This window comes from Sphingomonas pseudosanguinis (assembly GCF_014196255.1).
Taxonomy (GTDB): Bacteria; Pseudomonadota; Alphaproteobacteria; order Sphingomonadales; family Sphingomonadaceae; genus Sphingomonas; species Sphingomonas pseudosanguinis.
Map to the genome: position 1 here is coordinate 1 of NZ_JACIDH010000011.1, position 105,379 is coordinate 105,379.

98 protein-coding genes and 4 tRNA genes are annotated in these 105,379 nt (G+C 67.1%); 55 read left to right on the forward strand and 47 right to left on the reverse strand.

Annotated features, from left to right (window positions below; genetic code table 11):
• Positions 1-169: 169 nt before the first annotated feature.
• A complete protein-coding gene (locus GGR48_RS12010) occupies positions 170-1,549 on the reverse strand; it encodes a leucyl aminopeptidase family protein (RefSeq protein ID WP_183952130.1) in 1,380 nt (459 codons plus the stop codon).
• Positions 1,546-2,946, reverse strand: a complete 1,401-nt coding sequence (locus GGR48_RS12015) for a serine hydrolase domain-containing protein (protein ID WP_183952131.1) — start codon at positions 2,944-2,946, stop codon at positions 1,546-1,548. The genes GGR48_RS12010 and GGR48_RS12015 overlap by 4 nt, the downstream gene beginning before the upstream one ends.
• Positions 2,947-3,288: 342 nt before the next feature.
• Here GGR48_RS12015 and GGR48_RS12020 point away from each other — a divergent pair, with 342 nt between their 5' ends.
• A complete protein-coding gene (locus tag GGR48_RS12020) occupies positions 3,289-3,678 on the forward strand; it encodes an MAPEG family protein (RefSeq protein WP_183952132.1) in 390 nt (129 codons plus the stop codon).
• Here the strand turns inward: GGR48_RS12020 and rimO are convergent.
• Positions 3,662-5,002, reverse strand: coding sequence for a 30S ribosomal protein S12 methylthiotransferase RimO (rimO, locus tag GGR48_RS12025; RefSeq protein WP_183952133.1), 1,341 nt, complete (start codon positions 5,000-5,002; stop codon positions 3,662-3,664). The genes GGR48_RS12020 and rimO overlap by 17 nt on opposite strands.
• 118 nt (positions 5,003-5,120) lie before the next feature.
• Between rimO and GGR48_RS12030 the strand changes: the two genes are divergently transcribed.
• Positions 5,121-6,215 carry an anhydro-N-acetylmuramic acid kinase gene (locus GGR48_RS12030; RefSeq protein WP_183952214.1) on the forward strand — a complete coding sequence of 365 codons (1,095 nt, stop codon included), beginning with the start codon at positions 5,121-5,123 and terminating at the stop codon, positions 6,213-6,215.
• Positions 6,216-6,218: 3 nt separating this feature from the next.
• Here GGR48_RS12030 and GGR48_RS12035 read toward each other — a convergent pair whose 3' ends face one another.
• From GGR48_RS12035 to GGR48_RS12045, 3 genes are all read right to left on the reverse strand, one after another.
• Complete coding sequence (locus tag GGR48_RS12035; RefSeq protein ID WP_183952134.1) at positions 6,219-6,482, reverse strand: hypothetical protein; 264 nt, start codon at positions 6,480-6,482, stop codon at positions 6,219-6,221.
• 52 nt (positions 6,483-6,534) lie between these two features.
• Positions 6,535-7,080 carry a CHAP domain-containing protein gene (locus GGR48_RS12040; RefSeq protein ID WP_183952135.1) on the reverse strand — a complete coding sequence of 182 codons (546 nt, stop codon included), beginning with the start codon at positions 7,078-7,080 and terminating at the stop codon, positions 6,535-6,537.
• Positions 7,081-7,196: 116 nt separating this feature from the next.
• On the reverse strand, positions 7,197-7,850 hold the full coding sequence (locus GGR48_RS12045) for a DUF6975 family protein (RefSeq protein ID WP_183952136.1): 654 nt from the start codon (positions 7,848-7,850) through the stop codon (positions 7,197-7,199).
• 218 nt (positions 7,851-8,068) lie between these two features.
• Between GGR48_RS12045 and GGR48_RS12050 the strand changes: the two genes are divergently transcribed.
• The 8 genes from GGR48_RS12050 (at position 8,069) to GGR48_RS12085 (ending at position 15,057) form a co-directional block, all read left to right on the forward strand.
• Positions 8,069-10,327 carry a S9 family peptidase gene (locus tag GGR48_RS12050; RefSeq protein WP_183952137.1) on the forward strand — a complete coding sequence of 753 codons (2,259 nt, stop codon included), beginning with the start codon at positions 8,069-8,071 and terminating at the stop codon, positions 10,325-10,327.
• Positions 10,328-10,467: 140 nt separating this feature from the next.
• Positions 10,468-11,184, forward strand: a complete 717-nt coding sequence (locus tag GGR48_RS12055; protein WP_183952138.1) for an MgtC/SapB family protein — start codon at positions 10,468-10,470, stop codon at positions 11,182-11,184.
• A 116-nt stretch (positions 11,185-11,300) separates the two neighbouring features.
• Positions 11,301-11,552, forward strand: a complete 252-nt coding sequence (locus GGR48_RS12060) for a hypothetical protein (RefSeq protein WP_206362491.1) — start codon at positions 11,301-11,303, stop codon at positions 11,550-11,552.
• Positions 11,553-11,670: 118 nt separating this feature from the next.
• Positions 11,671-11,934, forward strand: a complete 264-nt coding sequence (locus GGR48_RS12065) for a hypothetical protein (protein ID WP_183952140.1) — start codon at positions 11,671-11,673, stop codon at positions 11,932-11,934.
• 14 nt (positions 11,935-11,948) lie between these two features.
• Complete coding sequence (locus tag GGR48_RS12070) at positions 11,949-12,383, forward strand: SAM-dependent methyltransferase (protein ID WP_183952141.1); 435 nt, start codon at positions 11,949-11,951, stop codon at positions 12,381-12,383.
• Positions 12,380-12,628 carry a hypothetical protein gene (locus GGR48_RS12075; RefSeq protein ID WP_183952142.1) on the forward strand — a complete coding sequence of 83 codons (249 nt, stop codon included), beginning with the start codon at positions 12,380-12,382 and terminating at the stop codon, positions 12,626-12,628. Before GGR48_RS12070 ends, GGR48_RS12075 begins: the two co-directional genes overlap by 4 nt.
• Positions 12,625-13,911, forward strand: a complete 1,287-nt coding sequence (gene lysA / locus GGR48_RS12080) for a diaminopimelate decarboxylase (RefSeq protein WP_183952143.1) — start codon at positions 12,625-12,627, stop codon at positions 13,909-13,911. The genes GGR48_RS12075 and lysA overlap by 4 nt, the downstream gene beginning before the upstream one ends.
• Before the next feature lie 120 nt (positions 13,912-14,031).
• The gene (locus GGR48_RS12085) at positions 14,032-15,057 is read left to right on the forward strand and encodes an aspartate-semialdehyde dehydrogenase (RefSeq protein ID WP_183952144.1); all 1,026 of its coding nucleotides are present in this window, start codon (positions 14,032-14,034) and stop codon (positions 15,055-15,057) included.
• Between the two features lie 141 nt (positions 15,058-15,198).
• On the opposite strand, the gene GGR48_RS12090 is transcribed toward GGR48_RS12085, so the two are convergent.
• Positions 15,199-15,843: a YitT family protein gene (locus GGR48_RS12090; RefSeq protein WP_183952145.1), complete on the reverse strand. Its 645-nt coding sequence runs from the start codon at positions 15,841-15,843 to the stop codon at positions 15,199-15,201.
• Positions 15,844-16,124: 281 nt separating this feature from the next.
• On the opposite strand from GGR48_RS12090, the gene GGR48_RS12095 reads away from it, so the two are divergent.
• The 3 genes from GGR48_RS12095 (at position 16,125) to GGR48_RS12105 (ending at position 19,783) form a co-directional block, all read left to right on the forward strand.
• Positions 16,125-16,907, forward strand: a complete 783-nt coding sequence (locus GGR48_RS12095) for a helix-turn-helix domain-containing protein (protein ID WP_183952146.1) — start codon at positions 16,125-16,127, stop codon at positions 16,905-16,907.
• 184 nt (positions 16,908-17,091) lie between these two features.
• Positions 17,092-17,853: an alpha/beta fold hydrolase gene (locus GGR48_RS12100; RefSeq protein WP_183952147.1), complete on the forward strand. Its 762-nt coding sequence runs from the start codon at positions 17,092-17,094 to the stop codon at positions 17,851-17,853.
• A 76-nt stretch (positions 17,854-17,929) separates the two neighbouring features.
• Positions 17,930-19,783: a M2 family metallopeptidase gene (locus GGR48_RS12105; protein ID WP_183952148.1), complete on the forward strand. Its 1,854-nt coding sequence runs from the start codon at positions 17,930-17,932 to the stop codon at positions 19,781-19,783.
• A gap of 253 nt (positions 19,784-20,036) precedes the next feature.
• Here GGR48_RS12105 and GGR48_RS12110 read toward each other — a convergent pair whose 3' ends face one another.
• The 4 genes from GGR48_RS12110 to GGR48_RS12125 all read right to left on the reverse strand — a co-directional run bounded on the left by GGR48_RS12110 (position 20,037) and on the right by GGR48_RS12125 (position 22,864).
• Positions 20,037-20,468 carry a hypothetical protein gene (locus GGR48_RS12110; protein WP_183952149.1) on the reverse strand — a complete coding sequence of 144 codons (432 nt, stop codon included), beginning with the start codon at positions 20,466-20,468 and terminating at the stop codon, positions 20,037-20,039.
• A 62-nt stretch (positions 20,469-20,530) separates the two neighbouring features.
• Positions 20,531-21,967 (reverse strand): AMP nucleosidase, encoded by a 1,437-nt coding sequence (locus GGR48_RS12115; RefSeq protein WP_183952150.1) that lies wholly within the window; start codon positions 21,965-21,967, stop codon positions 20,531-20,533.
• A 101-nt stretch (positions 21,968-22,068) separates the two neighbouring features.
• Positions 22,069-22,287: a hypothetical protein gene (locus tag GGR48_RS12120; protein WP_240456051.1), complete on the reverse strand. Its 219-nt coding sequence runs from the start codon at positions 22,285-22,287 to the stop codon at positions 22,069-22,071.
• Between the two features lie 97 nt (positions 22,288-22,384).
• Positions 22,385-22,864, reverse strand: a complete 480-nt coding sequence (locus tag GGR48_RS12125) for a peroxiredoxin (protein ID WP_183952152.1) — start codon at positions 22,862-22,864, stop codon at positions 22,385-22,387.
• Between the two features lie 120 nt (positions 22,865-22,984).
• Between GGR48_RS12125 and GGR48_RS12130 the strand changes: the two genes are divergently transcribed.
• From GGR48_RS12130 to trxA, 9 genes are all read left to right on the forward strand, one after another.
• Positions 22,985-23,548 carry a YqgE/AlgH family protein gene (locus GGR48_RS12130; RefSeq protein ID WP_183952153.1) on the forward strand — a complete coding sequence of 188 codons (564 nt, stop codon included), beginning with the start codon at positions 22,985-22,987 and terminating at the stop codon, positions 23,546-23,548.
• Positions 23,549-23,843: 295 nt separating this feature from the next.
• Positions 23,844-25,262, forward strand: a complete 1,419-nt coding sequence (gene ahcY, locus GGR48_RS12135) for an adenosylhomocysteinase (protein ID WP_183952154.1) — start codon at positions 23,844-23,846, stop codon at positions 25,260-25,262.
• A gap of 138 nt (positions 25,263-25,400) precedes the next feature.
• Positions 25,401-27,770, forward strand: coding sequence for a sensor histidine kinase (locus GGR48_RS12140; RefSeq protein ID WP_183952155.1), 2,370 nt, complete (start codon positions 25,401-25,403; stop codon positions 27,768-27,770).
• Complete coding sequence (gene tsaE / locus GGR48_RS12145) at positions 27,767-28,213, forward strand: tRNA (adenosine(37)-N6)-threonylcarbamoyltransferase complex ATPase subunit type 1 TsaE (RefSeq protein ID WP_183952156.1); 447 nt, start codon at positions 27,767-27,769, stop codon at positions 28,211-28,213. The genes GGR48_RS12140 and tsaE overlap by 4 nt, the downstream gene beginning before the upstream one ends.
• Positions 28,210-29,190 carry an aminoglycoside phosphotransferase family protein gene (locus GGR48_RS12150; RefSeq protein WP_183952215.1) on the forward strand — a complete coding sequence of 327 codons (981 nt, stop codon included), beginning with the start codon at positions 28,210-28,212 and terminating at the stop codon, positions 29,188-29,190. Before tsaE ends, GGR48_RS12150 begins: the two co-directional genes overlap by 4 nt.
• Positions 29,190-29,945 carry a nucleotidyltransferase family protein gene (locus GGR48_RS12155; RefSeq protein ID WP_183952157.1) on the forward strand — a complete coding sequence of 252 codons (756 nt, stop codon included), beginning with the start codon at positions 29,190-29,192 and terminating at the stop codon, positions 29,943-29,945. The genes GGR48_RS12150 and GGR48_RS12155 overlap by 1 nt, the downstream gene beginning before the upstream one ends.
• Positions 29,938-32,892 carry a PD-(D/E)XK nuclease family protein gene (locus GGR48_RS12160; RefSeq protein ID WP_183952158.1) on the forward strand — a complete coding sequence of 985 codons (2,955 nt, stop codon included), beginning with the start codon at positions 29,938-29,940 and terminating at the stop codon, positions 32,890-32,892. Before GGR48_RS12155 ends, GGR48_RS12160 begins: the two co-directional genes overlap by 8 nt.
• A gap of 228 nt (positions 32,893-33,120) precedes the next feature.
• Positions 33,121-36,582 (forward strand): double-strand break repair helicase AddA, encoded by a 3,462-nt coding sequence (addA, locus tag GGR48_RS12165; protein WP_183952159.1) that lies wholly within the window; start codon positions 33,121-33,123, stop codon positions 36,580-36,582.
• A gap of 48 nt (positions 36,583-36,630) precedes the next feature.
• On the forward strand, positions 36,631-36,951 hold the full coding sequence (trxA, locus tag GGR48_RS12170) for a thioredoxin (protein WP_183952160.1): 321 nt from the start codon (positions 36,631-36,633) through the stop codon (positions 36,949-36,951).
• 234 nt (positions 36,952-37,185) lie between these two features.
• Here trxA and GGR48_RS12175 read toward each other — a convergent pair whose 3' ends face one another.
• Positions 37,186-37,797, reverse strand: a complete 612-nt coding sequence (locus GGR48_RS12175) for a glutathione S-transferase family protein (RefSeq protein ID WP_183952161.1) — start codon at positions 37,795-37,797, stop codon at positions 37,186-37,188.
• Between the two features lie 5 nt (positions 37,798-37,802).
• Positions 37,803-39,029, reverse strand: a complete 1,227-nt coding sequence (gene argJ, locus GGR48_RS12180; RefSeq protein WP_183952162.1) for a bifunctional glutamate N-acetyltransferase/amino-acid acetyltransferase ArgJ — start codon at positions 39,027-39,029, stop codon at positions 37,803-37,805.
• Positions 39,030-39,351: 322 nt separating this feature from the next.
• Between argJ and GGR48_RS18435 the strand changes: the two genes are divergently transcribed.
• From GGR48_RS18435 to secA, 3 genes are all read left to right on the forward strand, one after another.
• Complete coding sequence (locus GGR48_RS18435; RefSeq protein WP_425326506.1) at positions 39,352-39,573, forward strand: TonB family protein; 222 nt, start codon at positions 39,352-39,354, stop codon at positions 39,571-39,573.
• Between the two features lie 69 nt (positions 39,574-39,642).
• On the forward strand, positions 39,643-39,903 hold the full coding sequence (locus tag GGR48_RS12190; protein ID WP_183952222.1) for a hypothetical protein: 261 nt from the start codon (positions 39,643-39,645) through the stop codon (positions 39,901-39,903).
• Positions 39,904-40,015: 112 nt separating this feature from the next.
• On the forward strand, positions 40,016-42,760 hold the full coding sequence (secA, locus tag GGR48_RS12195) for a preprotein translocase subunit SecA (protein ID WP_183952164.1): 2,745 nt from the start codon (positions 40,016-40,018) through the stop codon (positions 42,758-42,760).
• 119 nt (positions 42,761-42,879) lie between these two features.
• On the opposite strand, the gene GGR48_RS12200 is transcribed toward secA, so the two are convergent.
• From GGR48_RS12200 to GGR48_RS12265, 14 genes are all read right to left on the reverse strand, one after another.
• Positions 42,880-43,710, reverse strand: coding sequence for a 23S rRNA (adenine(2030)-N(6))-methyltransferase RlmJ (locus GGR48_RS12200; protein WP_183952165.1), 831 nt, complete (start codon positions 43,708-43,710; stop codon positions 42,880-42,882).
• 161 nt (positions 43,711-43,871) lie between these two features.
• Complete coding sequence (locus GGR48_RS12205; protein WP_183952216.1) at positions 43,872-44,447, reverse strand: pseudouridine synthase; 576 nt, start codon at positions 44,445-44,447, stop codon at positions 43,872-43,874.
• Between the two features lie 257 nt (positions 44,448-44,704).
• A complete protein-coding gene (locus GGR48_RS12210) occupies positions 44,705-45,118 on the reverse strand; it encodes a DUF6508 domain-containing protein (RefSeq protein ID WP_183952166.1) in 414 nt (137 codons plus the stop codon).
• A gap of 411 nt (positions 45,119-45,529) precedes the next feature.
• A tRNA-Glu gene (locus GGR48_RS12215) sits at positions 45,530-45,604 on the reverse strand.
• Between the two features lie 57 nt (positions 45,605-45,661).
• Positions 45,662-47,416 carry a single-stranded-DNA-specific exonuclease RecJ gene (gene recJ, locus GGR48_RS12220; RefSeq protein ID WP_183952167.1) on the reverse strand — a complete coding sequence of 585 codons (1,755 nt, stop codon included), beginning with the start codon at positions 47,414-47,416 and terminating at the stop codon, positions 45,662-45,664.
• An 87-nt stretch (positions 47,417-47,503) separates the two neighbouring features.
• Positions 47,504-48,190, reverse strand: a complete 687-nt coding sequence (locus tag GGR48_RS12225) for a prolyl hydroxylase family protein (protein ID WP_183952168.1) — start codon at positions 48,188-48,190, stop codon at positions 47,504-47,506.
• Positions 48,191-48,258: 68 nt separating this feature from the next.
• A complete protein-coding gene (locus GGR48_RS12230; RefSeq protein ID WP_240456050.1) occupies positions 48,259-49,155 on the reverse strand; it encodes an RcnB family protein in 897 nt (298 codons plus the stop codon).
• 114 nt (positions 49,156-49,269) lie between these two features.
• Complete coding sequence (locus tag GGR48_RS12235; RefSeq protein WP_183952169.1) at positions 49,270-49,827, reverse strand: (2Fe-2S)-binding protein; 558 nt, start codon at positions 49,825-49,827, stop codon at positions 49,270-49,272.
• Between the two features lie 36 nt (positions 49,828-49,863).
• Entirely contained in the window at positions 49,864-50,988 is a 1,125-nt protein-coding gene (locus GGR48_RS12240) for a CaiB/BaiF CoA transferase family protein (protein WP_183952170.1), read from the reverse strand.
• Positions 50,989-51,133: 145 nt separating this feature from the next.
• On the reverse strand, positions 51,134-52,318 hold the full coding sequence (locus GGR48_RS12245) for an acyl-CoA dehydrogenase (RefSeq protein ID WP_183952171.1): 1,185 nt from the start codon (positions 52,316-52,318) through the stop codon (positions 51,134-51,136).
• 68 nt (positions 52,319-52,386) lie between these two features.
• Positions 52,387-52,944 carry a YbjN domain-containing protein gene (locus tag GGR48_RS12250; protein WP_183952172.1) on the reverse strand — a complete coding sequence of 186 codons (558 nt, stop codon included), beginning with the start codon at positions 52,942-52,944 and terminating at the stop codon, positions 52,387-52,389.
• Positions 52,945-53,082: 138 nt separating this feature from the next.
• Entirely contained in the window at positions 53,083-55,209 is a 2,127-nt protein-coding gene (locus tag GGR48_RS12255; RefSeq protein WP_183952173.1) for a TonB-dependent receptor, read from the reverse strand.
• A gap of 71 nt (positions 55,210-55,280) precedes the next feature.
• The gene (locus tag GGR48_RS12260; RefSeq protein WP_183952174.1) at positions 55,281-55,646 is read right to left on the reverse strand and encodes a hypothetical protein; all 366 of its coding nucleotides are present in this window, start codon (positions 55,644-55,646) and stop codon (positions 55,281-55,283) included.
• Positions 55,643-55,819 carry a hypothetical protein gene (locus GGR48_RS12265; protein ID WP_183952175.1) on the reverse strand — a complete coding sequence of 59 codons (177 nt, stop codon included), beginning with the start codon at positions 55,817-55,819 and terminating at the stop codon, positions 55,643-55,645. The genes GGR48_RS12260 and GGR48_RS12265 overlap by 4 nt, the downstream gene beginning before the upstream one ends.
• Before the next feature lie 95 nt (positions 55,820-55,914).
• Here GGR48_RS12265 and GGR48_RS12270 point away from each other — a divergent pair, with 95 nt between their 5' ends.
• Entirely contained in the window at positions 55,915-56,532 is a 618-nt protein-coding gene (locus GGR48_RS12270; RefSeq protein ID WP_183952176.1) for a S24 family peptidase, read from the forward strand.
• A 19-nt stretch (positions 56,533-56,551) separates the two neighbouring features.
• Here GGR48_RS12270 and GGR48_RS12275 read toward each other — a convergent pair whose 3' ends face one another.
• Positions 56,552-56,737 carry a hypothetical protein gene (locus tag GGR48_RS12275; protein WP_183952177.1) on the reverse strand — a complete coding sequence of 62 codons (186 nt, stop codon included), beginning with the start codon at positions 56,735-56,737 and terminating at the stop codon, positions 56,552-56,554.
• 109 nt (positions 56,738-56,846) lie between these two features.
• Between GGR48_RS12275 and GGR48_RS12280 the strand changes: the two genes are divergently transcribed.
• The 5 genes from GGR48_RS12280 (at position 56,847) to GGR48_RS12300 (ending at position 65,195) form a co-directional block, all read left to right on the forward strand.
• Positions 56,847-57,110 (forward strand): hypothetical protein, encoded by a 264-nt coding sequence (locus tag GGR48_RS12280; RefSeq protein WP_183952223.1) that lies wholly within the window; start codon positions 56,847-56,849, stop codon positions 57,108-57,110.
• Between the two features lie 160 nt (positions 57,111-57,270).
• Complete coding sequence (locus tag GGR48_RS12285; RefSeq protein ID WP_240456049.1) at positions 57,271-59,232, forward strand: autotransporter assembly complex protein TamA; 1,962 nt, start codon at positions 57,271-57,273, stop codon at positions 59,230-59,232.
• Positions 59,233-59,309: 77 nt separating this feature from the next.
• Positions 59,310-63,395, forward strand: a complete 4,086-nt coding sequence (locus GGR48_RS12290; RefSeq protein ID WP_183952218.1) for a translocation/assembly module TamB domain-containing protein — start codon at positions 59,310-59,312, stop codon at positions 63,393-63,395.
• 48 nt (positions 63,396-63,443) lie between these two features.
• Positions 63,444-64,418: a quinone oxidoreductase family protein gene (locus tag GGR48_RS12295; RefSeq protein ID WP_183952179.1), complete on the forward strand. Its 975-nt coding sequence runs from the start codon at positions 63,444-63,446 to the stop codon at positions 64,416-64,418.
• Positions 64,419-64,577: 159 nt separating this feature from the next.
• Complete coding sequence (locus GGR48_RS12300) at positions 64,578-65,195, forward strand: peptidylprolyl isomerase (RefSeq protein WP_183952180.1); 618 nt, start codon at positions 64,578-64,580, stop codon at positions 65,193-65,195.
• Positions 65,196-65,246: 51 nt separating this feature from the next.
• Here GGR48_RS12300 and GGR48_RS12305 read toward each other — a convergent pair whose 3' ends face one another.
• From GGR48_RS12305 to aroQ, 7 genes are all read right to left on the reverse strand, one after another.
• Complete coding sequence (locus GGR48_RS12305; RefSeq protein ID WP_338110513.1) at positions 65,247-67,793, reverse strand: TonB-dependent receptor; 2,547 nt, start codon at positions 67,791-67,793, stop codon at positions 65,247-65,249.
• Between the two features lie 772 nt (positions 67,794-68,565).
• Entirely contained in the window at positions 68,566-69,978 is a 1,413-nt protein-coding gene (gene glnA, locus GGR48_RS12310) for a type I glutamate--ammonia ligase (RefSeq protein WP_183952181.1), read from the reverse strand.
• Between the two features lie 111 nt (positions 69,979-70,089).
• Positions 70,090-70,428, reverse strand: a complete 339-nt coding sequence (locus GGR48_RS12315; RefSeq protein WP_007405799.1) for a P-II family nitrogen regulator — start codon at positions 70,426-70,428, stop codon at positions 70,090-70,092.
• A gap of 160 nt (positions 70,429-70,588) precedes the next feature.
• Entirely contained in the window at positions 70,589-70,924 is a 336-nt protein-coding gene (gene arsC, locus GGR48_RS12320; protein ID WP_183952182.1) for an arsenate reductase (glutaredoxin), read from the reverse strand.
• Between the two features lie 207 nt (positions 70,925-71,131).
• A complete protein-coding gene (gene accC, locus GGR48_RS12325; protein ID WP_183952183.1) occupies positions 71,132-72,484 on the reverse strand; it encodes an acetyl-CoA carboxylase biotin carboxylase subunit in 1,353 nt (450 codons plus the stop codon).
• Between the two features lie 6 nt (positions 72,485-72,490).
• A complete protein-coding gene (gene accB, locus GGR48_RS12330) occupies positions 72,491-72,979 on the reverse strand; it encodes an acetyl-CoA carboxylase biotin carboxyl carrier protein (protein WP_183952184.1) in 489 nt (162 codons plus the stop codon).
• A gap of 14 nt (positions 72,980-72,993) precedes the next feature.
• Positions 72,994-73,428 (reverse strand): type II 3-dehydroquinate dehydratase, encoded by a 435-nt coding sequence (gene aroQ, locus GGR48_RS12335; RefSeq protein WP_183952185.1) that lies wholly within the window; start codon positions 73,426-73,428, stop codon positions 72,994-72,996.
• A gap of 116 nt (positions 73,429-73,544) precedes the next feature.
• Here aroQ and thiS point away from each other — a divergent pair, with 116 nt between their 5' ends.
• Entirely contained in the window at positions 73,545-74,555 is a 1,011-nt protein-coding gene (thiS, locus tag GGR48_RS12340; RefSeq protein ID WP_183952186.1) for a sulfur carrier protein ThiS, read from the forward strand.
• Positions 74,556-74,645: 90 nt separating this feature from the next.
• The gene (locus GGR48_RS12345) at positions 74,646-74,828 is read left to right on the forward strand and encodes a CsbD family protein (protein WP_183952187.1); all 183 of its coding nucleotides are present in this window, start codon (positions 74,646-74,648) and stop codon (positions 74,826-74,828) included.
• A 227-nt stretch (positions 74,829-75,055) separates the two neighbouring features.
• On the opposite strand, the gene GGR48_RS12350 is transcribed toward GGR48_RS12345, so the two are convergent.
• On the reverse strand, positions 75,056-76,705 hold the full coding sequence (locus GGR48_RS12350; RefSeq protein WP_183952188.1) for a thiamine pyrophosphate-binding protein: 1,650 nt from the start codon (positions 76,703-76,705) through the stop codon (positions 75,056-75,058).
• Positions 76,706-76,851: 146 nt separating this feature from the next.
• Here GGR48_RS12350 and GGR48_RS12355 point away from each other — a divergent pair, with 146 nt between their 5' ends.
• The 6 genes from GGR48_RS12355 (at position 76,852) to leuD (ending at position 82,338) form a co-directional block, all read left to right on the forward strand.
• Positions 76,852-77,553: a CoA transferase subunit A gene (locus GGR48_RS12355; protein WP_183952189.1), complete on the forward strand. Its 702-nt coding sequence runs from the start codon at positions 76,852-76,854 to the stop codon at positions 77,551-77,553.
• Positions 77,554-77,748: 195 nt separating this feature from the next.
• Positions 77,749-78,603: an HAD family acid phosphatase gene (locus GGR48_RS12360; protein WP_183952190.1), complete on the forward strand. Its 855-nt coding sequence runs from the start codon at positions 77,749-77,751 to the stop codon at positions 78,601-78,603.
• Positions 78,604-78,605: 2 nt separating this feature from the next.
• On the forward strand, positions 78,606-79,241 hold the full coding sequence (locus tag GGR48_RS12365) for a CoA transferase subunit B (protein ID WP_183952191.1): 636 nt from the start codon (positions 78,606-78,608) through the stop codon (positions 79,239-79,241).
• Entirely contained in the window at positions 79,241-79,930 is a 690-nt protein-coding gene (locus GGR48_RS12370) for a glutathione S-transferase family protein (RefSeq protein WP_183952192.1), read from the forward strand. Before GGR48_RS12365 ends, GGR48_RS12370 begins: the two co-directional genes overlap by 1 nt.
• Positions 79,931-80,103: 173 nt before the next feature.
• On the forward strand, positions 80,104-81,540 hold the full coding sequence (leuC, locus tag GGR48_RS12375) for a 3-isopropylmalate dehydratase large subunit (RefSeq protein WP_183952193.1): 1,437 nt from the start codon (positions 80,104-80,106) through the stop codon (positions 81,538-81,540).
• 186 nt (positions 81,541-81,726) lie between these two features.
• Positions 81,727-82,338: a 3-isopropylmalate dehydratase small subunit gene (leuD, locus tag GGR48_RS12380; protein ID WP_183952194.1), complete on the forward strand. Its 612-nt coding sequence runs from the start codon at positions 81,727-81,729 to the stop codon at positions 82,336-82,338.
• A gap of 53 nt (positions 82,339-82,391) precedes the next feature.
• Here the strand turns inward: leuD and GGR48_RS18325 are convergent, their stop codons facing one another.
• Positions 82,392-82,526, reverse strand: coding sequence for a hypothetical protein (locus GGR48_RS18325; protein WP_276208012.1), 135 nt, complete (start codon positions 82,524-82,526; stop codon positions 82,392-82,394).
• 227 nt (positions 82,527-82,753) lie between these two features.
• Here GGR48_RS18325 and GGR48_RS12385 point away from each other — a divergent pair, with 227 nt between their 5' ends.
• The 11 genes from GGR48_RS12385 (at position 82,754) to GGR48_RS12435 (ending at position 90,476) form a co-directional block, all read left to right on the forward strand.
• On the forward strand, positions 82,754-83,077 hold the full coding sequence (locus tag GGR48_RS12385; RefSeq protein WP_183952195.1) for a DUF1476 domain-containing protein: 324 nt from the start codon (positions 82,754-82,756) through the stop codon (positions 83,075-83,077).
• A gap of 1 nt (position 83,078) precedes the next feature.
• Positions 83,079-83,327 (forward strand): BolA/IbaG family iron-sulfur metabolism protein, encoded by a 249-nt coding sequence (locus tag GGR48_RS12390; RefSeq protein WP_183952196.1) that lies wholly within the window; start codon positions 83,079-83,081, stop codon positions 83,325-83,327.
• A 24-nt stretch (positions 83,328-83,351) separates the two neighbouring features.
• Complete coding sequence (gene grxD, locus GGR48_RS12395) at positions 83,352-83,675, forward strand: Grx4 family monothiol glutaredoxin (protein WP_183952197.1); 324 nt, start codon at positions 83,352-83,354, stop codon at positions 83,673-83,675.
• 155 nt (positions 83,676-83,830) lie between these two features.
• The gene (locus GGR48_RS12400; protein WP_183952198.1) at positions 83,831-84,199 is read left to right on the forward strand and encodes a BlaI/MecI/CopY family transcriptional regulator; all 369 of its coding nucleotides are present in this window, start codon (positions 83,831-83,833) and stop codon (positions 84,197-84,199) included.
• Positions 84,196-85,800, forward strand: a complete 1,605-nt coding sequence (locus GGR48_RS12405) for a M56 family metallopeptidase (RefSeq protein ID WP_338110512.1) — start codon at positions 84,196-84,198, stop codon at positions 85,798-85,800. The genes GGR48_RS12400 and GGR48_RS12405 overlap by 4 nt, the downstream gene beginning before the upstream one ends.
• Positions 85,801-85,881: 81 nt before the next feature.
• Entirely contained in the window at positions 85,882-86,739 is an 858-nt protein-coding gene (locus GGR48_RS12410) for an MBL fold metallo-hydrolase (RefSeq protein ID WP_183952199.1), read from the forward strand.
• Entirely contained in the window at positions 86,724-87,467 is a 744-nt protein-coding gene (locus tag GGR48_RS12415; protein ID WP_183952200.1) for a DUF4230 domain-containing protein, read from the forward strand. Before GGR48_RS12410 ends, GGR48_RS12415 begins: the two co-directional genes overlap by 16 nt.
• A gap of 55 nt (positions 87,468-87,522) precedes the next feature.
• Positions 87,523-88,509 carry a quinolinate synthase NadA gene (gene nadA, locus GGR48_RS12420; protein ID WP_183952201.1) on the forward strand — a complete coding sequence of 329 codons (987 nt, stop codon included), beginning with the start codon at positions 87,523-87,525 and terminating at the stop codon, positions 88,507-88,509.
• Positions 88,506-89,342: a carboxylating nicotinate-nucleotide diphosphorylase gene (gene nadC, locus GGR48_RS12425; protein WP_183952202.1), complete on the forward strand. Its 837-nt coding sequence runs from the start codon at positions 88,506-88,508 to the stop codon at positions 89,340-89,342. Before nadA ends, nadC begins: the two co-directional genes overlap by 4 nt.
• 34 nt (positions 89,343-89,376) lie before the next feature.
• Positions 89,377-89,772, forward strand: coding sequence for a hypothetical protein (locus tag GGR48_RS12430; RefSeq protein WP_183952203.1), 396 nt, complete (start codon positions 89,377-89,379; stop codon positions 89,770-89,772).
• Positions 89,769-90,476, forward strand: coding sequence for a ribonuclease T2 family protein (locus GGR48_RS12435; protein ID WP_183952204.1), 708 nt, complete (start codon positions 89,769-89,771; stop codon positions 90,474-90,476). Before GGR48_RS12430 ends, GGR48_RS12435 begins: the two co-directional genes overlap by 4 nt.
• Positions 90,477-90,486: 10 nt before the next feature.
• On the opposite strand, the gene GGR48_RS12440 is transcribed toward GGR48_RS12435, so the two are convergent.
• The 7 genes from GGR48_RS12440 to aroA form a co-directional block, all read right to left on the reverse strand.
• Positions 90,487-90,906: a DUF4112 domain-containing protein gene (locus GGR48_RS12440; RefSeq protein ID WP_183952205.1), complete on the reverse strand. Its 420-nt coding sequence runs from the start codon at positions 90,904-90,906 to the stop codon at positions 90,487-90,489.
• 5 nt (positions 90,907-90,911) lie between these two features.
• A complete protein-coding gene (locus GGR48_RS12445) occupies positions 90,912-92,348 on the reverse strand; it encodes an ABC transporter substrate-binding protein (protein WP_221211501.1) in 1,437 nt (478 codons plus the stop codon).
• A gap of 2 nt (positions 92,349-92,350) precedes the next feature.
• A tRNA-Leu gene (locus GGR48_RS12450) sits at positions 92,351-92,434 on the reverse strand.
• 110 nt (positions 92,435-92,544) lie between these two features.
• Positions 92,545-92,829 carry an integration host factor subunit beta gene (locus tag GGR48_RS12455; RefSeq protein ID WP_183952206.1) on the reverse strand — a complete coding sequence of 95 codons (285 nt, stop codon included), beginning with the start codon at positions 92,827-92,829 and terminating at the stop codon, positions 92,545-92,547.
• A 144-nt stretch (positions 92,830-92,973) separates the two neighbouring features.
• Positions 92,974-94,683 (reverse strand): 30S ribosomal protein S1, encoded by a 1,710-nt coding sequence (gene rpsA, locus GGR48_RS12460; protein ID WP_007405816.1) that lies wholly within the window; start codon positions 94,681-94,683, stop codon positions 92,974-92,976.
• A 385-nt stretch (positions 94,684-95,068) separates the two neighbouring features.
• Entirely contained in the window at positions 95,069-95,704 is a 636-nt protein-coding gene (gene cmk, locus GGR48_RS12465) for a (d)CMP kinase (RefSeq protein ID WP_183952207.1), read from the reverse strand.
• On the reverse strand, positions 95,701-97,032 hold the full coding sequence (gene aroA / locus GGR48_RS12470) for a 3-phosphoshikimate 1-carboxyvinyltransferase (RefSeq protein WP_183952208.1): 1,332 nt from the start codon (positions 97,030-97,032) through the stop codon (positions 95,701-95,703). Before aroA ends, cmk begins: the two co-directional genes overlap by 4 nt.
• Positions 97,033-97,127: 95 nt before the next feature.
• On the opposite strand from aroA, the gene GGR48_RS12475 reads away from it, so the two are divergent.
• The 3 genes from GGR48_RS12475 to GGR48_RS12485 all read left to right on the forward strand — a co-directional run bounded on the left by GGR48_RS12475 (position 97,128) and on the right by GGR48_RS12485 (position 97,765).
• Entirely contained in the window at positions 97,128-97,451 is a 324-nt protein-coding gene (locus GGR48_RS12475; protein ID WP_037569181.1) for a TIGR02300 family protein, read from the forward strand.
• A gap of 87 nt (positions 97,452-97,538) precedes the next feature.
• Positions 97,539-97,614: transfer RNA gene (locus GGR48_RS12480), tRNA-Ala, on the forward strand.
• A 75-nt stretch (positions 97,615-97,689) separates the two neighbouring features.
• Positions 97,690-97,765: transfer RNA gene (locus GGR48_RS12485), tRNA-Ala, on the forward strand.
• A 533-nt stretch (positions 97,766-98,298) separates the two neighbouring features.
• Here GGR48_RS12485 and GGR48_RS12490 read toward each other — a convergent pair.
• The 3 genes from GGR48_RS12490 to GGR48_RS12500 all read right to left on the reverse strand — a co-directional run bounded on the left by GGR48_RS12490 (position 98,299) and on the right by GGR48_RS12500 (position 103,076).
• Positions 98,299-99,759: a methyl-accepting chemotaxis protein gene (locus GGR48_RS12490; RefSeq protein WP_183952209.1), complete on the reverse strand. Its 1,461-nt coding sequence runs from the start codon at positions 99,757-99,759 to the stop codon at positions 98,299-98,301.
• Positions 99,760-99,927: 168 nt separating this feature from the next.
• On the reverse strand, positions 99,928-101,943 hold the full coding sequence (locus GGR48_RS12495; RefSeq protein WP_183952210.1) for a M3 family metallopeptidase: 2,016 nt from the start codon (positions 101,941-101,943) through the stop codon (positions 99,928-99,930).
• Positions 101,940-103,076 (reverse strand): PLP-dependent cysteine synthase family protein, encoded by a 1,137-nt coding sequence (locus GGR48_RS12500; protein ID WP_183952211.1) that lies wholly within the window; start codon positions 103,074-103,076, stop codon positions 101,940-101,942. Before GGR48_RS12500 ends, GGR48_RS12495 begins: the two co-directional genes overlap by 4 nt.
• A 108-nt stretch (positions 103,077-103,184) precedes the next feature.
• Here GGR48_RS12500 and GGR48_RS12505 point away from each other — a divergent pair, with 108 nt between their 5' ends.
• Both GGR48_RS12505 and GGR48_RS12510 read left to right on the forward strand, forming a co-directional pair.
• On the forward strand, positions 103,185-103,655 hold the full coding sequence (locus tag GGR48_RS12505) for an Lrp/AsnC family transcriptional regulator (RefSeq protein ID WP_183952212.1): 471 nt from the start codon (positions 103,185-103,187) through the stop codon (positions 103,653-103,655).
• 463 nt (positions 103,656-104,118) lie between these two features.
• Complete coding sequence (locus GGR48_RS12510; protein ID WP_183952213.1) at positions 104,119-105,099, forward strand: bile acid:sodium symporter family protein; 981 nt, start codon at positions 104,119-104,121, stop codon at positions 105,097-105,099.
• Positions 105,100-105,379 lie beyond the last annotated feature (280 nt).

Here is a 105,379-nt window from a genome sequence, read left to right on the forward strand (position 1 = left end):
CCTCGTTTGGTATCGCAGGCTCTTTGCGTCGGGACATATCGGGTCTCCTTCTTTCCCGTTATGCCCGCCCGCACACGAAATTCCTGACACTCCCCTCAGCGTGAACGGTCGTTTGGTCCCATCTCCAACGTCCGTTCAGCCTGAGCGAAGTCGAAGGCCACGCCCCGCCTCAAGCCCTGGAATACCGCCCCTTCAACATCCGGTACGCCGCACGCAGCGCATAGGCGTCACCGCCCTTGGGCCGTCCCGGCTTGCCCGAAGGCCGCCACGCGAACACGTCGAGATGCGCCCAGGCTGTCTCCTTGGGCACGAAGCGGCGCAGGAACAGCGCGGCGGTGATCGCGCCGGCAAAACCGCCATCGGGGGCGTTGACCATGTCGGCGATGTCCGACTTCAGCATCTCGTCATAACCGTCCCAGAGCGGCAGACGCCACACGGGGTCGTGCTCGCTGGCCGCCGCCGCGAGCAGATCGGCCGCCAGCCCCTCGTCATCGGTGAACAGCGGCGGCAGGTCGGGACCCAGCGCCACGCGTGCCGCGCCGGTCAGGGTCGCGAAGTCGAGGATCAGCTCGGGGTTGTCCTCGCCCGCGCGGGTCAGCGCGTCGCCCAGGATCAGGCGGCCTTCGGCGTCGGTGTTGGTATTCTCGACCGTCAGACCCTTGCGAGTCCGCAGCACGTCACCGGGGCGGAAAGACGCCCCCGACACCGCATTCTCGACCGTCGGGATCAGCAGGTGGAGCCTCACCGGCAGCCCGGTCGCCATGACCAGTCCGGCCAGCGCCAGCGCATGCGCCGCGCCGCCCATATCCTTCTTCATCAGGCGCATGCCGGCGGACGGCTTGATGTCGAGGCCGCCGGTGTCGAAGCACACCCCCTTGCCGACGATGGCGATGCGCGGATGGGCGGGATCGCCCCAATGCAGCTCGATCAGCCGGGGCGCGCGCTCGCGGATCGCGGCCTGGCCGACCGCGTGGATCATCGGATAGTCGCGGGCGAGCGCTTCGCCGGCCGTCACCGTCACGCTGGCGCCATGCCGCTGCGCGAGATCGCGGGCCTCCGTTTCCAGCTCCGCCGGGCCAAGATCGCCCGCGCCGGTATTGACCAGATCACGCACTTGCGCGGTGGCGGCGGCGATCCGCACGATCTCGTCGCGATGCGCGACGTCGCCGGTCAGCAGCACGCGGTCACCGATCGTCTCACCCTTGCGATAGCGGGTGAAGCGATATTGGCCGAGCAGCCAGCCCAGCGCATTGGCACCGACCTCCGCCCCGTCGAGGCGATAGGTCCCGGCCGGCAGGCTCTCGGCCAGCTTGGCGAGCGCCCAGGGCGAGGCGGGATCGGCAACGCCTGCGATCACCGCGATGCCGTCAACATGCGGCACGAGCAGATGGGTGTCGGGCTTGGCCGCAAAACGCTGCGCCGTCGCCAGCGCGCGGGTGGCGGCGGATTGCCGGGTCAGCCACGCGGGAAAGCCATCCGCGGTCAGGACGGTGACGGACTGCGCGGGCTGGCCGCGATCGGGTTGAAGTAGAGCGGAGAAATCGTTCATTCGACGGGGCTTACCAGAAATTGTTCGATGCGACCCTGAGCACCCGGCTCGGCATAGGTGCTGATCCGCAGGGTCCGGGTCGGATAGCTGACGCGGTAGGAGCGATTGACGAAGCCGCCGCGTAGCCGCGTCTGGCCGACCTGCTCGATCTTGCTCGGCGCGCCCAGCGGCGACAGGCTGGTCCGGTAATCGGCGATGGTCGCCGGGGTGAAATAATAGGCCGCGTCTTCGGTCAGCAGCGCGCGGTCCAGCCGCCCGGCCTGCAACTGGGCATAGACCTGCTTCGTCCGGTCGAGCGCGGCGGCGTCGGGATTGCTCGCCTGGGGCTGGGGCAGGATGACGTCGGCGATCCCCTTGGCGATGCGGCCCGGCGCATCGGCGAACCAGGCGTTGACCGCGACGACGATCGCCGCCTTGTCCTCGGGATAGACGATATTCTCGGTCAGGAAGCCGACCGCCTCGCCACTATGCTCGACGATGCGGCGGCCGTCCTTCACGCCGATCCCGACGCCCAGACCATAGCCGGTGCTGGCGCCGCTGGTCAGGTTGACCGGCGTTTCCTGTTCCGCCCAGAGCTTGGCCGGCAGCAGGGTGCGATTCATCCGGGCGATGTCCCATTTGGCCAGGTCCTGCGGCGACATGGCGAGTTCGCCCGCCGCATAGAGCCAGCCTGGCGCGGCCGGCGTCTCGACCCGGACGGGACCCAGCGCATGGCGCAGATAGCCCTGCGGGAAGCCCGGCCCGACCGCCTTGTCCTGATCCAGCGCCCGGATGCCGAGCCGGCGGAACACGTGCGCCTGAAGGAAATCGAGCAGCGGCTGGCCCGACACCTTCTCGACGATCATCCCCGCGACGACATAGCCGGTATTGGAATATTGCCACTGGGTGCCGGGCGCGAAGTCGAGCGGTGCCTTGGCCCAGCGGTCGACGATGCCCTGCGGCGTGGTCGGGGTCGCCATCGCCTTGAAGCTGTAATCCTGCGGCCAATAGTCGCGCAGGCCCGAGGTATGGCTGAGTAGCTGGCGGATGGTGATCGTGTCGCCACCGGTGATGCCGGGAATGTATTTGTTCACGGTGTCGTCGAGCGACAGCTTGCCCTCGTCCGCCAGCAACTGGATAGCGGCGGCAGTGAACTGCTTGGACACCGAGGCGATCTGATAGGGCAGGGTCGGATCGGCCGGCCCCTTCTGCCCCTCGAACTGCTTGCCATACGCCTTGGCGAGCACGGTCTTGCCGCCCCGCACCACCGCGATCGAGGCGGAGGGAACTCCGGTATCGGCCAGCGTCTTCGCCACCAGCGCATCGATCGTCCGGGTCTCGGCGGGGGTCAGCGCCTGGGCAAGCAGCGGAGCGGGGGCGATGAACGCGATCGCCGCCAGCAAATGGGGGTATCTCATGGCGCCCAAGGAAGCAGGTTTGGCGAGGTGGCGCAACGGGGTGTGGGGTGCTGCGGCGTGGGCTTCGACTGCGCTCAGCCCAAGCGGCTTTTCCAAAATCACCCCACCCTCCGTTCAGCCTGAGCGTAGTCGAAGGCCACGCTGGCACATTCGCCACGCTTGATCCGGGGTTGCGTGGAGAGTGCGTCCCTTGGCCTTCGACTACGCTCAGGCTGAACGGAGGGTGGGGATGAATTTCTTTGCCATCCCGGCGGAGTCCGGGGGGCCAGTCGCTATGCTTTGCGTTGGAACGGCTATGGCATGGAACCCGGCCTTCGCCGGGGTGGCCACTGGAGACAGGGAATGACGACCGAACTAACGATCCTCGGCTGGTCGATCATCCTGCTGTTCGTACATATCGCGCTGCAATCGCAGCTGGCGACGCTCGACCGGGGGATCGGCTGGAACGCCGGGCCGCGTGACGGGACGCCGGCACCGCTTGGCCCCTATGCCGGGCGGGCCGAGCGCGCCTCGGCCAATTTTCGTGAGACCTGGCCGGTCTTCATCGCACTGGCGCTGGGGCTGGCAGTGACGGGCCAGAGCGGTGGAATGGCGGCGACCGGCGCGTGGGTGTGGTTCCTCGCGCGGGTCGCCTATGTGCCGCTGTACATCTTCGGCGTCCGCTATGTGCGGTCGCTGGCCTATCTGGTGTCGATGGCCGGGCTGGTGATGATGCTTATGCGTTTCCTGTGACGGGGACGCCGTACAGGTCGTGCTCGTCGGCATCCTCGATCGTGACCTTCACGATGTCGCCGACGCTCAGATGCCCGGCATCGCGCAGGAAGACTTCACCGTCGATCTCGGGCGCGTCGGCCTGGCTGCGGCCGGTAGCACCGCCGTCCTCGTCGACCGCGTCGATGATGACGGGCAGGGTGCGACCCACCTTCGCGGCCAGCTTGGCGGCGGAGATGGCGGCGGTCTTCTCCATGATCCGCGCGTAACGTTCTTCCTTCACCTCCTCGGGGACGTGATCGGGCAGCGCATTGGCGGCGGCACCCTCTACGGGCTCGAAGCGGAAGGCGCCGACCCGGTCGAGCTGGGCTTCGTCGAGCCAGTCGAGGAGATATTCGAAGTCCTCCTCGGTTTCTCCGGGGAAACCGACGACGAAGGTCGAGCGGATCGCGATGTCGGGGCAGATGTCGCGCCACTGTTGGATGCGTTGCAGCACCTTGGCGTCGTTGCCGGGGCGCTTCATGCGGCGTAGGACCGACGGCGCGGCATGCTGGAACGGAATGTCCAGATAGGGCAGCACCAGCCCCTCCGCCATCAGCGGGATCACCTGATCCACATGCGGATAGGGATAGACGTAATGGAGGCGCACCCAGGGCGCGATCTTGCCCAGTTCGCGGGCCAGGTCGGTCATGTGCGGCACGACCTCCTGGCCCTTCCACATCCGCGGCTCCTTGCGGATGTCGATGCCATAGGCCGAGGTGTCCTGGCTGATGACCAGCAGTTCGCGGGTGCCCGCTGCGACCAGCTTCTCCGCCTCGCGCAGGATCGCATCGGGGCGGCGGCTGACCAGATCGCCGCGAAGGCTGGGGATGATGCAGAAGCTGCACCGGTGGTTGCAGCCCTCCGAAATCTTTAGATAGCTGTAGTGACGCGGGGTCAGCTTCAGGCCGGCGTCGGGGATCAGGTCGATATAGGGCGACAGGTTGGCGGGCGCGGCGGCATGGACGGCCTCTACCACCTGCTCATATTCATGCGCGCCGGTGATCGCCAGCACGTCCGGAAAGCGGGTGCGGATCGCCTCGGCTTCCTTGCCCATGCACCCCGTTATGATGACGCGGCCATTTTCCTTGATCGCCTCGCCGATCGCCTCCAGGCTTTCCTCCTTGGCGGAGTCGAGAAAGCCACAGGTGTTGACCAGTACGACGTCCGCGCCGGCATAGTCGGGCGACATCTGATAGCCATCGGCGCGCAGCTGGGTCAGGATGCGTTCGCTGTCGACCAAATTCTTGGGACAGCCGAGCGAGACCATGCCGACGCGCGGCGGAGTGGGGAGTTTGGTTGCCATGGGATGCGCGCGCACATAGTCCAAATCGGACCGCTTTTCCAGATGCGCTTGCGCCATGTGGTCGACAGGCCGCCGCGATCCCGGCATGAGGGACGGAAATTCACAAGGGTTAGGCGTGATGCTGGCGATCGGATTGATGTCGGGGACCTCGCTCGACGGGGTGGATGCGGCGCTGATCGAGACGGATGGCGAGGGCCAGGTGCGTCCCGTCGCCTTTCGCACCGAACCGTATTCGGACGCCGCCCGCGCCGAGCTGGCCGAGGCGACCGCGCTGGCACTGACCTTCGAGCGGCCGCGCGCCAGTCCTCCGATCGTGGCCGCCAGCGATCTGATCGTGCGCACCCATGCGATGGTCGTGCAGAAGCTGCTGCGCGATGCCGGACTGGGCGCGGAGGCGGTCGATGTCATCGGCTTTCACGGCCAGACGGTGGCGCACCGCCCCGATCGCGGCTGGACCTGGCAGATCGGCGATGGACAGGCGCTGGCGGACGCGACCGGGATCACCGTGGTCGGCGATTTCCGTTCGGCCGATGTCGCGGCGGGCGGGCAGGGCGCGCCGCTGATCCCGATCTATCACGCCGCGCTCGCCGCCGGGCTGGCGCGGCCGGTCGCGCTGCTCAACCTGGGCGGGGTCGCCAACATCACCTGGATCGGCCGCGACGGCTCGCTGGTCGCCTTCGATACCGGGCCGGCCAACGGGCTGATCGATCACTGGATGGAGGCCGAGGCGGGGCAGCGTTACGACGCGAACGGCGCGCTGGCGGGGTCGGGGCGGGTGGAGCCGACCGTGCTCGACACGATGATGGACAATGACTGGTTCGACCTCGCGCCGCCCAAGTCGCTCGACCGCAACGACTTCACCATCCAGCCGGCGCGCGGCCTGTCGGCGGCGGACGGCGCCGCGACGCTGACCGCCTTCACCGCGCGGACGGTGGCGCGGGCGCTCGACCATCTGCCGGAGCAGCCGCAGCGGCTGCTGGTCGCGGGCGGCGGCCGGCACAATGCCACGATGCTGGCGATGATCGCCGCCGAGACGGACCTGACGCCCGAACCGACCGATACGCTCGGCTGGAACGGCGACGCGCTGGAGGCGGAGGGTTTCGCCTATATGGCGGTGCGCCGCCTGCGCGACCTGCCGATCAGCTTTCCGGGGACGACCGGCGTACCCCAACCGATGACCGGCGGTGTCATCCATCACCCCGCGGGCGCATGAGGATCAGCGGCGAGGGGCGACCTCGGCGCGGACCTTGACGGGCACAGGGCAGCCATCGACGCTGCGCAGCACCGCGAGATGCGGCTCGGCGGCGGGCATTTCGTTGAGCTTGCGAAGGCCGCCTTTGTTCGTGGGGGCGGAGCTGGCCACCTGCTCGGCATGGGGCGTACAGCGAGCCGGGGGCTGACCGAGCGTGGGCGTGGTGTTCAACACGTCCTCACCGATGGTCGAAAGGGTCAGCAAGGCAACCAACATCATCATCGCCATTCTCCTCCCAGGGAATGGCTGGCAGACTATGCCCTATCGGAGCGTCCGGCAATCAGCGCGCGACATAGGCGTCGATCAGTGCGCCGACATAATCGGGCTTCTCGCTGGTCAGCTCGGGCGCGGTGCGGCCCTTGCCATAGATGAAGCCGTAAAGCGGATAGGTCGAGCTGCCCAGGCCATCCGAGTCGCGGAACCAGACACGGACATTGCTCCAGTCATTGTTGGGGGAAACGTCGAAGAGAGTGACGTCCTGTTCGGCATGGCCGCGCTCGCCATTCTGGATCGACCAATTGGCGTGGGTCAGCATCAGTACGCGGTCTTCGACGACGCGGCTGACCACCGCGACATGGCCCAGCGGCAGGCGCGCGGTCCGGGCGAAGACGACGACGGCGCCGACGCGGGGCGCATGCCCGCGCGGATATTTGCCCTCGGCCTGGCCCCACCAGGTCCAGGCGTCGCCATAGATCGCGATGCCCGACGCCTGGCGGGCGAAGGGGACGCATTGCCCCACATAGTCGAGCAGCGAGCGGGCCGGGGCGGGCGAGGCGATCGCCACGGCGCAGAGTGACAAAGTTACGGGGGGAACGATGCCTTTCATGCCCACCATCTTGAGTTTGCGGGATTAACCTGATCCTGCCCAATATGGTTAACGCGACGATAGGCCGGTAAACGGAGTGTTGCGTGCGTCCAGTCGAGGGGACGCGGGCACATGGTCTATCCGCGCCGGGCGCTGGCGCGCGCTTCGAGCAGTTCCCACAGTCCGCGATGCTGGTTGAGCAGCTGGGTGGCGCCGAACCCGCGCGCGCGGGCGATGCCCAAAGCGGGATCGTCGCCGTCCACCTCGCGCCGGATCGGGTCGGGCAGCAATTCGGGCGGCGCTTCGATCCCGAAGCGGTTCGCGGCGTGATCGAGCAGCTGCCGGATCGCCTGCCAGTCGAGGATGAGGGCGGAGACGGCACCCGTCGCGCAGCCGCGCCGGTCGGAATTGGCGAGCATCTCCAGCGTGTGGCGCAACTGGGTCAGCGCGGCATCGGCCTGCGCCTGTCCGGGGGTGGAGGGCAGCGGGCCGGCGGCGGAGGTCAGGTTGGCGAGAAAGGCGCGTTCATGGGCAAAGGCGTTGGACGAACGGATCAGCCAGGGCAGCGTCTCGAGCTGGATGCCGCGCGCCATCGCATAGTCGATCATGCTGGGATGATTGCCATGCACCGCGCACAGCGCATGCACCGCGTCGGTCAGGTCGTGCAGCAGCGCCTGCGGCATCAGCAGCGCCTGGACATGCGGATGCCCCGCGCTGCCCAGCCGCGCCAGGATCGCGTCGATATCCCCGCGCCGGTCATGCTGGATGTCGAATGCTGCCGTGATCGTCATGTCCGTTCCGATAAGCCTCCCGACCGCGAGGGGAGGTGCGCCGCCCTTATGCTCCCGATCGTCGGTCCTATCGGCTTTTCGTTAATGCCGGGTTTACGAATATCCGCGCGGCGCGACATTGCTGGCCGAGGATGCCGCTTTACGGATGGCGGCACGGTCGCGATAACGCGCGCCATGCGCCGGGATGATCGGCGAAACGATGGTTTGGAGTGCTATGGATGCGCAAATGGGTGCTGGGTCTGGCGCTGGCTTCGGTCGGGGCCTCGATCGCGATCGGGTCGGGGGTGCCGGCGATGGCCGCTGAGCGGAATGAGAAGGCGGGCGACCTGACGCTGGCACGGGTGTTCGGCAGCCCGGACCTGTCGGGGTCGCAGCCGCGCGGGCTGCGCCTGTCGCCCGACGGCACGCTGCTCACCTCGCTGCGCCCGCGCGCGGACGAAAAGGAGCGGCTCGACCTCTGGGCACGCGATACCCGCACCGGCGAGGAGCGGATGCTGGTCGACTCCAAGAAGGTCGGCTCGGGCGCGGAACTGTCCGAGGCCGAGAAGATGCAGCGGGAGCGCGCGCGTATCGGCGGGTCGAAGGGCATCGTCGCCTATGACTGGGCGCCCGACGGCAAGTCGATCCTGGTCCCGCTGGACGGCGACCTCTATCTTGCCGGTCTCGACGGTCAGGTCCGTCGCCTGACCAATACGCCCGGCGGCGAGCTGAACCCGATCGTCAGCCCCAAGGGCGGCTATGTCAGCTTCGTGCGCGACCAGAATCTCTGGGCCATGCCATTGGCCGGTGGCGAGGCGCGTGCCTTGACCAAGGAAGGCGGCGGCACCGTCCATTTCGGCGAAGCGGAGTTCGTCGCGCAGGAGGAAATGCACCGCTTCACCGGCTATTGGTGGAGCCCCGACGAGCGCTATATCGCGGTCGAGCGGTTCGACGAGGCGCCGGTCAAGGTCGCGGTGCGCGCCGCGATCGGTGCGGCGGGCACCAAGGTCTATGAACAGCGCTATCCGGCGGCGGGTACGCCCAATGCGCTGGTCGATCTTTACGTCATGAAGGCGGACGGGTCGGGCCGCGTGAAGGTCGATCTCGGCAGCAATCCCGACATCTATCTGGCGCGTGTCGACTGGACGCCCGACGGCTCGGCGATGCTGGTCCAGCGCGAGAGCCGCGACCAGAAGACGCTCGACATGCTGCGCGTCGATCCCAGGACGGGCAAGTCGACCGTGCTCTTCACCGAGCGGTCCGGCGATCGCAGCTGGCTGAACCTGTCCGACGCTTATCGCCCGATGAAGGACGGCAGCCTGATCTGGCGGTCGGAGCGCGACGGCTATGGCCACCTCTATCGCTTCGCGAACGGCCAGTGGACGCAGCTGACCCGGGGGCCGTGGGTCGTCACCAACCTGGTCGGCGTCGACGAAGCGAAGGGACGGCTCTATTTCACCGGGCTGAAGGACGATGTCCTCGAACAGCATCTCTATGCGGTCGACATCGCGCAGCCGGGCGTCGTCACCCGCCTGACCGAGCGCGGCTATACCAACAGCGCGTCGATGGATTCGTCGGCCAGCCGCTTCATCGTCTCGCGCTCCAGCCCGACCCAGCCGACGCAGATCTATCTCGCCGATACGACGGGCAAGCGGCTGAACTGGATCTACGAGAATGCGATTGTCGCGGGGCACCCCTATGCGCCCTATCTCGCCAGCCATCGCGAGACCAAGTTCGGCACGATCAAGGCCGATGACGGCACGACGCTTTATTGGGAGATGATCACGCCCAAGCTGGAACCGGGCAAGCGCTACCCCGTGTTCTTCCAGCATTATGGCGGTCCCGGCACCGGTCAGCAGGTCACGCGCGGCTGGCAGGGCGCGCTGCCGCAATATCTGGTCGATCAGGGCTGGATCTTCTTCCAAATCGACAATCGCGGCTCCTATAATCGTGGCAAGGCGTTCGAGGATGCCATCTATCATGCGATGGGCACGGTCGAGGTCGCCGATCAGCTGGCGGGGGCGAATTATCTGAAGACGCTGCCCTTCGTCGATGCGGGCCGGATCGCGACCTATGGCTGGTCGTACGGCGGCTATATGTCGATCAAGATGCTGGAGAAGACGCCGGGCGTCTATGCCGCCGCCGTGTCGGGGGCGCCGGTCACCGACTGGCAGCTCTACGACACCCATTATACCGAGCGCTATCTGGGTGATCCGCGCACCGACCCGCAAAGCTATGCGACCTCGGAAGCGATCAAGGAGGCGGCGAAGATCCGCGATCCGTTGATGCTGATCCACGGGATGGCGGACGACAATGTCTTTCTCGACAATGCCACCGCCTTCGCCGCCGAGATGCAGAAGACCGACACGCCGTTCGAGATGATGCTCTATCCGGGGCAGACCCACCGCGTCGGCGGACCGGGCGTGTCGCAGCATCTGTGGCACACGATCCTGAACTTCCTGGACCGGACGGTGAAGGACAAGCCGGCGAAGAAATAATGCCGTCATTCCTCCCCTGTAAGGGAAGGTGGCAGTCCGAAGGACTGACGGAGGGGTGTCCACGCTGGCGGTGACACCCCTCCACCACCGCTTCGCAGCGGTCCCCCTCCCCTTGCAGGGGAGGAATTGGGTGAGCAGCCATGGCATTCCTGAAAACCTTCCACCTCTGGCCGTTCCTCGACACGCTGGTCAGCTATCTGACCGCCTTCGTGCTGGGCACCGTCATCGGGGCGGAGCGGCAGTACCGCCAGCGCACCGCCGGGCTGCGCACCAACGCGCTGGTCGCGATCGGCGCGGCGGCGTTCGTCGATCTTGGCCAGCGGCTGGGCGGCGACATCGAGTCGATCCGGATCATCGCCTATGTCGTCTCCGGCATCGGCTTCCTGGGCGCGGGCGTCATCATGAAGGAGGGGATGAACGTCCGCGGGCTGAACACCGCCGCGACCCTTTGGTGCTCGGCGGCGGTCGGGTCGATCGCGGGCAGCGACATGGTGGCCGAGGCGGTGCTGCTGACGATCGTCGTCCTGCTCGCCAACACCGCGCTGCGCCCGCTGGTCGACGCGATCAACCGCATCCCGGTGGAGGGGCGGCATGTCGAGGCGACCTATTCGGTCAGCCTGACGACCGCCGCCGCCAGCGCCGGCCCGGTCGGCGACATGCTGGTCGAGCATCTGGAGCGCGCCGGCCTGCCGGTCGGCGAACTCGATACAGAGGAACTGGGCGAGGACCAGGTGACGGTCACCGCCACGCTGACCAGCACGATCGTCGAGGCTGGGGAGCTGGACCGGATCACCGATCATTTCCAGTCGGTCCATGGCATCGCCCACGCCACCTGGGCCGCCAGCACGCACGACTGAGCTCGGGGAGCCCTTTGGCTCCCTGCATATTATGCCGCCGCTATGCGATAGCGGGAAATCGCTCTCGCATTGCTACGCGCACCGCGATTAGCCGCCGACCGATCCCGGGAGGTGATATGGCGGTACGGAGCATGACTTGGCGGCAGGGACTGGCACTGCGCTGTCTGGGCGTGGGGCTTTGCGTGCTCGCATGGCGGGCGATCGCGCATCTGATCGTGATGGCGGGCCATGGCGGCCGTGCCGGGTTGCTGAGCTATGCGCTGGCGACCACAGGCTTTTTCTGCGCCAGCCTGGGCAGCGCGCTGGCGATACTGGGCGGGCATATGTTCGATGAGGTGGAGGTCAGCGCACGCTGGCGCCGGTTGTGACCGACATTATGCCCCCACTATGCGATACCGGGAAATCGATCTCGAAACCCTATGGGGCGGGGCGTAGCTGATGCGGGCGGACGAACGATCGTCCGATCGGCAAAGGTCTTCAGTGTCCATGCGTACCGATTTCCCCATCGATCCCGACCCGCAGACGCGGCACATCTATGTCGGCCAGGACCGGGCCGGTCATTGGCTGGTGCAGGATAGCGCCGGGATGCTGGAGGGGCGTTTCGTCTCGCGCGGTGCGGCGATGCGCTTCGCGGCCGAGGAGGCCGACATCTATCATGCCAGCGTGACCGTCGCCGTCGAGGCGCTGGTGCCGCTGGTGTCCTTCGATCCGGTCGCGGCCGATGCCCATGCGCTGGCGCATGCGGCGTGAGGGGAGGGGTCATCATGCATAGCGGCAACCGGCATCGCCACGACCCCCGCTGGCCCGCCGTCGAGGTGGCGCTCGACCATCTGCGCGAGCGGCATCGCCGTGCGGTCCGCATCGTCGACGCCGACTGCGGCGCGGGCGGATTCCTGATCGCGGTGGCCGAGCAGGCGCGCGCGAAGGGCTTTACCGCGATCGAGGGACGGGGCCTCGGCCGCTCGCCCGCGCTGATCGGCCGCGCCCGCGCCGCCGCGCGGCGGCATCGCCATGCCGCGATGGGGCTGGTATTCGAACGTCGCGATCCCGCCGATGCGCTGGCGGAGGAGCGCGCCTTTCCCGCCGACATCCTGCTCTGTCACCGGTGCGGCGCGCCGTCCCATGCATTCGAGGCTGCCGCCGCCTGCGTGATCGGCGATCCCATCAATGGGCGCGACGGCAGGGAGGCGGCGGCATGACGGCCCGCGACATGGCCTGGCGTTCGCTGGGCGCGGCGATGACGCTGGGTGCGGTGGTCGCCACGCTGATGGAGCCGGCGGGATCGTTGCTGGCGCTGTTCTGGTTCCTCGTCGCGCTCGGAGGCGTCCTCCTGCTGCTCAACGGCAAGCGTCTGCCCCAGGCGCTGCGCGCGGAGCGGCGCGGGCATTATCATACCGCCGAGGTCATTCATGCCGCCCGGATCAAGCGGGGGCGCCGGTCATGACGCGCGAGGCGGGTTTTGGTTTTCGCGACGGCGTCCTGCATGCCGAGCGTGTGTCGCTGGCGACCATCGCGGAGGCGGTCGGCACGCCGACCTATGTCTATTCGGCGGGCGCCCTGCGCGCCGCCGCACGCCGGTTTCGCGAGGCGCTGTCGCCGATCCCACGCAAATCGCTGGCCTTCGCGGTCAAGGCCAATCCGTCGCTGGCGGTGCTGTCGCTGCTTCGCGGAGAGGGCTTTGGCGCCGATATCGTCTCGGGCGGCGAACTGACCGCCGCGCTGCAGGCCGGCATGGCGGCGGGCGACATCGTCTATTCGGGGGTCGGCAAGACGCCGGCCGAACTGGCGCAGGCACTGCACGCCGGGGTGGGGCATATCAATCTGGAGAGCGAACGCGAGGGCGAGGTGCTGGCCGCGATGGCCACCCGCATCGGGCTGACCGCGACCGCGCTGCTGCGCGTCAATCCCGATGTCGATGCCGGCACCCATGCCAAGATCACCACCGGCAAGAGTGACAGCAAGTTCGGCGTGGCCTTCGCGCAGGCGCTGGACATCTATGATCGGCTGGCGGGCCGAGCGGGTATCGCGATGCAGGGCATTGCCGTCCATATCGGCAGCCAGATCATCGACCCGGCACCGATGGAGGCGGCGTATCGCAAGATCGCCCAGCTGGTCGCGCTGCTTCGCGCGCGGGGGCATCCGATCACCCATGTCGATCTGGGCGGGGGCTTGGGTGTCGACTATCGCGGCGGCGCGGACGGCGATGTCCTGGCCTATGGCGCGATGGTCGCCCGCGTCACCCGCGACTGGGACGTGACGCTGATGTTCGAGCCGGGCCGCTATATCGCTGCGCATGCCGGCGTGTTGCTGACCCGCGTGCTCTGGGTGAAGCCGGGTTCGGACTGTCCCTTCGTCGTCGTCGATGCGGGCATGAACGATCTGGCGCGGCCCGCCCTCTATGACGCATGGCATGAATTTACGGCGGTCGCGCCGACCGGCAAGACGATACGCGCCCATGTCGTCGGCCCGGTCTGCGAGAGCAGCGACCGGTTCGCCAGAGCCTGCCTGATCGATCGGGTGGCGGAGGGCGATCTGGCCGTTCTTCGCGATGTCGGCGCGTACGGCGCGTCGATGGCCTCCTGCTACAACAGCCGGGCGCTGGTGGCGGAGATCATGGTCGATGGCGATCGCCATGCCGTCACCGCGCCCCGGATCGCGGCGGCGGCGATCCGGACGCAATCGGTGCCGGCATGGCTGGAAGCGGCGCCGCTGCATCATGCGGCCTGAGGGGCGGGCGGGGGCTCGCTAAACCCCCGCTTGGCCGCGCCAAACGCGCACTTTTCGCAAAGTTGGTGGACGTGTCCGCGCAATGACGCTACCGGCTCACGCTTCCGAGTGGAGGGTTTAATGGGTTATCGCGTGGTGGTCGCCGGGGCGACGGGCAATGTCGGCCGGGAAATGATCAACATTCTGGCGGAGCGGGAATTTCCGATCGACGAACTGGCGGTCGTCGCCTCGTCGCGCAGCCAGGGCGACCAGATCGAATATGGTGAGACGGGCAAGATGCTCACCATCAAGAATATCGAGCATTTCGATCCCACCGGCTGGGACATCGCGCTGTTCGCGATCGGATCGGACGCGACCAAGGTCTATGCGCCTAAATTCGCCGCCGCCGGCTGCGTCGTGATCGACAATTCGTCGCTCTATCGCATGGACCCGGACGTGCCGCTGATCGTGCCCGAGGTGAACCCGGACGCGATCGACGGCTATACGGCCAAGAACATCATCGCCAACCCGAACTGCTCGACCGCGCAGATGGTCGTGGCGCTCAAGCCGCTCCACGACAAGGCGACGATCAAGCGCGTCGTTGTCGCGACCTATCAGTCGGTGTCGGGCGCGGGCAAGGCAGGCATGGACGAGCTGTTCGAGCAGAGCCGCAACATCTTCGTCGGCGACCCCGCCGAGCCCAAGAAGTTCACCAAGCAGATCGCCTTCAACGTGATCCCGCACATCGACAGCTTCCTCGACGACGGTTCGACCAAGGAAGAATGGAAGATGGTGGCCGAGACCAAGAAGATCCTCGACCCCAAGGTCAAGGTGACCGCGACCTGCGTGCGTGTGCCCGTCTTCGTCGGCCATTCCGAGGCGCTGAACATCGAGTTCGAGGACGAGATCTCGGCCCAGGAAGCGCAGGACATCCTGCGCGAAGCCCCCGGCGTCATGCTGATCGACAAGCGCGAGGACGGCGGATACGTCACGCCCGTAGAGTGCGTCGGCGACTATGCGACCTTCATCAGCCGCGTGCGCGAGGACTCGACGGTCGATAACGGCCTGTCGCTGTGGTGCGTGTCGGATAATCTCCGCAAGGGCGCGGCGCTGAACGCAGTGCAGATCGCCGAACTGCTCGGCCGCCGCCACCTGAAGAAGGGTTGAGACGCGATCCTCCCCGGCAACGGGGAGGGGGACCGCCGCGAAGCGGTGGTGGAGGGGGGCTTCCACAAGGGATGACCTTCGTGGAAGCCCCCCTCCGTCAGGCCTTCGGCCTGCCACCTCCCCGGACCGGGGAGGATTTTATTACCGCCCCATATACAATCCCGGCCGGTGCCAGGCGAAGAGGATCAGACTGATCGCCGCCGCGCTGATCGCAGACCAGATCATCTGCGGCCCCGTCACCACCGGGATCGCCATCGACAGGATGAACACGTCGAGCGCGACCTGCGTCATCCCCATGTTCCAGCCACGCTTGCGATAGAGCCAGATGGTGATCACCCCGGTGCCGCCCACGCCCGCCTGATGCCGTGCCAGCGCCAATATGCCCATGCCGATCACGGTGCCGCCGACCAGCGCGGCGAAGGCCGGGTGGACGCTGTCGACATGCACCGAGACGCGGGTGATCGCCGATGCCGCGCCGATGCCGATATTGACCAGCACCGTCTTCACCGCGAACCGCGCGCCCATCACCTTGTGCGCGAACAGGAAGAAGGGGATGTTGACCAGCGTGAACAGCACGCCGGCGGGCAGCGGGATCAGATAGGACAGCAGTAGCGCGACCCCCGCGATCCCGCCCGTCACCAGCCCCGCCGCTTTCAGGAACACCAGCCCCACGATTAGCAACGCGCAGCCGATGAAGATCGCATAGGCGTCTTCGAGCAGGCTGTGTGGCCGGCCGATCGGGCTGGGCGGCGGGGTGTCGGCTGGGGAGGCGGTCGCTGCGGTCATCGAGGGTCCGGATATGGGGTCCGGCATCCGCTCCTGGCGGTCTGCTTCTGGCGGCAGTTTTCGGGCTTCTACCGCATCTGTCCCTGCAAGCCAATTGGTGGGCGGTGGGGCGTGGGCGTGGGCTTCGACTTCGCTCAGCCTGAACGGAGGTTGGGGATCGAGCCGCTTATCCCACAGCCGTTCAGGCTGAGCGAAGTCGAAGCCCACGCGCCGCGCTCAATCCGAAGATACAAATTATTGGGGGTTGGCGACACGCCCGGCACGACCATAGGGCAGGGGCAATGACCATGCGGGAGAGACACGGCCTCACGGCGCTGACCGAAAAGGAGAAGGAGACGCTGCGCCTGATCGTGCGGGGGCATGACGCCAAGTCGGTCGCGCAGGTGCTCGACCTGTCGGTCCATACTATCAACGAACGACTGCGAGACGCGCGGCGCAAGCTGTCGGTGTCGAGCAGCCGGGAAGCGGCGCGGATGCTTCTCGATGCAGAAGGCGGGGCGATCGCATCGCCGCCCCCCGAATATGTGGGGGACAGAAGGATCGGGGAGGACCGACCCGGGACGATGACGGATGACGGCCCGGCGCCGGTCGTCGGCGTGGGACACGGCATCCGCCGTCCCCGGATCATCATCGGAGCGACCCTCATGACCCTAGCCCTCAGCCTACTCGCCCTTGGCGGCCTGACCCACATGGCCTCCGCCCCGCCGCAAGCGACCGCGACATCGACCACGACCGCCGACCCGGCGGCGGTGGAGGCGGCCCAGCGCTTCCTGCAATTGATCGACCAAGGCCGCTGGGCCGACAGCTACCGCCTGACGACCAGCAGTTTCCGCAAGCTCAACACCGAACAGGTCTGGGCCGCCACGTCGGAAAAGGTGCGCACGCCGCTGGGCAAGACGGTGTCGCGGACCCTGCTGAGCCAGGAAGACATTCCCGCGCCGCCCGCCGGCTATCGGATGGTGCGGTTCAACACGCGGTTCGGGACCTCGGCGGACATCGTCGAAACGCTGACGCTGGAGCGCGAAGACGGTGAGTGGCGGGTGGCGGGGATCTATGTGGGGTAACGCAGACGACCCTCACCCTTACGGCGCTTCGCGCCTCCCTCCCTCTCCCACCGGGAGAGGGAAGGGGCCCGCCCGCTCTAGCGGGTGGGAAGGGTGAGGGCGGCGCGGCCGGATGAGAGGTCCACATCCCGGTCGATCCGTATTAGGAGATGCGGCTACAGCTTGCTTCCCGGAGACCGAACCCTTGGCCGACACCGCCCCCGAAACCCGCTTCTTCGACAGCTTCGACGGCACCCCGATCGCGTGGCGTGAGATGGGAGAGGGGCGCGCTCTGATCCTGATCCACGGTTATTTCTCCGACGCCTATACCAACTGGATTCGCTACGGCCATGCCGCCGCCATTGCCGCCAAGGGCTATCGGGTGATCATGCCCGACCTGCGCGCGCATGGCGAAAGCGGCAAGCCGCATGACCCCGCCGCCTATCCCAAGGACGCGCTGACCCGGGACGGCCATGCGCTGGTCACGCATCTGGGGCTGACCGATTATGATCTGGGCGGCTATTCGCTCGGCGCGCGCACCGTGTCGCGGATGCTGGCGACGGGCGCCGAGCCGGGCAAGGCGATCTTCGCCGGCATGGGGCTGGAGGGGCTGCTCCATACCGATCGCCGGGTCGATCATTTCACCAACATCCTGACCCGGCTCGGCGAGCACAAGCGCGGCAGCCCCGAATGGATGGCCGAGGCGTTCCTGAAGACGACCGGCGGCGATCCGGTGGCGCTGCTCCATATCCTTCAGACCTTTGCCGACACGCCGCTATCGGCGATCGAGGGGTTCGACCTGCCCGCGCTCGTAGTCGCGGGCGTCGACGATTTCGACAATGGCGCGGCGGTCGAGCTGGCCGATGCGTTGCCGCGTGGGCGCTATGTTGAAATTCCGGGCAACCATATGGGTTCGGTGACCAAGCCCGAACTGGGCGCTGCGATCGCGCACTTCCTGAGCGCTTGACGGCGACCACCAAAGCGCCGCAACTGCGCGCCATCCGCCCCGTTTCGAGGGCAATTCAGGATTTTAGGGGGATATGATGATCCGCTCCGCCGTTTCCGGCACCGTGCTCGCCTTTGTATTGGCGGGTGCCGCGCAAGCCCAAACCACCACGCCCCCCACCGCGTCGTCCGCAGCGCCCGGCAAGCAGGCACCGGCCACCGTCGCCTCGGCCGATGCCTTCGTCGCGGAAGCCGAAAAGACGCTGGCCGAAAAGTCGGTGCCCGCGCAGCAGATCGCGTGGGTCAATGCGACCTATATCACCGACGACACCGATGCGCTCGCCGCCGCCTCGGGCGCGGAGATGACCGATCTGGCCGTCCGCTATGGCCTGGGCGCAGCGCGCTATCAGGCGCTGCCGGGCCTGTCCTATGACACCAAGCGCAAGCTGGACCTGCTGCGCGGCGGGATCACGCTGCCCGCGCCGACCACGCCGGGCGCGGCGGCGCAGCTGTCGATGCTGACCACGCGCATGTCCTCCTCCTATGGCAAGGGCAAGGGCGTGCTCAACGGCCAGCCGATCAACGGATCGGATATCGAGGCGGCGATGGGCAGCGAGCGCGATCCCGCCAAGCTGAAGGAGATGTGGGTCAGCTGGCACGACAATGTCGGTGCACCGATGCGCGCCGATTATGCGCAGATGACGACCCTCGCCAACCAGGGTGCTAAGGAACTCGGCTATGCCGATGCCGGCGCGCTGTGGCGTTCGGGCTATGACATGAGCCCCGAACAGTTCGCGCAGCTGACCGACAAGATCTGGGGCGAGCTGGAGCCGCTGTACAAGGCGCTGCACACCTATGTCCGCTGGAAGCTGAACGAAAAGTACGGCGATGCGGTGCAGGCCAAGAGCGGCCCGATCCGCGCCGATCTGCTGGGCAATATGTGGGCGCAGGAATGGGGCAATATCTATGACGTCGTCGCGCCCAAGGGTGCGGGCGATGTCGGATATGACACCGGCGAGCTGCTGAAGGCCAAGGGTTACGACCCGATCAAGATGGTGAAGGCGGGCGAGGGCTTCTATTCCTCGCTCGGCTTCGCGCCATTGCCGAAGACTTTTTGGGAGCGGTCGCAGATCACCAAGCCCGCCGACCGCGAGGTAATCTGCCATGCCTCGGCCTGGGACATCGACAATCTGGACGATATTCGCATCAAGATGTGCACCAAGGTGAATGGCGACGACTTCGTCACCATCCATCACGAATTAGGGCACAATTACTATCAGCGCGCCTATAAGAACCAGCCGTTCCTGTACAAGAACGGCGCGAATGACGGCTTTCATGAAGCGATCGGGGATACCGTCGCGCTGTCGATCACGCCCGATTATCTGGTGAAGATCGGCCTGCTCGACCCGGCGAAGGTGCCGAGTGCCGACAAGGACATCGGCTTGCTGCTGCGCCAGGCGATGGACAAGGTCGCGTTCCTGCCCTTCGGCCTGCTGATCGACAAGTGGCGCTGGGGCGTCTTCTCGGGCCAGATACCCGCCGGCCAGTATCAGGCGGGCTGGGATGCATTGCGCTTGAAATATCAGGGCGTGGTGCCGCCGGTCTCGCGCGACGAGACGAAGTTCGATCCGGGCGCCAAGTACCACATCCCGGCGGGCGTGCCCTATGCGCGTTACTTCCTGGCGCGGGTGCTGCAGTTCCAATTCTACAAGGCGGCGTGCGAGCAGGCCGGGTGGAAGGGGCCGCTGCACCGCTGTTCCTTCTATGGCAACAAGCAGGTCGGCGAGAAGCTGAACGCGATGCTGGCGATGGGCCAGTCCAAGCCGTGGCCGGATGCCTTGCAGGTGTTCACCGGCAGCCGCGAGATGTCGGGCAAGGCGCTGGTCGAATATTTCGCGCCGCTGAAGACCTGGCTGGATCAGCAGAACAAGGGCAAGCCGCAAGGCTGGTGATCTAAGATCCCTCGTCAAGCCGGGCTTGGGGAGGGGCGTGCCTGTTCATCGCGAGCGGGTACACCCCTCCGTCAAGGCTTCGCCTTGCCACCTCCCCTTGCAGGAGAGGAATGGGGCCTCCCCCACCTCCGTTCGGCCTGAGCGAAGTCGAAGGCCAAGGGAAAACCTGTCCGCTGGGCGGAGATTGGGGCGTGGGCTTCGACTTCGCTCAGCCTGAACGGAGGTTGGGTGACAAATGCGCGAATATACGCGCTCAGTTGCCTTCACGCTCGCCGTCCTCGTCCCGCCTGGCGCTGCTCCCCCGCAACGACAGCAGCGCCGCCGTCACGCCGGCAAAGGCCGCCAGGCTGCCCAGGATCGATGCGACGCCCCATTTGCCGCCCACTCGGTCCAGCCCATGCTTGCCCAAGGCGGGCGCGGGGGCGGGCTTGATCGGGGCGGGTTTGCGCGGCGGGGCCTTGCGCGGTGTCATGCGCTTGGTGGAGCGGGGCTTGGGGGGAGCCTTGGGCTTCGCCGCCGGCTTGGGGGCGGCCGTCGCATCCTGTTCGCCGGTTTCGACGGGCGGCGCTTCCACCTCGGGCGGCTTGGCGGCGGGGCGCTTGCGCGGGGTCGGGCCGGCGGTAGACTTCGGGCTGACGCGGCGGCGCGGTGGACGTGGCTTTTTCGGGTCGTTTGGATCGACCATGACGAGAAACCCCCTGTTTCGGTTCGTGCGCGTAACGCACCGCCCCCCGCGCCGGTTGCCGATCAGCGGAAGGGCGGCTCGTTGAACGCGCGCAGCTTGCGGCTGTGCAGCTTGTCGCCCTCGCGGCGCAACTGCTCGCAGGTCTCGATACCGATCCGCATATGCTCGCTGATCGCGCGCTCGTAGAAGCGATTGGCCTGACCCGGCAGCTTCAATTCGCCATGCAGCGGCTTGTCCGAGACGCAGAGCAACGTCCCGTACGGCACGCGGAAGCGATAGCCCTGCGCCGCGATCGTGGCGGATTCCATGTCGATGCCGACCGCGCGGCTGAGCGAGAAGCGCAGCGCCGACTTGGAATAGCGCAGCTCCCAGTTGCGGTCGTCGGTGGTGACGATGGTGCCGGTACGCAGGCGGCGCTTCAGTTCGTCGCCCGACTGGCCCGAGACGATCTCCGCCGCCTTGGCGAGTGCCACCTGCACCTCGGCGATGGCGGGCACCGGGATTTCGGGCGGGAGCACGTCGTCGAGGACATGGTCGTCGCGCAGATAGGCGTGCGCCAGCACATAGTCGCCGATCCGCTGGCTGGGACGAAGCCCGCCGCAGTGCCCGATCATCAGCCACGCCTCGGGCCGCATCACCGCCAGATGGTCGCAGATCGTCTTGGCGTTCGATGGACCGACGCCGATATTCACCAGCGTGATGCCGGTGCCGTCCTTGGCGACCAGATGATAGGCGGGCATCTGGTGCCGCCGCCACGCGCTGTCGGTGACGATCTTGTCGACATCCTCTGGTCGCTCGATCACGATGCCGCCGGCGCCCGACAGCGCGGTGAAGCGCGAGCCCTCGCCCAGCTGCGATGCGCCCCAGCGGACGAATTCGTCGACATAGCGGTGATAATTGGTGAACAGCACATAGCGCTGGCAATGCTCGGGCGGGGTGCCGGTATAGTGGCGCAGCCGCGCGAGCGAAAAGTCGGTGCGCAGCCCGTCGAACAGCGCCAGCGGCCGGTTGCCGTCCGCCGTCATCCACAGCCCGTCGGCGATCTCGTCACCGATATGCGCCAGCTCGGTCGCCGGGAAGAAGCGCGCCAGCTCGGCCGCCGACACCGTGTCGAGGCTCAGCGCATGGCCGGGGTCGAGCACGTAAGGGAAGGGGATTTCCTGACGCCCCGGCACCGCTTCGACGGTGACGTCATAATCCTCCATCAGCAGCGACAGCTGCTCGACCAGATAGTCCTTGAACAGTGCCGGCTTGGTGACGCTGATCCGGTAGTCGCCCGCCGACACCAGCCGGCCGAACGAACGCATCGGGGTCGGGCGGCCGCCTTCGCCGCGATAGACCAGCCGGATTTCGGGATAGGCGAAACAGCCCTGCGCGCGCGCCTCCAGGCTGGGCGCGGTGCCGTCCTTGAGATAGGCGGTCAGCGCGTCCTTCAGACGGGTGACGGAGGCGGTGTAAAGGCGGTCGAGTTCCTCGACGATTTGAACGGCTTGAGTCATGCCCTAGGAGCTAAGCGCAGTTGTCAGCGCTGGCAAGCGGCCCAGAAGGCGAGGCGGGGGGCAGGGGCGGAAGGCGCATGTCGCCCTCCACCCAGTTGAGATCAGGCGCCCTGCGCCGAATTCTCGTCATCGCCCGTGCCGCGCAGCTTGGCCGCGCCGAAGGCGGCGCCCGCGACGGCGGCGGCGACGCCCGCCGCGATGCCGGCGGCGGCATAGGGATGGCCCTTCACCTTGTCGGTCGCGGCCTTGGCGGCACCCTGTGCCTTTTCACCGAGGCTCTTGGCCTGGGCCTGCTTCTCGGGGGGGACATAGGTGGTCATGACCATGGTTCCTCTCTCAATCCTATGGGCTCTCCCCAAAACGCGCCGCCGATGGCCGCTGTTCCACCAGCGATCCGACCGGCGGCGCGGTTCGGCATCAGATTTCGCTGAGCAGATGCTCGGCCGAGCTGACCTTGAACTCGCCCGGAGCCTCGACGAACAGCTGTTCGACCACGCCGTCATTGACGAGCATGGTGTAGCGCTGGCTGCGCGTGCCCATGCCGAACTTCGACCCGTCCATGGTCAGGCCCACCGCCTTGGCGAAGTCGGCATTGCCGTCAGCCAGCATGGTGACGCCGGCCGAGCCGCTGGTCTGGCCCCAGGCCTTCATGACGAAGGCGTCGTTGACCGAGGTGCAGGCGATCTCGTCCACGCCCTTGGCCTTCAGCGCGTCACCTTGCGCGACGAAGCCGGGCAGGTGCTGCGCCGAACAGGTCGGGGTGAAGGCGCCCGGCACCGCGAACAGCGCGACGCGGCGGCCGGCGAAATAATCGGTGGTCGACACCTGTTCGGGGCCATCCAGCGTCACCTTGACCAGCGTGGTGGCGGGGAGGCGGTCTCCGACCTTGATCGTCATGTCACCCAAATCCTTGGAATGGACCCGGCACCATGCCGGGCTAGGCGGCGACCTCATGCGGCGGAACGCCTGCGCATTTCAAGCATGGCGAGGCGAAGCGGTGATCCCTATAGTCGGGATGTGCATCAACTGACCTATCTCTCCGGCCAATTCCTGCTCGCCATGCCGGGCATGGCGGATTCCCGCTTCGATCACGCGATCATCGCGATGTGCGCGCATGACGAGGGCGGCGCGCTGGGCATCGGCGTGGGCGCGACGATCGACGGCATCGGCTTTCACACGCTGCTCGACCAGTTCGAGATTCCGCATGGCGAAGCGCCCGATGCGCCGGTCCATTATGGCGGCCCGGTCGAACCGCGGCGCGGCTTCGTGCTGCACAGCCATGACTGGCAGGGACAGGACAGCGTCGATGTCAGCGGTCGCTGGGTGCTGTCGTCCACGGTCGACGTGCTGCGCGCGATCGCCGACGGCACGGGGCCGAAGCGCTGGATCGTGGCGCTCGGCTATGCCGGTTGGGACGCCGGGCAACTGGAGCAGGAGCTGCGCGAGCCGGGATGCTGGTTCACCGTGGGCGGCGAGCGCGACATCCTGTTCGACGTGGAGCCGGACCATCGCTGGCAGGCGGCGTTCGGCACCGCTGGGATCGATCCCAGGCAGCTGGTGACGGGCGGCGGGACGGCCTGACCAGCCCCAATTCCTCCCCTGCAAGGGGAGGTGGCAGCCCGAAGGGCTGACGGAGGGGTGTCCCCCTTGGCGAAGATAGTTCAATCTCACAAGCGGTTACACCCCTCCACCAGCTTCGCTGGTCCCCCTCCCCTTGCAGGGGAGGAACGAGGTGGCGGTCGATAGCTGACACCCGCTCAAGCATATAAAGATATCTTTATATTTGATCCCTAAAGCGATCACCGCTAAGGCGTCGGCCGTGCCGATCGGCGTGTCCCTACGTCTTGGTCGGCCCCATTTTGCACGGAGTTCCGTCGTGTCCACGACTGCCGCCACCAAGAACGATTATGTCATCAAGGACATCAGCCTCGCTGATTTCGGCCGCGCCGAGATCAAGATCGCCGAGACCGAGATGCCCGGCCTGATGGCCCTGCGCGAGGAATTCGGCGCGTCGCAGCCGCTGAAGGGCGCGCGCATCACCGGTTCGCTGCACATGACGATCCAGACCGCCGTGCTGATCGAGACGCTGACCGCGCTGGGCGCCGATGTGCGCTGGGCGACCTGCAACATCTTCTCGACCCAGGACCATGCCGCCGCCGCGATCGCCGCCGCCGGCATCCCCGTCTTCGCCGTGAAGGGCGAGACGCTGGCCGAGTACTGGGACTATGTCGGCGACATCTTCGACTGGGACAAGAATGGTGACGGCACGACCGCCAACATCATCCTGGACGATGGCGGCGACGCGACCATGTTCGCGCTGTGGGGCGCCAAGCTGGAAGCCGGCCAGACCTTCGGCGAGCCGGAGAATGAGGAAGAGGTCGAGTTCCAGCGTTCGGTTAAGGCGTTCATCGCCAAGAAGCCGGGCTATCTGACCGAGACCGTCAAGAACCTGAAGGGCGTGTCGGAAGAGACGACCACCGGCGTTCACCGCCTGTACGAGATCGCGAAGAAGGGCGAGTTGCCCTTCCCCGCGATCAACGTCAACGACTCGGTCACCAAGTCGAAGTTCGACAATCTGTACGGCTGCAAGGAATCGCTGGTCGACGCGATCCGTCGCGCCACCGACGTCATGCTGGCGGGCAAGGTCGCCGCGGTCGCCGGTTTCGGCGACGTGGGCAAGGGCTCGGCCCAGTCGCTCCGCAATGGCGGCGCGCGCGTGCTCGTGACCGAAATCGACCCGATCTGCGCGCTGCAGGCGGCTATGGAGGGCTTCGAGGTCGTGACCATGGATGAGGCCGTGAAGCGCGCCGACATCTTCGTCACCGCGACCGGCAATGCCGACGTCATCACCGCCGATCACATGAAGGCGATGAAGCCGATGTCGATCGTCTGCAACATCGGCCACTTCGACTCCGAGATCCAGATCGCGGCGCTGTCGAACTACAAGTGGACCGAAGTGAAGCCCGGCACCGACCTGGTCGAGTTCCCGGACGGCAAGCAGATCATCGTGCTGGCCAAGGGCCGCCTGGTGAACCTGGGCTGTGCCACCGGCCACCCGTCCTTCGTGATGTCGGCCTCGTTCACCAACCAGACGCTCGCCCAGATCGAGCTGTGGACCAAGGGCGAGAACTACAAGAACGAAGTGTACGTCCTGCCGAAGCACCTCGACGAGAAGGTCGCCGCGCTCCACCTCGAAAAGCTGGGCGTCCAGCTGTCGAAGCTGTCGGAGAAGCAGGCCGCCTATATCGGCGTGCCGGTCGAAGGTCCGTTCAAGCCGGATCACTATCGCTACTGATCGCACGCCGATCATCCGCGAAGGGGAGGGGGCCGTCCGAAAGGAAGGCCCCTTTTCTTTTGGGCTGCCAACTGGCGTATCGCCTGCGGATCGGGTTAGAGCATGGCGGATGGCCAGCCTTGCCCCGGACCCTTGCGGATGATCACGATCAACAGCGTCGAGGCGGTTCTGCTGGGCGCTGGCGCCTGTGTGCTGATCCTGGTCGGCACGCTCCTGCTGTTCCTCGGCCTGCGCGCCCGCGCGGAAGCCGGCGCGGTGCGGCGCGAGCATGAGCGGCTGGACGGGCTGCTGCGCGCCGGGCCCGCGCAGGCGATGCTGGTCTGCGCCGATGGCCGTATCGACATGCCCGCGCGGCTGGCCGACTGGCTGGGGCTGGTCGACCCCGCGCGCTTCCTGGAGGAGATGACGGCTGAGCAGAGCGGCCTGACTGCCGAGGATGCCGCGCTGCTCGCCGCCGACCTGACCGCCGCGCAGAAGACCGGCCGCCGGTTCCGCCGCATCGTCCGGCCGCAGGGCTCGTCACGCACGCTGGTGCTGGAGGGCGCGCGCGCGCCGAAGGATCAGGGGGCGAGCGGCGCGGTCGTCGTCTGGGCGCTCGACATGACCGAGGCGCAGGACGAGATCGCACGGCTGGACGCCGAGACGAAGCGGCTGGGCGACGCGTTCGAGGCGCTGACCGGGCTGATCGAGGCGGCCCCCCTACCCATGTGGTATCGTGGTGCCGATCTGCGCCTCGCTATGGTCAACACCGCCTATGTCGATGCGGTCGAGGGTCGCGATGCCGCCGATGTGGTGTCGCGCGGGCTGGAACTGGTCGAAGGATCGGGGCGGGGCGGTCCGCTGGCGGGGGCGGCCGCTGCGCGCGATCAGGGGCGGCCGCATGAGCAGGTGCTGCCCGCGACCATCGATGGCGCGAGGCGGGCGCTGCGCATCTTCGACGTGCCGCTGACGACCGGCGGCATTGCGGGCTTCGCGGTCGATATCGAGGATCTGGAACAGTCGCGCGCCGGGGCCAAGCGCTTCGCCGAGGCGCAGCGCGCGATGCTCGACCGGCTGTCGGCGGCGGTGGCGCATTTCGGGCCGGACCGCGAGCTCGTTTTCTGCAACCAGCCCTTCCGCCGCATGTTCGCGATGCGCGCCGAATGGCTGGCCGATCATCCCGAATTCGACCGTATTCTTGAGCGGATGCGCGAGGCCAATCGCAGCCCCGAGGTGCGCGACTTCCCCGGCTGGAAGGCCGAACGGGTCGGCTGGTTCCGCCAGGCGGGCGGCGGCATCGAGGAACAATGGCATCTACCCGGCGGCACGCATCTGCGCGTCGTCGCGCAGCCGCTGCCCGATGGCGGCCTGCTGCTGATCTTCGAGGACCGGACCGAGGAGGTGCAGCTCGCCTCGGCGCGCGACACGCTGTTGCGCGTCCGCACCGCGACCTTCGACAATCTGTTCGAGGCACTGGGCGTCTTCGCCGCCGATGGCCGGTTGCAGCTGTGGAACAATCGCTTCCGCGCGCTCTGGGGGCTGGAGGAAGAATTTCTGTCCAGCCATCCGCGTGTCGATGTCTTCGCCGATAAGGTCGCGGGCCGGCTCGCGACGCCCAATCGCTCGGCGTTGATCGTCGATCTGGTCCGCTCGGCGACGATCGAGCGACAGCAGCGCGGCGGGCGGGTGGCGATGGCCGATGGCCGCCATTACGAGTTCGCCGGCGTGCCGTTGCCCGACGGCAATGCGCTGATCACGCTGCTCGACATCACCGACAGCCGGCGCGCCGAGCAGGCGCTGCGCGACCGCGCCAATGCCCTGGAGGCGGCGGACCGGGTGAAGACCGCCTTCGTCGCCAATATGAGCTATGAGTTGCGTACCCCGCTGACCTCGATCAGCGGGTTCGCCGAGATGCTGCATGGCGGCTTTGCCGGGCCGTTGCCCGATACGGCGAACAGCTATATCGAGGCGATCTTGGAATCGACCGAGCGGTTGGGGCTGCTGGTCGACGACGTGCTCGACCTGACACGCGGCGATGAGGGGGCGGAGATCGCGCGAGAGGATGTCGATCTCGCCCGCGTCACCCGGACGGCGGCGGATACGATCCGGCCGGTGGTGGGACGGCGGCGGCTCGACTTCGCGGTCGAGATCCAGCGTTCGGTCGGGCGTGTCACTGGCGACCGACGTCGCTTGCAGGAGGTGATCGAGCATTTGTTGCGCCACGCGGTCGAGCAGACGCCCGAGGGCGGGCGCATCCTGCTGCACGCCGATGGCGATTCCGGTCGCGCGCGGATCATCGTGTCGGATGACGGGCAGGGGATGGATAGCGAGGCAGTCGCCCATGCCTTCGACCGGTTCGCCGAGCCCGAGATCAAGGCGACCGGCGAACGCGCGCTGGGGCTCGGCCTGCCGCTCGCCAAGCAGTTCGTCGAGGCGCATGGCGGCACGATCACGCTGCTGTCCGAACCGGGGCAGGGGACGCTGGTGACGGTCGAGCTGCCACGCCGCGTGGTGGAGAAGAAGGCATGACGATCCATCTGGCCGATGCGGCGGCGACCGAGGATTTCGGCCGGCGTCTCGCCGCGCATATCCGCCCCGGCGACGTCGTGACGCTGACCGGCACGCTGGGCGCGGGTAAGACCAGCCTGGCGCGCGGGCTGCTCGCCGCGCTCGGCTTGCCCGGCGAAGCACCGTCCCCGAGCTTCGCCATCGTCCAGCCCTATGCGCCGCCCGAAACGCACATCCCGATCCTGCATGTCGATCTGTACCGGCTCGACGGGCCGGAGCAGCTCGACGAACTGGGTCTGGACGAGGCGCTGTGGGACTCGGCGCTGGTCGTCGAATGGCCCGATCGCGCCGGCCCCGATGCCTGGCCGCAGGCGCTTGGCCTGACGCTGGAGATGGACGATGATGGCGGTCGTATCTTGACAGCCAGGGTGCCCTCGGGCTGGGAAGCGCGATGGCCGATATGACCCCGCCGGCGGATGCGCCCGCCTTTCTTGCCAGCGTCGGATGGGAGGGCGCGGTCATCGCGCCGCTCGCCGGTGACGCCTCGTTCCGCCGCTATTTCCGGGTGACGCTGGACGGGCGCAGCGCCGTCCTGATGGACGCGCCGCCGCCGCATGAGGACCCGCGCCCCTTCATCGCGATCGCGCGCTGGCTGGTCGGCCGGGGCTTTGCCGCGCCCGCGATCCTGGGCGCGGACGAGACGCGCGGGCTGGTCCTGATCGAGGATTTCGGCGACGAACGGATGCGCGAGGCGATCGAGACCGATCCGGATCAGGCCATGGCGCTCTACAGCGGCGCGGTCGACCTGCTCGCGGCGCTGCGCGGTCATGCGCCCGAGGGTCTGGCCCCCTATGACGCCGCCGTGCTTCACCGTGAGGCGGGATTGTTCCCCGAATGGTATGGCCCGGCGGTCGGTCTGGATGTCGATGTCGCGGGCTATCGCGCCGCCTGGGAGCAGGTATTCGCCCATGCCATCACTGACAATCCCGTCACCGTGCTGCGCGACTATCATGTCGAGAATCTGATGTTGGTCGGGCCGCTGCGCACCTTCGGTCTGCTCGACTTCCAGGACGCATTGGCCGGCCATGCCGCCTATGACCTCGTCTCGCTGCTGCAGGACGCGCGCCGCGATGTCGAGCCGTCGATCGAGCAGGCGATGCTGGAACGCTATCTGGCCGCGACCGGTGAGGGCGATGCGTTCCTGAACGCCTATCACGTGCTGGGCGCGCAGCGGAACGCCAAGATCCTGGGCATCTTCACCCGCCTTTGGAAGCGCGACGGCAAGCCGCGCTATGCCGCTTTGTGTCCGCGCGTCTGGGCCTATCTGGAGCGCGATCTGTCGCACCCGGTGCTGGCACCGGTCGCGGCGTGGTTCGACGACAATGTCCCCACCGAATTGCGCGGCGATCCGCATATGCTGGCGCAACAAGGAAACGGTTGATGACCCGACAGCTCTCGCTGCGTCCCGTACCTGGTGGACGCGTGCCCCGTACCGCAATGGTGATGGCCGCTGGTCTCGGCAAGCGGATGCGTCCGCTGACCGCGACGCGCCCCAAGCCCCTGGTGTCGGTCGCGGGCAAGCCGTTGATCGACCATGTCTTCGACCGGCTGATCGCCGCCGGGATCGAGCGGGCGGTCGTCAACGTCCATTATCTTGCCGACCAGCTCGAGGCGCATCTGCGCGACCGGTTTCCGCAAGTCGAGATCATCATCTCCGATGAGCGCGAACAGCTGCTCGAGACCGGTGGCGGGCTGGTCAAGGCGCGGTCCCTGCTGGGGGACGATCCGGTGCTGGTCGTCAACAGCGACAATCTGTGGATCGACGGACCGGTCGATGCCATCCGCCTGCTGTCCTCGCGCTGGGACGATGCGGCGATGGACGCGCTGCTGCTGATGGTGCCGCTGGCGCGGGCGCATAATCACAACGGGCATGGCGACTTCCATCTCGGTCCCGATGGCCGGATCACCGCGCGGCGCGCGCGCAACCGGGTCGCCCCCTTTTCCTATACGGGATTGCAGATCCTGCACCCGCGCCTGATCGTCGACGCGCCCGAAGGGCCGTTTTCGACCAATCTGTTCTGGGACCGCGCGATCGCGGCCGGCCGTGCCTTCGGCCAGGTGCATCAGGGGCTGTGGTTCGATGTCGGCACGCCGCGCGCCATCCCGCAGACGGAGCTGATCCTGGCGGATGGCTGAGCCGCGCCGCCCCCGCCTCCATACCATTCCTGCCCATCACGGCTTTGCCGACGCGCTGGTCGCCGGGCTGATGCGCCGCACCGGGGGCGATCCGCTGACGCTGGCGCAGGGGATGATCCTGCTGCCGACCAATCGCGGCGTGCGCGCGGTGACCGAGGCGTTCGTGCGCGCGAGCGGCGGCGGGCTGATCTTGCCGCGCATGGTCGCGCTGGGCGACCCCGAACTGGGCGAGGCGGCCGGCTCGGCGCTCGACCCCGCCGATGCCGACGCACCGCCGCCGCCCGCCATCGCCCCCCATGCGCGGCGCATGATCCTGGCGCGGCTGGTCGAAGAAGAGCGGAAGCGCGCCGGCCAGCCGGTGACGGCGGCCGAGGCGGTGCGGCTGGCGGGCGATCTGGCGCGCACGCTCGATCAGATGTTGGTCGAGGAGGTCGAGCCGGACGAATTGGCCCGTCTCGATCTGGGGCCGGAGCTGACCGAGCATTGGCAGGCGGCGCTCCAGACCTTTTCGGTGGTGCTCGATCGCTGGCCGGCGGTACTCAAGCGGATGGGGCGGATCGATGCCGCGCGGCGGCGGACGCTGCTGCTCGACCGGGTCGTCGGCAGCTGGCGCGAGCAGCCGCCCGCCGGCTTCGTCTGTGCCGCCGGCGTCACGGATACCGCACCGGCGGTTGCGCGGGTGCTGCGCTGCGTGTCGGAGATGCCGGGCGGATCGGTGGTGTTCGCCGGGCTGGACCTGACCATGCCGGCGGAGGAATGGGACGCGCTGGGGCCGCACAAGCCCGATCCCGTCACGGGTCGGGTGCGGCGCTCGATCGAGACGCATCCGCAATATGCGTTGAAGCTGTTGCTCGACCGCATGAGCGTCGGGCGTGACGAGGTGACGGTGTGGCGCGGCGGCGGCGATTATGATGCCGGGCCGGCGCGCGGGCGGGCCATCGCCAACGCCATGGCGCCGGCGGACTTCACCGGCAAATGGACCGACCTGCCCGCCGAGGACCGCCGCCTGTCGGGCGTGTCGACGATCGAACTCGCCACACCCGCCGAGGAGGCGCAGGCCATCGCCATCGCGCTGCGCGAGGCGGTGGAGGAGCCGGGGCGGACCGCCGCGCTGGTCACCCCCGATCGCGCGCTGGCCCGGCGCGTCGCGGCGCATTGCCGCCGCTGGAACATCCTGATCGACGATACCGCGGGACGGCCCTTGTCGATCCTGCTGCCCGGCACCTTCCTGTTGCAACTGGCCGAGGCGGCGGCGCAAGCTTTCGCGCCCTTGCCGCTGCTGGCGCTGCTCAAGCATCCGCTGATCCATGGCGATATGGAGCGGGTCGACTGGCTGGACGGCGTACGCGCTCTCGATCGCGGGCTGCGCGGGCCACGGCCGGCACCGGGGCTGGACGGTATCGCCGCGCATATCGCCGACCGCCCCACCGCGTCCGGCTTCTGGGCCAAGGTCGCGCCGATGCTGGCGCCGGTCGGCCGAACCTTCGGCGATGGGGCGCAGTCGTTGCGCGGGCTGCTCGCCTGTCTGCGCGAATGCGGGCAGGCGCTGTGCGGCGATGCGTTGTGGACCGGGCCGGCGGGGCGCGCGGCCGCCGAATTCCTGTCGGGCTATGAGGAACAGGCCGATCACGGCCCGGCGCGGATCGATCCGGCCGATCTGCCGGGGCTCATGCGCAGCCTGCTCGACGAGATCGCGGTGCGCGCCATCCCGCGCGAGGGTCAGAATCCGCGCCTCGCCATCTACGGCCCGATCGAGGCGCGGCTCCAGACCGCCGACCTGATGATCGCGGCGGGGCTGAACGAGGGGATGTGGCCCGGCCGGCCCGCGCCCGACCCGTGGCTGGCGCCGCGCATCCGGGCGCAGCTGGGGCTGGTCGGGCTGGAGCAGCGGATCGGCATTGCCGCGCATGACCTGGCGCAGGCCATGGGGGCGCCGCGCGCGATCCTGACGCGTTCGCGACGCGATGCAAGCGGTCCGACGCTGGCCTCGCGCTTCTGGCTGCGGCTCCAGGCGATGGCGGGCGAGCGGTTCGAGGGGCATCCGACGCTGGCGGGATGGGCCGAGCGGCTCGACCGGCCGGACGATTACGCGCCCGTTGATCGACCCGCGCCCAAACCGTCCGCGCGTCTTCGTCCCACCGTCATTTCGGTGACCGAGGTCGACCGGCTGAAGGCCGATCCTTACGCCTTTTATGCACGGCGCGTGTTGCGGCTGACCCCGCTCGACCCCGTCGATGCCGATCCCAGCGCGGCGTGGCGCGGCACCGCCGTCCACGACATATTGGAAGCGTGGTGGAAGGAAGACGGCTGCGCGGTCGACGCCTTACGCCCGCGCGCACTGGCCATGCTGCGCGACCAGCGGACGCATCCGATGATGCGCGCGCTGTGGCAGCCGCGCCTGATCGAGGCGATCGACTGGATCGCCGCCGAGGTCGCCGCCAAGGCCGGCGAAGGCCGCCATGTCCTGAGCGCGGAGGGCAAGGGCGAAGCGAAGCTCGCGGGCGTTACCCTGACGGGCCGGTTCGACCGGATCGACCGCACCCAGGACGGCGGGCTGGTGGTGATCGACTATAAGACCGGCAAGCCGCCCTCGGCCGTCGCGGTGCGCGAGGGGTTCAGTCTGCAGCTCGGCCTGCTCGGCCTGATCGCCGAGCGGGGCGGGTTCGAGGGGGTGGGCGGCAAGGCCTGCGGCTTCGAATATTGGTCGCTGGGGCGGGGGCGCGAGGGGCTGGGCTATATCGCAACGCCGGTCGATCCCGACGGCAAGCGCGACCGCATCCGCACCGACGAGTTCGTCTCGATCGCGGCGGCGAATTTTGCGGATGCGGCGGCACAATGGCTGACCGGTGATTCGCCGTTCACCGCCAAGCTGGTGCCCGAATATGCGCCCTATGCGGAATATGATCAGCTGATGCGGCGGGATGAATGGTATGGCCGTGATCGGTGAAATTATCGCCGTGGGGGGGCGGACGTTACCGCCGTTCGCGCTGAGCGAAGTCGAAGCGCACGGGATGCACGTCGTCCGGGGCGGGCGTTTGGGCGTGGCCTTCGACTTCGCTCAGGCTGAACGGGGGTGGCGGGTAAGCGGCGGTCGTTCGCGGGTACTCGCCACCACCTCCGTTCACGCTGAGCGAAGTCGAAGCGCACGCCCCGCCCCCCGCCCGGAGCACACCGCATGAGCGCCCGTCCCATGGCCAACCTGCCCCCGCTGAAGGGCGATCAGGCCGCCGCCAGCGACCCGACCGCGCATGTCTGGTTGTCCGCCTCGGCCGGCACCGGCAAGACGCAGGTGCTGGCCGCGCGCGTGTTCCGCCTGCTGCTGCGCGGCGTCGCGCCCGAGTCGATCCTGTGCCTGACCTTCACCAAGGCGGGCGCCGCCGAAATGGCGCAGCGGATCAATGGCCGGCTCGCCGCCTGGGTGCGGATGCCCGAAACCGAGCTGTTCGCCGACCTGAGGGCGCTGGGCGAGACCGCCGGTCCCGAATTGCGCGAACGCGCGCGCACATTGTTCGCGCGCGTGCTCGACGCGCCGGGCGGCGGGCTACGTATCCAAACCATTCACGGCTTCTGCCAGGGGCTGCTCGCGGCCTTCCCGGTCGAGGCGGGGCTGGCCCCCGGCTTTCGCCCCTTGGAAGCGCGCGAGGAGGCGGTGCTGGCGCGCGAGGCGCTGGCCCGCATGCTGGAAATGGCCGAGCGCGAAGGCCGTGTCGGCCCGGTCGAGACGGTCGGCGCGCTGTCGCTGCGGCTGGGCGAGGGCGGGGCGGAGGCGTTCCTCGCCGCCTGCGCGCGTGCGCCGGCCGCGCTGGAGACCTTGCCTAGCGGCATCGGGCCATGGCTCCGCCGGGCGCTCGACCTTCCCTCGGGCGACATCGACGAGGCGATCGCCGAGGGCGTCGAGGACATCGACGAGGACGCCGTCGCCCGGCTGGCGGGGGCCAATCGGGCGTGGGGCACTGCGACCGGCGAAAAGGCCGCCGCCGCGATGGAGCGCTGGCTGGCCAGCGACCGGGCGGGGCGGGTCGCGCTGCTCGAAGACCTGATGAGCACGGTCTTCACGGCGAAGGGCGAGCCGCGCAAGGCGTCCAAGAAGCTGGTCGATGCCGACCCCGATTATGAGGATATGGCGAGCGAGGTGGGCGAAGCCTGCCGCTATCTGCTGAGCCTCGCCGCGCGCGCGCGCCATGCGGACCTGCTGGCCGATGGCCTGAGTGTCGGGCGCGACTATGCCCGCGCCTATGGTCAGGCCAAGCGCGCGATCGGGGCGGTCGATTTCGACGATCTGATCCGCGTTACGGTCGATCTTCTCCAGCGTCCGGGCATCGGCGAATGGGTGCGCTACAAGCTCGATCAGGTGACCGAGCATGTCCTGATCGACGAGGCGCAGGACACCAATCTCAACCAATGGCTGATCGTCCGTGCGCTGGCCGATGAGTTCTTCGTCGGCCGGGGGCTCTATGCCCCCTCGACCCGCACGCTGTTCACCGTCGGCGATTACAAGCAGGCGATCTTCGGCTTTCAGGGCACCGACCCGATCAATTTCCAGGCGGCGGAGCAGCATTTCCACCGCCGCGCGCTGGAGGTCGCAGGGACCGAGGATTGGCCCACCGAGGAACGCGGCCTGCCGTTCAACCGCCTGTCGCTGACGCACAGCTTCCGCTCGACGCGCCCGATCCTGGAATTCGTCGATGCGGCGGTCGAGGCGTTGGGGGAACCGGGCATGGGGCTGGCCGGTGAGGTCGAACGCCACGCCAGCGAGGTGAGGGGCCCCGGTCGCGTCACGCTGTGGCCGCCGGTCGTGGCGGGGGGCAGCGACGAGGACGAGGAAGGCTGGATCGATGATGCGGTGCGCAAGGTCGCGACCGACATCGCGCGCGCCGTTCGCCGTTGGCTTGACGACGGGCTGATGCTGGAGAGCAAGGGCCGCCGGCTGGAGCCGCAGGACATCATGATCCTGGTCAAGCGGCGCGGCGATCTCGCTTCGCTGATCGTCGCGCGGCTCTATGCCGAGGGGGTGCCGGTCGCTGGCGTCGACCGGCTGCGGCTGAACGCGCCGCTGGCGGTGCAGGACCTGCTGGCGGCGATCCGCTTCGTGCTGCAACCCGAGGACGACCTGTCGCTGGCCTCGCTGCTGGTGTCGCCGCTGATCGGCTGGTCGCAGGAGCGGCTGATGGAGGCCGGGCACCGCGAGCGCGGATCGCTCTGGGCGCATCTGACGCGCAATCTTCCCGCCGATGATCTGGCGCCCTTGCGGCAGATGCTGGGGCGCGCCGATGTGTTCACGCCCTATCAGTTCTTGGAGGAGCTGCTGTCGGGGCCGCTCGACGGGCGGCGCAAGCTGATCCGCCGGCTGGGGACCGAGGCGCGCGATCCGATCGAGGAACTGCTGAATGCCGCGCTGACCTTTGAGAGCACGACGACGCCGTCGCTCCAGCGGTTTCTCGACTGGTTCGATCGCGGCGATGTCGAGATCGTGCGCGATCCCTCCGCGCCGCTCGACGCGGTACGGGTGATGACCGCGCATGGATCGAAGGGGTTGCAGGCGCCTCTGGTCATCCTGGCCGACGCCACCGCCGATCCGACCGCCTCGCCAAGGTCAATCCTGCGTTGGACGCCCGAGCCGGGGGCGCTGCCCATCCCGGTCTTTCCGCCGCGCGCGGACGAACGGGGCGGGCCGCTCGATGCGGTGGCCGCCGAGATCGCCGCGCGCGAACTCGCCGAGCATTGGCGGCTCTTCTACGTCGCCGCGACGCGGGCGGAGGAACAGCTGGTGGTCGCCGGCGCACTGGGCAAGCGGGCGGCGGGCGTGCCGCCGATGCATAGCTGGTACGCCGCCTGCGCGCGCGCCATGACGGCGCTGAATGTTCCGGAAACTGAGCCGGGCGATGGCCAGTCGCGGACCTTCCATGGCGTGGCGCCGCAGGAGCCGGTCGCACCGCGCGCCGGCGTAGCCGCACCCCGTGCCCTGGCCGGCGCGGATACGCCCTTGCCCGACTGGATTCACCGCCCCGCGCCGCAGGAGTCGCGTCCGCCGCGTCCCCTGGCACCCTCGTCGCTGGGCGAGGACCTGGTGGCCGATCCGCCGCCCACCCCGGCGATGCGCGCGGCGGCCGAGCGCGGGCGGCTGATCCATTGTCTGCTCGAACGCCTGCCCCCGGTGGCGCCCGAGGCGCGGCGGGGGGCGGCCGAGCGCTGGCTGACGCAGGCCGCCGGGGTCGAGGATGCCGCTCTGCGCGCCGACGTCAGCGAGGCGGTGTTCGGTATCCTCGACGACCCGGCCTATGCCGAGCTGTTCGGGCCGGGATCGCTGGCCGAGGCGCCGATCGCGGCGACGCTGGACAGCGGGCTGGTGGTGTCGGGCCGGGTCGACCGGTTGCTGATCGGACCGCACGAGGTCCGGTTGATCGATTACAAGACCGGGCGGCGCGCACCGAACGGGATCGAGGACGTGCCGGTGTTCCATCTGGCGCAGATGGCGGGCTATGCCGCCGCGCTGGAGGTCATCTTCCCCGGCCGGCGCGTATCCGTGGCGTTGCTCTATACCGCCGGCCCGCGCCTGATCCCCGTGCCCGACACGGTTCTGGCCGCGCACAAGCCCGGCTTTCGCGACGGGGAGCAAAGCTTGCCACTTGGTGGTTGAGCGACCGGAGCGCGCGACCTAGATGTACGCGATCAAGGAGAAACGAACATGGCAACCAAGCAGATCACCGACGCTAGCTTCGAAGCGGACGTCCTGAACTCCGACAAGCCGGTGCTGGTCGATTTCTGGGCCGAATGGTGCGGACCGTGCAAGATGATCGGCCCGTCGCTGGAGGAACTGTCCGAGGAACTGGGCGAGCAGGTGACGATCGCCAAGCTGAACATCGACGACAATCCCGACGCCCCCGGTCGGTATGGCGTGCGCGGCATCCCGACGATGATCCTGTTCAAGGGCGGCAACGCCGCCGCGACCAAGGTCGGCGCCGAGCCGAAGGGCCGGATCAAGGCTTGGCTCGAGGGTGCGCTGTAAGGCATCGAGGGTCTCGGTGAGACACCGTGCCCTCCCCTCGATCCCCTCCCGCCTGCGGGAGGGGAGGATGAAGGGGGCGGCGATGGAGCCAAGTCGCACCGCTTGGCATGCCCTTCCCGCAAGCGGGAGGGGCTTTTATTTTGGGGCGACGTCTGATCCGCGCACGCCCCTCCCGCAAGCGGGAGGGGATGGGGGAGGGTACCGGGCCTCGCAGAGACCGCCGCCCATGATCGCTCAACTCAACGGAATCATCACCACATCGCGAAACGGCGCCCGCTCGCGAAGCGCCGCATACCAGCGCTCCAAATTCGGCCGTGACGGTCGCTCGACCGGCAGCTGGAACCAGGTATTTGCATAGGCGGCAACGGGAATATCCCCGATCCCGAACGCATCGCCCGACAGCCAGTCCTGCCGCCCCAGCATATCGTCGAGGATCGCCGACAGCCCCGCCGCCCGCGCGACGCTCCGCTCGATTAACCCCGTGTCGCGCTTGTCGGCCTCGGTCCGCACCATCTGAAAGAAGATCGGCCGGATCGCATCGGCCCAGGTGAAGCCCCAGTCCATCCACCGCTCGACCGAGGCTCGCGCCTGCGGATCGGCCGGGTAAAAGGCTTCGCCGCCATGGTTGGCCGCCAGATAGCGCAGGATGCTGTTCGACTCCCAGAGAACGAAGCCATCATCCTCGATCGTCGGGATCAGCGCGTTGGGATTGAGCGCGCGATAGCCCGCGTCCATCCCGAACGGCCCGCCGACATCGCGCCGGTCATAGGTCAGCCCCATTTCCTCGGCCAGCCAGACGACCTTCTTGACGTTATGCGAGTTGATCCGGCCCCAGATGGTCAGCATGCGTCTCAGCTCCGATAATCGGCGTTGATTGAGATATAGCCGTGGGTCAGGTCGCAGGTCCAAACCGTTGCGACACCGTCGCCCAGGCCCAGGTCTACGCCGACCGCGATCTCCTGTCCCTTCAGATGCGCGGCGACGGGGGCCTCGTCGTAGCCCTCCACCGCCAGGCCCTCCTTGGCCACCAGCGTCTCACCGAAGCGGATCGACAGCTTGTCGCGCTCGGCCGGTTCGCCCGCCTTGCCGACCGCCATGACGACACGGCCCCAATTGGCGTCCTCGCCCGCAATCGCGGTTTTCACCAGCGGCGAATTGGCGATCGACATGGCGATGCGATGCGCCGAGCGGTCGCTCTCCGCGCCCTCGACCCGGATCTCGATCAGCTTGGTCGCGCCCTCGCCGTCGCGAACGACCAGCAGCGCCAATTGATGGCACAGATCGGCGAGCGCCGCGCGGAAGGCGTCCGCCCCGTCGCTGTCGTCATCGACCAGCGGCGCATTGCCTGCCGTGCCGGTCGCGAAGGCCAGCACCGTATCGCTTGTCGAGGTGTCGCCATCGACCGTGATGCACGAAAAGCTGCGCCCATTGGCGGCGCCGAGCGCGCGTTGCAGGAACTCCGGCGCGACGGCGGCATCGGTGAAGATGAAGCCGAGCATCGTCGCCATGTCGGGCGCGATCATGCCCGAGCCCTTGATGATCCCGGCCAGCGTCACCGTGCGGCCATCGACCACGGCAGTCGTCGTCGCGCCCTTGGCGAAGGTGTCGGTGGTCATGATCGTCGCGGCGGCGTCTTCCCAACCGCACGGCTCGGCGGTGAAGGCGGCGTCGAGGCCCGCTTCAGCCTTGTCGATGGGCAGCGGCACGCCGATCACGCCGGTCGAGGCGACGAACACGTCCGAGGGCTGGCACTCCATCGCGGCGGCGGTGCGCGCGGCGATCGCCTCGACGGCGGCGCGGCCCCGATGGCCGGTAAAGGCGTTGGAGTTGCCCGCATTGACGACCAGCGCGCGCGCCTGCCCCAGGACCAGCGCCTGACGGCACCATTCGACCTCCGGGCTGGGGCATTTGCTGGTGGTCAGCACGCCCGCGACGCTTGTCCCCTCGGGCAGCGTCACGAAGGTGAGGTCGGTGCGCTCCCAATTCTTGTATCGCGCGCGGGCAACGCGCAGCGTCACGCCGTCGATCGCGGGCAGGGCGGGAAAGGGGTGGGCGAGGGGCGAGGTGGCATTGCTCATGAGGGCAAGCTACATAGCCCACCATGGACCGGGGGCAAGCGCTTCCGGCGGTCTATTAGGCCGCCTCGAACTGCACTATGTAATGCGGAATATGTGGCGAAGTGGGCTGGTGAGGCTTGGCGTTCGGATTGGTTGGTTGGCCATTGCAGGAACATGCGCCCTCACCCTTGCACCGACATTGAACGCCATTGCCGTTCCGAGACAGGGGCCGAGCCATTCAGCTCCTTCGGCGAGTTTGTCGAAAGCCAGTGCCTCGACGCCGCGATTGATAACCGATCCTTCCGAAATATTTCGAACCGAGATAACAGAGTCCCGCTCCCCCATGCGGGGGCGTGTTCGAGTTGCGGTGCTGGTCGATAACACCGGCGAACCTCGTCGTTGCGTCGTATTACAAAGCAGTGACGAGGCGCTTCTGGACCAATCAACGTGCCGCTTGATGCTCGAGAAGGCGCGATTTGATCCAGCCAGAGATCGAAAGGGGCGGGCGGTGGCGGGCGTCTACCGGTCGCCAAGGGTGCGTTGGATGTTTGCGAATGGCGATTGACGCCATCCATTTGGCAGGTTGCTGCAACGGATGGACGCGCCGCGCGTATCTGCCTAAGACAAGCCTCGCATGAACCTGCTTCTGCTCCTTTCCGCCCTTCTATCCGCGCTGACCGGCGTGGGATCGGCGGCGCGTGGGCAGGAGGCGCGGGGGGTCGTTGCCGAGTGCAGCATCGCCGCCGCCGCCAAGCAGGCCGCCGTCGCGCGCGCCGCGACCCGGCCGGTGCAGCCGCTCGCCAGCCTGATCGACAGTGCCCGTCCCGGCGATCTGTTCCTGGCGGCGATGCCGCGCCCGATCGTGGCGCCGTTCATGGGCCGACGGCGCGAATAGGCACAGGCGTCGGCGATCGGCCGACCCCATTCCCCAGTCCATTTCGATTGCGCGCGCCTCGCTTCGACCGGCGCTGCGCCCATCTCACGATATTTCAGTCAGGAAATCGCTTATGTTCGGCGGCCTCGCCAAGTCCCTGTTCGGTTCGTCCAACGACCGCTACGTCAAGTCGCTCAAGCCGACCGTCGCCAAGATTGCCGCGTTCGAGCCCGAGATGCAGGCGATGACCGACGAACAGCTCGCCGCGCAGACGGTCAAGTTCCGCGAGCAACTGGCGAACGGCGCGACGCTCGACAGCCTGCTGCCCGAAGCCTTCGCCACCGTCCGCGAAGCCGCCAAGCGCGTGCTCGGCCAGCGTCACTATGACGTGCAGATGATCGGCGGCATCGTGCTCCATCGCGGCGAAATTGCCGAGATGCGTACGGGTGAGGGCAAGACGCTGGTCGCCACGCTCGCCACCTATCTCAACGCGCTGCCCGGCAAGGGCGTGCACGTCGTCACCGTCAACGACTATCTGGCCAGCCGCGACGCCGCGACCATGGGCCGAGTGTACAATTTCCTGGGCCTGACCACCGGCACCATCATTCCGAACCTCGACGATGGCCAGCGCCGCGCGGCCTATGATGCCGACATCACGTACGGCACGAACAACGAGTTCGGCTTCGACTATCTTCGCGACAATATGAAGTATGAGCGCTCATCGATGGTGCAGCGCCCCTTCAACTACGCGATCGTCGACGAGGTCGACTCGATCCTGATCGACGAGGCGCGCACGCCGCTTATCATTTCGGGCCCGACCGACGACAAGTCCGAGCTGTATATCGGTGTCGATGCGATCGTGAAGCAGCTGACCTCGGACGATTACGAGAAGGACGAGAAGCAGAAGTCGATCATCCTGACCGAGGACGGCACCGAGCGCGCCGAGCGTCTGCTGGAGGCCGCCGGGCTGCTTCAGGGCGAAAATCTCTACGATTTCGAGAATACCCAGGTCGTCCACCACCTGAACCAGGCGCTGCGCGCGAACATGATGTTCAAGCGCGACACCGACTATATCGTGAAGGACGGCAAGGTCATCATCATCGACGAGTTCACCGGCCGCATGATGGACGGGCGTCGCTGGTCGGAAGGGCTTCACCAGGCGGTCGAGGCGAAGGAGGGCGTCAATATCGAGCCCGAGAACCAGACCATGGCCTCGATCACCTTCCAGAATTATTTCCGCATGTACCCGAAGATTTCGGGCATGACCGGCACTGCCGCCACCGAGGCGGGGGAATTCTACGACATCTACAAGATCAACGTCGTCACCATCCCGACGAACCTGCCGATCGCGCGCGTCGACGAGGAGGACGAGTTCTACAAAAACACCCAGGACAAGTTCCTGGCGATCGCCAAGAAGATCCGCGACCACGCCGCCAAGGGCCAGCCGGTGCTGGTCGGCACCGTCTCGATCGAGAAGTCCGAACTGCTGAGCGAATTCCTCACCCAGGAGGGCGTCCCACACAAGGTGTTGAACGCGCGCTATCACGAGATGGAAGCGCATATCGTGGCGCAGGCCGGCCGCCTCAGCGCGGTGACGATCGCGACCAACATGGCGGGTCGCGGCACCGACATTCAGCTCGGCGGCAACCTGGAGTTCCGCATGCTCGACGAACATCCCGATCTGGTCGAGGGCACGCCTGAATATGAGGCGGCGGCGACGCGCATCCGCGCCGAGATCGCGGAGGAAAAGCAGAAGGTGCTGGAAGCCGGCGGCCTGTTCGTGCTGGGCACCGAGCGGCACGAGAGCCGCCGCATCGACAACCAGCTGCGCGGTCGTTCGGGCCGTCAGGGCGATCCGGGCCTGTCGCGCTTCTACCTCAGCCTCGACGACGACCTGCTCCGTATCTTCGGGCCGGACACGCTGTTCGCCAAGATGATGCGCAGCAATATCGAGGATGGCGAGGCGATCGGCAGCAAGTGGCTGACCAAGGCGATCGAGACCGCGCAGAAGAAGGTCGAGGCGCGCAACTACGACATCCGCAAGCAGGTCGTCGAATATGACGACGTGATGAATGACCAGCGCAAGGTCATCTACGAACAGCGCGCCGACATCATGGATGCCGAGACGGTGGGCGAGGTCGTCGCCGACATGCGCGCCGAGACGGTGAACGCGATCGTCGGCACGGCTTGCCCGCCCAACAGCTATCCCGAGCAGTGGGATGTCGCGGGCATGAAGCAGCAGCTGAAGGACCTGCTGAACCTCGATCCGCCGATCGGCGACTGGCTGACCGAGGAAGCGATCGATCCCGAGATCGTGCTGGAACGCGTGACGGCCGAGGCCGATGCGATGGTCGAGGCCAAGGCCAAGGAACTGGAACCCGAAACCTGGACCAGTGTCGAGAAGTCGATCCTGCTCCAGAATCTGGACCATCACTGGAAAGAGCATCTGGCGACGCTCGACGCGCTGCGCCAGGTCGTCCATCTGCGCGCCTATGCGCAAAAGACGCCGATCAACGAGTATAAGCACGAGGCGTTTTCGCTGTTCCAGCGGATGCTCGACAATATCCGCGAGGATGTGACGCGCACCATCGCCTATGCCCAGTTTCAGCTTCAGGCGCCGCCGGAACTGCCCGAACTGCCGGACTTCATCACCTCGCACTTCGATCCGTTCACCGGTGAGGACAACACCAACGACTGGGATGCCGCCGCACGCGGTCTGCTCCAGCCGCAGATGCCGCCGATGCAGATCCCGCAGCCGGAAGGTGCGGACCTGGGCACCGATCCGGCGCAGTGGGAAGGCCGCGTGAACCGCAATGCGCCGTGCCCCTGCGGCTCGGGGCTGAAGTACAAGCATTGCCACGGGGCGGTGACGGCCTGATCGTCTGCTTCTAGGTTTTGGAAAGGGCGGTGGGCTTCGGCTCGCCGCCCTTTTTGATTCTGTCCCTGCAAGAGACGGAAAGAAGGGAAGACGGCCTGAATGTCGATCCGGCTGAGCTTTCAGCCGTTCAGCCAGTCCGCCGTGATCTCGCCGCGATGCCCTTCCGGTGCCAAGGCGGCGCGGAGGGCCTCCAACAGGGGCGGTAGCGCTTGCGTGAAGGCATAGGGCGGATTGACGATGAACAGGCCCGCGCCGTTATAGATGCCGGGCTGATCGGCATCGTACAGCCAATGCTCGACCGAGAGGAATTTCGGGATGCCGAGCCGGTGCAGCTGGTGCTTCCAACGCTCATGGGTTTCTCGGTCTTTCAGCGGATACCAGATGACCGTCACGCCATGCGCCCATTTGCGATGCGCCGCGGCGAGCGTGGTGGCGATGCGCGCGCGCTCGTCGGTCTGTTCATAGGGCGGATCGACCACCACCACGCCGCGCGGCGTCCGGGTCGGCAGCATCGCCAGCCAAAGCTCATAGGCATCGCGCTCGTGCACGGCGGCGGGCGTGCCGCGCATCGCACCGCGCAAGGTGCGGGCGTCCTCGGGATGCTTTTCGTTGAGGATCAGCACGTCCTGCGGGCGCAGAAGCTGCGCCAGGAATTGTGGCGAGCCGGGATAGAGCTGCGGCTCCGACCCGACATTCACCGCGCGCACGGCGGCGCGATAGTCGTCCAGCAGGGGGTTCGCATCGGCAAAGGCCCGCACTACGCCGTGCACGGCCTCACCGGTGCGCTGGGCCTGTTCGCCGCCCAGATCGTAGAGGCCGCAGCCGGCATGGGTGTCGATCAGCGTCAAGGCGCCCGGCTTCTGCTGCAGGGCGCGGATAAGCGCGATCAGCAGGCTGTGCTTCACGACATCGGCACTGTTGCCGGCATGGAAGGAGTGGCGATAATTCATGGAAATTCAAAAACCTGCCGATTGGCTTTTGCACGCGGTGGAGGACAAGGGCGCCGGGCGATGACCGTCAAGGCCCTTTGTGCGACGTCTCAAACCAGCTTTTGGGGGTGGCGGCAACAGGGACGATCCTGAACCGCGATGCCGTCGAGCGGAGCCATCGGTCATGCGGGCCGCTGCAAACCGCGTGCCGAAGTGGACACCTCCTCGAACTCCCCCGGCGCGATCCCGGCGACGGACCAGTCACCGATCGACCAGCGGACGAGCCTGAGGGTCGGCAAGCCGACCGCTGCCGTCATCCGCCGAACCTGCCGATTGCGGCCTTCGCGAATGGTGATCCTCAGCCAGTTGTCGGGAATGAGCTTGCGCTGCCGGATGGGCGGATCGCGCAGCCACAGGTCGGGCGCGTCGATCCGCAGCACCTCGGCGGGCAGGGTCATGCCGTCCTTGAGCAGCACGCCCTGCCGCAAGCGGGCCAGCTCTGCTTCCTGCGGATCGCCTTCGACCTGAACGAGATAGGTCTTGGGCATTTTGAAGCGGGGATCGGCGATGCGCGCCTGCAGTCTACCGTCATCGCAGAGCAGCAGCAGACCTTCGCTGTCCCGATCGAGCCGCCCGGCGGGGTAGACGCCCTTCACGGCGATGAAGTCCGACAAGGTCGATCGCACCGTGGGCGACCCGCGATCGGTGAATTGGGACAAGACCCCGAAGGGTTTATTGAACAGGAGCAGCCGGGCCATCGCCGGCTCATATCGCGGGGTTTCGGCTTTGTCTTCGGCATCGCGCTGCGAAAGCCGTGGCATGCCGCGAACTGCGAAGTCGACGGTGCCGCTTATATGCGGGGGGCTGCGATCGTCATCGAGATTGAGGGGGGGTACATCACCCCGACTGATGTCTATCGCGGCCTCGGCCGGCTGACGATCTATCCGAATGTACTCGCTGACCTTGGTGCGCATTAAAAACTCCACTAGGCCAATCTGCTTTAGCGGGGCTTTCGTTATGTCCGCTCGACATTGCCGAGAATGGCCGCACGTTGCGCGATGGCGCGCATCAGGCCCTTGCCGAACGCTTGGGCCAGCGATCCCTCCACGAAGCGGTCCGCCCGTAACAGATAGGTCAATATCCAGCCGATCTGTTCGACGCTGGCATTGGCGATGGCCGGGGGATGCTCGATCATGTGCATGGCCGTGGAACGGGCCTCGTCATCCACGGGCCTGAGGTAATGGGCGGCGACATCCTCCCTGGCGATCGCAGTGACGAAGGCGGCGGCGGGGTCGGAGAAGTGGAACCAGGGCATGGTGATAACCCCTTCGGAGGATCGCCGGGGTTCGGTCCATGCGCCCGTCACGAAATCCGGTTCTGATAGGATAGGGGCAAAAGCGGCAATGTTGCGAAGCGTGGCCATGTCCATATGCTGATCCTATCCAACCAATGAGGGGTGGCCACCGTTTTTACGCAATGGATAGATGATGACCGATTCCTTCGACCAAGATCTTGCCTGACTGGCGCAACGGGTCGCGACCGCGATCGATGCAGGAACGTCGGCGGCGGGCGGCCTATCGCTTCGGGGGGGCGGGGGGCGCAACTTGCTTAGAAGGTGGGACAGTTCCGCAACGGCGATGCTTCCCTGGCGGACCAATTAATTTTGTTCGATTAGATTGAGCGCAAGAATTTGCGCGTCGCGGCTCTACGTGGGATCGCGGGCCGGTATGTCCATCCGCCGATCGTAGCGGCGAAGGAGGTTAAACCAGAACAAAAGGATGAGATCTTGATACGAGATTTTCTCGAATCGTCACCATCTAAGCCATTGATAGGCTTGTAATGGTGACCCCTACGGGAATCGAACCCGTGTTTCAGCCGTGAAAGGGCCGCGTCCTAACCGCTAGACGAAGGGGCCGCCGGGTGGCGTGGAGGGGCCTCTAAGGGAGGGTGGCGAAACCGTCAAGCGCTTTTTTTAGTCGGCCCATGCGGCGTCTTCGATATGGAGTTCGGCGACGTCGCGGCCCGACCAGTCGTCGATCTTCGCGCGGCCGGCCAGCCACAGGCGGCGGGTGCTGCCGGCGGCGAGCAGCGCTTGGCCCAGAGCGGTTTCGGCGTGGCGGAAGGCCATGGCCTTCAGGCTGCGGCCATCGGCCCCGGCGACGATCGCGCGGACATGGTTGGTGCCGACTAGATCGGCGCGGATGACGCGGAACGGGCCGGCGGCGATCCGGGGGGCGGGCCAGCCCATGCCGTATGGGCCGCCGGCCTCCATCGACCCGACCAGCGCCGGATTGACGCCGCCGGGGGCCAGTACCGCATCGACCAGCAGCGCGCGGCCCGCGCTGGCTCGGACGACGGCCTCCGCCAGCCTTTCCTCCAGGAAATCGGCCAGTTCGGCAATGCGGTCGGCGGCGACGGTCAGGCCGGCCGCCATCGCATGGCCACCGCCGGCGATCAGCAGGCCATGTTCCTTGGCGGCCAGGATCGCCGCGCCCAGATCGACGCCGGTGATCGAGCGGCCTGAGCCCTTGCCGATGCCATGCTCGTCGACGGCGATGACGATGGCGGGGCGGTCCAGCTTTTCCTTCAGGCGCCCGGCGACGATGCCGATGACGCCGGGGTGCCATCCCTCGCCGGACACCAGCACGACCTGGCGGCCGCGATCCGCAGTCGCCTCGGCGGTGGCCTGTACACCGGCCTCGATTGCGCGGCGTTCGTCGTTGAAATGGTTGAGCTCCTCGGCGATGGCGCGCGCCTCGGCCGGGTCCTCGGTGGTCAGCAGCCGGACGCCCAGGTCGGCCTGGCCGACCCGTCCGCCCGCATTGATGCGCGGGCCGAGCGCGAAGCCTAGGTCGGAGCAGGTCGGCGCACGGGTCAGCCGCGCCGCTTCGGTCAGCGCGGCCAGCCCGATATTGCGGCGCTGCGCCATCACCTTCAGCCCCTGCGCGACGAAGGCACGGTTGAGCCCCTTCAGCGGCGCGACATCGGCGACGGTGCCCAGCGCGACGAGGTCGAGCAGGTCGAGCAGGCGCGGCTCGGGCCGATCGGCGAAGAAGCCGCGCTGGCGCAGCGTGCGGATCAGCGCCGCGCCGAGCAGGAAGCACACGCCGACGGCAGCCAGATGGCCATGCGCCGCACCTTCCCCCTCGTCCAGGCGATTGGGGTTCACCACCGCATGGGCCAGCGGAAGCTGGGTCGCGCATTTGTGATGATCGACGACCATCACCTCGATCCCGGCGGCATGGGCGGCGGCGAGCGGTTCGAACGCCTGCGCGCCGCAATCGACGGTGACGATCAGGTTCGCCCCCTCGGCCTGGAGCCGGAGCAGCGCCGCCTCGGTCGGGCCATAGCCCTCGGTCAGGCGGTCGGGGATATAGGCGCGGGGCGACAGGCCGAGCGACCGCAGCAGCCGCACCATCAGCGCCGAGGAGGTCGCGCCATCGACGTCATAATCGCCGAAGATCGCCACCGGCTCGCCCGCGATCACCGCATCGGCCAGCCGTTCGGCGGCGCGGTCCATGTCGCGGAAGATCGAGGGGTCGGGCATGAAGCTGCGGATCGAGGGCTGCTTATGCTCTTCGACCGCCTCCGGAGGGCATCCGCGCGCGAGCAGCAGCTGGGTGACCAGATCGTCATGGCCCAGCCCGTCGCGGGCGTCGGCGGACAAAGCACGCCAGCGCCAGGGCTGGCCGAGAATGGATTGCGCGATGCCGAGGACGTCGGTCATGGGCGGACAGCGATGGGCAGGAACGTCACGCGAACGCCATGCCATGCCGGCCGGAGGCGGGGCAAGAGGGGCGGCCCCCCCAGATACTCAGCTCACCCAATTGCCTTCGCGAAACCATTTGGTGATGACATACTTGACGCCCTCGACCACCGGCATGCCTTCATGCAGCGTGGCGTCGTTCGGACTGCCGTCGAGCAGCATGTTGTTCCAGGCGAGCAGCAGGCCCCGGCGCGGCGCGACGCGGATGCCGGCCTGCGGGAACCAGGTCGCACCCCCCTCGGGCACATCGTTCAGATAGATCATCGCGGTCCAGGTGCGCTGGCCGCCATGCACCTTGACCTTTTCCCAATAGCTTTCCGTTTCATGGAAATAGTCGTGATGCGCGCGGAATTGCTGACCGGGGGCGTAACGCTGGCCCTGCATCGTCTCGCCCTGTTCGGGGGGGATGCCGAGCAGGCGGGCGATCGATTCGTCGATCGGCTGCACATCGGGCGACCAGCGGTTCATGTCGCAACTCTCCGAGGTGCGGAAACCGTAATCGGGTCGGTCGGACAGCAGGGTCGAGGGGCGACGATTGGCGTCGATCATCGCGATCAGCGCGTCGCACTGTGCCGGTGTCAGGAAATCGGCCTGATAATAGATCTGCGCCGCATCGGTCGCGACGCGCGTCACCGCCGGGTTGGCGTCCAGATGCTGGGGCACGCTAACCCCGAACCGGGCGCGGGCGGGGGAGGCGGCGGGGTTGCCCTTGGGCTTCCTCGAAAAGAACGACATGGGCCGGATGTGCGACGTAGCGCCGATAAAGACAAGAGGGGAGGGGGCGAACCCCCTCCCGCCCGGCCTTACCAGAAAATGTCGTAGACGATGTCGACGACCAGCCCGCTGCGCGTGTCGACCAGCACCGCGTCGTTATAGTATCGGACCCAGCGATAGGGGCCGTAGGTCGGCGGCAGGCGATAGGCATATGGGTCGGTCAGCCAATAGGTCCGGCCGAACAGCATCGGCTCGAGGATCACGCCGCTGGAGAAGCGCTCATAGCCATAGCCGCCCTGCGGGCCGTAATAGCGTGGCAGGTGATAGGCACCGCGATTGAGCGAGCGCCACCCCAGCCAGTCATAGCGGCGATCCCGCCGCCAGCCGCGATCCCATTGGTTCGCCCAGTTGCGACGCTCGGCGAAACCGTAGGCCTGATGGTCCTGGTCGCGCCAGTCGCCATAGTTGCGCCGCCAGCGATCGCGATCCTCGCGCCGTCGCCGTTCGTCCTCGCGCCAGCGCCGGTCGGGCCCCTGATCGCGGCGCCATTGCTGGTCGCGCCACTGACCCTCGGGGCGGGGCTGGCCACGCCACTGGCCGGGCTGGCGGTCGTCACGACGCCACTCTTCGCGGCCGGGGCGTCGGTCGTCGGGGCGGGGACCATCGGGGCGCGCCTCGCCACGATCCGCCCAGCGGCCGGGACCATCGGGACGCCGCTCGGGGGCGGGCGGCGGGGGCGCCTCGGCATGGTCGGGGCGATAGGCGGGACGGTTTTCAGGAAACGCCTCGCGGTCGTTGAAGATCGGGCGACCTTCGCTGCGCTCCAACTGGCCACCGGGGCGCGGGCCGCCGGGGCCACCGGGTCCGGGGCGCCCTTCGGGGCCGCCGCGTGGCCCCCGATCCATCATGATGTCCTGCGCCATGGCGATCCCCGGTGCCACTGCCGCCGACGCCGCGAGCAGGACCGCCATCCAATGCTTCTTCATACCCACTTACCCCATGCGCCGGCGCACATGCCGGCTCCGATCATGCGGTGAACCCTGCCATGCGCGTGTTGAGTGGATGCTGAACCCGACTGTCAGCCAAGTGAAAGAATCGTGTCAGCGGCCGTCTTGCGCCATCGCGCCGGGGACCAGCGCCGGCACCGTGCGCGGGGCATCGGCGGGATCGGTGCCGGGCAGGGGCGCGCCGGGGATCGTCTCCTCGCCCCGCTGCGCCCGCGCGGCGCGCTGGATCGCCTCGACCAGGCGCGGATAGATGCCGCAGCGGCACAGATTGGTGATCTGGGCGCGGATCAGCTCTTCGGACGGATCGGGATGTTTCTGGATCAGCGCGGCGGCGGCCATCACCATGCCGGGGATGCAATAGCCGCACTGGCTGACATTGGCGGCCAGGAACGCTTGCTGCACGGGGTGCGAGCGGTCGCGGGACAGTCCCTCGATCGTGGTGACGACGCTGCCCTCGATCCGGCCGATCGGCACCTGACAGCTGCGGACGGCGCGGCCGTCGATGTCGACCGTGCACGCACCGCAATCGCCGGTGCCGCAGCCATATTTGGTGCCGGTCAGATTGGACGCGTCGCGCAGCGCCCAGAGCAGCGGCGTGTCGGGCGGCAGGCGATAGCGGACGGGCTGGTTGTTGACGGTGAGGCTGGTCATCCTGGGGCAGCGCTTAGTCGATGCCGGGGCACAGAGCTACCGCCCGAGCATCGGCGCGGCGCGGTCGAGCGTAAGGTCGGCGTCGGAAAAGCGGATCGGGGTGCGTACGCCCGGCACGGTGGAGCCATCGGGGCGCTCAGGCTGGATGGCGAGGCCGCGTGCGAGCACCTGCGGGTCGGCAAAGGCCTGTTCGACCGTGTTGATCGGCCCCGCCGGAACGCCCGCCGCCTCCAGCGCCGCGAGCAGTTCGTCACGCGGCCAGCGGGCAGTGGCGGATTCGATCATCGGGGTGAGCGTCGCGCGATGTTCGCAGCGCAAGGCATTGGTCGCATGGAGCGGATCGTCGCCGTCGATGCCGACCACATGCGCGAAGCGGCGGAACTGCGCGTCATTGCCCACCGCCAGAATGAACCAGCCATCGCTGGCGGGAAAGGCGGCATAGGGCACGATATTGGGATGCGCATTGCCCAGCCGGCTGGGCGTCGTGCCCGAGGCGAGATAGTTCATCGCCTGATTGGCCAGCACGCCCGTCATCGTGTCGAGCAGCGCCATGTCGATATGCTGTCCGCGCCTGGTCCGCCCGCGCATATGCAGCGCGGCCTGGATCGCGATCACGGCATAGAGGCCGGTCATGATGTCGGCGAGTGCTACGCCGATCTTCTGCGGCGCGCCACCGGGCTCGCCGGTCAGGTCCATGATGCCGCTCATCCCCTGGACGATGAAATCATATCCGGCGCGGGCGGCATAGGGGCCGTCCTGCCCGAAGCCGGTGATCGAGCAGTAGATCAGGCGCGGGTTGATCGCCGACAGGCTGTCATAGTCCAGGCCGTAGCGGGCGAGGCCGCCAAGCTTGAAATTCTCGATCACGACATCGGCATCGGCGATCAGCGCGCGGACCCTGGCCTGCCCCGCGGGGGTCGCGAAGTCGGCGACGACCGAGGACTTGCCGCGATTGGCGGCGTGGAAATAGGCGGCATCCTGGCTGCCGTCCGGATTGGCGATGAAGGGAGGTCCCCAGCGGCGGGTATCGTCACCCTCCGGGCTTTCGACCTTCACCACCTCCGCGCCGAGATCGGCCAGCACCTGCCCCGCCCAGGGACCGGCGAGGATACGGGCGAGTTCGACGACCTTGAGGCCGGCGAGGGGCGCGGCTTTGGTCATCCATTCCTCCCCAAGCTATGCTTGGGGAGGGGGACCATCGCGTCAGCGATGGTGGAGGGGCTGGACGGACCCGCCATGCCCCTCCACCACGTCCTTCGGGCGCGGTCCCCCTCCCCATCGGGGATGGGGAGGAATAGGGACTGGCTCAAAACGCCGCGATCCCGGTGATGGCGCGGCCGAGGATCAGCGCATGGACGTCGGCGGCGCCTTCATAGGTGTTGACCGTCTCCAGGTTCATCAGGTGGCGCATCACCTGATATTCGCCCGAAATACCGTTGCCGCCATGCATGTCGCGCGAGGCCCGCGCGATGTCGAGCGCCTTGCCGACATTGTTGCGCTTGACGATCGAGATCATCTCGGGCGCGAACCGGCCTTCGTCCATCAGCCGGCCGACGCGCAACGAGGCCTGAAGCCCCAACGCGATCTCGGTCTCCATATCGGCCAGCTTCTTCTGGAACAGCTGCGTCGCGGCCAGCGGGCGGTCGAACTGCTTGCGGTCGAGGCCATATTGGCGCGCGGCGTGGAAGCAGAATTCCGCCGCGCCCATCGCGCCCCAGCTGATGCCGTAGCGGGCGCGGTTGAGACAGCCGAACGGCCCCTTCAGCCCCTCGACATGCGGCAGCAGCGCCTCCTCGCCGACCGCGACCTCGTCCATCATCACCATGCCGGTGATCGACGCGCGCAGGGACAGCTTGTTCTCGATCTTGGGCGCGGACAGGCCCTTCATGCCCTTTTCCAGCACGAAGCCCCGGATCGCGCCACCGTGCGCGTCCGACTTGGCCCAGATCACGAAGACATCGGCGATCGGCGAATTGGAGATCCAGGTCTTGGCGCCCGACAGGACGTATCCGCCATCGACCTTTTTCGCGGTCGTGCGCATGCCGCCGGGATCGGAGCCGGCATCGGGTTCGGTCAGGCCGAAACAGCCGATCCATTCGCCGCTGGCCAGCCGGGGCAGATAGCGATGCTTCTGTTCGTCCGAGCCATAGGCGTGGATGGGATACATGACGAGGCTGGACTGCACGCTCATCATCGAGCGGTATCCGCTGTCGATCCGTTCGACCTCGCGCGCGATCAGACCATAGGCGACATAGGACGCGCCGACGCCGCCGAACGCCTCCGGGATCGTCGAGCCGAGCAGCCCAAGCTGCCCCATCTCGCGGAATATCTCGGGATCGGTATGTTCGTGCGCAAAGGCCTCGACGATGCGCGGGGCGAGCCGGTCATCGGCATAGGCGCGCGCGGTGTCGCGGATCATCCGCTCGTCATCGCTCAGCTGGTCGTCGAGCAGGAACGGGTCCGCCCAGTCGAACTTGCCCATCAGGGACATGGAATTCTCTCCTTATGTCCGCCGCTTCTCGGCAAGGCGGGCGGCTTTGTCCACCCCCGCCGGGCTGGTCAGGTCGTCGTCTTGACCGGCGGCGCGGGCACGGTGCGCATGGGCGTCGTCTGGGGCTCTGCCGGCGGATTGGCCTTCAGAAAGGTCTCCAGCGTGCCCATCGTCGAGGACCACCATTCGACGACATCGGTGAAGTTGGCGCGGGTGATGCCGCCCACCGTCGACATGTCGTGCGTCAGCCGCAGATCGCCGTCCTTCATCAACGCGAGCTGGGCGAAACGCTTCTCGCTGTTCCATGTGTTGACGAAGTTCAGGTCGCGCCGCTCGGACGGGGTCAGCCGCATCGAGAATTGCAGCGAGGCGCATTGCTTGTGCGCCTCGCAGTCATAAAAATAGATATTGAACTTGTATCCGGCGGCCGAGCTGACGATCATCGGATCGCCCTCGCCATCGGTGTCGACCAGCCCCTGATAGCCGGCACGCATCATCGCGCCGCCGACGCTGTTGGGATCGCTGGCGCAAATCAGGTCCTTGGGGCAAGGCGTCGTATCCTTGGCCTCGGCCGCGCCTGCACCGGCCCCCAGTACCATGGCCGCCAGCCACCACGTCTTCGTCATCCTCTACTCCCCCTCAGATGCCCGCCCCGGAGGCTATCACCGCGCCGCGACGGCGCAAGCCCGATCGCGGATGACAAAAAAGGCCCCCTCCCGCCAGAGCGGAAGGGGACCAGTCACCCGACGCAGACCGAGGGGGCGTCAGAGCTTGAAGCTGAGCGTCGCGCGCAGATCGCGGCCCGAGAGCGGCGCGAATTCCTTCAACACGCTGGCATGGCGGCGCGCATCGACGTCGAAGATGTTGTTCGCCGACAGCGTCAACGTCGTCGGGTTCAGCGGCCCCCAAGGCTTCAGCTGGACCGAGGCGTTGACCAGGGTGAAGCCGTCGGTCGGCGTCTCCAGACCCATGACGCGGCTCTGCTTGAAGCTGCGCTCGACCTCGACGCGCGCGTTCACGCGGTCCGACTGCGCTTCCAGTCCGCCCAGCAGACGCAGCGGCGGGATGCGCGGCGCTGGACCGTTGTTCAGGATCTGGGCGTTGACATAATCGCCCAGCAGGTCGGCGTTGATCGCATAGGTGCCGATGGTGGCGAGGCGCAGCGACCCCTCCGCCTCGATCCCGTAATAGCGGGCATCGGCCTGCGCATATTGGAAGCAGGGCAGGTCGACATCGCGGCCCGAGGGCGCGGCGGCATTCACGCACGCGGCGGCCGGCACGAACGCGTCATAGATATAGTTGGAGAAGCGGTTGTAATAGGCCGAGGCGTCGAAGCTATAGCCCTCGCCATGCCCGTGCAGCGTGGCCTCGATGCCCCAGCTGGTTTCCTTGCGGAAGTCGGGATTGCCCAGCTCATAGGCCTCGGTCCCGGCATGGGGGCCGTTGGCGAACAGCTCCTCGGCGGACGGCGCGCGCTCGGTACGAGACAGGTTCAGGCCCGCGCGCCAGTCGGGGGCGAAGCCATAGCTGGCGCCGATCGATCCCGAAAAGGCGTCGAAGCTTCGCTGCCCCCGGAAGAAGCGGTCGTCGGTGACGGCGGTGCGCGCGGTCAGCGAGGTATGCTCATAACGGGCGCCCGCCTCCATCTTGAACGCGCCGCGATCCAGCTGTTGCAGGGTGAACAGGCCGACCTGCGCAGTATTGTTGCGCGGCAGGAAGGCTTCTTCGCCCTGCACGTCGAAGTCGCGGTTGAAGAACTGCACGCCCGACGCGCCCTGCCAGCCGTCACGCTTGGCCTGGACCAGCTCGAGCCGGCCCTCGATACCCTTGTTGTAGAAGGCGGTGCCGACCTCGCCATCCTCTTCCAGCTCGAAATGGCGGTAATCGGCCATGCCGGCGCGCAGGCGGATGCGCTCGAGGAAGCCGCCGCCGGTCTCGATCTCGCCACGCAGATCGACGCGGTTCTGAACCAGGCTGAGGCGCGGGGCCTCCGGTTCCTCACCACCGGGGGTCAGCGCATAGCGGATCGGCACGCCGTACAGGCTGTCATAATGGCTGTACGAGACGCCGAGCGAGCCATTGTCGGCGATGAACGCGCCCCCGACACCGGCAGTCCAGGTCTCGCTGGCGGTGTTGGGCAGGCGACCGCGCAGATTGGCGGTATTGGCGAAGTCGAGCGGATCGTTGGGCGCCTGCGCCGCCGATGCCAGCGCCTCGGCCCGCGCGCGGCGCGACAAGACATAGCCGCCAATCTTCAGGTCGTCGGTCTTCAGGTACGAGCCATCGGCATGGATGACGAACTGCTTGCCGATCGCGACATCGGTCGCGCCCGCCACCGAGCGTTCATTGGCGGCCGAGCCATAGCCGGCGATGCCCGACAGGCGATAGCCATTCTCGGGCACGCTGCGCGGGATGCGGCTGTCGATCACATTGACGACGCCGCCCACCGCCGACGATCCGAACAACAAGGCGGAGGGGCCGCGCAGCACCTCGACCCGCTCGGCGAGGAGGGGATTGATGACCACGGCATGGTCGACACTGGTGTTCGACACGTCGATCGAGCCGATGCCGTCGGTCAGCACGCGGATACGCTCACCCTGGAAACCGCGCAGCACCGGGCGCGAGGCATTGGGGCCGAAGGAGGTGGCCGACACGCCCGGCTGGCGTGCCAGCGTCTCGCCGATGGTCGGGCGGATCGAGCGGACCAGTTCGTCGCCGGTGACGATCGAGGTGCCCGACAGCACATCCGCCTCCGACTGGAGCACCGGCGCGGTCACGACGATCTCGCGGCCACGATTGGTCGGCTGTGGCGCGGTCTGCGCGACGGCGGCGCTGAACGGGACGACAAGGGCGGCGGCGGACAGGCCGGACAGCAGGGCGGGCTTCAGCAAGACGGGGCTCCGATGGTTGGCGAAGCCCCGTGCCTAACGTAGTGTTACATCATATCAAGAGAAAAATGCCCTCACGCGCATCCGTTCGCCGCATCGTTACAGATGAGGACGGATAAGCAACAGTCGCCGGGCGCCGGCACGACCGCGATGTCCGCGACCAGGTCGCGTCCGATCGGCAGGTCCGCCTCCGGCAAATCCGCCAGCCAGCGGGTCACGGCCGGGCTCGGTGTGAACGTCAGCGCCAGGGTGGCCACGGTGCCGGTGAAGGTCGCCGACGCCCAGGGTTCGGTCGACCGTATGTCGATCGATACGGCACAGCCGGCCCGCGCGGCATGGGCGGTCAGGACGCGCGTCAGGCGGTCGACCCCGTCATTCGACCGGAGCCGGGGCCGCGCGGCAGGCATCGGCGTATGCGCGATGCGTTCCATCATGGTCATGCCAGATGCTCCAGGATGAAGGTCTTCACCCGCCGGATCGTATCCGGCCCCGGCTCGCGCCCGCGTCGCAAGTCGCCGACCAGCCTGGGGTCGTTGACCGCCAGCCGGCCGAACTTGGTTTCGGGCATGTGGCTGGTTTTCAGATAGCGCTCGATGAGCACCAGCAATTCCATGGACGTTCTCCCATTGTCCGATTCTCGCTTCCATGTTCTTGATCTGTTCTATTTTCCAACTTGTCTAGGAAAAATCCTATGCCTATATCGATGTCATGATGGGACAGGATGTCAGGACGGCGCTTCCGGCGCTCGCGGAGCAGGCGGGCGTCAGCCTGGCCGCGCTGTCGCGCATGCTCGGTCGCAACGACGCCTATCTCCAGCAATTCGTCCATCGCGGCTCGCCACGAACCCTGGCGGAAGGCGATCGGCGACAGCTGGCGGAGTTTTTCGGCGTGCCCGAGACGCGGCTGGGCGCGCCGAAGGAGGCCGGGCCGTTGTTGATGCCGCGTCTGGCGGTCGCGGCGTCGGCGGGACCGGGAGCGACGGTCGATGACGATGTGATGATCGGGGTCGAGGCGCTCGACCGGCAACTCGCGCGGCGGCTGGGGCTGAGCGACGGCACCGCCTCGGTCATTCGGGTGCGCGGCGATTCGATGGCGCCGGGGCTGATGGACGGCGACCATCTGGTCGTCGATCAGAAGGACACGCGGCCCGGCGCGCGCGGCGGTCTCTACATCATCCGCATCGGCGACGCGTTGATGGTCAAGCGCGTTTGCGCCACGCCGCAGGGGCTGGTGGCGACCAGCGACAACCCCGCCGCGCCGCCGGTGCCCGACGGGCCGATCATGGTGGTCGGGCGGGTCGTCTGGCAGATGCGACTGCCGGCCTGACGCCGCACGGGCCAGCGGATCAGCGGTTGCGCCACCAGAGCAGCAGCGCGGCCAGGATGCCGATGCCCAGGCCGGCGAGCACCGCCACCGTTACTTCCCCCGTCGCGAGGCCGGCGATGATCCCGCCGACGATCCCGATGGCGATGAAGATGCCGCCGCCGCTGGAGGTCGGGCGGGACGGTCGGGGCTGTACGGGATCGGTCATGAGCGCTGTCCTGCCATGCCCGGCGGCGTCAGGCCAGCCGTCCCGGCACGGGGCGGTGGGGACACGCAACGGGACTGGTCAAGCGACGGAGGCCGGCCTAAGGGGAGGCATGAAGCGGTACGGTTCAGACGATTTCCTGTTCGACGACGGTGGAGAGGCGGGCGGCTATGTCGTTCCCTTCGTGACCGATACCGATGTGGCGACCGCGTCCGAGATGATCGAGACATTCGGCGAATCGGCCGGCGGCGAGGCGGCGGCGCGCGCCGGGCGCAGCCGTGATCTGGGCAACCATATCCATTTCTGCCGCTGGCGGCAGATCGAGCGGCTGATCGGCCTGCTGGTGCTCGAAGAGGCGTTCGACACCGTCCATTGAGGCACCTTGCGCCGACGACCGCCCCGGATCGCGGCGGCCGGCGCGGCAAATCTGTTCAATCGAACGCGCTTGGGGGTGTCGCGGACCGTTCCGCGTCGCTAGGGATCGGGCCATGAGGGTCCGCATCGGGCGGCCGCACGATGTGGCCGCTATCGTTTTCATGGCAATGGCTTGGGGGAGCGCCGGCTGGACGGCGGCCGCCAGGGCCCAGGCCGCGCCCGCCGGACAGGATGCCGCACCGTCGACCGCCACGCCGCCTTCGGGGCAGGCGCTCGACGATCCGATGATGCTCGACCCCTCGGCACCGCTCGCGCCCTTGCCCGAGATCGGCGTCGCCTGGCCCGACCTGTCGACCGCGCCCGCCGATCCCGCCGCGACCATCGCCGCCACCGTCGATGCGGCGGCCGAGCGACGCTATCGCTGGCGGATCGAGGGCATCGACGACACCGGCGATCTGGTCCGCCAGCGGTTCGACCAGCTATCGACGCTCAGCGCCAACGAACGCGATGCCGCCAACGCCGCGCAGCTCGACCGCCGTGCGCGCGAGGATGCCGCGCTGCTGACCAATTTGCTGCGCGGCGCCGGCTATTACGACGCGCAGGTCGCGACGCGGATCGAGCCGGGCGATACGCCGACCGTCGTGCTGCAGGCGGTGCCCGGCAAGATCTATCGCTTCGCCGATGTGACGCTGGACGGGGTAACCGCCACCGGCGACAAGGCGGGCGAGCTGACCAAGGCCTTCGGCGTCAAGCCCGGCGACCCGGTCGATGCCGACCGGATCGTCGCGGGCCAGGCGGCGCTGTCCTCCGCGATCGGCGAGGCGGGCTTTCCCTTCGCCAAGGTGGGCGATCCGCAGATCGTGGTCGACCATGCGACCGGCACCGCGACGATCGACCTGGCGCTGCAACCCGGGACCGAGCGTCGCTATGGCCGGATCGTCGCGACCAACGACCGGGTGTTCGACGCCGGACATATCCAGGATATCGCCCGCTTCCGCCCCGGCCAGCCCTACGACTCGACCGGCCTCGACGATCTTCGCCGCGCGCTGGTGCAGACGGGGCTGGTGTCGTCGGTCGAGGTCAAGCCGGTGCCGGGGAACACGCCCGAGACGGTCGATGTCGCGGTCACGCTCGAACCCGCGCCGCAGCACACCATCGCGGGTGAGCTGGGTTACGGTACGGGCGAGGGCGCGCGCGCCGCGATCAGCTGGACCGACCGCAATCTCTTCCCGCCCGAGGGCGCGCTGACCCTGCGCAGCGTGCTGGGCACGCGCGAACAGCTGGGCGCGGTCGTCTTCCGCCGCAACAATTTCAACGGTCGCGACCGGGTGCTGACCGCGCAATTCTCCGCCGCGCACATCATCCGCGACGCCTTCGATGCCAAGACGCTGTCGCTGTCGGGCAATCTGGAGCGGCAGACCAATATCTTCTTCCAGAAGACCTGGACCTGGTCGCTGGGCGCCGAGCTGCTGACCTCGGACGAGCGTGACGTGATCGCCTCGACCGGGCAACCGCGCCGGCGGACCTTCTTCATCGGGGCACTGCCGACCAGCCTGAATTACGATGGCTCGGACGATCTGCTGAACCCGACGCGCGGCTTTCGCCTGGGCGGGCGGCTCAGCCCCGAATTGTCGTTGCAGGGCGCCGCCTTCGGCTATGCGCGGACGCAGATCGACGCCAGCCTCTACCACCCCTTTGGCGAGCGGGTGGTGCTGGCGGCGCGGACGCGGCTGGGCACGATCCTGGGCGCGCCGCGCGACCAGATCGCGCCGTCGCGGCGCTTCTATGCCGGCGGGGGCGCGTCGGTACGCGGGTACGGATTTCAGGCGATCGGGCCGCGCGATGCCAATAACGATCCCATCGGTGGGCGCAGCCTGGCCGAGTTCTCGATCGAGGCGCGGGTGCGGGCGTTCGGCAATTTCGGCATCGTGCCGTTCCTCGACGCGGGCAATATCTCGACCTCGCCGCTGCCGCGCCTGACGGGCCTGCGCTTCGGCACCGGGCTCGGCGTGCGCTATTACTCCAATTTCGGCCCGATCCGCCTGGATGTCGGCACCCCGATCAACCCGCAGCGCGGCGATAGCCGGGTCGCGGTTTATGTCTCGCTGGGTCAGGCCTTTTGACCGACGCGCCGGACCTGACCGAGACCGCGCCAACGCCGCCACCGCGCGGGCGGCGCTGGTGGCGGCGGCTGGCGATCATGGTCGCGGCGCTGGTGGGGATCGTCGTCGCGGCGCTGCTGATCGTCGACACGCCGATCGGCCATCGCTGGGTCGCGGACCGGATCGCGACCATCCGCACCGACAACGGCCTGCGCTTCTCGGTCGGGCGGATCGAGGGTTCGCTCTATGCGGACATGCGGCTGACCGATGTCCGGGTCTATGACCTCGACGGTCTGCTCGTCCGCGTGCCGAGCGCGCGGCTCGACTGGCGGCCCTGGCGCTGGGCGAAGGGCGCGCTCGACATCCGCCGGGTCGAGGCGCCGGTGGCGATGCTCTATCATGTGCCGCGCACCCGACCGACCGGACGGCAGGGTCCGATCCTGCCCGATTTCGACATCCGCATCGACCGGCTGCACCTTGAGCGGCTGATCCTGGCCCCCGCCGTGCTGGGGCGGAAGCGGGTGGCGCGGGTCGACGGGCGCGCCGATGTTCGTGACGGCCGCGCGCTCGTCCGGCTGGACGGCATCGTGGCGGGCAGCGATCAGCTTCGCCTGCGGCTCGACGCACAGCCTGACCGCGACCGGTTCGATCTCGACGTGCGGGCGGAAGGGCGCGCCGACGGCGTGCTGGCCCGTGCGATCGGCGCGCGTGCGCCCGTCTCGCTGGCGGTTGGTGGCGCTGGCCACTGGGCGGCATGGAATGGTCGCGCGCGCGGGTGGATCGGCGCGCAATCGGCGGTCGACCTGACCTTGTCGGCGCGCAGCGGGCGCTATGCGCTGGCGGGCCGGATCGCGCCGTCGCTATTGCTCAAGGGGCGGTTGCAGCGGCTGACCGCGCCGCGCGTCACCGTCGCGGGCGAGGCGGATTTCATCGATCGCCGGTTGAACGGCGCGCTCGCCCTCCGTTCGTCCGCCTTGCGGTTGCGTGCGCGGGGTGTGGTCGATCTGGGCGACAATCGGTTCGAGGGGCTACGGGTCGACGGCACGCTGGTCCGGCCCGAGGCGCTGTTCGCCAATATGAGCGGGCGGGCGATCGACCTGAGGCTGCGGCTCGACGGCGCGTTCGACCGCGCGGCGTTCGACTATCGCCTGGCCGCGACGCGCTTCGCCTTCGGCCAGACGGGGTTCGAGAATGCGCAGGCGGTCGGGCGCGGGCGGCTGAGCGGGGGCTGGCCGCTGACCCTGCCGGTGCGCTTCACCGCCGCGCGGGTGACCGGCGTGGGCGAGGTGGCGGGCGGCATCCTGCGCGGGCTGAGCGCGGCGGGCGATCTGCGCATCATGCCGCAGGCGATCACCGGGCCAAATCTGGCGCTGCGGTCGGACAAGCTGTCGGGGCAGATCGGGCTGACCATCGATCTACGCACCGGGCGCTATGACGTGCGGCTCAACGGCGCGCTGCAACGCTTTCTGATCCCCGGCCTGGGGATCGTCGATGTCCGCTCGACGCTGAGCGCGGTGCCCGGCGTCGATGGTCGCGGCACGCGGGTCGTCGGGCGAGGCGAGGCGCAGGTGCGGCGGCTGGACAATGGTTTCCTGCGCTCGCTGGCGGGTGGATTGCCGCACCTGACCACCGATTTGGAGCGCGGGCCGGACGGCATCTTCCATTTCCGCCGGCTGGTCCTGACCGGCCCCAAGATCCGCCTGACCGGCGAGGCGATCCGCCGGACCGACGGCACCTTCCGCTTCGTCGGCGGCGGGCGGCAGGCGAGCTATGGTCCGGTGCGGATGATCCTCGACGGGCGGATCGACCGGCCGACGCTGGACCTGATCCTGGCCGCACCCAATGCCGCGATGGGTCTGCGCGACGTCCACGCGCATCTCGACCCCAATGATCAGGGCTTCGCCTTTCGCGCCGCCGGTGGTTCGCGACTGGGGCCGTTCCAGGCGAATGGTGCGATCCTGCTGCCCAGGGGGCAGGACGCCGTCATCCAGTTCCAGCCGATCGCGGTCGCAGGTACGCGCGCCACCGGGACGCTAACCGTCGCCGAGGGCGGCTTTACCGGAAAGCTGGGCGTCGCGGGCGGCGGCCTGTCGGGCGAGTTGCTGTTCCGTCCGGCCGGCGACATCCAGCGGATCGAGGCGCATCTGGCCGCGCAACAGGCGCTGCTGTCGGGCGTCACCGTACGGCAGGGGCGGATCGACATGGTCGCGCTGCTCGATCCCGCCGGCACCTCGGTCGAGGGCAGCGCGGTGGCGCAAGGGGTGCGGCGCGGGGCGTTCAACATCGCCCGGTTGAACGGCACCGCCACGCTGCGCGGCGGCACGGGCGAGGTGCGCGTCGGTATCTCGGGCTCGCGTGGCCGCGCCTTCGCGATCCAGACCGTGACCCAGGTCGCGCCCGGCCGGTTGTCGATGACCGCGCAAGGCATGCTCGATGGCCGCCCCTTGCGCTTCCTGTCGCCCGCCGAGATCACGCGCGGCGACGATGGCTGGACGCTCGCGCCGACCCGGCTGAGCTTTGCCGGCGGCGAGGCGAAGATCGCTGGGCGGCTCGACGCCGGCGGCATGGAGGTCGAGGCCGGACTGACGCGGATGCCGCTCGCGGTCCTCGACATCGGCTATCCGGGGCTGGGGCTGGGCGGCAGCGCCAGCGGCACGCTGACCCTCCGCCAGACGACGGGCGCGCCGACCGGCAAGGTCGACCTGACCATTCGCGGGCTGACCCGCGCCGGCCTCGTCCTGACCTCGCGGCCGATCGACATGGGCGTGGCGGGCGTGCTGTCCGCCGACCGGCTGGGCGTGCGCGCGGTGATGGCGTCGGGCGGTCGCGTGATCGGGCGCGCACAGGCGCTGATCCAGCCTTCGGGGGCAGGCGACTGGGCCGGGCGGTTGCAGAATGGGCGATTGATCGCGCAGCTTCGCTATGCCGGGCCGGCCGATACGCTGTGGCGGCTGACGCGGGTCGAGATGTTCGACCTGTCGGGGCCGGTGGCGATCGGTGCGGACGTCAGCGGCTCGCTCGCCGCACCGGTCATTCGCGGCGCGGTGCGTGCGGTGGGGGCGCGGATCGAGAGCGCGACGACCGGCACGGTCCTGACCGACGTGCAGGCGACGGGGCGCTTCGGCGGGTCGCGCCTGGTCATCGATCGCTTCGCCGCCAAGGCCGGGCGCGATGGACGGGTGAGCGGCACCGGCCAGTTCGAATTCGCCGCCGCCAACGGCATCGGCCTCGACCTGTCGCTTCAAGCGGATCGGGCCGCGATGATTGCGCGTGACGACATCGCCGCGACCGTCTCCGGGCCGCTGGCCATCCATTCGGACGGATCGGGCGGCACCATCTCGGGCGACGTCGTGCTCAACAGCAGCCGCTATCGCCTGGGCCGCGCGACGGCGGCGACGGCGGTGCCGCAGCTCAACATCCGCGAGATCAACATGCCGGGCGGCGGCGAGGAGGATGACGTGCCGGTCAAGCCCTGGACGCTGGCGATCCGCGCGCGGGCGCCGGGCGGGTTGCTGGTCACCGGACTGGGGCTGAACAGCGAATGGTCGGCCGACCTGAAGATCGGCGGCGAGCCGGCCAATCCCGCGATCACCGGCCAGGCGACGCTGATCCGCGGCGATTTCGAGTTCGCCGGCCGCGACTTCGACCTGTCGCGCGGCGTCATCCGGTTCGGCGGCGAGGTGCCGGCCAACCCCGCGCTCGACATCGCCGCCAATGCCAATGTCCAAGGGTTGAGCGCGACGATCCGCGTCACCGGCACCGCGCTCAAGCCCGAGATCGGCTTCTCCAGCACGCCCGCGCTGCCCAATGACGAGCTGCTCTCGCGGCTGCTCTTCGGCACCTCGATCGCCAGCCTGTCCGCGCCCGAGGCGCTGCAACTGGCCGCCGCCGTGGCCGCGCTGCAGGATGGCGGCAACGGGCTGAACCCGATCAATGCGGTGCGGCGGGCGGCGGGGCTGGATCGCCTGCGCGTGCTGCCCGCCGATGTGCAGCAGGGGCGTGGCACCTCAGTCGCGGCGGGCAAGTACATCACCCGCCGGCTCTATGCCGAGATCATCACCGACGGACAGGGCTACAGCGCGACGCAGGTCGAGTTCCAGGTCACCCGCTGGCTGTCGCTGCTTTCGACCATCTCCACCCTGGGGCGACAGAGCGTGAACGTGCGGATATCGAAGGACTATTGAGGCGTTGGCGCGAGCCGAGCGACCCCGAAAAGCATAAGGAGCGAGCCGATGGAAAAGATCGCCTTCATCGAACGGACCGGTGGGCCGGACGTGATCCAGTGGCGCGACGCCGACCTGCCGCCGCCGGGCGCGGGCGAGGTGCGGATGCGCCACCATGCGGTGGGGCTGAACTATATCGACACCTATCACCGCAGCGGCCTGTACCCGATCGACCTTCCCGGCGGGCTGGGATCGGAGGCGGCGGGCGTCGTCGAGGCGGTGGGCGCGGGCGTGACCGCGTTCGAGGTCGGCGACCGGGTGGGCGTGTTCGGCCCGGCGCGCGGGGCCTATGCGACGGCGCGCAACGTCGCTGCCGATCTGCTCGTACCGCTGCCCGATGACGTCGATGATCGCACGGCGGCCGCGATCCTGCTGAAGGGTACGACGACCGCCTTCCTGATCGAGGATTGCGCGCAGGTGCAGGCGGGCTGGCCGGTGCTGGTCCATGCGGCGGCGGGGGGTGTCGGCCATCTGGCGGTCGGCTGGCTGAAGGCGATCGGCGCGACGGTGATCGCGACGGTGGGCAGCGAGGCCAAGGCGGAGCGTGCCCGTGCCGCCGGTGCCGATCATGTCATCCTCAACCGTACCGAGGATGTCGCGGCACGCGTTCGCGAAATCACCGATGGGGCGGGGGTGCCCGTGGTGCTCGACGGGGTCGGCAAGGCGACCTGGGAGGCTTCGCTGAACAGCGCGGCCCGGCGCGGGCTGGTAGTCAGCTTCGGCAATGCCTCGGGACCGGTCGATGGCGTCAATCTGGGCATATTGGCGGCCAAGGGGTCGCTGTTCGTCACCCGCCCGACGCTGTTCGACTATGCGCTGACGCCCGAGGACAAGCGGCGCCTGGCCGAGCGGATGTTCGCGATGCTCGCCAAGGGCGCGATCACGCCGGAGATCGGGCAGGAATTCGCGCTGACCGACGCCGCCGAGGCGCACCGCGCGATCGAGGCAGGCGAGACGGTGGGGAGTACGGTGCTGATCCCGTGAGGGTGGGGGCGTGGGCTTCGCCTTCGCTCAGCCTGAACGGAAGTTGGGGAAGACCCAACCATAAACGCCGTTCAGCCTGAGCGAAGTCGAAGGCCAAGGGATACACCCCGCCCCGAAACCCCGCTAACCTGACACCGACATCCGCATTCGGAGACCAGAATGATCGCGCTCCTCCCGCTCGCCCTGCTCGCCGCCCAGACCGCGCCCGCCATACCCCCGGCTCCGGCGACGACCGAAGCCCCCAAGCCCGTCATGGTCCGCGTCGCGATGCAGACCAGCCTCGGACCCGTGGTCATCGACCTCGACCGCACCCATGCGCCGATCACCACCGCCAATTTCCTGCGCTATGTCGACCAGCATCGGCTGGACGGGGTGACCTTCTACCGCTCGGTCCGCGTCGCGCCCGATTTCGGCTTCGTCCAGTTCGGCATCCAGAACGAACCCAAGCGCATCCTGCCTCCCATCGCGCATGAGCCGACGACCAGGACCGGCATCAAGCACAAAGACGGTACCATCTCGATCGCGCGGCTGGCCCCCGGCTCGGCGCGGGGCGACTTCACCATCATGGTCGGCGACCAGCCCTCGCTCGACGCCGATCCGTCGAAGCCCGGCGACAATCTGGGCTATGCCGCCTTCGGCCATGTCGTCGAGGGGATGGACGTGATCCACAAGATCCTCGACCAGCCTGCCGACCCCGCCAAGGGCCCGTTCAAGGGCGAGATGCTCGCCGCCCCGGTGAAGATCCTGTCGGCCAAGCGGATAACGACGGCGAAGTAATCTCCGGTCCTGGGGCGCGCGACGGTCACTCGCCGCCGCGCGCCCCGTCGATCAGAATTCGAAATGCACGCTGCCGATGACCGTCCGGCCATTGCCGAAGTTCAGCCAGCCGCCATTGCCGACGCGCGGTGCCGACCAGACATTGCTGTAATAAGGCCGGTCGAACAAGTTGGTCACGTTGAGCTGGAAATAGGTCTTGGGCAGCCCCACCGCGGCCAGCCCGATCTGCGCGTCGAGGTCGACCAGCGTATAGCCGGCGGAGATCGCGTCATTCTCGTCGGTGATGAAACGATCGCCGACATGCTTGGCGCTGATGCCCATGACCAGGCTGGGCAGGGTGATCTGCGCCCGGGTGCCATATTGCCAGTTGGGCGTGTCGACCAGCTGCTTGCCCTCGGTCGCGATCAGGATCGCACCGGTGGCGCCGTTCCGGACATTCTCCTTCACCGTCGACTTCAGATAGGAGCCGAAACCATAGAGCGACAGCCAGGGCGTCGGGTTGACCGACAGGGTGGCGTCGACACCCTTGCTGTCGACCCGCCCGACATTGCGGCTGGCGCTGATCGTCCCGCCGCCCTCCAGAGGCGCGGTGGTGGTGACGATGCGGTTGTCGTAACGGATGAACCAGCCGCCCAGCTGAGCCTGGACGATACCGGTCGTATAGCGCAGGCCGAGGTCGAAGGCGTCGGTTCGTTCGGGCACGGCCTCCTTGTCCTTTAGCGAAATGACCTTGTCGTCATAGGAATAGATGTCGGTCGTCGGGGCCGAGAAGCCCCGGTTCCAGCTGGCATAGAGGCTGGCCGCCGGGTCCATCTGCCACACCAGCCCGACATTGGGCAGGAAGGCGCGGTATTCCCGGATACGCCCCGAATAGGGCGGGCCGAAACCCGCCGTCCGGCTGTCGGCCGCGACCTGTTGCGCGGTCTGCCCGGTGCAATAGGCTTCGCTGCCGCTGTTCGGGATGGTGTAGCAGGCGTTGCTCATGTTGCGGCGATAGAAGGCGGCGCGCAGGCCGACCGTCAGCGACAGGCTGTCGTCGATCGGACGGCCGCGATACTCGCCCGACAGCTGGTGCAGGATCGAGTAGGTCAGGCGATTGCGCTTGTTCAGCACCCCGCCGGCGGCGTCCAGCACGGCGCTATCGCTGTCGCTCGATATGCCGAAATAGGATTTGGGCCGGCCGTCGGGATTGAGATAGCCCGCCTCACCGGTCTGGCGCGTGCGCGCCCGGTCCCAGGTATAGGTCAGGCGGACGAGATTGCCCGCGTCGATGTCATATCGCAGGCCGGCGATCCCGATCAGGCGATGGGTCTGGGTGTTGGAGGGGTAGAAGACGCGGACATAGTCGAGCAGGTCGCCGTCGCCATTCAGATCGCGACCGGATGCCTGCCCCGCGCCGACCCGTCCATATTGGTTGCGCGACACCCCGGACTTGGACGCATTGGCGTCGCTTTCGGCGAATACGGTCGAGCCGCCGCCATTGGCCAGGGTGTAGCTATAGCCGCCATCGATGGTGAAGGTCAGGCGATCGTTGAGCGTGAACAGGCTGTTGAAACGCAGATTGCCGGTATCCACCGGGTTGATGTTGATCGTCCGCGCATTGGTGCACAGCGTACGATCGTCCTGCACGGTGCCCGCGCCGGGCGTTGCCGAAGCCAGCGCGCAATTGGGGGAATTGAGGAAGGCCCCCGCCTTCAGAATCCGGTCATATTGCGGCTGCGTGAGGTCGATCCGCACCGGGTTGGCGGTGGTCGCCGAGGCGAGGGGGAGGGGATTGCCCAGCGCCTGGTTGATCTGCGCGACCGAGGGGTTGCCATAGCCGCCATTGCGATGCTGGTAGAAGAAGCCCGCCAGCGAGATGAAGTCCTTGCCCGCGCCCAGCGGCTGATAGACGCGCGCGTTGTACTGGCTCTTGCGGGCGAACGAATAGGGGAAGAGCGCGTAACGCTGGTTGCTCGCCGACACCCAGGCCCGGGTGCCGCTGTCGTTCAGGTCGCCCGTGTTGATCATGCCGAAGATGCGGTTCATATTGCCCCGGCCATGCGAATAGACCGTGGTCGCGCTCGGCCTTTCGGTGGGCATGATCGTGCGGTAATTGACCGTGCCGCCCGACGCGCTGGCGGTCGGTGTGTCGACATCGGTCGAACCGAAGCTGACATTGACCGACTCGACCAGTTCGGGGTCGATCTGCTGGCTGGAATAGATGGCATAATTGCCGGCGTCGTTCAGTGGCAGGCCGTCAAAGGTGAAGGCGATGCGCGACTGGTCGAAACCGCGGATGCGGATCGTGCCGCCATTGCCGCCATAAGGATCGCTGGCGACATAGTTGACGCCGGGCACCATGTTGATGGCGTTGAAGATCGACTGGCCGGGGACGGTATGCTCGATATAATCCCGCGTCACCACCGCGCGCGCCTTGGGCGCGTTGGGAATCTCGATGCCGGTGCTGTTCTGCTTGGCGGCGGTCACGATGACCTCGTTATCCGCCTTGTCCTCCGCCGCGATGGTACCGGCGGTCTGCGCCAGCACGACATGCGGCGCCATGAGCAACAGGCAAGCGCCACCGGCTCCGGCCGCGCGGATGATATGCAGGTTCACGATAGTCCCCCAGAGATTTTGATGTGTCTGGGCGATGCTTACCGATCATTTGGGTCGTTTTGGTTGCAATTTTCATAGGCAAAATGTGATAGTTTTTGCCACATTCATCGAAATTGGCGACGAGAATACGCGATTGGCGCGAGATGTTGCTGAATCTGTGGAATAAATGATGCTCTGACGATGCAAGTCGGACATGTCTTCGTCCGTGACATTCGTTGCGAATTTTCCGAACATTTTATCTGTTCGAGCCATCCACGATCACAGGTTTCGTGTTCGGCTAGAGAAGGATGACATGAGATGAATCCGTCATTGCGCGCGTAGCGAAGCAATCCAGAGCGTCTCGCCCGGACACTGGATTGCTTCGCTACGCTCGCAATGACGGATTGGGTCAAACTGACGTCATCCCGCTCTAGGCGTTGCCCCGGGAAAAAGCGGATGTCTGACGGCGCACGGTGAGTTCCATGCTTAGGCCGGATCGAGATTCATCTCATTCCTCCCCTGGAAGGGGAGGTGGCAGGCCGAAAGGCCTGACGGAGGGGTGTCCTGGTCCGAGAGATTGGACCGCATCCGCGACCGGGGACATCAATCCACCATCCTCTTCTTACTGGCGAGGAAAGAAGGGACGGTAGCCTGAACGTCGATCCGCGCTAGGACCCACCGTCAGACGGATGACGATGCGGCTGGCTGCTAACCGCGATTGCCATTCCCGCCACCCAAAAAGAAAGGGGCCTTGCGGCCCCTTTCCCCGTAGTGACATCGGTCAGTGGCTGGATCAGCCGCTGTAATACATGTCGTATTCGACCGGGCTGGGAGTCATTTCCCAGCGCATCACTTCGCTCATCTTCAGCTCGATATAGCTTTCGATCTGGTCCTTGGTGAACACGTCGCCCTTCAGCAGGAAGTCGTGATCGGCGGCCAGCGAGTCGAGCGCTTCGCGCAAGCTACCGGCGACCGTGGGAACCTGGGCCAACTCGGCCGGCGGCAGGTCGTACAGGTTCTTGTCCATCGCCTCGCCCGGATGGATCTTGTTCTGGATACCGTCCAGACCCGCCATCAGGAGAGCGGCATAGGCGAGGTACGGGTTGGCCAGCGCGTCGGGGAAGCGCACTTCGACGCGCTTCGACTTCGGGCCGGTGCCGTACGGAATGCGGCACGACGCCGAGCGGTTGCGCGCCGAATAGGCGAGCAGCACCGGCGCTTCGTAACCCGGGACCAGACGCTTGTACGAGTTGGTCGACGGGTTGGTGAAGGCGTTCAGCGCCTTGGCATGCTTGATGATGCCGCCGATGAAGTACAGGCAGGTTTCCGACAGGCCCGCATAGCCGTTGCCGGCGAACAGCGGGGTCTTGCCTTCCCAGATCGAGAAGTGGGTGTGCATGCCCGAGCCGTTATCTTCCTTGATCGGCTTCGGCATGAAGGTCGCGGTCTTGCCATAGGCATGGGCGACCTGATGCACGACATACTTATAGATCTGCATGCGGTCGGCGGTCTGGGTCAGCGTACCGAAGGTCAGACCCAGCTCGTGCTGCGCGGCGGCAACTTCGTGGTGGTGCTTGTCGCAGGGCAGGCCCATTTCGAGCATGGTGGTGACCATCTCGCCGCGGATGTCGACCGCCGAATCGACCGGCGCGACGGGGAAGTAACCGCCCTTGGCGCGCGGACGGTGGCCGAGATTGCCGCCCTCATATTCGCGGCCGGTGTTGGTCGGCAGCTCGATATCGTCGATCTTGAAATAGGACGACGAATAGGTCGTGTCGAACTGCACGTCGTCGAACATGAAGAATTCGGCTTCCGGGCCGACATAGACGGTGTCGCCGATGCCGGTAGTCTTCACGAACGCCTCGGCGCGCTTGGCGGTCGAGCGCGGATCGCGGGCGTACAGCTCGCCGGTCGACGGCTCGACCACGTCGCAGAACACGATCAGCATCGGGGTGGCCGAGAAGGGATCGGTGTAGACGGCGTCGAGGTCCGGCTTCAGGACCATGTCCGACTCGTTGATCGCCTTCCAGCCTTCGATCGACGAACCGTCGAACATCAGGCCGTCGGTCAGCTCGTCCTCACCCAGGATCGAGGCGACCATGGTCAGGTGCTGCCACTTGCCCTTCGGATCGGTGAAGCGCAGATCGACCCACTCGATCTCTTCGTCCTTGATCTGGTTCAGAATGTCGCTGGCCGTTTTCGCCATGTGCCGTTCTCTCTCTGCTTTGATCCGTGCCCCGGAAGAAGACCGGGACCGGTGGTACGTTTTTAGGCGGGCTGGGTGTCAGCCCGGTGACGTTCAAGGGATCGGGATGCGTCAGATCGCCGCGTCGTCGCGTTCGCCCGTGCGAATGCGCAGCGCCGTCTCGACCGGAATGACGAAGATCTTGCCGTCGCCGATCCGCCCGGTCTGCGCGGCGGCGGCAATCGCCTCCACCACGCGTTCGGCCAGACCGTCCTCGACGACCACTTCCAGCTTCACCTTCGGCAGGAAGTCGACGACATATTCGGCGCCGCGATACAGCTCGGTATGGCCCTTCTGGCGGCCGAAGCCCTTGGCCTCGGTGACGGTGATGCCGGATACGCCGATCTCGTGCAGCGCTTCCTTCACCTCATCGAGCTTGAAGGGCTTGATGATCGCCTCAATCTTTTTCACGCGCCTGACTGTCCCCGATGGTGTTCGAACCCTCGCCCGACCGCCTGCTTAGCAGGGATCGTGCCAACTGCCTTGCCCTCGTGGAAGGGCAGGAATTCGTCAAGAAATGCGCCCGAAAAGCGGGCAGGATATGGTTCTCTGCTCAAATAACAGGCAGCGGTCACAGGATGCCCCGAACGGATTCGGGCGGTCGGGCGATGACCACGCCCTTGGGCGTCTCGACCAGCGGGCGCTCGATCAGGATGGGATTGGCCGCCATCGCGGCGAGTACCGTCGCGTCATCGGCCTGGCCAAGCGCCTTGGCCTCCGCCTCGCCTTTGCGCAGGCCATCGCGGGGCGACAGCCCGGCCTTGGCATAGAGGCGCGCCAGTTCGTCGGCACCGGGCGGGGTCTTTAGATATTCGATCACCGTCACATCGGCGCCTGCCTCGTTCAGCAGGGCCAGCGCCTCGCGCGACTTGGAGCAGCGCGGGTTGTGGAGGATCGTCGCCTTCATCGCCGATGCTTGTGCCATGGGCGGCGGGGAATGTGGAGGGGTATTTGGAAAAAACGAGGGTCGGTAGGGCCCCTCCACCACGCCCTTCGGGCGCGGTCCCCCTCCCCATCAGAGATGGGGAGGAATGGGCTCGCTGCGATCCTCCCCATCCTTGGATGGGGAGGGGGACCGCCGGGCGTTAGCCCGGTGGTGGAGGGGCTGGAGGGCTTACGCGCCCTGCTTGGCCAGCCATTCCTCCAGCCACTTGATCGTATAGTCGCCCTTCTGGAACTCGGGGTCGTCGAGCAGCGACTGGTGGAGCGGGATGGTGGTCTTCATCCCCTCGATCACGAACTCCTCCAGCGCGCGGCGCAGGCGACGCAGCGCGCCTTCGCGGGTCGTGCCGTACACGATCAGCTTGGCGATCATGCTGTCGTAATAAGGCGGGACCTTATAGCCCTGATAGAGGCCGCTATCGACGCGGACATGCATGCCGCCCGGCGCGTGGTACATCTTCACCGTGCCCGGCGAGGGGGCGAAGGTGCGCGGGTCTTCCGCGTTGATGCGGCATTCGATCGCGTGGCCGCGGAACTGGACGTCCTCCTGACGCAGGGTCAGCGGATGCCCTTCCGCAATGCGGATCTGCTCGCGCACCAGGTCCAGGCCGGTGATCATCTCGGTGACGGGATGTTCGACCTGCAGACGGGTGTTCATTTCGATGAAATAGAACTCGCCGTCTTCCCACAGGAATTCGATCGTGCCCGCACCGCGATAGCCCATATCGGCCATCGCCTTGGCGACCACGCCGCCCATGCGCGCGCGCTCCTCGGCCGTGATGATCGGCGAGGGGGCTTCCTCCAGCACCTTCTGGTGGCGACGCTGGAGCGAGCAGTCGCGCTCGCCCAGATGGATCGCCTGGCCGTTGCCGTCGCCGAACACCTGGAATTCGATATGCCGGGGGTTGCCCAGATATTTTTCCATGTAGACGGTCGAGTCGCCGAACGCGGCTTTCGCCTCCGAACCCGCCTGCTGCATCAACGTTTCGAGCTGGTCTTCGGACGGCACGACCTTCATGCCGCGACCGCCGCCGCCGCTGGCCGCCTTGATCAGCACGGGATAGCCGATCTCCGCCGCGAGCGCCTTGGCCTCCTCGACATCCGAGATCGCGCCGTCCGAACCGGGGACGAGCGGCAGGCCGAGTGCACCGGCGGTACGCTTGGCCTCCACTTTGTCGCCCATGATGCGGATATGTTCGGGCTTGGGACCGACGAAGATCAGGCCGTGCGCCTCGACGATCTCGGCGAACTTGGCATTCTCGGACAGGAAGCCATAGCCGGGGTGGATCGCGTCCGCGCCCGAAATCTCGGCCGCCGAGATGATGTTCGGGATGTTGAGATAGCTGTCACCGGCCGCAGGCGGGCCGATGCACACCGCCTGGTCGGCGAGGCGCACATGCATGGCATCGGCGTCGGCCGTGGAATGCACGGCGACGGTCTCGATCCCCATCTCGTGACAGGCGCGGTGGATGCGAAGCGCAATCTCACCGCGATTGGCGATCAGGAGTTTCTTGATCTGCGCCAAGGCGGCTTACTCGACGACGACCAGGGGCTGGTCGAATTCGACCGGCTGGCCATTCTCGACCAGGACGGCGGTGATGGTGCCAGCCGTTGTCGCGGTGATCGGGTTCATCACCTTCATAGCCTCCACGATCAGCAGCGTGTCGCCGGCGGCGACTTTCTGGCCGACCGAGGCGAAGGGCTTGGCACCCGGCTCGGCCGCCAGATAGACGGTGCCGACCATCGGCGACTTCACCGCATTGGCGTTCGCCGCCGGTGCCGAGGCGCCGACTTCGGCGGTCGCGGCGGCGGCGACGGGCGCGGCCGCCGGGGCAGGGGCCGCCACGGGCGCTGGCGCGTAACCCATCTGGGCGACGGCCGCGGCCTTGCGCGCGACGCGGATCTTGCGGTCGCCATGCTCGACCTCGATCTCGGTCAGGGCGGTGGCGTCGAGCAGCTCGGCGAGCTGACGGACGAGGTCGACATCGACCTTCATCGCTTGTTCAGTCTTTTCGGTCATGGGACGCGCTCCTGTCAGAACCGGGCGGCGGCTTCAAGCGCGAGCAGATAGGATTGCGCGCCAAAACCGGCAATTGTGCCTTTTGCGGCACGCCCGATGAAGCTCTCATGACGGAATGGCTCCCGCGCATGAGGGTTGGATAGGTGAACCTCGATCACCGGGGTCGTCACCGACTTGATCGCGTCATGGATCGCGATCGAGCTGTGGGTGAAGCCCCCGGCATTGAGCAGCACGGCTTTTGCCTCATAGGCCTGGGCCTCGTGCAGCCAGTCGATCAGATGGCCTTCATGGTTGGACTGGCGCATGTCGATCGCCAGATCGAGCGCGCGCGCCCGGTCCTCGAGCATCCCCGCAATATCGTCCAGCGTGTCATGGCCATAGATATGCGGTTCGCGCAGGCCGAGCAGGTTCAGGTTGGGGCCGTTGAGGACGAAGACGGTCGCGGACATCCGCACTCCCATGGTTGCGGCTCGGAAGGGCCGGGCCTAGATCGAGGGCCTTCCTTAACCGCATGCCCTATCCCACGTCGAGCGGGCAGCGACACCATGGTGAGTGACGAGAGACTATGCCCCACACCGATGGAACCGTGACGATCACCGTGAATGGCGAACATAAGCGGGTCGCCGCCGGGCTGTCGCTCGCCGACCTGGCCAGCCAGCTGGGGCTGGTGCCCGAAAAGGTGGCGGTCGAGCGTAACCTGGAGGTGGTGCCGCGCTCGACGCTGGCGCAGGTCGAGGTCGAGGATGGCGACGAGATCGAGATCGTCCATTTCGTCGGCGGCGGCGACCATGTCGCGCCCGTCACGGACGACGATTCGTGGGAAGTGGCGGGGCAGCGCTTTCGCTCGCGCCTGATCGTCGGCACCGGCAAGTATAAGGACTTCGCCCAGAATGCGGCGGCGGTCGAGGCGGCGGGGGCGGAGATCGTCACGGTCGCCGTGCGCCGGGTGAACGTGTCGGACCGCAACGCGCCGATGCTGACCGACTTTATCGATCCGAAGAAGATCACCTATCTGCCCAACACGGCGGGCTGCTTCACCGCCGAGGACGCGATCCGCACGCTGCGACTGGCGCGCGAGGCGGGCGGCTGGGAACTGGTCAAGCTGGAGGTGCTGGGCGAGGCCAAGACGCTCTATCCCGACATGTACGAGACGCTGCGCGCGACCGAAATCCTGGCCAAGGAAGGCTTCAAGCCGATGGTCTACTGCGTCGACGATCCCATCGCGGCCAAGCGGCTGGAGGATGTCGGGGCGGTCGCGATCATGCCGCTGGGCGCGCCGATCGGATCGGGGCTGGGCATCCAGAACAAGGTGACGATCCGCCTGATCGTCGAGGGCGCCAAGGTGCCGGTGCTGGTCGATGCGGGTGTGGGCACCGCGTCCGAAGCCGCCGTGGCAATGGAGCTGGGCTGCGACGGCGTGCTGATGAACACCGCGATCGCCGAGGCCAAGGACCCGGTGCTGATGGCGCGCGCGATGAAGGCCGGCGTCGAGGCGGGGCGCATGGCGTACCGCGCCGGCCGTATGGGGATGCGGCGCTATGCCGACCCGTCCAGCCCGCTCGCCGGCCTTATCTGACGTTAATTTCAGGGAACCTCGGGCGTAACGAACCGTTCTTTACCCGAGTGTTCAACGGGATCGGATGATCCCCAGTAAATGGAGGCCGCTATGGGTGAGCTCGTCGACAAGATCAAGGGCAACGTCAACGAACTGGTTGGCAAGGCCAAGGAAAAGATTGGCGAACACAACCACGATGCCGACATGCAGGCCGAGGGCCAGGCCCAGCAGGTCGAAGGCAAGGGTCAGCAGATGAAGGGTTCGGTCAAGGGCGCCCTTGGCGACAACATCTAATCCTGCTAATCGTTATCTGACTAAAGCAATCAGCAACGAACTCGCCGCCCCGGTTATGCCGGGGCGGTTTTCTTTTGTCTGCCGGACATGCGTATCCAAAGGTGATATATTGGTAGCGGTACTATGAACGGCATGTCATTGATTTGGTGTAAAACGCGTTAAACGCTGTGGTTATTGGTTGGTTCGGTCGCGCGCGATCGGGATCGCGGACAGACGGCTGTATCGGATCAGCGCCCTGCGATTCGCGACAGCGTGGTGGCGGGGGTGATCACCTCGATATCAGTCTTCAGATGCAGCAGCCGAACGCCGGTCTCGGCCATGGCGCGGGTGAGGGCGGGGGCGAAGTCCTCGGTCCGCGTGACCGTCTCGCTCCAACAGCCATAGGCACGGGCTAGCGCGGCGAAATCCGGGTTGGCGAGGCGCGTGGCCGCCACGCGACCGGGATATTCGCGCTCCTGGTGCATGCGGATCGTGCCGTAGCCGCCATTGTCGACGACGATCACCAGCATCGATGCGCCATGCTGCACGGCGGTTGCCAGTTCCTGTCCGTTCATCAGGAAACAGCCATCGCCCGCCAGCGCCACCACCACCCGTTCGGGATGGCGAAGGGCGGCGGCGGTGGCGGCGGGAACGCCATAGCCCATCGCGCCGCAGGTCGGGGCGAGCTGGCTTCCCGGCTCGTAACGCCAATAGCGGTGCCACCATCCCGAATAATTGCCCGCGCCGTTGCAGATGATCGTGTCGGCCGGCAGCGCCCCCCGCATCGCGGCGACGCATTGCCCCAGGTCCAGCGTCACGCCATCGCGTGGAGCGGGGTCAGACCAGGCAAGATAGTCGGCATGCGCTTCCACGCCCGATGGATGCGGGTTGGCCGCCTCACTCGCCTGCAATTCCAGCATCCCGACCGCGCGGTGCACGTCGCTGCATAGCGCCAGGTCGGCGCGATAGACGCTGTTCAACTCTTCCGGGTCGGGATGGATGTGGATCAGCGTCTGACCCGGATGATCGGGCGTGACGACGCTATAGCCATCGGTCGTCGCCTCGCCCAACCGCGCGCCGAGCACGATCAGCAGATCGGCCTCGCGCACCCGCTTCACCAGCGCGGGGTTAGGGCCATAGCCCAGATTGCCCGCATAGACCGGGCAACCGGCCGACACCGCATCCTGCCGCCGGAACGCCGAAACCAGCGGAACACCGGCCGCCTCGCCCCATTGCTCGACGGCGGCGACCGTCTCGGCATCCCAATAGGCGCCGCCGATGATCGCGACGGGCCGCGTCGCCTGTTCGATCAAGGTTTGGGCGGCCAGCACATCTTCGATCATCACATCCTGCGCGGGCCGCGCGATCCGGGGGCGCGGCGTGCCCTCCACCATGTCGCACAGCATGTCCTCGGGCAGGGCGAGGACGACCGGCCCCGGCCGCCCGTTCATCGCGGTGGCATAGGCGCGCGCAATATATTCGGGGATGCGCGCGGCGTCGTCGATCCGTGCTGCCCATTTGGCGAGCGGCGCGAACATCGCCTGGAAATCCACTTCCTGAAACGCCTCGCGATCGCGCGTGCTCCGGTCGACATCGCCGATGAACAGGATCATCGGCTGCGAATCCTGTCGCGCGACATGCACGCCGATCGCCGCATTGGTCGCGCCCGGCCCGCGCGTGACGAAGGCGATGCCCGGCCGCCCGCTCAGCTTGCCGTCGGCGCACGCCATGAAGGTCACGCCGCCCTCCTGCCGGCACGTCACCAGATCGATGGCGGGGGTGTCGTGCAGCGCGTCGAGCACCGCCAGGAAACTCTCGCCCGGCACGGTGAAGATGCGGTCGCACCCCTGTTCAAGAAGCGCATCGACAAGCAGGCGTCCGCCGGTTTTCAAGGTCATAGGGGGCAGCCTAACCCCGCTTCGTGATAAAGCGCAAACGCTGGCCCGCGCAAAGCGCAAACGCTGGCCCGCGCAAAGCGCAAACGCTGGGTTGACCCGGCTCCGTGCCTCCGCCTAACGCTTCGGCACATTCAGGGAGGACGCCCATGCAGAAGCTTTATCCCGACGCGGCCGCCGCGCTCGACGGCCTGCTCCATGACGGCATGACGATCTGCGCCGGGGGCTTTGGTCTGTGCGGCATCCCGGAGCGGCTGATCGACGCGATCGAGGCCGCCGGGGTCAAGGACCTGACCATCGCCAGCAACAATGCCGGGATCGACGGCGTGGGGCTCGGCAAGCTGCTCCGTTCGCATCAGGTCAGGAAGATGATCTCGTCCTATGTCGGCGAGAACAAGGAGTTCGAGCGGCAATATCTGTCGGGCGAGCTTGAGGTCGAGTTCTGCCCGCAAGGGACGTTAGCCGAACGTTGCCGGGCAGGGGGCGCAGGAATTCCGGGCTTCTACACGAAGACCGGCGTCGGCACGAAGGTCGCCGAAGGCAAGGAAGTGAAGAGCTTCGACGGGGAGGATTATATCCTCGAACGCGGCATCCGCGCCGACCTGTCGATCATCAAGGGCTGGAAGGCCGACGAGGCCGGCAACCTGATCTTCCGCAAGACCGCGCGCAACTTCAACCAGCCGATGGCGACGGCGGGCCGCATCTGCGTCGCCGAGGTCGAAGAGGTGGTGCCGGTAGGTTCGCTTGATCCCGACCAGATCCATCTGCCGGGGATTTATGTGAAGCGGATGATCGTCGGCGCGCCGTACGAGAAGAAGATCGAGTTCCGTACGGTACGCGAGCGGGCTTGAGTTTCTGGGGGGGCGGGGGATGCGGAGAGCGCTGGCCCTCCCCCCGACCCCCTCCCGCCTGCGGGAGGGGGAGCGTGTTTGGCGGAGGGCATGGCAATGAGAAACTGGCGATTAAAACCGAACGACTGCCCCATATCCTCTCCCCTCCCGCAGGCGGGAGGGGCTGGGGGAGGGCTCACCGGCCTGAGGCTGGGCATGACCCTCGCCGCCGCCTTGACCCTATCCGGCTGCGTCGTCGCCGTTGGCAACAACAGCCCAGCCCCGCCCCCCTCAGCCTCCACCAACCCCAAGCTCGCCGGGATGCAATATCTCTACGGCTCGGCCGAAGCCGACGCGATCTCGCGTCAGGCTTGGAACGCGCTCGTCACCTATGCCGCCGACCGGGTGCGCCGTCCCCAGGCCGACAGCGTCGTGCTGGCGCAGGGTTCGAGCCTCGAAAGCCCCCGCTTCATACCTTGCGCGGGCAAGCGCCCGGCGGCGGTCTTCGACGTCGACGAGACGGTGCTCCAGAATCTCGGCTTCGAGTATGACGATCTGACCGGCCGTTCCGACCGCGACTTCTCCGGCCGTTGGCGTGCCTGGGAGCAGAGCGACGGCCATGCCGTCCTGCCGACGCCCGGCGCGGTGGCGGCCATCGCCGATCTGCGCGCGATGGGCGTGACCGTCATCTTCAACACCAATCGCGACGATCCTGCCGGGGCGGCGCGCGTGATAGATGCGGCCGGGCTGGGCCCGGCGGTGCATGGCGACACGCTGTTCGTGCGCCCCGACACGGGCAGCGGCGACAACAAGGACCCGCGCCGCTGGCAGATCGCCCAGCGCTATTGCGTGATCGCCATGGGCGGCGACCAGTTGGGCGATTTCAGTGAGTTGTTCAACACCTCTGCCACAGTGGCGCAGCGTCGCGCCCGCGCCGACGGCCCGCGCATCGCCGCGCTGTGGGGGCGGGGCTGGTTCGTCTTTCCCAATCCCGTCTATGGCAAGGCGCTGAAGGGCGCGGCCGACGACATCTTTCCCGCCGACCGGCGGTGGCATCCGACAGGAGAGTAACCATGGCCTGGACCCGCGACGAAATGGCCGCCCGTGCCGCCAAGGAGCTGAAGGACGGCTTCTACGTCAATCTTGGCATCGGCATCCCGACACTGGTGGCCAACCATATCCCGCAAGGGGTTGAAGTCACGTTGCAATCCGAAAACGGCATGTTGGGCATCGGGCCGTTTCCCTATGATGACGAGGTCGACCCCGACCTGATCAATGCGGGCAAGCAGACGATCAGCGAATTGCCGCATTCGGTCTATTTCTCGTCCGCCGACAGCTTCGCGATGATCCGGGGCGGCCATATCGACCTGACCGTGCTGGGCGCGATGGAGGTGTCGGAAGGCGGCGACATCGCCAACTGGATGATCCCCGGCAAGATGATCAAGGGCATGGGCGGCGCGATGGACCTGGTCGCGGGCGTCAAGAAGATCATCGTCGTCATGGAGCATAACGCCAAGGACGGCAGCCCCAAGTTCATCCCCGATTGCACCCTGCCGCTGACCGGGCGCAACGTCGTCGACATGATCGTCACCGATCTGGCGGTGTTCCAGCGTCCCGATCACGACAGCGCCTTCCGCCTGATCGAATGTGCGCCCGGCGTCACCGCTGATGAGGTCGCCGCCAAGACGACGGCTAAGTTCGAGCGCTGATGACGTACACCCTCGTCACCGCGAACCGGAATTATTCGAGCTGGTCGCTGCGTCCCTGGCTGCTGATGAAGGCGCTGGGGATCGCGTTCGAGGATCGCGTCGAGCCGTTCGCGGCGGCGGAGAATTACGAGGCGTTCCGCGCCTTCTCGCCGACGGGGCAGGTGCCGGTGCTGTTCGATGGCGAGCGGACGGTGTGGGATTCGCTGGGCATCACGCTTTATCTCGCCGAGCGGAATCCGGGTGTCTGGCCGGAGGATGAGGCGGCGCGCGCTTGGGCGATGTGCGCGGTGGCGGAGATGCATGGCGGCTTCGGCGCGCTGCGGGCCGAGCGGACGATGAATGTCGGCGTGCGGGTGGACGCGAACCCGCCTTCGCCCCGGTTGGAGCGCGATGTCGCGCGGCTGGCGGAATTGTGGAGCGAGGGGCTTTCGCGGTTTGGCGGGCCATGGCTGGCGGGGGAGCGTTTCTCGGCGGTGGACGCCTTTTATGCCCCGGTCGCGTTCCGGGTGCGGACCTATGGCATCGACGTCGGTGCGGCGAGGGCGGCTTGGGTCGAGACGATCCTTGCGCATCCGGCGATGCTGGACTGGGAAGCGCAGGCGCTGGCCGAGACGTGGCGCGATCCGGATCATGAGATCGAACTGGCCGAGTGTGGCGGCGTGACAGCGGACTATCGCGCCCAAGGGTGAGGGCGGGGCGTGGGCTTCGACTTCGCTCAGCCTGAACGGAGGTTGTAGAAGGCAACTCCCTCACGCCGTTCAGCCTGAGCGAAGTCGAAGGCCAAGGGAATCGCCGATCAAAGCGAAATAACATTGCGCAAAGCCTTTGCGTTCCGCACCTTTTCGGATAACAGCGCCCCATCATGGCCCAACGACCCCAGACTCTGTACGAGAAGATCTGGGCCGCGCACGTTGTCGAACGGCGGCCCGATGGCACCTGCCTCATCTATATCGACCGCCACCTCGTGCACGAGGTGACCAGCCCGCAGGCTTTCGAAGGCCTGCGCGCGGCGGGGCGCAAGGTGCGCCGTCCCGAGCTGACGCTGGCGGTGCCCGATCACAACCTGCCGACGACGCCGCGTACCGACGCCAGCGGCCGTCTGCTGCCCATCTCCGATCCGGAGAGTGCGCAGCAGCTGGAGGCGCTTCGCCGCAATACGGCCGAATTCGGCGTCGACTATATCGATGCGACGGCGGCGGCGCAGGGCATCGTCCATGTCGTGGGGCCGGAACAGGGCTTCACCCTGCCGGGCACGACGCTCGTCTGTGGCGACAGCCATACCTCGGCGCATGGCGCGCTGGGCGCGTTGGCCTTCGGTATCGGCACGTCGGAGGTCGAGCATGTGCTGGCGACCCAGACTTTGCTGCTCTCGCCGTCCAAGACGATGGAGGTCCGCGTCGACGGCGTGCTGGGTCACGGCGTGTCGGCCAAGGACGTCGTGCTGGCGATCATCGGCAAGATCGGTGCGGCGGGCGGGACCGGCCATGTCATCGAATTCACCGGCAGCGTCATCCGCAACCTGTCGGTCGAGGGTCGCCTGACCATCGCCAACATGTCGATCGAGGGCGGTGCGCGCGCCGGCCTGATCGCGCCAGACGAGACGACCTTCGCCTATCTGAAGGATCGCCCGATGGCACCCAAGGGTGCGGATTGGGACAAGGCGGTTGCCTGGTGGCGGACGCTGCCGACCGATCCGGGCGCGGTGTACGACAAGGTCGTGACGCTCGATGCCGCCGACATTGCGCCCAACCTGACCTGGGGCACCAGCCCCGAGGATGTGGTGCCGATCACCGGCGTCGTGCCCGACCCCGACAGCTTCGCCGACCCCTCGAAGCGAGAAGCGGCGCGCAAGTCGCTGGATTATATGGGTTTGACCCCCGGCACCGCAATGCAGGACATCAGCGTTCAGCATGTCTTCATCGGCAGCTGCACCAACAGCCGCATCGAGGACCTTCGCGCCGCCGCCGCCGTGGCGCGCGACCGCAAGGTGGCGGACGGGGTGCGTGCGCTGGTCGTCCCCGGCTCGGGACTGGTCAAGCGCCAGGCCGAAGCGGAAGGGCTCGACCGCGTGTTCGTCCGGGCGGGCTTCGAATGGCGCGAGCCGGGCTGCTCGATGTGCCTGGCGATGAACCCCGACAAGGTGCCGCCGGGCGAGCGCTGCGCCTCGACCTCCAATCGCAATTTCGTCGGGCGGCAGGGGCCGGGGGCGCGGACGCATCTCCTGTCACCGGCCATGGCGGCCGCTGCGGCCGTGACCGGGCGCCTTTCCGATGTTAGAACGTTGATGGTCCACGAATAACGTCATGAAAACAGGGAAGTGACGGCATCATGAAGCATGTATTGGTCTTGCTGGTCACCGGTGCGGTGCTCTGCGGTGCGGCGGCCTATGCCGCCGGGGTCGCCTCGAAGCCCGCGACGGCCGAACAACCGCGCTAAGCCTCGCCGCCCGTCGGCATATGGGCGGGGTGGAAGGACAGGAATTGGAATGAACCCGGTTACCACCGTATCCGGCACCGCCTATCCATGGGGTGCCAAGAATATCGACACGGACGTCATCATCCCGGCGCATTGGCTGAAGACGATCACCCGCGCCGGCCTGGGACGCGGCGCGTTCGAGACGGTGCGCGCGCAGCCGGGCAATATCTTCGACGACCCGCGCTATGCCGGCGCGCCGATCCTGATCGCGGGGGACAATTTCGGTTGCGGGTCCAGCCGCGAACATGCCGCCTGGGCCCTGGCGGATATGGGCATCCACGCGGTGATCGCGCCGAGCTTCTCGGACATTTTCTCGGGTAATGCCTTCAAAAACGGCATCGTCCCCGTCGTCCTGCCGCAGGAGGCGATCGACCGCCTGGTCGAAGTGGCGAAGGATCAGCCGATCACCGTCGATCTGGAGACGATGACGGTCACGACGCCGTTCCAGGATCGGTTCTCGTTCGAACTCGATCCGTTTCGGCGCGAATGCCTGATGAACGGCCTCGACGAGATCGGGCTGACGCTGGAGCGGGCCGATGCGATCGGCGGCTATGAGAAGCAATTGGCGGCCGGGCGTCCGTGGGTCGAGGGTCGGACACGATTGGCGGCGAGCCAGGGCTGATTCGATAAGGCGGGACGGCGCGCTGCCGCGAGGCGCCGTTCCGCCGGTTGTGATCAGTTCGCTGCGACGACGACGCCGGCGATGATCGCCCAAAGGGCCAGCGAACCGATCATGCCGTTGACGATCCCCGCCATCGGGGGCGATCGCCGCATATCCTCATGCGGCGGCATGGGCAGAGGGTCACGCATAACGCTCTCTCCTATGTTGGGCGGTTTTTTGGGTCCGACGGGTCGGCCATCCGCCTGCTGTTATGTCACTTACATACGTTTCAATCGCCATCCTGTTCCGATCTCGTTGACGGATCGAAACGAGTGTCGCGTCATACGGCCCCGGGATCGGTTGCGTGCGCGGCGTGCCATGCCTATTTCAGGCCCATGTTAGAATGCCCGTGACAGGGCCGGGGGAAAGCGGATCGATGGACAGTTTTGACGAACGCCGGCGTGGATTTGAGGCCAAGTTCGTGGCCGATCAGGACATGATGTTCCGCATCACGGCGCGCCGCAACCGGCTGGTCGCGCAATGGGCGGCCGAGCGGATGAAGCTGACCCCCGCCGAGACCGACGCCTATGCCAAGGCGGTCGTCCAGGCCGATTTCGAGGAAGCGGGTGACGAGGACGTAATCCGCAAGCTGCTGGGCGATCTGACCGCCGCCGGGATCGATGTCGACGAGGCCGAGGTCCGCCGTGCGCTCGACGAGCAACTGGTCGAGGCGCGCCGCCAGCTGATGGAGAGCCGCTGACATGCCGATGGCCGCCGACGATATCGCCGCGATGATCCGTACCGCCATTCCCGACGCGACGGTGGAGATCACCGATCTGGCCGGTGACGGCGATCATTATGCCGCGCATGTCACCGCCGCGAGCTTTGCGGGGATGAGCCGGGTCGCCCGCACCCGCGCCGTCTATGCCGCGCTCGGGGGACGCATGGGGGGCGAGCTTCACGCCCTGCAACTGACCACCGCGGTGCCCGCGGACGCCGCAAGCGCCTGACACCCTTTCCCAAGGAAGACCGATATGACCGACGACACGAATGCGCGGATCGACGCGCTGGTAAAGGCCAACCCCGTCCTGCTGTTCATGAAGGGCTCGCCCCTGTTCCCGCAATGCGGCTTTTCCAGCCGGGCGGTGGCGATCCTCAACCATCTCGATGTGCCCTTCGAGAGCGTCGACGTGCTGCAGGACCAGGGCATCCGCCAGGGTATCAAGGCCTATTCGGACTGGCCGACCATTCCCCAGCTTTACGTCAAGGGCGAGTTCGTCGGCGGCTCGGACATCATGATGGAGATGTACGAGAGCGGTGAACTGGCCGAGCTGGTGCAGGACGTTAAGACGGCCTGATAGCCGTTTTTGACGATTGAAAAAGAGGGAGGCCGGGTTTCGATCCGGCCTCCTTTTTTATGCCGCCCCTTGCAGGGGAGGAAAGATCCGACCCTATTGACTACGTCTGTAATCAGAATAGGATTACGTCTGTAGTCATAAGGGGAGTCGAGTCGATGGCCGAGCGGATCAGCGATGCCGAGCATGCGGTGATGGAGGTCCTGTGGGAGGATGCGCCGCTCACCGCGCAGGACGTCGCCGAGCGGGTCGATCCCGAACGCGGGTGGAGCACCAACACCGTCAAGACGCTGCTCGGCCGCCTCCTTGCCAAGAACGCCATCGCGCATGAGGAGCAGGGGCGTCGCTATCTCTATCGGCCGCTGGTCGAGCGCGACGATTATGTCGTCGGCGAATCCCGCCGCCTGATCGACCGGCTGTTCGGTGGCCGCCTGACCCCGCTGGTCGCGCATCTGGCGGAGCGCGACGAACTGACCGCACAGGACATTTCGGAAATCGAGGCGCTGCTCAAGGAGCTGAAGGCGTGAGCGGCGCGCAACTGGGCTGGGCGGTGGAGGCGATGATCGCCTCGACGCTGCTGATGGCGCTGGTCTTGCTGGCGCGTCGCCATGTCCGCGAGGCGTTCGGTCCGCAGATCGCCTATGCGCTCTGGGCCTTGCCGCTGCTGCGGCTGATCCTGCCGCCCTTGCCGCGCGGGCTGTCGGAACAGGCGACGCCGCCGCTGGCCGCCGCGAGCGAGCGGTTCGCGACCTATGTCATGGTGCCGGTCGCCGAACAGCTGCCCACGCAACTCGCTGGTCCGAGCATCTGGTCGATGCTGGGGCAGGGCATCGCCTTGTTCTGGATCATCGGCGCGGCCGGGTTCCTGGGCCTCCAACTGTTCCGGCATTGGCGGTTCCGCAGCCGGCTGCTGGCCTCGGCCGAAACGCTAGAGGCGGTGAAGGGCGTGCGGGTCGTCGCCAGCGACGGCGCGCCGGGGCCGCTCGCCTTCGGCATCTGGCACCGTTACGTCGCCTTTCCACGCGATTTCGATGAGCATTATGACGCCGATGAGCGCGATCTGGCGCTGGCGCATGAGCTGGGCCATCATGAGCGTGGTGACCTGATCGCCAACTGGATCGCACTCGCCGTGCTGGCGCTCCACTGGTTCAACCCCGTCGCCTGGCGCGCTTTCCACGCCTTTCGCGCCGATCAGGAGCTGGCCAACGACGCCCGCGTCCTGAAGGGGCGCAGCCGGGCCGACCGGCACGTCTATGCCTGCGCCATCGTAAAGGCCGCGCATGGCCGCGCACTGTCGGGCGCGTGCCATCTCCATACCATCGACGATCTGAAAGGGAGGCTGAAGATGTTGACGACTTCTCCGAAATCGCGTCGCCAACTGGCGGTGGGCGGGGCGACCGTGTCGCTGCTCGTGCTCGGCGGGCTGGGTATCACCGCGTCGGGCACGCCGGCGGCGGCGGCGCTGACCAAGAAGGTCGAGCGGACCATCGGCGTCGACCTGACCAGCAACGCGCCCGTCATGCCGGCCGTCGCCGCGCCCGAAACCGTGCCGGAAGTCCCCGACGTGCCGACCGCCCCGCGTGCGCCCGTCGCGCCGGCCATGACCCGCGATGCGATCGCCGCGACGCCGCCGACCGTTCCGACGCCGCCGCAGGTGGCTCATGCCCCGGTCGCACCGCCGGCCCCGCCCGTGCCACCCCAGACCGTCATCCTGCGCAACGGGAAGACGATGCGGATCGTAGCACCCCACGGTGTGCGGGTCATGTCGATGGCGGACATGCCCAAAATGCCGCCAATGCCCCCGGTCCCGATCGTCCGGTCGGAGGCGTGCGGCACCAAATCGTCGGATACCCGCACGAACATCACCACCATCGACGGCAAGACCCGGCGGCAGGTCACCATCATCTGCACCGACCGTATCGAGCATATGGCACGAAGTGCTGCGCTCTCCGCCGAAGCGGCGACGCGGATGGCCAAGATGAACGCGACCATGGCGCTGGCGAGCATCGACCATGCCCGCGCCTCGATTGCTCGCGATCGCAACCTGTCAGAGGACGCCCGCCGCGATGCGCTGAAAGGCCTGGATCAGGCGACCGCCAATCTGAAGGCAGACATGGCGCGCGATTGAGCTAGGTGCGCACCATCTCCGCGCCTGTCCGAACGGGCGCGGGGCTTGCCTTGAGCGGGGCGCTCGCCCACATGATCGATGATGGCTGAGCATCCGACCGGCATTCCGATCCTGCTTGAGCCGCTGGTCACCCGCGTGCTCGCCCCCAATCCCTCACCCTTCACGTTCACCGGAACGCAGAGCTATGTGGTGGGGGACAGCGATGTCGCGGTCATCGATCCCGGCCCCGATGATCCGTCGCATCTCGCGGTCCTGGAGCGGGTGATCGCCGGCCGGCCGGTCCGCGCGATCCTGATCACCCATCACCACCGTGACCACAGTCCGGCGAGCCGCCCGCTCAGCCGGTCGACGGGCGCCCCGATCGTCGGGTCGGCACCCCGCGTTCGTGGCGGGGAGGATGGCCGGGCCGACGCCGCCTTCGACCGCGACTATGTCCCCGACCGGGTGCTGGCCGAGGGCGATGTCGTGCGGGGCCATGGCTGGAGCTTGCGGGCGATCGCCACCCCCGGCCATACCTCCCAACATCTCGCCTTCGCGCTTCCCGAAACCGGGGCACTGTTTTCGGGCGATCATGTCATGGGCTGGTCGACCAGCATCGTGTCGCCGCCCGATGGCGACATGACCGAATATATGGCCAGCCTCGAAAAGCTGATGGGGCGCGACGACCGGGTCTATTATCCCGGGCATGGCGAGGCGGTGGACAATCCGCAGCGGCTGGTGCGCGGCATGCTGGGGCACCGCAAGCAGCGCGAAGGGCAGATATTGCGGCTATTGAAGGAAGGCGCGGCCCTTCCGGTCGAGGCCATGGTCGCGCGCATGTATGTCGGCCTGAACCCCAAGCTGGTTCCGGCGGCGGAACGATCGACGCTGGCGCATCTTTATGACCTTCGCACGCGCGGGCTGATCCGCGAGGAGGGAGCAACATGGACGATCGCGTGACCCGGCCGGCTGAACCGTCCCGACCCGAACCCGCGCGTCGCGGCGGCGTCGGTCTGTTCCTGACCAAGGTGGCCGGCGTGCTGATCCTGCTGGTGCTGGCGGGCTTGCTGGTGGCGTGGGGCGTGCAGCGCTATGTCGCCGAGCGGCTGACCCCCGATCCGACGACGATCGCGCGCGCCAGCCTGGAGGGGCTTCGCGAGCAGAACCGGCTGTCGGCCTTCGCCGCGCGCTATGTCGCGGTCGTCACTTCGCGCCAGTCGCAGCTGGGCTTTTCGACCGAGCGCACGTTGATCATGCCGGGCATGGTCCGTTACGAGGTCGATCTGGCCAAGCTGCGCCAACAGGATGTGCGCTGGGATGCAACGAGCCATACGCTGTCGGTCACGCTGCCGCCGATCGAGATCGATGGGCCGCAGGTCGATCTGGCCGCCATCCGCGAATATGGCTCGGGCGGCGTGCTGACGACCTTTACCGATGCCGAACAGCGGCTGGATGCCGCCAATCGTTCGGCGGGGCAGGTCGAGCTTCTGCGTCAGGCCCGTGCGCCCGCGCCGATCCGGCTGGCACGCGATGCGACGCGCCGCGCGGTCGAGCGCAGCTTCGCCATGCCGTTGCGTGCGGTCGGAGTGGAGGCGACCGTCCGGGTCCGCTTCGCCGACGAGGCCGCCAATGACGAGCGCTGGGACACGACGCGCCGCGTCGACGAGGTTCTGGGCAACACCCGTTGACGACCATGCATCTCCCCGATTGTCGGGGCACGGCCAAGCCCCTAGGGGAGGGACCATGACCATCCAGACGAATCTGACGGGCCTCGACCTGCGCGCCGAGATCGACCGGCTCCGCAAGGAACGCAATGCCGTCATCCTCGCCCATTATTATCAGAAGCCCGAGATTCAGGATCTGGCCGATTTCGTCGGCGACAGCCTGGACCTGAGCCGCAAGGCGCAGGCTACCGACGCGGACGTCATCGCCTTTTGCGGGGTGCGCTTCATGGCGGAGACGGCCAAGATCCTGTCGCCGGACAAGATCGTCGTGCTGCCCGACATGGCCGCCGGGTGCAGCCTGGAGGATAGCTGCCCGCCCGAACAATTCGCCGAGTTCCGCGCGCAGCACCCGGATCACATCGCGCTGACCTATATCAACTGCTCGACCGAGGTGAAGGCGCTGTCCGACATCATCGTGACGTCCTCGTCGGCGGAGCAGATACTGGCGCAGATTGACCCGGCGCAGAAGATCATCTTCGGCCCCGATCGCAATCTGGGCGGCTATCTGGCGCGCAAGACCGGGCGCGACATGTTGCTCTGGCCGGGCGTGTGCATCGTGCATGAGGCGTTCAGCGAGACCGAACTGCTGAAGCTGCGCGCCGAGCACCCGGATGCGCCGATCGCCGCGCACCCCGAATGTCCTGCCGTCATCCTCGACCATGCCGATTATGTCGGCTCGACGCGCGGCATCCTGGAGTTCGCGCAGAGCATCACCGGCGACACGCTGATCGTCGCGACCGAGCCGCACATCATCCACCAGATGCAAAAGGCGATGCCGGGCAAGACCTTTATCGGTGCGCCGGGCGCGGACGGCAACTGCAACTGCAATATCTGCCCGTATATGGCGCTGAACACCATGGAGAAGCTGTATCTGGCGCTCCGCGACCTGACCCCGCGTGTCGAGATCGAGGAAGGCCTGCGGCTCCAGGCCAAGAAGAGCCTCGACGCCATGCTGACGCTGGCCAGTGGCACGGTCGGCAAGGGCGATCTGGGCCCGCGTTCATGATTGAGGGCTTCGACCTCGACGGTTTCGTCACCGCGACGCTGGCCGAGGATCTGGGGCCGGGCGGGGACATCACTTCGGCGGCGGTCATCCCGGCCGGGGCACGCTTCGTCGGCACCATGGCGAGCCGCGACGCGATCACCGTCGCCGGCCTGCCCATCGCCGAGGCGTTCTTCCGCCGGCTCGACGCCGATGTCGTGATCGAACGGCTGGTCGAGGACGGGGCGAGCGTCGCCCCCGGCACCGCGCTGCTGCGCCTGTCGGGCAAGGCGCGCGCGATGCTGACGGCCGAGCGGTCGGCGCTCAACACCGTCCAGCATCTGTCGGGGATCGCGACGATGACGGCGGCCTATGTCGCGGCGATCGCGGGCACGGGGGCGACGCTGCTCGACACCCGCAAGACCATCCCCGGCCTGCGCCTGCTGGAGAAATACGCCACCCGCATGGGCGGCGCGCAGAACCATCGCATGGGCCTGTGGGATGCGGCGATGATCAAGGACAATCACGTCGCGGTCGCCGGCGGCATCGGTCCGGCGGTCGCGGCGGCCAAGGCGGCGGGGATCGCGCGGATCATCGTCGAGGTGGATTCGCTCGACCAGATCGAACCGGCGCTGGCCGCTGGCGCAACCCATTTGCTGCTCGACAATATGGGGCCGGCCGAATTGGCGCGGGGCGTGGCGTTGGTCGCCGGACGTGTGCCGACCGAGGCGTCGGGCGGCGTCCGGCTCGACACGATCCGCGCCATCGCCGAGGCGGGCGTGACCTATGTCAGCGTCGGTCGCTTGACCCAGTCGGCGCCGGCGGCGGATATCGGCCTGGATTTCGCCACCGCCTGACCGGCGGTGGCTTTGTGATGAAGAGAGGGGACGCGTGCGACCGAAATCGGTGATCCTGGGCGAGCGCCTGTCGCTGCTCGCCATCGTGCTGCTACTGGTGCTGGCGGTGCTGGGCTGGAGCGATACCGTCGCGCAGGCCGGGGTCGGCGTGGCCCTGTTCGCCAATGGCCTGCTGATCGGTCTGTTCCTGCTCGCGACCTTGCTGACGACGCGTATGGCGAGCCGGTTCGGCCTGGGGCTGCTGTTGGTGATGACCGTGTTGAACCTTGCCGGGTTCCTGTATCAGATTTCGGTCGGCGCGGTGGCCGAGGGACTGTTCGGCGTATTGACGGCGGTGCAGGCGGCGGCGTCGCTGGTCGCGGTGGTCATGCTGATGCGGCCCAATGCGCTGGCCTGGTATCGCGCGATGGCGGAGGTGGACGAAGCATGAAGACGATGTTGATCGGGCTGGCGATGCTGGCCGTACCGCAACTGTCCGGCGCGCAGGCGCTGGAGTGCCGCGCGCCGGGCGCGATCCCGCGTATCCGCCCCGACCTGCCCAGCGCCAGCCAGCCGACGCGGATCGTGCCGATCGGCAGCTATACGCTGGCCATTACCTGGAGCCCGCAATATTGCCGGAATCCGAAGGGGGACAGTCGCTTTCAGTGCGCGACTGGCAACCGCTTCGGCTTCACGCTGCATGGGTTGTGGCCCGATGGTGAGGGCAAGGAATGGCCGCAATATTGCAAGCCGACCGCGATCCTGCCTGCCGCCGTGGTCCGCCGCCACATGTGCGCGACCCCTTCGGCGCAGCTGATGCAGCATGAATGGGCCAAGCACGGCACCTGCATGCCCGGCTACAGCCCCGCGCGCTATTTCCAGCAGTCGAACGCGCTCTACCACGCGTTGCGCTTCCCCGACATGAATGCGCTGTCGCGGCGCGATGGCCTGACCGCTGGCGATCTGGCGAGTGCGGTCGCCTCGGCGAACCGGGGCATGAGCGCGGACATGATGCGCGTGACCGCCACGCGCGACGGCTGGCTCGACGAAATCTGGATCTGCCTGAACAAGGCGTTCCGCTACACCCGCTGCCCGGCGCATCAGGGCGGGCTTCAGCCGAACGCGCCGATCAAGATCTGGCGCGGCGGCCGCTAAGCCGACCGGCTTATCCCTCCACCGTCACGGTGGAGGGGTGATGCTTGTCGAGATGCTTGCGGATGATCCGCAGGTTGCGGGTGTTCGAGCGGAACATGACGTCGGCGGCATCGCCGACGATCGGGATGAAGCCCAGCACCGCATCGAACCCGACATTGGCCATCATCCGCGCCATGTGGAATTTCGACAGGCCCAGATTGCGCGCTTCCCAAATGATATAGCTGCCCAGCGCCGCCGCCGCGATGTCGCCGACGATGGGGATCAGGCCCAGCATCACGTCCAGCCCGATCGGGCGGTTGATGCCGGGCAGAACGACCACCCGCTCCAGCAGCCTTTCCATCGCCTCGATCCGCTGACGGCTGGCGGTGATGCTCTTGTCGAGCGGCAGGGCATCGAAGGTCGTCGGGTCGATCGGGGAAGCTTTGGCCATCCCGATCAATTGGTGTCGGCGCGCAGCCGGTTCAATGGATGCCAGGCCCGGCTGTTCGCCTGATATTGCCGCAGCCGGTTGGTGACCAGCGACCAGCGCAAGGGGCGGGCGAGCGGGATATACGATACGTCGCTGTTCACCGCGGCATCGGCGGCGGCGATGGCAGCGCTGCGCTCGGCCAGCGTCGGGGCGAGCCTGGCCCGATCGATCGCGATACGCGCTGCGTCGCCACAGGGGGCACAGGCCATCGCCAGATACCAGCGCGCGCTGTCGAACGGTGCGACCGCGTCGACCAGTCGCAGGTCGGCGGGGGCATCCGGCGCGACCCGCTCGGGAATGATGCCGACGCCCAGTAACGCCGCGCCGATCTGACCATAGAGCAGATTGGCCCCCGGCCCGCGTGGCAGGGCGATGCGCAGCGCCACGGGCTGTCCCCAGGCGACGACCCGCGCCCGGGCGGCGGCACGCCGCGCGTCGAGGGTCAGCAGCGCCCAGTTGGGCACTTGCGGCGGCGCGTCCGAGTCCAGCGTGTCGGGCAGCAACCGGTCGGTCGCCTCCCAATTGGGCGCGATGGCGCTCAGGATCGCCTGTCGGTCAAACAGCGCGGACAGCGCTTGACGATTGGCGGGATCGGCAAGAAATCCGTCGCGATTGGCGATGGAGAAGCCGAACAGTCCCGCCGCTGGATCGACCCGGATCGCGGCGGGGCTGACCCGTAGCTGGTCGAGCAGCGGCCAGTCGCTGAACCGCCCGCCCAGCATCGCGTCCGAGCGGCCTTGCGAAAAGCGAAGCAGCGCCCGCGCCGCCGACTCGGAAAACAGCGCGACATCATCCTCGGGGGAGGGGGCGTCGTCGTCATCGGGATCGGCCCGGCGCGGATCGACGATCGGCCGCAGCATCAGCGGAACGCCCGACCGGATGATGCGAAACGGCCCGGTGCCATGCCGGCTGCGATCAATGATCGCCATTTCGGGCTGCGCAAACAGCTTCAACAGATCGGGGCGCGGGCGCGACAGGCGCACCTCGATCACCTGCGGCGTCATGACGACGATCTCGTCGATCGCGGTCAGAAAGGGGGCGAGCGGGCTGGCCGACCGACCCGCCACCATCCGGCGCAGGATGGCGACCACCTGTTCGGCGGTCACCGGCGTGCCGTCATTCCATTTCGTATCACGGAGCCGGAAGATATAGCTGCCGCCATCATCGATGACGATCCAGCGCTCGGCGAGGCCCGGTTCGATCTGGCCATTGGCGTCGAACCGCACCAGCCCTTGCGCCAGCGAATCCCGCAACAGGCGGTGTGGCATGCCGCCATCGCCCTGTATCGGCGACAAGGACGCGCCGACCTTCGGATCGTGGCGTTCGACGGCGCTGACGACGACCGGCCCGGTATCGGCGCGCCGCCCACAGGCGGTTGCGGAAACCAGGGCGGCGCCGAGCAAGATGGTGCGGACGGCGGGACTCGAACCCGCACTCCATAGGAAGCCGATTTTAAGTCGGCAGCGTCTACCGGTTTCGCCACGTCCGCGCACGGGAACAGGAAGAGACGAGGATGCCGCGCAGGTCAAGCGAAGAGCGACCGTGGTGCGCACGTCATCGGCGCGGCGATGCGCTTTCCGCCGTTCCGGGCCAGTACAGTCAGGCCTCGACGTTCAGGCGGGCGCGCATTTCCTTGCCGGGCTTGAAATAGGGAACGCGCTTGGCGCAGACATCGACCGTCTCGCCGGTGCGGGGGTTGCGGCCCGTGCGGGCATCGCGGGCGCGGGTGGAAAAGGCACCAAAACCGCGAAGTTCGACGCGGCCGTTCGCCGCCAGTCGCTTGGTGATCTCATCGAAGAATATCGTGACGATCAGCTCGATTTCGCGCGGGTTAAGACCCGGATTTTGCTGACCGATTTTTTGCACCAATTCCGAACGGATCATCGTCTAGTCCCAAGCTACAGACCGGCCGTTCCTAACCTGTGTTTCTCGCTCCTGAAAGCGATTTTATTATACGATCGGCTTCTGTCTGCCCGATTTGGACAGAACCGGGACATGTTAACGTAAACATGCCCCGGTTCCAGGACCTTACTTCTGGGTGCGGGCCTTCAGAGCCTCGCCTAGGATGTCGCCCAGCGATGCGCCCGAATCGGACGAACCGTACTGAGCCACCGCCTGCTTCTCTTCGGCGATCTGCATCGCCTTGACCGAGAAGGTCGGCTTCTTCGAACGATCGAAGCCGGTGACCATCGCGTCGAACTTCTGGCCGACCTGGAAGCGCTCGGGGCGCTGCTCGTCACGGTCGCGACCCAGATCGGTGCGCTTGATGAAGCCGGTCGCACCATCGTCGCCCGCCTGGACTTCGAGGCCCGCATCGCGGACTTCGAGGACGGTCACGGTGACGACCTGGTTCTTGTTCAGGCGATCGCCCGCCGCAGCCACGCCGCCAGCGACCGGGCCGCCGCGCTCGAGCTGCTTCATGCCGAGCGAGATACGCTCCTTCTCGGGATCGATGTCCAGAACCACGGCCTGAACGACTTCGCCCTTGCGGTGCAGGTTGAGGGCATCCTCGCCCGACACGCCCCAGGCGATGTCCGACATGTGGACCATGCCGTCGACATCGTTGTCCAGGCCGATGAACAGGCCGAACTCGGTCGCGTTCTTGACTTCGCCCTCGACGGTCGAGCCGATCGGATGGGCCGCGGCGAACGCTTCCCACGGATTGGCCTGAGCCTGCTTGAGGCCGAGGCTGATGCGGCGCTTTTCCTGATCGACTTCCAGGACCACGACATCGACTTCCTGCGAGGTCGACACGATCTTGCCCGGATGGACGTTCTTCTTGGTCCAGGACATTTCCGACACGTGGACCAGGCCTTCGATGCCCGGCTCCAGCTCGACGAACGCACCATATTCGGTGATGTTCGTGACGCGGCCCGACAGCTTGGCTCCGACCGGGTACTTGGCGCCGGCGCCATCCCACGGATCGCTCTCGAGCTGCTTCATGCCGAGCGAGATGCGCTGCGTGTCCTTGTTGATGCGGATGATCTGGACGCGCACGGTGTCGCCGATCGCGATCATCTCCGACGGATGATTGACGCGCTTGTACGACAGGTCGGTGACGTGCAGCAGGCCGTCGATGCCGCCCAGGTCAACGAACGCACCGTAATCGGTGATGTTCTTGACGACGCCGTCGATGATCTGACCCTCGGCCAGGCTCTGGATCAGGCCCGAACGCTGCTCGGCGCGGGTCTCTTCCAGGACCGCGCGACGCGACACGACGATGTTGCCGCGCTTGCGGTCCATCTTCAGGATCTGGAACGGCTGCGGGATGTCCATCAACGGGGTGACGTCGCGGACGGGGCGAATATCAACCTGCGAGCCGGGCAGGAACGCCACGGCGCCGTTCAGGTCGACGGTGAAGCCGCCCTTCACGCGGCCGAAGATCACGCCTTCGACGCGGGCCGACTTCGAGAATTCGAGCTCCAGCTTGTCCCAGGCGGCTTCGCGGCGGGCGCGATCGCGGCTGAGCATCGCTTCGCCGTGCATGTTCTCGACGCGGTCGACATAGACCTCGACCTCGTCACCGACCTTCAGGTCGGCCTTCTGGCCGGGGGCAGCGAATTCGCGGAGGGGCACACGGCCTTCCGACTTCAAACCGACGTCGATGACGGCCATGTCGTTTTCGATCGCGGTGACGGTGCCATGCACGACGCGACCCTCGAAGCTGTCGGCACCGCCGAACATGTCATCGAGCATCGCCGCGAAATCGTCGCGCGTGGGCTGGGGGTTGGTTGCCATAAAAGGGTTAGGTTCCTGAGAGTTTTTCGCCTCCGGCCCGGGCGAACCCAAGACCTTCGACGATGGCCGCGCCGACCCCATGTCGACGCCACCAGGCCCGAAGATGTGACTGAAACACGGAAAAGCGGCGGTCCGCGACAAATGCGGAAAGGACGCTGAGGGCAGGGCCCTGCGTCAGCCTCTCCGCGGAACAGGGTCCGCGAGCGGGGCGCCTATAGCGGAAAAGGGGGTTTGGCGCAAGGAGAGGGCGGGGCGGGACAATCCTCCCCTGCAAGGGGAGGTGGCATCGCGACAGCGATGACGGAGGGGTGTCACCCTCTCGATAGCGGGATACCCCTCCACCACCGCTTCGCGGCGGTCTCCCTCCCCTTGAAGGGGAGGAATTTCAGGAGCGCACCTTCGCCGCGACCTGCGCGTCGACGAACTGGATCGCGCGGGCGACCGCCGCGTCGATCGTCAGGCTGGACGTATCCAGCGCCGCCGCATCCGCCGCCTGGGTGAGGGGCGCCGTCGTCCGGCCGCTATCGCGTTCGTCGCGGGCGCGGATGTCGGCCAGCACCTGTTCGAAGGTCGCGGTCGAGCCGTTCGCCGCCAATTCGTTATGCCGCCGCCGCGCGCGCACCTGCGGGCTGGCCTTGACGAACAGCTTGGCGTCGGCGTCGGGGGCGATGACGGTTCCGATGTCGCGTCCGTCGAGGATCGCGCCGCCCGGTTGCTGCGCGAACCGCTTCTGCCGCTGGAGCAGCGCGGACCGGACGAGCGGATGGGCCGACACGACCGAGGCGAGCTTGCCCGTCTCGTCATCGCGCAACGCCGGATCGGCGAGCAGGCTGTCGTCGAAGCTGCACGCGGCAACCGCATCGGCCTCGCGCGTTGGGTCGAGATGCATGTTGCGCACCGTCGCCGCCACCGCGCGGTAGAGCAAACCGGTGTCGAGATGCGGCAGGCCATAATGGTGGGCCAGCGCGCGGGCGATGGTGCCCTTGCCGCTGGCAGCGGGGCCATCGACGGCGATGATCATGCCAGCGCTCCCAGCTTTTCCAGCGTGTCGAAGAAGATCGGGTAGCTGGTCGCGACCGGCGCGGCATCGTCCAGCGTGATCGGCTCGCGCGCATGGAGCGCGGCGATGGTCATGCTCATCGCGATGCGGTGGTCGAGCAGCGTGGCGATGGTCGCGCCGCCGGGGATGGACTCGCCACCGGTGCCGGTCACGGCCATGCCGTCCTCGAACTCCTTGCAAACGACGCCGCACGCGCCGAGCGCCTCGGCCATGGCGGTGATGCGGTCGGATTCCTTGACGCGCAATTCCTCCGCGCCGCGCGCGATGGTCGTGCCCTTGGCATAGGCCGCCGCGACGAACAGCACGGGATATTCGTCGATCATGCTCGGCGTCAGCTCGGGCGGGACCTCGATCGCCGACAGGGGCGCGTGGCGGATGCGCAGATCGGCGACCGGCTCGCCACCGACGATGCGCGCATTCAGCTCGGTGATGTCGGCACCCATCATCTTCAGCGCGGCGATGATGCCGGTGCGGGTGGGGTTCATGCCGACATTGGTGACGGTCACGTCCGCGCCCGGCACGATTGAGGCCGCGACCAGCCAGAACGCCGCCGAGGAGGGGTCGCCCGGCACGACGATATTCTGCGGCTTCAGTTCGGCTTCCCCACGAATCGTGATGACCCGGCCTTCGGGCGAGGGGGTGACGGTCAGGTCAGCGCCGAAGCCGGCCAGCATCCGCTCGCTATGGTCGCGGGTCGCGACCGGCTCGATCACCGTGGTTTCGCCCGGCGTGTTGAGACCCGCGAGCAGGATTGCCGACTTCACCTGCGCCGAGGCGACGGGCAGGGTGTAGCGGATCGGCACCGCCGGGTTGATGCCCCGGACCATCATCGGCAGGCGGCCACCCGGCGTATCCTGGAACTGCGCGCCCATTTGCGACAGCGGATCGATGACACGGCCCATCGGGCGCTTTGACAGAGAGGCGTCGCCGATGAAGGTCGCGGTGATCGGATGGCTGGCGACCAGCCCCATCAGCAGGCGCGTCGAGGTGCCCGAATTGCCCATGTCGAGCGCGGTCTCGGGCTGGAGCAGCCCGCCGACGCCGACGCCGTGGATCACCCAGACCCCGTCATCCTGCCGGACGATGTCCGCGCCCATGGCCCGCATCGCGGCGGCGGTGGCGAGCACGTCCTCGCCCTCCAGCAGGCCCTCGACCCGGCTTTCACCGACCGCGAGCGCGGAGAGCATCAGCGAGCGGTGGCTGATCGATTTGTCGCCCGGAACGGCGATGGTGCCGCGAAGGGCGGCGGCGGCTCGCACGGTGCGAGGCTGGGGAAGGGTATGCGCCATGATGGCGCGGGCTTTTGACAGGGGCCTTGCGCTGTGGCAAGGCGCGCCCACTTTTCGCTCCGGCGGAAAACCCAATCCGAAAGGTGATGAACGGCATGATCAAGCCGGAATGGGGCACGAAGCGTACGTGCCCGAAATGCGCGACGCGCTTTTACGACCTCGAAAAGGACGACCCCGTCACCTGCATCAATTGCGGGACGCAGTGGGAGCCCGAGCCCATCCTGAAGTCGAAGCAGCCTCTGCCGTTCGAGCAGAACAAGCCCGAGAACAAGGAAGCCGACAGCGATCTGGCGGGCGGTGACGACGAAGATCTGGACATCACCGGTGAGGACGAAGAGCCCTCGCCCGACGATGAGGTCGATCTGGGTGGCGATGACGACCTGGGCGTGGAAACGTCCAGCGAGGAAGACGAACACTAAGAGGTTCGACGGGGTTCGGCAGGGACCTGAAAAAAGTACTTGCCGAGCCCCGACAGCCCCGCTAGTGGGCTGCCTCCACAGCGGAACGGGGCCGTAGCTCAGCTGGGAGAGCGTCGCAATGGCATTGCGAAGGTCAGGGGTTCGATCCCCCTCGGCTCCACCATTCCGCCGGAACATACAGCGTGTCCCGACACGCTGACCGCCAGACCCGATCCCACTCTGGTCTGTGTATATCGATGGGGCCGTAGCTCAGCTGGGAGAGCGTCGCAATGGCATTGCGAAGGTCAGGGGTTCGATCCCCCTCGGCTCCACCATCCTTTCAACAGCATGATGTTCGATGACCGCCACGGCCATGCCGGAGGGCGGTTTTTGGCGTTTTGGTCCATTTATTGGTGGCGTGGAGGGAGAGCCGTTCGTCTCGATGTGTTGGCCATCGTGAACACGCGGCACCTTCGCCTTACAGCACCACCCCGGCGAAGGCCGGGGGCCAGTTTCAATATCGTTCGTGACGCACCCTGCGATGCCCTTCCGCTGCCCGATCGACATCCACGCTATTCCTCCCCTGCAAGGGGAGGTGGCAGGCCGAAGGCCTGACGGAGGGGTGTCGTGGCTGGTAAGGTAGGAATAACTCGCGACCGGGGACACCCCTCCACCATCCTTCGGATGGTCCCCCTCCCCTTGCAGGGGAGGAATGATGAAGGCCTTATTTGACTATCGGTACGACCCGACGCAGCGCGATCGAGCCCAACCTTCGCTGGTCTGGTGCGAAACGGATACCGAAGATTAAAAAGAGCGGCCCCCGGGTTTCGCCGGAGGCCAGAGGGGGTGGGGTAAGGAGCGCGGCCGATCAGGCGGCGGCCAGGCGCCGTTGCAGCCGGTGGACGGGGTTGGCCGGATCGCCCTGCACGGTCGACAGCTGAAAGCGTGCCACTTCGGTCGCCAGGATCTCCGCTTCCTGCGCCAGGCTGCGTGCGGCGTCGGTGGCCTGCTCGACCATGGCGGCGTTGCGCTGGGTCACGCTATCCATTTCGGAGACGGCGGTGTTGACCTGCTGCAACCCGACCGATTGCTGGCCGGCGGAGTCGGCGATGCGCGAGACCAGTTCGCTGATCTCGCCGATCCGGCCGATGATCCGCTGCAACGCCTCACCGGTCTCGTTGACCAGCGCGACGCCGGCGGCGACCTGATCGGACGAGGCCATGATGCGGGTCTTCACGTCCTTGGCGGCCTCGGCCGAGCGCTGCGCCAGCGCGCGCACCTCGCTGGCGACCACGGCGAAGCCCTTGCCTGCCTCACCGGCGCGCGCGGCCTCGACGCCGGCGTTGAGCGCCAGAAGATTGGTCTGGAAGGAAATGCCGTCGATGACCGAGATGATCTCGCTGATCTCGGCCGAGCCGCGTTCGATCCCGCTCATCGCCTCGACCGCGCGGCGGACGATCTGGCCCGATTCCTCGGCTTCGCTGCGCGCCTCGCCGACGATGCGGTTGGCCTGCGACGCGCCATCGGCGGTCTGACGGACCGTGGTGGTGATCTGCTGCATGGCGGCGGCGGTTTCCTCCAGCGAGGCGGCCTGCTGCCTGGTGCGGTCGGACAGGTCGTCGGAGGCCTGACGGATGTCGCCGGAGCCGACGCGGATCTGCTCGCCCGAATGGGTGACGACGCCCAGCGTCTGGCAGAGCTGGGTCCGCATCGCCTCGAAACTATGGGCCAGCGCCTGATATTCGGCGGGCAGGCCGTCGAGCGAGGCGGTCAGGTCGCCCTTCGCCATGCGTTCGAACACGGCCTCGCACCGCTGGATGACGGCGCGACGCCCGGCCTGCTCGGCCTCGAAATAGGCGGCGAGCGCGATGTCCATGTCGATCAGCGACGCCTTGACCAGCGCGGTCGCCGCCTGCGCCCGGCGGCGGGCGCCGAAGGGCCAGAACAGACGGCCGAGGATCAGCTTGGGCAGGACATATTCCAGCATCCGCGCATAGCCGCTGATGTACCAGGTCGGCGCCAGCCCGATCTTGGCATGGATCTGCCCGATATGCGTCGACGACGCGGCATAGTCGCTGTCGAGCGGGCGCGAGAACAGCTTGCGCCAATGCTCCATCTGCTTGTCGCGCGCATGATCCATCCGCGCCTGCGATGCGAACAGGCCGCGTATCTGGGAAGTGGCGGCGATGTGGCGATAGAGTGCGGTCAGCGCGGCGGGCGCATGGCGCTCGATCGCGCGCTTGACCATGGGGAAGGTCCGATAACTCCCCGCGCTATAGTCGAACGCGGCAAGTCTCTGTTCAAAATCAATATGTTCCGATCGGCTCACGGCACATCCTCCTGCCGGCAGAATGGGCTGTGGAGGGTTAACGGGCGGTACAGAAGGCGCGTCGCCTACAGATTTTTTGTCATAATCTGCGTTAACGCGGGGAACAAAAAATAATTTTCGATTTTGAATGACGGGACAGGATCTTGCGACCCCATCCCGTCACGATGGTCAGGCGGCCAGCCCGTGATGGCGCAACAGGGCGTCCGGCTGCGGTGCGCGACCGCGGAACGCCTTGAAATTCTCGGCGGCGGGGCGGCTCGCCCCGCGCGCCAGCACTTCGCGACGGAACCGATCGCCCGCCGCCTGACCTTCCTCGGCAAAGGCGGCAAAGGCATCCGCCGACAGCAGTTCCGCCCACAGATAGCTGTAATAGCCCGCCGCATAGCCGCCCGCGAAGATATGGCTGAAGCTGTGCGGGAAGCGGTTCCATTCGGGCGGATGGATCACCGCCACCTGGGCACGCACGGCGTTCAGTATGTCCATGACCCGGCCGCCCCGGGCGGGGTCGTAATCGCGGTGCAGCGTCAGGTCGAAGGTCGCGAACTCGATCTGCCGGAGCAGGAACAGCCCCGCCTGGAAGCGCCGCGCCGCCAGCATCTTGGCGAACAGCGCCTCGGGCAGCGGCTCGCCCGTGTCGACATGCGCCGACAGCGAGGTCAGCGTGTCGCGATCCCAGGCGAAATTCTCCATGAACTGGCTGGGCAGCTCGACCGCATCCCACTCGACACCCGAAATGCCGCCGATCGACGGCAGATCGACCTCGGTCAGCAGGTGATGCAGCACATGGCCGAACTCGTGCAGCAGCGTGACGACGTCGCTGTGCGCCAGCAGCGCGGGCTTGTCCCCGGTCACCGGCGGGAAGTTGCAGACCAGATAGGCGATCGGGCGGTGGAACCGGTCGGCATCGCGGAAACGCGGCCGGCACACATCCATCCAGGCGCCGCCGCGCTTGCCGGCGCGCGCGTAGAAGTCGCAATAGACGCCCGCGACGACGGTGCCGTCCTTGTCCTGCACGTCATAATAGCGGACATCGTCGTTCCACACCGACACATCGGCCCGCTCGACCAGCCGGATACCGTAAAGCCGCTCGATCAGCGCCACCGTGCCGTCCATGACGCGGGGCAGGGGAAAATAGGCGCGGATCGCCTCGCGATCGACGCCGAACCGCTCGCGCCGCATATGCTCGGCGACATAGCCCATATCCCAGGGCTCCAGCTTGGTGATGCCGAACGTCTCGGTGGCGTAAGCGGTCGCCTCGACGATCTCGGCTTCCGCCAGCGGACGTGCGCGGGCGGCGAGGTCGGAGAGGAACGCCAGCGCCTCGTCCGCCGATTGCGCCATCTTGGTCTCGACCGAGCGTGCGGCGGCGTCGGAGAAGCCGAGCAGCTGCGCCGCCTCGTGACGCAGCGCCAGGATCTCGTCGATCCGCGCCGAATTGTCATGGCTCGGATCGGCGGCCTGGTCGGAGGCGCGGGTTGCGAAGGCGCGTGCGACGCGGGCGCGCAGATCGCGATCGTCCGCCTGGGTCAGGATCGCCTGCACGCTGGGTTCGCGCAGCGTCACCAGCCAACCGTCCAACGCCTTCTCGGCAGCATAGGTCGCCAGGATCGCCTTGGCATTGTCGGTTAGACCGGCGAGCATCGCCTCGTCGGTGATATGCTCGCTCCATGCCTCGGTCGAATCGAGCACGGCATTGCCGAATTCGGTGGCCAACCGGTTCAGCTCGACGCCGATCGCGCGGAACCGGGCCTTGGCATTCTCCTCCAGCGCGACGCCCGACAGGCGGAAGTCGCGACGGGTCAGCGCGACGCTGCGCGCTTCCGCCTCGCTCAGGGGGGCCAGATCGACCCGGTTGAACGCGGCGAACATGCGCGGGTCCTGGCCCGCCTCCATGCCATATTCGGCCAGCATCGCCTGCGCCTCGGCATAGGCGGTGCGCAGTTCGGGCGTATCGGCGACCGAATGAAGATGGCTGGCGGGCGACCAGCCGCGTGCGATGGCGAAGCCCGCCCGCTCGCTGGCCAGCACCACGCCGTCGAAGTCGCTGGCATTCGATCCACCGATACGATCGGCGGCGGCGCGGGCGTCGGCGATCAGCGTCTCGACCGCCGGCACCAGATGTTCGGGCCGCACGGCGGCGAAGTCGGGCAGATCGGTATCGGCGAGAAGGGGGTTGGTCGTCATTCGGCGTCCTTGAGCAACATGGTTCGCAAGGCCATTTCGGCAGCGTCGACGCTTTCGGCAAGCCCCTGCCTGTCCAACCAGCGCCGGTCGTGGTGACAATCGGCATAGCGCGCGCCATGGTCGCAGATCAGCGTGGCGATCGATCCCGCCCGGTCCTCAGTGGTCATCTCTAGCGCCAGCAGGGCGGCGGCGACGAAGTTCGCACCCGTCGACGGACCGACCGGCCGGCCGAGCAGATCGCTGACCACCCGCATGCCGGCGATCGACACCGCATCGGGCAGCTTCATCATCCGGTCCACCGTGCCGGGCAGGAAGGACGGCTCGACCCGCGGCCGGCCGACGCCCTCGATCCGCGAGGGCAGGGGGCAGCGCGCCAAGGGGTCCTGATCGCGATAGCCCTGGTAAAAGGCGCTATGCTCGACATCGGCGACACACAGCCGGGTGGCGACCCCGCGATACCGGCAATGCCGTCCGATCGTCGTGGCGGTGCCGCCGGTGCCCGCCCCCGCGACGATCCATGCCGGTATGGCATGCGGCTCGCCCGCCATCTGCGCCAGGATGGCCGAGGCGATATTGTCGCAGCGCCAGTCGGTGGCGGGCGCCGCATTGGTGAACTGGTCCATATAGACGCCGCTCAGCGCATCGGCGAGGTCGCGGGCTTCGTCGTATAGGCGGTGCGGCTCGACCAGATGGCATTGCCCGCCCTGCGCCTCGATCGCCTGGATCTTGGCGCGCGCGGTAGTCATCGGCATGACGGCATGGAAGGGCAGGGCGAGCAGCCGCGCGAAATAGGCCTCCGACACCGCCGTCGACCCGGACGAGGCCTCGACCAGCGGGCGGCCCTGCCGGATCACCCCCGCGACGATCCCGCTGGTGAACAGCGACCGCGCCAGCCGATGCTTCAGGCTGCCGGTCGGATGCGCGGCCTCGTCCTTCAGATACACGTCGACCAGCGGTGCGGCGGGCAGGTTGAGAGCCAGTAGCGGCGTCTCGGGGCAGCGGCGGCGGTCGCGATCGAGCACGGCCAGCGCGGTGGCGATGAAATCCTGATCGACCGAACGCTGCGCGATGGTGATGCCCAGAGCCTCATGCGCGGGTAGCGCGCTGGCGCGGGGCGGAGCGGTCGTGATCATGATGGTATCCCTTCTGTACCAAAGGATATGCCAACTGCCGCGCCAAATCATACCAAAGTGGGCGTTCTATGGCGTGATCATCGCGTAAAAATCCCGTATGGAAAGCCAATGATCGATAAAATTGACACCGCGATCCTGGCGCAGCTTCAGGTGGACGCCGACCTGTCGGTCGCCGAGATCGCCGCGCGCGTGAACCTCTCGCAAAACGCCTGCTGGCGGCGCATCCGGCGGCTGGAGGAGGAGGGGATCATCCTGCGCCGCGTCGCGCTGCTCGATCCCGAGAAGCTGGATGCGGGCATGACCGTCTTCGTCAGCGTGCGCACCGCCGAGCATAGCGCCGCCTGGCTCGACGAGTTCGCCCGCGCCGTCAGCGACATGCCCGAGGTGGTCGAATTCTACCGCATGGCGGGCGAGATCGATTATCTGCTCAAGATCCGCGTGGCGGACATCAAGGCTTATGACCGGGTCTATAAGCGATTGATCGACCGCGTCCGTCTGGTCGACGTGAGTGCCGCCTTCGCGATGGAGGAGATCAAGCACAGCACCGCCATTCCTCTGCCAGGCCGATCGAACGGCTAGCGGCATACGATTGCACTTCCTGCAAGTGTATTTGATCACCTTGCATTTGCATCTGCTCGTGCTGCAGCGCAAAAGGATCGGGCCTTTCAGGCATCCTCTCCTAAAAACTTTTGGCCGGTCGCAAGACCGGCCTTTTTTTTGGCCTCGATTTCCCCTACGGAATGCGTGCGTCGTCAGCCAATATAAAGACGAATCGATAATCGGGAGTGGAAGCCGCCGGGAAGACCGGCACCGGCGGACGATCGGGACGGGGGTTGAGCGATGCGGCGATCGCTCCCCCCGTTTTGATTTTACCCTCCCGTCATCACCATCGTGACAAAGCCGAAACCCGCAGGCGCGGTGGGGCAACATAAGGCGCTCCGGCCCTCTGCCATGGCATGATGCGCGAAACTTCCCTATCCGACGGGAATTGCTGGAGGAACGGCGCGGCCGTGCCGACCATGCCACCCCGATAGGAGCGCCGATGTTCAAGCGCCTGTTGTCCGTCTTCGAACCATTCGTCCTGACCCTGCTGGGCACCGTGCTGTTGGCGACGCTCTTGCCGGCGCGTGGTGGTTTCGCGCTCTTCGCCGGCTATGTCGCGGATGCGGGCATTGTGCTGCTCTTCTTTCTCCATGGCGCGAAGCTGTCGCGCGACGCGATCTGGCAGGGCTTGCGCAACTGGCCGCTGCATCTGGCGGTGCTGGCGGTGACCTTCGGCCTGTTCCCGCTGCTGGGACTGGGATTGTCGCGATTGCCCGGGATCGATCCGGGGATGGCGGCGGGCATTCTCTTCCTGACCCTGTTACCCTCGACCGTCCAGTCGTCCATCGCCTTCACTGCGATTGCGCGCGGCAATGTCGCGGCGGCGATCTGTAGCGCGTCCTTCTCGAACCTCCTCGGCATATTGGTCACGCCCGCGTTGGTCGCGGTGCTGATGCAGGTCGACGGCGGCAAAGGCGTATCGCTCGCCTCGATCGAAGGGATCGTACTGCAATTGCTGGCGCCCTTCGTCCTCGGCCATCTGCTGCGCCCCTGGATCGGCAGCTTTGTCGGACGGCACAAGGCGATGCTGACCATCGTCGATCGCGGCTCGATCCTGCTGGTCGTCTATACCGCGTTCGGCGCGGCGGTGGTCGAAGGCCTGTGGACGCGCGTATCTCCGGGCGATCTCGGCCGCCTGACGCTCATCTGCCTCTTGCTCCTGGGCGTGATCCTCGCGCTGACCTTCGCCATCGCGCGCGTCATGCGGTTGCCGAGGGAGGATGCGATCGTCCTGCAATTCTGCGGATCGAAGAAGAGCCTGGCCTCGGGCGTGCCGATGGCGGGCGTGTTGTTCCCGGCGGCGCAGGTGGGCATCCTCCTCCTGCCGATCATGCTGTTCCACCAGATCCAGCTGATCGCCTGCGCGGTGCTGGCACGTCATTATGGTGAGCCGGGTAGCGGGGCAGGGGCGGAAGGCTAACGCCGGCTTGTGACGGGGGTTGGTCAGAAAAACGACGATGTTGTGAAAAAGGTGTTGACCCTGAAAACCGACCCGCCTAGAGGGGCTTCACCGCAGCGGTGGCCGACACGGCCGACCGAGGCAGCTACGACAGACTGGCACACTGGACGCCCTGGGAACGGGGAGTGGTGGTGTTGCCGGTGGTTTTGTTGTCGGGCTCTTTGACATTGTAGGTTAGATGAAGGGACATGCGGGCGGCGGCTTGGCGGTCACTCACACATTCAAGGTGTGTTGGGGATCG

What these genes read in the sequence shown, in the direction of transcription:
- GGR48_RS12010 (WP_183952130.1), bottom strand. Translation starts at nt 1,549, where the DNA reads ATGAACGATTTCTCCGCTCTACTTCAACCCGATCGCGGCCAGCCCGCG.
- GGR48_RS12015 (WP_183952131.1), bottom strand. Translation starts at nt 2,946, where the DNA reads ATGAGATACCCCCATTTGCTGGCGGCGATCGCGTTCATCGCCCCCGCT.
- GGR48_RS12020 (WP_183952132.1), top strand. Translation starts at nt 3,289, where the DNA reads ATGACGACCGAACTAACGATCCTCGGCTGGTCGATCATCCTGCTGTTC.
- rimO (WP_183952133.1), bottom strand. Translation starts at nt 5,002, where the DNA reads ATGGCAACCAAACTCCCCACTCCGCCGCGCGTCGGCATGGTCTCGCTC.
- GGR48_RS12030 (WP_183952214.1), top strand. Translation starts at nt 5,121, where the DNA reads ATGCTGGCGATCGGATTGATGTCGGGGACCTCGCTCGACGGGGTGGAT.
- GGR48_RS12035 (WP_183952134.1), bottom strand. Translation starts at nt 6,482, where the DNA reads ATGGCGATGATGATGTTGGTTGCCTTGCTGACCCTTTCGACCATCGGT.
- GGR48_RS12040 (WP_183952135.1), bottom strand. Translation starts at nt 7,080, where the DNA reads ATGAAAGGCATCGTTCCCCCCGTAACTTTGTCACTCTGCGCCGTGGCG.
- GGR48_RS12045 (WP_183952136.1), bottom strand. Translation starts at nt 7,850, where the DNA reads ATGACGATCACGGCAGCATTCGACATCCAGCATGACCGGCGCGGGGAT.
- GGR48_RS12050 (WP_183952137.1), top strand. Translation starts at nt 8,069, where the DNA reads ATGCGCAAATGGGTGCTGGGTCTGGCGCTGGCTTCGGTCGGGGCCTCG.
- GGR48_RS12055 (WP_183952138.1), top strand. Translation starts at nt 10,468, where the DNA reads ATGGCATTCCTGAAAACCTTCCACCTCTGGCCGTTCCTCGACACGCTG.
- GGR48_RS12060 (WP_206362491.1), top strand. Translation starts at nt 11,301, where the DNA reads ATGGCGGTACGGAGCATGACTTGGCGGCAGGGACTGGCACTGCGCTGT.
- GGR48_RS12065 (WP_183952140.1), top strand. Translation starts at nt 11,671, where the DNA reads ATGCGTACCGATTTCCCCATCGATCCCGACCCGCAGACGCGGCACATC.
- GGR48_RS12070 (WP_183952141.1), top strand. Translation starts at nt 11,949, where the DNA reads ATGCATAGCGGCAACCGGCATCGCCACGACCCCCGCTGGCCCGCCGTC.
- GGR48_RS12075 (WP_183952142.1), top strand. Translation starts at nt 12,380, where the DNA reads ATGACGGCCCGCGACATGGCCTGGCGTTCGCTGGGCGCGGCGATGACG.
- lysA (WP_183952143.1), top strand. Translation starts at nt 12,625, where the DNA reads ATGACGCGCGAGGCGGGTTTTGGTTTTCGCGACGGCGTCCTGCATGCC.
- GGR48_RS12085 (WP_183952144.1), top strand. Translation starts at nt 14,032, where the DNA reads ATGGGTTATCGCGTGGTGGTCGCCGGGGCGACGGGCAATGTCGGCCGG.
- GGR48_RS12090 (WP_183952145.1), bottom strand. Translation starts at nt 15,843, where the DNA reads ATGACCGCAGCGACCGCCTCCCCAGCCGACACCCCGCCGCCCAGCCCG.
- GGR48_RS12095 (WP_183952146.1), top strand. Translation starts at nt 16,125, where the DNA reads ATGACCATGCGGGAGAGACACGGCCTCACGGCGCTGACCGAAAAGGAG.
- GGR48_RS12105 (WP_183952148.1), top strand. Translation starts at nt 17,930, where the DNA reads ATGATCCGCTCCGCCGTTTCCGGCACCGTGCTCGCCTTTGTATTGGCG.
- GGR48_RS12110 (WP_183952149.1), bottom strand. Translation starts at nt 20,468, where the DNA reads ATGGTCGATCCAAACGACCCGAAAAAGCCACGTCCACCGCGCCGCCGC.
- GGR48_RS12115 (WP_183952150.1), bottom strand. Translation starts at nt 21,967, where the DNA reads ATGACTCAAGCCGTTCAAATCGTCGAGGAACTCGACCGCCTTTACACC.
- GGR48_RS12120 (WP_240456051.1), bottom strand. Translation starts at nt 22,287, where the DNA reads ATGACCACCTATGTCCCCCCCGAGAAGCAGGCCCAGGCCAAGAGCCTC.
- GGR48_RS12125 (WP_183952152.1), bottom strand. Translation starts at nt 22,864, where the DNA reads ATGACGATCAAGGTCGGAGACCGCCTCCCCGCCACCACGCTGGTCAAG.
- GGR48_RS12140 (WP_183952155.1), top strand. Translation starts at nt 25,401, where the DNA reads ATGATCACGATCAACAGCGTCGAGGCGGTTCTGCTGGGCGCTGGCGCC.
- tsaE (WP_183952156.1), top strand. Translation starts at nt 27,767, where the DNA reads ATGACGATCCATCTGGCCGATGCGGCGGCGACCGAGGATTTCGGCCGG.
- GGR48_RS12150 (WP_183952215.1), top strand. Translation starts at nt 28,210, where the DNA reads ATGACCCCGCCGGCGGATGCGCCCGCCTTTCTTGCCAGCGTCGGATGG.
- GGR48_RS12155 (WP_183952157.1), top strand. Translation starts at nt 29,190, where the DNA reads ATGACCCGACAGCTCTCGCTGCGTCCCGTACCTGGTGGACGCGTGCCC.
- GGR48_RS12160 (WP_183952158.1), top strand. Translation starts at nt 29,938, where the DNA reads ATGGCTGAGCCGCGCCGCCCCCGCCTCCATACCATTCCTGCCCATCAC.
- addA (WP_183952159.1), top strand. Translation starts at nt 33,121, where the DNA reads ATGAGCGCCCGTCCCATGGCCAACCTGCCCCCGCTGAAGGGCGATCAG.
- trxA (WP_183952160.1), top strand. Translation starts at nt 36,631, where the DNA reads ATGGCAACCAAGCAGATCACCGACGCTAGCTTCGAAGCGGACGTCCTG.
- GGR48_RS12175 (WP_183952161.1), bottom strand. Translation starts at nt 37,797, where the DNA reads ATGCTGACCATCTGGGGCCGGATCAACTCGCATAACGTCAAGAAGGTC.
- argJ (WP_183952162.1), bottom strand. Translation starts at nt 39,029, where the DNA reads ATGAGCAATGCCACCTCGCCCCTCGCCCACCCCTTTCCCGCCCTGCCC.
- GGR48_RS18435 (WP_425326506.1), top strand. Translation starts at nt 39,352, where the DNA reads ATGCGGGGGCGTGTTCGAGTTGCGGTGCTGGTCGATAACACCGGCGAA.
- GGR48_RS12190 (WP_183952222.1), top strand. Translation starts at nt 39,643, where the DNA reads ATGAACCTGCTTCTGCTCCTTTCCGCCCTTCTATCCGCGCTGACCGGC.
- secA (WP_183952164.1), top strand. Translation starts at nt 40,016, where the DNA reads ATGTTCGGCGGCCTCGCCAAGTCCCTGTTCGGTTCGTCCAACGACCGC.
- GGR48_RS12200 (WP_183952165.1), bottom strand. Translation starts at nt 43,710, where the DNA reads ATGAATTATCGCCACTCCTTCCATGCCGGCAACAGTGCCGATGTCGTG.
- GGR48_RS12205 (WP_183952216.1), bottom strand. Translation starts at nt 44,447, where the DNA reads ATGGCCCGGCTGCTCCTGTTCAATAAACCCTTCGGGGTCTTGTCCCAA.
- GGR48_RS12210 (WP_183952166.1), bottom strand. Translation starts at nt 45,118, where the DNA reads ATGGACATGGCCACGCTTCGCAACATTGCCGCTTTTGCCCCTATCCTA.
- recJ (WP_183952167.1), bottom strand. Translation starts at nt 47,416, where the DNA reads ATGACCGACGTCCTCGGCATCGCGCAATCCATTCTCGGCCAGCCCTGG.
- GGR48_RS12225 (WP_183952168.1), bottom strand. Translation starts at nt 48,190, where the DNA reads ATGTCGTTCTTTTCGAGGAAGCCCAAGGGCAACCCCGCCGCCTCCCCC.
- GGR48_RS12230 (WP_240456050.1), bottom strand. Translation starts at nt 49,155, where the DNA reads ATGAAGAAGCATTGGATGGCGGTCCTGCTCGCGGCGTCGGCGGCAGTG.
- GGR48_RS12235 (WP_183952169.1), bottom strand. Translation starts at nt 49,827, where the DNA reads ATGACCAGCCTCACCGTCAACAACCAGCCCGTCCGCTATCGCCTGCCG.
- GGR48_RS12240 (WP_183952170.1), bottom strand. Translation starts at nt 50,988, where the DNA reads ATGACCAAAGCCGCGCCCCTCGCCGGCCTCAAGGTCGTCGAACTCGCC.
- GGR48_RS12245 (WP_183952171.1), bottom strand. Translation starts at nt 52,318, where the DNA reads ATGTCCCTGATGGGCAAGTTCGACTGGGCGGACCCGTTCCTGCTCGAC.
- GGR48_RS12250 (WP_183952172.1), bottom strand. Translation starts at nt 52,944, where the DNA reads ATGACGAAGACGTGGTGGCTGGCGGCCATGGTACTGGGGGCCGGTGCA.
- GGR48_RS12260 (WP_183952174.1), bottom strand. Translation starts at nt 55,646, where the DNA reads ATGACCATGATGGAACGCATCGCGCATACGCCGATGCCTGCCGCGCGG.
- GGR48_RS12265 (WP_183952175.1), bottom strand. Translation starts at nt 55,819, where the DNA reads ATGGAATTGCTGGTGCTCATCGAGCGCTATCTGAAAACCAGCCACATG.
- GGR48_RS12270 (WP_183952176.1), top strand. Translation starts at nt 55,915, where the DNA reads ATGATGGGACAGGATGTCAGGACGGCGCTTCCGGCGCTCGCGGAGCAG.
- GGR48_RS12275 (WP_183952177.1), bottom strand. Translation starts at nt 56,737, where the DNA reads ATGACCGATCCCGTACAGCCCCGACCGTCCCGCCCGACCTCCAGCGGC.
- GGR48_RS12280 (WP_183952223.1), top strand. Translation starts at nt 56,847, where the DNA reads ATGAAGCGGTACGGTTCAGACGATTTCCTGTTCGACGACGGTGGAGAG.
- GGR48_RS12285 (WP_240456049.1), top strand. Translation starts at nt 57,271, where the DNA reads ATGGCAATGGCTTGGGGGAGCGCCGGCTGGACGGCGGCCGCCAGGGCC.
- GGR48_RS12290 (WP_183952218.1), top strand. Translation starts at nt 59,310, where the DNA reads ATGGTCGCGGCGCTGGTGGGGATCGTCGTCGCGGCGCTGCTGATCGTC.
- GGR48_RS12295 (WP_183952179.1), top strand. Translation starts at nt 63,444, where the DNA reads ATGGAAAAGATCGCCTTCATCGAACGGACCGGTGGGCCGGACGTGATC.
- GGR48_RS12300 (WP_183952180.1), top strand. Translation starts at nt 64,578, where the DNA reads ATGATCGCGCTCCTCCCGCTCGCCCTGCTCGCCGCCCAGACCGCGCCC.
- glnA (WP_183952181.1), bottom strand. Translation starts at nt 69,978, where the DNA reads ATGGCGAAAACGGCCAGCGACATTCTGAACCAGATCAAGGACGAAGAG.
- arsC (WP_183952182.1), bottom strand. Translation starts at nt 70,924, where the DNA reads ATGAAGGCGACGATCCTCCACAACCCGCGCTGCTCCAAGTCGCGCGAG.
- accB (WP_183952184.1), bottom strand. Translation starts at nt 72,979, where the DNA reads ATGACCGAAAAGACTGAACAAGCGATGAAGGTCGATGTCGACCTCGTC.
- aroQ (WP_183952185.1), bottom strand. Translation starts at nt 73,428, where the DNA reads ATGTCCGCGACCGTCTTCGTCCTCAACGGCCCCAACCTGAACCTGCTC.
- thiS (WP_183952186.1), top strand. Translation starts at nt 73,545, where the DNA reads ATGCCCCACACCGATGGAACCGTGACGATCACCGTGAATGGCGAACAT.
- GGR48_RS12345 (WP_183952187.1), top strand. Translation starts at nt 74,646, where the DNA reads ATGGGTGAGCTCGTCGACAAGATCAAGGGCAACGTCAACGAACTGGTT.
- GGR48_RS12350 (WP_183952188.1), bottom strand. Translation starts at nt 76,705, where the DNA reads ATGACCTTGAAAACCGGCGGACGCCTGCTTGTCGATGCGCTTCTTGAA.
- GGR48_RS12355 (WP_183952189.1), top strand. Translation starts at nt 76,852, where the DNA reads ATGCAGAAGCTTTATCCCGACGCGGCCGCCGCGCTCGACGGCCTGCTC.
- GGR48_RS12360 (WP_183952190.1), top strand. Translation starts at nt 77,749, where the DNA reads ATGACCCTCGCCGCCGCCTTGACCCTATCCGGCTGCGTCGTCGCCGTT.
- GGR48_RS12365 (WP_183952191.1), top strand. Translation starts at nt 78,606, where the DNA reads ATGGCCTGGACCCGCGACGAAATGGCCGCCCGTGCCGCCAAGGAGCTG.
- GGR48_RS12370 (WP_183952192.1), top strand. Translation starts at nt 79,241, where the DNA reads ATGACGTACACCCTCGTCACCGCGAACCGGAATTATTCGAGCTGGTCG.
- leuC (WP_183952193.1), top strand. Translation starts at nt 80,104, where the DNA reads ATGGCCCAACGACCCCAGACTCTGTACGAGAAGATCTGGGCCGCGCAC.
- leuD (WP_183952194.1), top strand. Translation starts at nt 81,727, where the DNA reads ATGAACCCGGTTACCACCGTATCCGGCACCGCCTATCCATGGGGTGCC.
- GGR48_RS18325 (WP_276208012.1), bottom strand. Translation starts at nt 82,526, where the DNA reads ATGCGTGACCCTCTGCCCATGCCGCCGCATGAGGATATGCGGCGATCG.
- GGR48_RS12385 (WP_183952195.1), top strand. Translation starts at nt 82,754, where the DNA reads ATGGACAGTTTTGACGAACGCCGGCGTGGATTTGAGGCCAAGTTCGTG.
- GGR48_RS12390 (WP_183952196.1), top strand. Translation starts at nt 83,079, where the DNA reads ATGCCGATGGCCGCCGACGATATCGCCGCGATGATCCGTACCGCCATT.
- grxD (WP_183952197.1), top strand. Translation starts at nt 83,352, where the DNA reads ATGACCGACGACACGAATGCGCGGATCGACGCGCTGGTAAAGGCCAAC.
- GGR48_RS12400 (WP_183952198.1), top strand. Translation starts at nt 83,831, where the DNA reads ATGGCCGAGCGGATCAGCGATGCCGAGCATGCGGTGATGGAGGTCCTG.
- GGR48_RS12410 (WP_183952199.1), top strand. Translation starts at nt 85,882, where the DNA reads ATGGCTGAGCATCCGACCGGCATTCCGATCCTGCTTGAGCCGCTGGTC.
- GGR48_RS12415 (WP_183952200.1), top strand. Translation starts at nt 86,724, where the DNA reads ATGGACGATCGCGTGACCCGGCCGGCTGAACCGTCCCGACCCGAACCC.
- nadA (WP_183952201.1), top strand. Translation starts at nt 87,523, where the DNA reads ATGACCATCCAGACGAATCTGACGGGCCTCGACCTGCGCGCCGAGATC.
- nadC (WP_183952202.1), top strand. Translation starts at nt 88,506, where the DNA reads ATGATTGAGGGCTTCGACCTCGACGGTTTCGTCACCGCGACGCTGGCC.
- GGR48_RS12435 (WP_183952204.1), top strand. Translation starts at nt 89,769, where the DNA reads ATGAAGACGATGTTGATCGGGCTGGCGATGCTGGCCGTACCGCAACTG.
- GGR48_RS12440 (WP_183952205.1), bottom strand. Translation starts at nt 90,906, where the DNA reads ATGGCCAAAGCTTCCCCGATCGACCCGACGACCTTCGATGCCCTGCCG.
- GGR48_RS12455 (WP_183952206.1), bottom strand. Translation starts at nt 92,829, where the DNA reads ATGATCCGTTCGGAATTGGTGCAAAAAATCGGTCAGCAAAATCCGGGT.
- rpsA (WP_007405816.1), bottom strand. Translation starts at nt 94,683, where the DNA reads ATGGCAACCAACCCCCAGCCCACGCGCGACGATTTCGCGGCGATGCTC.
- cmk (WP_183952207.1), bottom strand. Translation starts at nt 95,704, where the DNA reads ATGATCATCGCCGTCGATGGCCCCGCTGCCAGCGGCAAGGGCACCATC.
- aroA (WP_183952208.1), bottom strand. Translation starts at nt 97,032, where the DNA reads ATGGCGCATACCCTTCCCCAGCCTCGCACCGTGCGAGCCGCCGCCGCC.
- GGR48_RS12475 (WP_037569181.1), top strand. Translation starts at nt 97,128, where the DNA reads ATGATCAAGCCGGAATGGGGCACGAAGCGTACGTGCCCGAAATGCGCG.
- GGR48_RS12495 (WP_183952210.1), bottom strand. Translation starts at nt 101,943, where the DNA reads ATGACGACCAACCCCCTTCTCGCCGATACCGATCTGCCCGACTTCGCC.
- GGR48_RS12500 (WP_183952211.1), bottom strand. Translation starts at nt 103,076, where the DNA reads ATGATCACGACCGCTCCGCCCCGCGCCAGCGCGCTACCCGCGCATGAG.
- GGR48_RS12505 (WP_183952212.1), top strand. Translation starts at nt 103,185, where the DNA reads ATGATCGATAAAATTGACACCGCGATCCTGGCGCAGCTTCAGGTGGAC.
- GGR48_RS12510 (WP_183952213.1), top strand. Translation starts at nt 104,119, where the DNA reads ATGTTCAAGCGCCTGTTGTCCGTCTTCGAACCATTCGTCCTGACCCTG.